Raw genomic sequence first — 88,695 nt, 5'->3', positions numbered from 1 at the left:
CGCCACGGACAAGGACGCCCAGAAGCTGAAGCTGGTCGAGCACGAGGTGTACGCCAACGGCCTGCAGAAGCAGGTCTTCGACGTCGTCCGCTGACGGGGCGCCCGGGCCCGCCTGCGCGCCGCCCGTCCGCCGCCCGCCCGGCCGCGACAGCGACTGGGCGGGCGGGGACGCTCCTCGGGGACGGCCACGCGCCAGTAGTAGGCCAACCTGCGGATCTTCCGTCGTGACCCGTCCGGCCTGCGCTGTTCACCGCGGCACGGTGGATACATTCCGGTTCGGGCGCCGTCGGGCTCCGGCCGTGCCCCCGCCTATTCCAGCCGTGTGCGGGCGGGCGGCGGCGTTGTGACGAGTGAGAGCAGGCGTGGCGTGAAGCTCCAGGAGCGAGGGAAGGCGTCACTGAGCGACGCCGCGGCAGCGCGACGGGTGGAGGCCCTCTTCAAGGCCATGGCTGCGGACTTCCTCCTCCGGGAACAGTTCGTCACCGATCCGGCCCAGATCCTCGCGGAGTACGTACGGGGCGAGCGACTGGAGCGGCGTCAGGCGGAGGACACCAACCGGCTCATCCACGCGGTCATGTCCAACCCGGGACTCGTCCGCTGGATCCGGGACTTCGCGCGACAGCTCCGCCGGAACCGCCTGGAGCCGGGCTCCGGACTCGCCGACTTCGGGCGGGCGGTGATCGACAACGGGGCGGCGGACGTGGTGACCGCCCTGGTCGCCACCTCGGGCGAGGGCACCGGTGTCGTGGGGTTCGACGGGTCCCTGCTTCACGTCCTCGCCGACAGCAGCATCTTCGGCGTCGCCACGGCCACCGAGGTCAGCGGCACCCACATGTCGACCGGTGGCAGCGGGACGGATCCGCTGACGGAGTCGAGTGGTACGCATGTGTCCTTGCCGGCGGAGGCCGATCCGCTCACCGAGGTGAGTGGGACGCACATGTCCACGGGCGGTGGCGGGACGGATCCGCTGACGGAGTCGAGTGGTACACACGTCTCGTTGGCCATGAGCCGCGAGGAGGCGGGCCGGACCCTCGGGAACGGGGCCGGGGCCGTGGCGCTCGAGGCGCTCATGCGGTACTCCGTGGAACTGCGGGATCGCGGGCTGCTCGACCACCCCGACGGCGCATGACCACCCCCGCCGAAGCGGCCGACCGGGCCGATGCCGCACGGCCCGGGGCGCCCGAGGGCGACGAGAGCCGTGTCCGGGAACGGACGGTCGAGCTGATCGGGCTCGGCCGCGGCGACGCATGCCTCGACATGTGGCAGCGGCCCGAGACCGCCACCGAGGAGAATCTGGGGTGGCTCGACCGCATGGCCTGGCAGGCCATGGACGCCCGGGACTACGTCGCCGCGGGGGAGTGGGGCCGGTTGCTGGCCCTCGCCCGCTGGCGCAGCGGCGCCGACGCGGACGGACGCCGGTCGGTGGCGTGCGCGCCACTGCGACCGACACCCGTCTCCCGTCTCACCGTCGCCAAGCTGGCGCACGACATCGAGCAACTGCGGTACCTCCGTGGCCGCGGACTGCTCGGCGAGGGCTACGACACCGTCATCGCGGCGTACCGGGCGACCGCCGAACGGCTCATCGCGCAGGGGGACTTCGGGCAGGTGCCGCTGAGCGACGCGGACCGGGAGGCCATCGGGCACGTCTACAACCGGCTGCTCCATCTCGGTACCGCGCCCCGGCTGGACCGGGCGCTCGGCGACGGCTGGGACCGGCGGCAGGTCCAGGAGGCCTATCTCGGTGACGGCTGCGGCGTGGTCGTGATCGACGACCTGCTCACGCCGGAGGCGCTCACGAGCCTCCGCGCCTTCTGCCTGGAATCGACCGTCTGGTCGGCCAACCGATACGCCCACGGCCGGCTCGGCGCGTTCTTCCGGGACGGCTTCAACTGCCCGCTGCTGTTGCAGATCGCCGAGGAACTGGCGGACGCACTGCCCCAGGTCATCGGCGACCGCTACCCTCTCCGGCAACTGTGGGCCTTCAAGAACGGCGCCGAACTGCCCCGGTCGGGCCACACCCACGCCGACTTCGCGGCCGTCAACGTCAACTTCTGGATCACCCCCACCGAGGCGAACCTCGACCCCGGCAGCGGCGGCCTGATCGTGCACCGCGCCGACGCGCCACCCGACTGGGACTTCGACACGTACAACGGACGGCCCGACATCATCGGCTCCTACCTGGAGACCCGCCAGGTAGGAGCCGTCCGGATCCCCTACCGGGCCAACAGGGCCATCCTCTTCAACTCGGACCTTTTCCACGGCACCGACGGCATCCGGTTCCGGCCCGGCTACGAGAACCGTCGGATCAACATCACGATGCTGTACGGCGAACGCGCCGACGACGTCCACCACCGCAACCCGCAGGGCGACCACGGCTCAGGCGTCCGGGGAGCCGGAGGTGCGGCTGCCGCCTGGCGCTCGGGCGCGTTCGCCCGCGCCCGTTCGGGACGCGGATGAGCTCGCAGTACGGCCAGGACCTGTTCGTGCTCCAAGCGCTGAACGGGATGCGCGGAGGGTTCTTCCTCGACTCCGGAGCCTCCGACGGTGTGGACGCCAGCAACACCCACCTGCTGGAGACCGCCTACGGCTGGTCCGGGATCTGCGTAGAGCCGAATCCCCGGCTCTACGCGGAGCTCGTACGGAACCGCCGCTGCCAGAGTGTGAACTGCTGCCTCTACGACGAGCCGGGTGACGTCGACTTCGTCGAGGCCGGCACGGTCGGCGGCATCCTCGACGAGTACCACCCCGCCCTGCTGGACTGCGCGCGCCGAATGCTCGGCACCGCCCCCGACCTGCCGCCGCCGACCGTGCGCCGACCGGCGCGGACCGTCCGCTCCGTGCTGCGCGAGTACGGCGCGCCCCCGGTCGTCGACTACTGGAGCCTGGACACCGAGGGCGCCGAACTCGTCCTCCTGCAGAGCTTCCCCTTCGACGAGTTCGACGTCCGCGTGCTCACCGTCGAGCACAACTGGCTACCGGTCCGGGCGGACGTACGGCGCTTCCTCGAAGGCCACGGGTACCGGTGGGCGGGCGAGCTGGGATGTGACGACTGCTTCGTCCGGCCGACCGCCGACGTGGTGGTCAACCGCGCCTGGCGCAGCGGCGCGTGGCAGCGCCGCCGCACCTGACCGCGACCCGAGCAGGCCGTGCCGCGGGACGGGACAACATCGGCCGGTTTCGGGGTCGTCCAGACGACGTGGGCCGTTCCTCCCTCGGCCGCCAAGGCCTGCGCGATGCGGCGGTTCGTCTCCTGCCAGTCTTCCGCCGGGGCCTTCGGCAGTACGTCGCCCCACAGCGGCAGACAGATCCCGCGCAGTTGCAGCATGCCGGCCGGACGGGCGAAGAACCACACGTGGCACACACTCATGGCCAAAGCCTCGCACAGTGTGTATGGCCTGGTGGGGGTGGACTGTGGAGCTCTCCCGTCCGTTCGGCCGGGCCTCGGCGGGTCAATGGCCGGCGCCGGCCTTCACCAGGGCGATGGCCACGCCGATCGCCGCGTCGACGGCGCCCGCGATCAGGGCGAGGAGCCGGCCGCCGCCCATGCGCAGGCCGCCGATGAAGCCCCAGAGGAAGAGCGAGGCGATGGCCAGCCCCGCCGCCGTCAGGAGCGCCGTGTGGAGGCTCATGGCTCCGAGCGCGGAGAGGGCGATCATCACGCCCGGGGCCACCGCGCAGGAGAGGAGCGGGCTGCTGACGTAGAGCATGCGGCGCAGTTCGCTGCCCGTCGCGAAGCTGCGGTGCACCGTGCGGTGAGCCTGTTGGTCCGCCGTGAACGCGGCCAGCCACAGCGCGAGCGCCGTCGTCACGACGGTCGCCCCCGCCCCCGCCGGTCCGGCATGACCGGCGGTCAGACCCACGATCACGGCAATCATCGTGATCGTCGCGTAGATGCGCTCCTTGAGCCGGCTGGCAAGGGTGCCGGCCTCCGCCTCGGACGGTTCCCCCGACCGCGCATGCTCGGTCACTCGATCCCCTTCCGCGATCCTGTCCCTCAGCATGCCTGCCGGGATCGTCCGAAGCCGGTAACCACACCTGCCGGGGAGGGGCGGGGGATCCGCCCGACCGGCGGCCGGTCGGGCGGATCCCCGGGGTCGGTCGTACGTCAGGGGCGCGCGTTGAGCTCCGCGACGATCGAGGCAGGTGTGTGACCGCTGTTGTCCGAGAGGCGGTGGAAGTCGACGGAGACGAAGTTCGGGTCGCGGCCCCCGGCAGCGGGCCGGCATCGCTCGGCGATCCGGTTCCGCAGCTTGGCGCCGTTGTCGAGGGCCGCCGTGAGGACCGTGGGTACGTTGCGGTGGTGGCTCATCGTGAACAGCCGCCGGAACCCGGGCTCCTGGCGGTCCAGGGGCACGTCGGACCAGCGGGTGACGCAGGCGAGGTCGTTGCCCATGTCGCCGAGGCTCCAGAAGTTGCTGACCGTCCAGGCCCGGTCGTGCATGACGCCCAGGTGCTCACGGTCCGGACGGTCGGAGAAGATCAGCAGCCGCTTCCCGGCCGTGACGAGGTCGGCGACCTTGGGCCAGCCCTGCTGCCGTACGTTCCACGCGTCGGGCCGGAAGAGCAGCTCGGACAGCCCCCTGACCCTGCTCAGGGAGTTCCGCAGCTGGTCGGCGCTGACGTAGTCCTCGAGGAAGACGGTCACGACCTCCTGGGGGTTGGCGGCGAGGAAGTCCACCACGGTCTGCATGGAGCCGTGGAAGGACTGCCGGGGAAGGGCGTACGTGGCCCCGGCGAAGGTCTTGCAGTCGCCGTGGCACAGGTACACGTCGCTGGGGTAGCAGTCGCTGCCGAAGCTGATGACGCACAGCCAGGTGCTGCGCTCGTACCAGTGCGTGTCCAGGCTCAGGCCGCGGACGCCGTTGTTCAGCTGGGCACGGATCGACTCGGACTGGTTCACCGAACTCCAGCGGGAGTCCTCGTAGTTGGTGAACGCGTTGTGGGTGGTGAGGAAGGAGACCTCGTCGAGGCGGCGGTCGCCCCAACGTGCGGCCGCCGAGGCGGCCCCGACGGGGGTCCCGACGGCCTGGGTTGCGGCGACAGGGGCTCCGGCGGCCCGGGTTCCGGCGGAGGGGGCGCCCGCCGGGGCCGAGGCGGTCGCGAGAGTCGGTGTGCCCAGGAGGGTCAGCAGGAGGAGGAGTACGAAGGAATACCGCCCGGTTCTTCGCAGGGAAGCGGCGTGGGCGGTCCGTGGGCCGGATGCCGGTGCGGTGGTACGGAAGCGCCCACGTGCTCCCAACCGCAGCATGCTCATGCCAATCATGCGCCGGAGGGTAGCGCGCGGGCCGTCCAATCGCCCCCCAGCGGACGGGTACGGCCGATATCCGACGTCTCGCGAAGCGTCCGGGGTGTCACCCGGGCAGGGTCGTCGGCGGGCGGCCGAGCGCGCTCGCCCGCTCCGACCACGCCTGGAGCGCGGCGAAATCGGCGTCCGTGAGACCCCGACGCGGATCGACCCGGTGGAGCAGCGCCCGACCCTGGTGGTGGGCGGCGATCCAGGCGCGATCGCGGTCGGTGATCTCGTCGTCGACCCAGACGAACGGGCGCCCCGCTGCCCAGCCGGCCAGCGCGCGGGTCTTCCAGTGCAGACCGTTCCGCTCGTCCCGCTCGTCCACCGGGGACGGCTCGGGCCAGTTCACGACGGGCAGACGGGGCAGACCCAGACGTGGCGCGACGCAGTCGTTCGCGTCGGACATCCAGGTCGTGGCCCACACCAGCGCGCAGGGCAGCGCCGCGAGCCGAGGCCCGTGCGCGGGATCGATCCTGGCCAGAAGCGGGTTCGCGGCGGTCTCCCGCAGCGCGGGGCCACCCTCGTACGTCGGGTACTCACCCGGCGCCGCTCCGAAGGGAATGAGCGGTCCGTCGACGTCGAGGAAGAGGAGGGGGAGGGGGCGCACGGAGTCGGCCACGTCACCCACGGTATCCCCCTCGGCGGAGTCGACTCCCGTCGTGGCGCCGCCGGTGGGCCATGTGCGCCTCAAGGGCCCGTCGTCGCGCCCGTTCCGCCGTCCGGCCGGTCCGGGCCGCTTCCGGAGGTTTCCGTACCCCGGTCGGGTGTTTCCGCCGCCGTGGCCGCCGCGCTGTCCCGATCCCTCCTTTCCCCGAGCTCGCCCGTGATCCGTTCCAGGTCCGTCACCAGCGAGTCCAGCCACGACACCGCCGCGTAGTACTGCCAGGGTGCGCCCGGCGGTTCGGCCGAGAAGTCGTCGAAGGTCCGGGCCCGGAGCGGCACGGGGGTGTCCGGGGTGTCGCCGGTCGGGTCCATGCGCGCGGAGACCAGGAGCATGCCCGCCGCCACCCGGTCGCCGATCCGGGTGACCGCCTCGCTCGGATCCCGGTCCAGCGGCGGTACGACGACCGGCTCGGGCGGTACGAGCAGCCGATCGGCGCCCCACAGCGTGTGGTGGCCGGCCATGAGCGTGGCCTGCCAGTCGTATCGGCCGGAGGGCACCGCCAACCCCTTCGGCTCACTCTGGTACTGCGCGTACGCCGCCTCCGCCATGATCAGCGCGTGTTGCAGAGACCGGTGCCCCGGAGCGGTCAGCAGCGGTACGCGTGTTCCGCCGGCCGCGACCTGGGCGGTCGTCTCCACCGCGGTCTCCGCGGCGCGGCGCAGCAGGGTCGCCACCGCGCGCCGCAGCTCGTCATGGGCGCCCCGGGGCCAGGCGAGCAGCCCGAACACGGCGCCGATCGCGCTGCCCGCCAGTACGTCCAGGAGCCGGAACTCCGCGAGCTGCCAGGTCGCGGGTGCCAGCTGTGCGAAGACCAGGGCGATGACGACCGTGAACATCGCCTGCGACCAGCCCACGCCCTTCACCGGGCCCAGGGTGAAGGTGACCAGCATCAACGGGGGCAGCGCGGCCGCGTACACCTCTGTGTCCGTCCCGACGAGCGCCAGCAGCGTGGCGGCGACGAGCGCACCGACGAGGGTGCCGGTGAGCGCGACCCGCACCGTGCTCCTCGTTTCCCGGGCCGTCGTCCGGGTCAGGGTGAGAGTGGCGAGGAGCAGCCAGAAGCCGTGCGGGAGCGTGTCGAGGCCGGCGATGGCCCTGGCTGCGGCCAGCGCCAGGCTGATGCGGACGGCGTTCTGGAAGAAGACGGACCGCTGCCCCAGATGACCTGTCAGCCGCCGCCACCACAGCGCGGGCGCCCGCATCCGCGCGTACCAGAACCGCCCTGGCGCCGCTGTCGCCGCGGCCGCCCGCCCCCGTACGGCGATGTCCGCGGCGGTGGACATCGCCAGCGCGGCGTCGGCCACCTCCAGGGCCGCCGCATGGCGGCGCAGCTCGGCGGGCACGGCATCCCCGTCCGGGGGCTCCGCCGCCAAGGCCTGCCGCACCCGCCACAGCTCGGCGTGCGCGGCCGTTCCGGACCGCCCGCCCCGCAAACGGTCCGCGGTCTCCCGTGAGCTGTCCCGTACGGCGCGCAGCACGTCCAGCCCGGTCTCCGTCGGCGGGGGGCTGCCGGGCAACGGCTGGAGCATGGCCAGCCGCGCCAGCAATGTGCGGGCCGCGAGCCCGGTGTGGGCCAGGGCCCGGTCCCGTACGCTCGGCCCCGCGGGCCGCTCGGCCTCCGGAACCTGCGAGGACCGCAGGCCGTTGCTGAGTGGTCGCGCCGTGCGCAGGGTCGCGTCGGAGAGCGCGTACGGCGGAGAGGCCAGCGCGTCGGCGAAGCGCTCCGCGCAGTCGGCGGCCCGGGCGGCGCGCTCCCGGTAGGGAACGGTCGGTGGTGGATCGGGCAGCAGGAACGTCTCGGCGAGGATCAGCAGGGCGAGACCGACTGTGGCGCCCACCAGTCGATCGCCGAGCGAACCGGGGTCGTACGGCGGGAAGGACGGCAGGATGTACATCAACTGCAGCCCCGGCGCGGCGCCGGCCGGGCGGGGGCCGCCCACGGCGACGAAGGCCAGCACGAAGCCGATGACCAGCATGCCGACTGCGGCGCTCCACGTCCGTACGGAGAGATACGTGCCGATCGTGATCAGCACCCAGCAGACGGGCACCGCGGGCAGCAGGACCGCGGCCCGCTGTCGCCCGGTGCCGGGGATGTGCGACAGACCGGCCATCGAGACGGCGGCGAAGAGCGCGTAGGTGGCGGCGACGGAGGAGTCGAAGCCGTACAGGAACAGGTAGAAGCCGGCGCTCGCGGCGAGCGTGACCCGCACCGACCGCCGCGCCGCCGCCGCGTAGGCGGCCGGCAGCCGCAGCTTGGGAACGCCACCCATACCACCAGCATCACCCGCCCCGGCGCGTCCGGCGCGTCCGGCTAGCCCGGCCGGCGTCGGCTCGCCCGGAAGCTGCGGGGTGCCCGTCACTGCTGCCGATCGGCTGCCGACGTGGGTCTGGGAGCGGTCGCCTAACATGCCGGGGCATGGCGATGTTCGTGCATGTGACGTCGGCGGCGAACGCGCCGCGTATCAGGCGGTCCGGGATCCGGGCGGTGAGCCACGGACAGGGCGACGCGCGCGGCGTCTACTGCTTCCCGGTGCTGCCGTCGTACACCCTCACCCACCAGTGGCTGCGTGAACTGGCCCGGTTCGGCAGCAGGGGCGGGCTCGTGGCCGTCCACGTACGGCTGGACGACGGCGAGGACGTACTCGTCGGGCACTACGCGGACCGGGCGCGGCACACCCAATTCACCGTTCCCGCTGCCCAGGCGGTGAAACGGATCGCCGCACTGGACGATCCGCGTGGGTGGGAAGTGTTCGTACCCCGGGCGATCCGGCCGCGCGAGGTGCACCGGATACGCACCGCGCCACAGGTGGCGGGCTGGCGGTACCGACCGGACGCGCACGGCACGCGCCCCTGCACCTGCTTCGGCTGCCGGGTGCGCGGAGGGCACGGGGCACGGCGCCTGCGAGAGCGGCTGCCGCACCCGCTGGACGGCCCGCCGCCACCGGTCCGGGTGCTGCTCGCCAGGGTCGCGGCGGCCGGGGACCCGGGAGACCCGGCGGTGCTGCGGGAGGCACTGCACTGGCTCGGCATGCGCCGCCGGGGCCCGCTCGACCGGCTGACCCCCCTCGCCGCCCACCCCGACCCAGGGGTGCGGGAGGACCTGGTGTGGGCGGTCGCCGGTTGGTCCACCCCGGGGGTCGGTGAGCTGCTGGACGCGCTGGCGGACGACGCGCACGCGGACGTCCGGGAGGCGGTGGAGGCGGTGCGTGAGCCGGAGTGACGCCTGATACCCGAGGCCTGGCACCGCCGACCGCCGACCGCAGCCCGGCCGTGGTCGCCCACGGGCCTCCCTGGAACGGCGTCCGCTCCAGGGAGGCCCAGAGGCCCTGAGGCTTGTCGACGGCCTGTCAGGCGGTGTGCAGGGTCAGGCCGTACCGGCCGAGGATCTCGTTGACCGGCTGGAACCACGTCTCGCCGCCGGACGAGCAGTTGCCCCAACCGCCGGACGTGACGCCCTGCGCCTGGTCCCCGCTGATGAACGCGCCACCCGAGTCGCCGCCCTCGGCGCAGACGCTGGTCTTGGTCATCTGGTGGACGGCGCCCTGGCTGTAGTTGACCGTCTCGTTCGTCGCGAGGACGGTGCCGCAGTGCCACCGCGTCGTGGAGCCCGAGCGGCAGATCGACGCGCCCACCGGCGCCACCGCGGAGCCGCGGACGAGCCGATCAGGGACGGTACCCCAGCCGAGGACGACGGGCACGGTCCACCAGCCGCTGTGGATGCTCACGTAGGCGTAGTCGTCGCCGGGGAACGACGAGCCCTGGAACGTACCCATCGCGGAGCCGTCCCAGCCGCGCACCGCGGCCCCGGCCCGCCCGCAGTGACCGGCCGTCACGAATCCGCCGTGCACGGAGAAGCCGATGGAGCAGCGGACGTTACCGGTGTAGTACGGGTCGCCGCCGACGGTTCCGGCGGCGTACGTGCGTGGCGCCTGGGCCGCCTCGGCGACGGTGACGGGAGCGGTCGCGCGGGCCCGCTCGACGAAGGAGCGTACGGCGGGTGCGGAACGCTCGGACCGTACGACGGTGACGACGACGCTGTTGGCCCGTGGGTCGACGTGCCAGCCGGCGACGCCCGCCGGGGCGGCGAGCGCGTCCAGCCGGGACTTGGCCCGGTCCAGAGCGGCGGCACTGTGCCGGACCAGCCGAGTCTCGGCGCCCGACGCGCGTACCTCGGCCTCTTCGGACCGGTCGGTGAGCGCGACGACGAGCCGCCCGGCCGCCGGGTCGAACCACGAACCGCCGTAGTCGGGGCCCGCGGCCCGGCGAGCGTCCTCCTCGACGCCCGTCGCGGCCTTCTCGGCCCGCAGTCGTTCCTCGGCCTGCTCGGCCGTCAGGCCGAGATCCCGCCGCATGGCGTCCAGGAGCCCGGCGGATGCGGAGGGCGGCACGGGCGGGGGAGCGGCCTGCGCCGGTACGGCATGGGCGGCGCCGAGGCCGACGGTGATCAGCAGGGCCGCGAAGGCGGCGGGCAGGGGTCTGATGGTGCGTTTCACGAAGCCTCCAGGCGTGGGGGAGTCGAACGCATGAGAGCGCTCTCAGAACGCTTCAGGACGCCACGCTAACGGGAACGCCTTGTCAGGTCCATACCAGGAACCGGCCGTCTGGCGACGAGCCGTCGGCGACGCACGGAAAGGCGTCGCGGGGGGAGCCCGAACTCGCTCCTCTGGGCATCGCGCGGGCCGAACGGGCATGACGAGCAGACCAGTTCGGGCGGGCTGAAGCGAGGGCCGCGACGCTCTTGGCCGAACCCGGAGGGGGTGTGCGCGAGGTCTGCGCCGACCTGGGGCGGCGGCGGTCAGGGCGGAGGAGGGCTTGCGTGCGGCCCCGACGACGTCGTGGCCCGGGCATGGCCGGCGGAGGAGGCCGGCTGGGCGGCGGGAAGCCGGTGACGCGCTCGGCAGGGGGCGACGGCCGTGCGGGGCCCGGAGACAGCGGCCTCGTGGAGGGCCGCGAGAACACAACGGGGCTGCTCCTCGACCGACGCACGTCGGCGGAGGCCGACGCGGCATCAACCGGTCGTCAGCCGCCGTGGTCCCGCTTACGCGAAGCGACCGGGCTCGACTGGGCCCCGTTCAGCAGGAGTTCCGCTCGGGACGCGGCCGTCGAGCCGTACCGCCCGGCGATGCCGCACGCTCCTCCCCGCCGTTCTGCGGTCGCTTCACTGCGACCGTCGTACCCGATGTGCGACCGGTCACCAGGTCGAGGGGAGTCCGTCGTTCAGGTCGGGGGGTGTGGACGGGGCGCTCAGGACGGCGATCAGGATCAGCCCCAGGATGGCGATGACGGCCAGGACGACCGCTGCCACGACACGCGCGCGATGTCGCCGCGAGGCGTGGACCTCGCCGGGCGGCGTCGTCGGTTGCTTGGGGAACTGCTGGTTGAGCGCGTCCACCAAGGCCACGAGCGCCGGATCGTCGCGGCTGAGGTCCTGCTCGATCTCGGCAAGTATGCGCTGGTCATCCGCGGGGTGACTCATGACGACCGCCTCGGTTCGCCTCTGGTCCCCCGCACGCTCAAGTATTCCCGCTCGGCCGCACGCTGTCCTGGCCAGGCGGGCGCCGAGGCCACTACAAGGTGGGGGCGTCGCCCGAGGGAGGCCCCTGCGTGCCGTTGCCCGTCGAGCCCGTCGTGCCACGCGTCGGCTTCGTGGAATCCGTGCCGTGCGCCACCGACAGCGGCTCCGCGATGTCCTCCAGGGACCGGCGTTCCGCCTTCACGGCGAGGAACGCGGCCACGAGGCCGGCCGCGCACATCAGGCCCGCGCCGATCTGGAAGGCCAGGACCGTCTCGGACGGGACCCCCGACTCGGTGAGACTGGCGAAGATCAAGGGGCCGCTGATGCCGCCGGCGGCCGTACCGATGGCGTAGAAGAACGCGATGGCCATCGCCCGGGTCTCCATCGGGAAGACCTCCGAGACGGTCAGGTACGCGCTCGACGCGCCGGCCGACGCGAAGAACAGCACCACGCACCAGCAGGCGGTGAGCGTGGAGGCGGTGAGCACACCGCTGCCGAAGAGCCATGCCGTACCGAACAGCAGCACACCCGACAGGATGTACGTGGACGAGATCATGACGCGGCGACCGACCGTGTCGAACAGCTTGCCCAGGAACAGGGGGCCCAGGAAGTTTCCGGCGGCGATGACGGCGAAGTAGTAGCCCGTGTGGCCCGTCGGCACGTCGAAGAACGTGGTGAGGATCGTGCCGAAGCCGAAGGTGATGGCGTTGTAGAGGAACGCCTGGCCGACGAAGAGCGACAGGCCGAGCACGGCACGGCGCGGATAGCGGGTGAAGACCGTCCTCGCGATCAGCCCGAATCCGATGCTGCGGCGCTCGTGGATGGTGATCTCGGACTGCGGTGGAGGCAGCGGTCGGCCGTGCTCGCGCTCGATGTCCCGCTCGACCGAGGACACCAGTTTCTCGGCGGCCTCGCCACGGCCGTGGATGAACTGCCAGCGTGGACTCTCCGGCACGTTCCGCCGGACCAGCAGGATCACCAGCCCGAGGACCACTCCGAGGGCGAAGCTGAGCCGCCAGCCCATGTCGATCGCGAAGATGTCGGTGTCCAGCATCACGATGGAGAGCAGGGCGCCGCCGATGGCTCCGAGCCAGTAGCTGCCGTTGATGATCAGATCGACCCGGCCGCGGTACGTGGACGGGATCAGCTCGTCGATCGCGGAGTTGATGGCCGCGTACTCGCCCCCGATGCCGAAGCCCGTGAAGAAGCGGCAGAGGAAGAACCACCAGGACTCGAACGACAGCGCGGTGAGCGCGGTCGCCGCGAGGTAGACCGCGAGCGTGACCATGAAGAGCTTCTTGCGGCCGTAACGGTCGGTCAGCCAGCCGAAGAACAGGGCTCCGGAACACGCGCCCGCCACGTAGAGGGCGGCGGCGGTTCCGGTGACCTGGGCGGCCGTGATGTCCAGACCGCTGCCCTCCTCGGCGAGGCGGCCGGCGATGTTTCCGACGATCGTGACCTCGAGTCCGTCCAGGATCCAGACGGTGCCGAGACCGATCACGATCATCCAGTGCCAGCGTGACCACGGCAGGCGGTCCAGGCGGGCCGGCACGGCGGTGGTCACGGTGCCGGTGGAGCCGGGCACGGTGGCCGGATTCGATTCCCCGCTCATGACTCCCTCTCCGGTCGGGCGTCTCCTTCGTGTGCCCCGCCCGGGAGAGGAGACACCTCCATGGACCTGTGCGACGTGTTCAGGATGCGGGCGGCGGGGACGTTCCACCACAAGATCGCCACCGTTCGGGCGACGCGGAGTCGGCGGACCACCACCCCGACCCGCCGTCAGCTGTCGCCCCGTCCGTAACCGCCGAGACACTCCCGGAATGGTGGTCAGAGGGCGGTGAAGAGTTCCTCGGGTACGTCATCGAGGACGAAGCCGCTGTCGAGGCGCACACGGACCGTCACGCGGTCCTTCTGCCGTTGGTACGCCTGCCATGCGGGCTCCAACGAGGCGACCTGCTCCTCGAGTCGGCCTCGGCTCCCCACGGGCATCTGGTGGCCGAAGTCGTCGAGGAGCGACGTGAGCCGGATGTACTCGCGGACCTCGTGACTCTGATCGTTCTCGTACGAGTAGACCCGCTCGACGATGCCCTCGATCCCGGCCCCCAGGGACAGGGAACCGGTGACGGCGCCTCCGCTCTCCGAGGAGTCCCCGTCGGCGGAGGCGTCCGCGCGGACGTGGGGATCCTCGGCCACGGCCAACGAGCCGGTCAGCCTCAGTTCGGCCACCAGCCGCACCCGGCGTCCCTCGTTCAGCGTCATCGATCCCTCATCGCTCCTGGTCCGTCGGGCCGCGACCCCGTGAGCCGAGACGGCCGCGCCCGGGTCCTGTCATTAGGCCACAACGGCGCGGCGAGCGGCGCACCGCCCGGGACTCGCGGGTGATTCGTCCGATACTCACCGTCATGACCGTTCAGCCTGCCGCAGCGTCCGCCCGACCCCCGGACTCCACCGGCGAGTCCGAACGGCACGCCTCGTGGTTGGAGTTGTTCTTCGACCTGATCGCCGTCGCCGGCGTCGCCCAGTTGGCGCACCTGCTGCACGGCACCCCCGGCTACGCCGACCTCGCCCTGTACGGCGTGCTCTACCTGGCGTTCTGGACGGCGTGGATGTGCTTCACGACGTACGGGAACGTGGCGGCGGACAAGGTGCACACCCGCACCGTGCTCACCGGGATGTTCGGGCTCGCGGTCATGGCCGCGGCCGTGCCGGAGATCCGCTCGGAGCACGCGGACGCCTTCGCCCTGGCCTATGTCCTCGTCCGCCTGCTCGCCTCGCGGGTGTGGCAGGCGCGGGGCGAGGTACCGGCGGACTGGCCGATGGCGCAGCTCTCGGCCGGCGTCGTGCCATGGATCGTCTCGCTGTGGGCCGAGGCGCCCGACCGGTACTGGCTGTGGGCGGGCGGGCTCCTCATCGATCTGGGCTTCACGTTCGCCCTGTCGAGGAACCGGGTCATGGAGCAGCTCCAGAAGGATCAGGGAGAGCACCACCGGAGCCGCGAGGCGACCGGCGCGCTTCCCCGGGCCGCCCGTTTCGATCCGCGGCACCTGGACGAGCGGCTCGGCCTGTTCACCCTGATCGTGCTCGGTGAAGGCATCGCGCAGAGTGTGGACGCGGCCTCCGAGGCCGAGTGGAACGCGAAGCTGTGCACCCTGGCGGTGGGGTCGTTCGCGCTGCTGCTGGCGCTGTGGTCGCTGGCGGTACGCCGGTCGAGCGGGGTGCCTCTCCTCGGATCCGGAGTGCTGCCACCCCGGTTCTCGCTGCCCCTGCACTGCGTGACGACGGGAGCCCTCGCCTCCCTGGCCGCCGCGCTCGGCGCGGCGGTGGAGCACGCGGAGGGGCGGCTGCCGCATGGGATGCGCTGGCTGATGTGCGGCGCCATCGCCGTGTTCCTGGGTGTCGGGGCGCTGGCCGGCGCGCTGTCGGGGCGGGGCACCCGGTGGATCGTGGCGGTCGGGCTGCCCATGGTCGCGGCGCCGCTGCTCCTCGCCGCCTTCGCCGGACGGTGGGCGCCGGGGTCGCTGGTGTGGGCACTCGTCCTGGTGGCGCGCTGGAACTGGATCTACGACAAGCGCTTCGCGTGAGGCCCAGGTGCGCGAGGGCCCGAGCTCGGAAGGCAGACCGTCGCGCGGGGGCTGGCAGTGCGGGTCTCAGGCGGGGAGATGATCTCAGGAGTGCGATGCCTGCAACGTACGCAGGAGTTCGAACGCCGGTTTGTCCACCGTACGCCGGGTGTTGCTCAGGACGGCCACGGCGACGCCCTTCTCGGGGTCGAAGCCCGCGAAGGAACTGAAGCCGCCAGTACCGCCGTTGTGCCAGATCTGGACGTGGCCGCCCTGGCGGGGGTGGAGCCGGTGCGCCATCCAACCGAGGTGCACCCAGGCGAAGGGGCTCCGGCGGTGCTCGACCTCCCGGGTGAGACGGACCGCCTCCGCGAGTGCGGCGGGCGCCTCGTCCCACTGGGCCCTGAGGTACGTGACCAGGTCGGCCGCCGTCGAGCGCAGCGCCCCCGCCCCGGCCAGGTCGGCCAGGTGCCAGGGCGGACGGGGCCGTCGGCGGTGATCGTGTCCCTGCGCCGCTCTCGCCGTACGGGAGCCGTCCACCGTCACCGTCGTGTCCGTCATGCCGAGCGGGGCGCAGATCAGGTCCGTGATCAGCCGCTCGTAATCCGTACCGGACCTATGGGCGAGAGCCAGGCCGAGGAGGCCCGCTCCGAGGTTCGAGTATCGGAACCGCCGGCCCGGGGTGGCGCCGAGGCGGGTGCGGGCCAGGCCGGACAGCAGGACGTCGGCTGTGCAGTCGGCGTACGGATCCGGTGTGCCGGGACGCAACAGCGCCTTGAGCAGCATGCCCTTGGGCAGACGGGGCAGCCCCGAGGTGTGGGTGGCCAGATGCCGCAGGGTGATCGTCTCGTCGTTCCGCGTCGGCACCGTCGTGCCGTGGGGCAGGAGCTCGGACAGCGGGTCGTCGAGCCGCACGGTTCCTGTCGTCACCATCCGCGCCAGGGCGAGCGCGGTGAAGGTCTTGGTCACCGAGCCGATCTCGAACAGCGTGTCCGGGCCCGGAGTACCGCCGTGGTCCGTGGCCGTGCGGCCCGCACCCCTGATCGTGACGTCGTCGCCGGCGACAGCGGCCACCACCACGCCGACGTGCTGTGCGGTGAGCCGGTCCGCGGTGCACTGCGCGAGTGCGCCGAGTTCGTCTGCCATGAACGCCAGCATGGTGCCGCCCGGCGCTCTCCGACTGATCCCTGATGATGATTTCCGGCCCGGGCCGTCCGACCTGAGCAGGAGCACGGCGCGGTTCCGGACCCCGCGCGGGGCGAGGTGCAGGCAGGGAGGGAGACGCCGGGTGTCGGGGCGTAGAGTCCGGGACATGACCGAGCTGTACGGCGCCTCCGTCGTCCTCCGCACCGCTGTCGCCGAGGACGTCCCGGCCCTCGCGGCCATCCGGGCCACACCGGAGGTACGGGAGCGATGGCGCGGCGAGGAGGACCTGGCGGCGGAGGTCGCCGCCGACCTGGACGACCCCGATGTCCGCTGCCTGACGATCCGTCACGAGGGCAGGATCGTCGGGATGATCCAGTGGTACTCCGAGGACGAGCCCGACTACCGGCACGCCGGCATCGACCTCTTCCTCGACCCTTCGGTGCACGGCATCGGCCTGGGCACCGACGCCGTGCGCGCCCTGGCCGCGCACCTCGTCGACGATCACGGCTACCACCGGCTCGTGATCGATCCCGCCGCAGACAACGCGGCGGCGATCCGCTGCTACGGGAAGGTCGGTTTCCGCGAGGTCGGCGTGATGCGCCGGTACGAGCGGGGTGCGGACGGCACCTGGCACGACGGCCTGCTGATGGACCTCCTGGCGGACGAACTGGTGCGACGCTGACGCCGGACGCCGGGCTCGCCCTGAGGGATCGGGTGCGGCCGGCGGTCTGGATGGGTCGGACGCCGCGCTGTCCGGACCGACCGCCTCGCGCGACATGAACCGGCACGGATGCCCCGTCAGACCTCCGGCAGTACGAGCCAGGTCTCGGAGAGCGAGAGCCCGTGCCCGTCACTCGCCACCCCGCACGGGCAGCCCAGCGTGACCCGACGCCAGTCGCAGGTCACGGTCCACGGGCCGTCCTTGCGTCCGCACCCTGGGCAGGCGACGGTCTCAGCCGTCCACACCCCCGGCGCGGGTCTGCCGTAGCGGCGGAATCCGCCCTCGTACCGGACCTGCCAGGGCTCTGCCGACGGTGTGACCGGGACACCTCCGGGCGCGCCGGTCGCGGCGAGGGTGGTGAACAGCGAGGCCAGGTCAGGCAGCAGAGCTTCGCCCGCCTCGGTCGGTGGCGCCGCGCCCTGCGCCGTCCCTGGCGCGATTCCGTACCTCGGAGCCGCCGCCGCGGGCGATGGGTTCGGAGACGCCTGCCAGGCCGTCAGGGCGCGGGCGACCGCGGCCAGCAGGGCGGCGAGGGGCGGGCTGACCGCGCCTGCGTCGAGATGGTGGACGGCCGTCCGGAAGATGCGTTGCAGTCTCCGGTCCCGGTCCGTCGCCCGAGTCCGCGCCGCTTCGCCTTGCCGGGTCGGGAGCGGGGCGGTGAGGCGGGCGAGGACGCGGTCCGCGGCCTCGGCGTCCGCCGGCGAGAGGCGCCACTCGCCGGCCGCGAGGAGTTGCCGGGCTCGCCCGGCCTCGAGGGTGAGGGCTCGCGTCGGTAGCGGACCCGCTGCCACCCCCGGGCCTCCGTGAACGTCTGCCATTGCTTCCCCTTGCTGGCATCGATGAGCAGTCCACATCCCATCACGGCGCCTGATTTGGTCGCACTGGCGCCGGAACGATATGGCATCTGACCTGCAATGTCATTCCGAAGTCGAAACCAGAAGAGCCACCCGGCGCCAAATATGGCTCGCAATGGCGCCATCAATGCGCCATGATGGCATCATGGAGAGCGCGCCCCGGCCTCGCAGGCCGAGGGGAGTGCGCGTTTCGCGGGGTAGCCATCAAAAGGGGTCGGACCATGGAGACAGTGCAGAGCCGGCGGCACGCGGCACCAGGCGCCTTCGCCGCCTTCGCGCGCTTCGTGGTCTGCGGCGGCGGGGTGGGGCTGGCCTCCAGCTTCGCGGTGACGGCGCTCGCCTCCTGGATCCCCTGGGTCCTGGCCAACGCCCTGATCACCGTGGTCTCCACGCTCCTCGCCACCGAGCTGCACGCCCGCTTCACCTTCGGCGCGGGCGGGCGGGCGACCTGGCGCCAGCATGTCCAGTCGGCCGGATCTGCGGCGGCCGGTTACGCGATGACCTGCGTGGCGATGCTGGTCCTTCAGCTGTTGGTCGCGGCGCCCGGTGCGGTGCTGGAACAGGTCGTCTACCTGTCCGCCTCCGCGCTCGCCGGTGTCGCGCGGTTCGCGATCCTGCGCCTCGTCGTCTTCGCCCGCAACCGCTCGCAGTCCGCGACCCCCGCCCCCGCCCCCGCGACGGTAGCCCGCACCACGGCCGCGCCCGTCCCGTCGGCACTCTGCCGCGCAGCCTGACCGTTCCGCTGCCCGGCGGCATGGGTCGGCGATCCCGAGGACCCGTCGTCGACCATCGAGGGCACCGTGCGAAGGCCCTGTGATCAGGAAGGCGCTGACCCCAGCTGATGGGCTGCGGCGGCCTCGGGCATCATGATCGGATGCCGGACAATGCCGCACGCGCTGCTCTTCTCGATCACCTCCGTCGGACACTCCCGGGTCGCGTCATCGATGAGGTCCAAGGTGTGGATGGGCCCATCGAGGATCGCGTGCCCGGATTCCGGGTGTTCCGGATTCATCCCGCGTATCCAGGCGACTGGTGGCTGTATGTGACGTCGGGCTGTTGGGAGGCGAGTCAGTTCGACGGCCATGGCACGGAGTTCTTTCTCGCGGCGCCGCGCGACGAATGGATCAACCTGGAGAGCGTCACTGTCAACGCGTACTACCACTGCGGACCGGTGCACCAGCGACTCGACGTCGGACACACCGTCCCCATCGGCCGACCGTGGATCGATGACTCCGACTGCGACCACTATCTGGTGAGCCTGCCGTATCCCTTCGGACCCGACTTCGAGGTCTGCGCCTGGGAAGGCGGAGCCCATGCCCGCATCCTGTGGCTGTTGCCGATCACCGAAGCGGAGAAGGATTTCCGTCGGGAGATGGGACTCGAGGCACTTGAAGCCCGTTTCGATGAGCAGGCGATCGACCCCGTCGATCCAAAGCGAGCGTCCGTGGCCTGAGACGGGCGGGCGGCATGGCCTGAGGGCCGCCGGTCCGGGCGCCCTCGGCGTGACGCCCCGGTGCGCAATTGCCTCGCGCATGAGCCGCCCCGCGATCTACCCTCGCGGCCATGACGTCACACGATGCGCCTGAAGGCTCCCGGATCGCTCCCGGTGGTGCCGGGCTGGTGATCCGGCAAGAGACCGCTGACGATCACCGAGATGTGCGCGAGGTTCACACGCGCGCCTTCGGTGACAGCGATCGGGTTCCCGGGCTCGTGGAGGCACTTCGCGTTGCGGAGGCTGCATTGCCGCCGATGTCCTTTGTCGCTGTCGTCGATGACCGGGTCGTCGGGCATGTCCTGCTGAGCGCGACGCGGTTGGACGCTCCGCGCCGGATCGTGGACGTCCTGTCGCTGTCACCGCTGGGCGTGGTCCCGGAGTTCCAGCGTCAGGGCATCGGGTCGCGGCTCATCGCCCACGCCCTCGAGGCGGCCGACAGCCAGGGCGTGCCGTTGGTGTTCCTGGAGGGTTCGCCGCACTACTACGGCACGCGCGGCTTCGAGGGTGCCAGCGCGGTGGGCTTCCGTTCGCCGTCGCTGCGTATCCCTGAAGCCGCTTTTCAGGTCGCCCGGTTGTCCGCCCACGAGCCGTGGATGACGGGCACCTTCGTCTACTCAGACGTCTTTTGGGCCTACGACTGCGTCGGCCTGCGCGACCCCGAGGACTGAGGAGCTGCCCGACTCGACTTGCCTTCATGTGGCCCCTGGCCGAGCTGTTCGACATCGCCCGGTGCACCGGGTTCCGCCTGAGCACCCTGGCCAGCGTCTTCGCGGCACCGAAACCCAGGTCCGCCGACCCGCCGCCCACGGGCCGGAAACGGCAAGCTCAGTACCCGTATCCGATGCCCTCGGAGGAGGCGGGTTCTGGAACGCGAGCCGTTGCCCTCTCTGATGACGCCGAGCGCAGAGACGTTCCTTCAACCTCCGGATCACCCACACCCAGAGGAGGCCGCGACGGTCGGCGGCCGACGGAATCAGTCGGCGGCGGTCAACCCGTGCCACCAGTGGCCGCACCCGTCGGAGCAGAAGCGTTCGCGTCGTCGTTCGTCGGCGATCGCGAGCACCGCGACCAGTAGCCGGAACGCCTTGCGGCGTTCGTCGAGAGGGGTGAGCGAGGCGATCTTCCCCAACTGGTGATCGATCCGGCCGCGTGTGATCAGCACTGCAGGCGTGTGTGTCGGACGAAGCCCGGCCCGGCGGATGGCCTCAGGTCCGTCTTCGGTGACGGCGCGCGCCTGGACACAGTGGTGGCGCAGGAACAGCAAGACCGTGGACTGCTCCTCGGAGCCGAGTGCGTCGAACCATTCGACGCCCTCTGTCATCGGGCGCAGTCCCTGCGCGAGCTCGTTGAGGATGACGTCGCGTTCGGTCATGACTTTATCTCCCCCTCAGGCATGGGGTGCTTCGGCGCGGAACGGCGGTCAGTAGAAACCGGACGACAAGGCGCACATGGGCATCCGGCCTGCACGGCTCGTGCCCGGGCATCTGCTTTTCGCCGGCCTGGCATACCACGTCCGTTCCAGCACGCCAGGCGTCAACCGAAGTACGCACTTCTCAGAGGCTCTCCTTTCGGCAGATGACCGAGGGGGTCCCCGGAGGCGGGAAGTTGTCGAGGTCGCCGTCCTGAGTGGCCACGGCGTGGCCGAGTAGATGCAGGGGGCCCGCCTCGATGCCGGCTGCTTCCATGCCTCGCCAGTGCGCCAGCGCGAGCTTGGCGTCCACCAGACCGTGGACCAGGGGGAGTTCGGGGTCGATCGCGTGGAGCAGGGACTCCAGACGGCATGAGGCGATCGTGCCGGGAAGCCATGTCCGCGCCGCGTACCCCTCCGCTGCCGCCTGGGGGAGCCCCGGAGCCGTCCGGCGTTCCACCGGGCCGACGGACAGCAGGCCGCCGCCGACGATCAGGACGTCGCGCCGCTCCCGCATGCGGGCCAGGGCCGCCGCGGTGTCGAAGCAGTGCGGGAACGAGTCGTCGACGACGATCGCACCGGGCCCGAGCCTCGGCACGTCGAGCACCGCGCCGCCCCCGCTCACGGCAGTGACCAGGAGGTCGGCCTCGTACACCGCGGCCGGTAGCGTCGGACCTGACTCGTGGACCTCGACGTTCCGGGCCAGGCCGCGCGTCTCCAGGTCCTCCGCCAGCTTCCGCAGGCGTGGCGCGCTCCCCGCAACGTCGCACAGGAGCAGCCGGGCGGGCGGCTCGGGGGCGAGGGTCAGGAGCAGTTCGAGGGACGAGCCGCCGATGGAGCCCAGGCCGGCGACGGCCACGACGAGGTCGGCGAGCTCACGGCCCGTACGGGCGAGCGCGGCGTGCACGGTCTTGACCACGGACACCGCGGTCGCCGCATGCCCCGTCGTGAGAGCCGTCGGGGTGTCCGTCCCGCGCAGGACCTCGAAGCCGTACGCGGTGAGAGACGGGATCATGCCCGCGAGCGAGACACAGCGCGCGCCCAGGGTCGACGCGTACTCGACCGCCCGGGCAGTGCGCGCCGCGAGGTCGGACGTCGACGCCAGCTCGTCGGCGAACAGCGGAAGGCAGACGAAACCGGACCGGCCAAGCGGCGTGTCGACCTCCTCCACGAGTCGCGGACGTCCGTCCGGGAAGAGCAGCCGACGTACGTGTTCACGCGCCGCCGCCTCGGCCCCCGATCCGCCGAGCGGGCCGAGCGAGCCGAGCGGGCTGAGCGCTCCTAGCGGCCCGAGCGCGCCGCGTGAGCCCTGCGACGCGAGTGCCGTGAGCTGACTCGGCGGCGGAAGGTATCCGATGAGCGCGGAGTCCAGGACTTTCGTCGCCGGCTGCGGACCGCGGTGGGCCGTCGTCGTCACGCGCGGGCGTGCCGCAGTGTGCGCAGCCTCGGTCAGCTCCTTCCGTAGCGCGCCGGTGAACGATGCGAACGCCGACTCGTCCGGGAACGCGGCGGTGGACGCGCGCAGCGTCACCCTCAACTCCCCCTCTCCGACCGGCCGCACCGCCAGGAACGTGTCCGTCCCCACCGGAGGCGGCGCGAGGACGGCGTCGGAGTCGTCCCACCGCACCCCCAACGTGTCGCCGCTCAGCGGACCGAGGGCCGAGAAGTCCAGGAAGGTGAAGAAGAACTGGGCGGTCGCCGGCAGCCCGCCGCCCCTCGGGGGCACGTGAACTCCCTGCGTACGGGACGACTCGACCTCGGCCACGACCGCACGCAGGTCCTCGCCGAACGTACGGTTCGCCCCCTCCCCCGACAGCGGACCCGGCCGCACCGGTACGGCGGCGGCGTACGGGCCGAACACCAGGTGGGCGTCCGGCTGGCCGTCGTCGCGGCCGGAGACGGCAAGGCCGAGGATCAGATCCTGCTGCCCCGTCGCGGCGGCCAGCGTCCGGTAGTACGCGGTGAGGACCGGGGCGAAGAGTGTCGAACTCGCCGACGTGGCGATCCGGCGCAGGGCCGCGACCTGGTTCGCGTCCAGGGTGAATCCGGCCGAATGGTACGGGTGTGCTCCGCGGCCCCTGTCGGGCGTCCCGCTCCCGCCGTGGACCCCGAGAACCGGGCGTCGATAGGGCGCGTCGATGCGGGCCCTGACCGGGGCGCCGGAGGATGTCACGTGTGCTTGCAGGGCCACGTGGTCCCGGAAGGTGCCCCGCAGCGGCGGAAGTTCGGCGGACTCGCCCCGTACCAGACGGTCGTAGCCGGCGAGCAGTTCTCGGCCGAGCAGCGCCACGCTGTAGCCGTCGCCGATGAGGTGGTGGGCATGGACGACGAGCGCGTGCTCGTCGGGCCCGAGCGTGAGCAGGCGAAGACGCAGCAGCGGCCACGCCCAGGACTCGAAACGGCGCTCCCGTTCCTCGGCGAGCCGTGCGGCGAGGAGGCCGGGTTCGGCGAGGGTCTCGAAGTCGACCGGGAGCCGCAGCGTGGGCGGCAGTTCCTGCTGGATCGGCGGACGTGCACCGGCGGGGAACACGGTCCGCAGCATCGGGTGGCGTACGACGCAGGCGTCCACAGCCCGCTGGAACAGCTCGGGTCGCAGAGGGCCGTCGACCCGCAGACACGCGAGCCATGCCGTGTGGGACCCGGGCGCCATGGCCTCCGCGAGGAGGAACCCGCGCTGGGAGGGGGCGAGCGGGAACGGCGAAGGACCGTGAGCGTGTACGTCGTCCCCGCCGATCGGCCCGACCGTCGGCCCATCCGTAGGCCGGTCAGTCGGCCGGACAGTCGATCGGTCGGCCGGCCGCTCAGTCGGCCCGTCAGCCGATCGGCCGACCGCCGTGCCGCTGGGTCCGGCGTGGATGTCGTCGGCCGCGCTGTCGATCGCGGCGGCGAGCGCGGCCAGTGTGCGATGGGTGTACACGGCCGTGGGCCTGGGCAGCGCCGGGACCTCCTCCCGCAGCCGCGCGAACACCTGGAGGACGAGCAGGGAGTCGCCTCCCAGGGCGAAGAAGTCGTCCTCGCGCCGGACGTCCTCACCGTCGAGGAGCTCGGACCAGACACGGGCCAGCAGGACCTCGGTCGGCGTCGCAGGGAGCGTCCGTTCGGCCATGGCATCGACGGACGGAGACACCGGCACGGGCACCGTCACCGTCGCCGGTGCTTGTGCCGTCAGTCGGCCGCGGTCGATCTTCCCGGTCCCCGTGAGTGGCAGATCGTCGACCAGGTGGATCCGGGCCGGGAGCATGTACTCCGGCAGCGTGAGCGCCAGATGGGCGCGCAGAGCGGTGGAATCGGGCGTCGCGACGCCCGGCCTGCACTGGACGAAGGCGCTCAGCCGTTCGTCCCTGTGCACCACGGCGGCACGCGCCACCGCCGGATGCGTCAGCAGCACCGACTCGATCTCGCCCAACTCCACCCGGTGCCCGCGGATCTTCACCTGGTCGTCGAGCCGCCCGAGGAAGTCGAGGACGCCGTCCTCGTCCCGCCGGACCCGGTCCCCGCTGCGGTACCAGCGGCGACCGTCGCGTTCCGTGAACGCCGCTTCGGTCAGCTCCGGTTGGTGCAGATAGCCGGGTGTGAGACCGACACCCCCGATGAGCAGCTCGCCGGGCTCACCCGGTGCGCACCGCCGACCGTCCGCCGTCACCACGTCGACCTCCGTGCCGGTGAGGGGCGTGCCGATGGGCAGCGCCCGAACGTCGTCGGCGGGGCGCGAGTCGATGATGTGGAACGTGGCGTTGATGGTGGCCTCGGTGGGCCCGTAAAGGTTGGCTATCCGGTGCCCGGGCCCGAACAGGTCGTACCAGCGGCGCACATGGGCGGGCGGAAGCGCCTCGCCGCCGACGTGGATCCAGCGCAGGGCCGACAGGTCCGGCGCCGGCGCGCCGTCCCGTACGCGTGTCTCGGCGGCCTCCAGAAGGCGCGACCACAGGCTCGGCACCGAACTCCACACCGATATCCGGGCCTGCTCGACCCGGTCGAGGAGAGTCTCGGGGTCCCGGAGCAGCTGCCGCGGGAGGGTGACCACCGTGGCCCCGACCATCAGCGGCGCGAGGAGTTGGCGTACCGACGCGTCGAAGCAGAGCGACGCCGTCTGAGCGAGCCGGTCACCCTTGCCGTACCCGAAGGTCGCCAGCGCCCAGTCGAGATAGTTGCTCATCGAACGACGGGTGATCGGGACCGCCTTGGGGCGCCCGGTGGAGCCGGAGGTGAAGATCACGTACGCGACGGAGTCGGGGTCCGGGGCCGGAACGTCCGTATGGTCGGACCGAGGAGACCACGGCTCGGGCTCGGAGGAAGGTCCGTCGGCCGCGACGAGGGTGAGCCCGGAGTCGGAGGCGAGCTCTGCCGCTGTCGAGCGAGTCGCCGCATGGCAGACCAGCACGCGGGTACGGGACCGCTCCAGCTGGTCCGCCAGACGGGCGGGGGGATGGGCGGCGTCCAACGGAATCCAGCCCGCACCGGCCCGCAGGATGCCGACCACGCCCGCCACGGCGTCGGCGCCCGGTTCGGTCAAGAGGCCCACCAGGTCACCCGGGGCGACGCCGTGGGCGCGCAGACGGGCGGCGAGCGCACCGGACGCCCGGTCCAGTTCGGCGTACGTGACGCCGCCGCCGTCGCCTGTGTCGACGGCCACCGCGTCCGGTGTCGCGCCGAACTGCGCGAGAACGCGGGCGACGATGTCCGACGACTCATGTGTGAGGGCCGGGGCATGGGCGGCGCCGGGGGCGGGCATGCGCGAAGCAGGGACGGGTGCCCGCCGGGCAGGGACGGGTGCCCGCCCGGCGGGGACGGACACGGCGGTGGCTGCCTCGGCGGCCACCGCCGTGACGAGTTCGGCCAGGTGCTCCTCGGCCAGCCGGGCGATCGTGGCCCGGCCGAAGAGCCGAGCCGGGAAGTTCCAGGAGAAGGACAGTGCCCCGTCGGACTCCCAGCACAGCAGGCTGAGCCGGGTGGCGGCGGAGGCGGTTCCGGCTGACGTCGGGCGGACCTCGACCGGGCAGTCGGGGTCGAGGGAGACCGGGAACCGCGCGAAGCTGAACGACGCGGGCCCTGCCGTACGCGGTCCGGCCCCGTCCGCGGGCAGCAGCCGGGCGAGGTCCTGACTTGTGAGCCGGCCGTGGCGCTCTGCCTCGGGCCACGCGTCGCGCAGCCGTGCCGCGAGCGTGAGCGCCGAGTCGTCGGGGCCGACGTGGACAGGGATCGGCAGGGTGTCGGCCAGCGGCCCGACCAGCCGCTCGACACCGGGCAGCCTGGTCTCGCGGCGGGCTCGCGCCACGTTGACGGACACGTCCTCCCGTCCGCCGCCCCACCGCGACAGGCAGCGCGCGTAGGCCGCGAGCAGGAGGTGGAACAGAGACACCTCGTGTGCGGCGGCCACCTCCCGAAGCCCGGCCGTCAGGTCGGTCCCTGGGGCCACCTGGTGGGCGAGGAGCGGGGGTTCGGGGAGAGCGAGCGGATCCCCGTCGTACGGGAGCGCGAGCGGTTCGCCCCTGTGGGCGAGCACCTCACGCCAGTACGCCCGGTCCTCGGCGAGGGCGGCCTCCGACCGTTCCGCCGCTTCGCACGCGGTGTACGCGGCGAAGTGCGTGGTGAGCGGCGGGAGTTCCGGGGAGCGACCTCGCGACAGTGCCGTGTAGAGGGTCCAGAGCTCCTCGCCGAGGATGTTCAGGCTGAACCCGTCGGCGGCTGCATGATGTACGACGAGTACGACACGGGCGGCTTCGGCGTCCGCCGTGCGGGCGAGGACGGCGCGGACGGGAGCCTCGGTGGCGAGGTCGAACGGGCGGTTGCGCAAGGCCTCTTCGAGGTCCGCCAGCTCGTCCTCGACGGAGCGGATGCCGGGCAGGTCACGGACCTCGTACCAGTCAGGTGCCCGGTCGTCGCCGACGGGCTCCACGGCCACTTGCGTGGGCGCCGGCTGCCCGGGGTGGATCCGTATGCGCAGCATCGGGTGGCGGTCGGCGAGCCGCGCGAGCGCGACGCCGAGAAGGCCGGCGTCGAGGGGGCCGCGGACGTCCTGCGTCACGTATCCGTAGGCGGCGACATCCGGGTACAGCCCGCCCTGGGTGTGGAAGGCGAGCTGCACCGGCGTCAGGGAGAAGGGGACGCCGACCTCGGCCGCCGCCGCCTTCACCGCCGGTCGTGCTGCGGAGTCCTGGGCGGGGGAGAGGTCCTCGGAGCCGAGATGGCGGGCGAGTTCCCCCAGAGTCCGGTGCTCGAAGAACAAGGTGATGGGCAGGGAGCGAGCGAGCTCCTTCTCCAGCCGCTTCACGAGATCGACGGCCATGAGCGAGTCCAGGCCCAGGCCGAGCAGCGGTACGTCGTCACCCAGGTCGTCCGCAGACACGAGGAGTGCCTCGGACAGCAGCTGCCGCAGGACGTCCGACAGGCTGGAGCCGCGATCCGTTCCGGCCAGCGGGGGGCGAGAGGTGGTGGGTGCGGGCGGCCGGGTGGTGTTCCGGTACGCGGATACGACGCTGTCGGCGCCGGTCGGGACACGGCGTGAGGGGGTCGAGGCCAGGTCGGCGACCATCAGCTGGGCGGCATCGGTGCCGCAGGCCCACCGCAGGGCTTCCAGCGCCGCACCGGTCGCCAGCGGCGCGGGCCCGCGCCCTGCGTACGGGGCGGGCGTGGCCGTCGCGAGGGGGCGCGGCGGGGCCTGGAGCCCGGCGTCGGCCATCGGCTCGGTGGCGGCGGGGAGTTCCGTACCGGCATCGAACCCGGCACCCGAACCACCTCCCGCGCCAGGACCAGGACCGACACCAGCACCAGCACCCGCACCAGCACCGACACCCGCACCAGGACCGACACCAGCACCAGCACCGGCACCGCCCGCACCCGCGGCGGAACCCGCACCGAGTCCCGCTCCGGCAGACAATCCCGTATCGGCGAACGCCGCGAAGTTGACCGACTGCCAGGGCCGGCCGGCCGCGCACTCCGCGGCGGCGAAGGCGTCGAGGTAGGCGTTGGCGGCGGCGTAGTCGCCGATCGCCCCCGCCAGGCCCGGCAGCACCGAGGCGACCGAGGAAAAGGCCACGCACAGGGAGGGGCGCAGGTCGTGCTTGCGGAGGCCGCGCGCGAGCAGCGCCGTGCCGCGCGTCTTGGCGGCCAGGACCTCGGCCACCTCATCCGGCGCCTTCGCCCGCAGAGTGCCGGGCCGGACCACCCCGGCCGCGTGGACCAGGACGTCGAGACGCGGCAGACCGGCCAGCAGCGCGTCGACGTCGGCCTCACGGGAGACATCGGCAGCGCGGTACGCCACGGTGGCGCCGAGCGCCCTGAGTTCGGCCAGCAGCCCGGACGGCGGCTCGACCGAGCGGCCGGTCAGCACCAGGGTCGGTCGACCCCGTGCCGCCAGATCACGGGCCAGTGCGCCACCGACCCCACCGGCGCCTCCGGTGATCAGATACACGCCGTCCGCCGGCAGCGCTGCCTCCGGCGACTGAGCGGCCGCGTCCGTGGCGACCGGCGCGGCGGTCCGGCCGAGGCGTCGCCCGTCCCGCCAGGCGATGGCGGCCTGGACGGTTTCCTCGCCCGACTGCGCCGGACGGGCAGCGAGTTCGAGGTCGAGCGCGTCGAGGCGCGCGTCGATCCCGTCCATGGAGGAAAGGTCGACGCTGTGAGCAGCGACGCCCGGCAACTCCTCGGGCAGCGCCAACGCCATGCCCGTCAGCACCGCTTGCGTCGGGCGAGGACGTTCCGGTCCGGCGCCGGTGACATGGACGTCCTCGGTGACGACGAGCACGCGCGGGCGGTGGTGCGCGAGGTGCGGCAGCAGATCCTGGAGCTCGCTCACCATGGCGCGGTGCGCCGCGTCGAGCGCGGCGGCGGATTCCGGCTCCACCGCGGGACCCGCGAGCAGCACGGCTGCCGTAGGGGCCGGCGCGCCGTCGGAGAGCGCGTCCCCGGGCCGCCGGACCGTGACACCCCGCCCCGTGAGCCGGTCGGCGAACGCGCGGGCGAGCGGCGAGTCCGGTCCGGACAGGAGGACGGTACGCGGCCCGGAGCCGACGGTCAGCGGGGCATCTCCCCAGCCGAACCGGTGCAGCAGCGGCCGGGGTTGGGTAGCGGCGGCCGGCCAGTGGCGACGCCGCTGGAAGGGGTACGTCGGTACGGAGATCCGGGCGCGGCCGGCATCCATGGCCGTACGGTCCAGAGGTACGCCCCGCTGCCAGAGCCGGCCCACGGTCTCGAGCAGTCCCCGCGCGCCGCCCCGGTTCCCGGCGGCGAGCACGAGCGCTCCGGCTCCGCGAGGGTGCGCCGCGGCGACGGAACGTACGGGACCGCTGAGGGAGTCGGCGCCGAGCTCGACGAACGTGTCGTAACCGTCGCCGAGCAGGCGCTCCACGGCCGCGCCGAAGCGGACCGGCTGCCGGGCATGGACTCGCAGATAGGCCGAACCGAGGACGGGCTGCCACGACGCGGTGACCGTACTGATCAGAGGTGTCGTCGATGGCCGGAGCGTGATCGCCCCGGCGGCTTCGGCGAGCGGTGGGAGGGCCGGATCCATCAGGGGCGAGTGGAAGGCCCGGGACACCGCGAGCCGCCGTGCCGCGACGCCACGGGCCGACAGCCCGGCGACCGCGTGCTCGACGGCCGCCTCGGTGCCGGCCAGGACGACCTGGTCGGGACCGTTGACCGCGGCCACGCTCAGCGCGCCCCGCGCGTCGGCCACCAGGGCGGCGGCCGTCTCCTCGTCGCAGCGGACCGCCGCCATGGCGCCAGGTGCGCACAACTCCGCCATCAGCCGACCGCGTTCGGCCGCGAACCGTACGGCGTCGGCGAGCGAGAGCGTCCCGGCGACGCACGCGGCGGCGATCTCGCCGACGCTGTGCCCGGCGACCGCGTCCGGCGTGATACCCCAGGCCCGCACCTGGCGGGCGAGGGCGACCCCGTAGGCGACGAGGAGCGGCTGGGCGATGTCGGTTCGGGCGAGCGAGTCGGGTGACACGTCGGGGTCGAGGCACCAGGCGGCGAGGCCGCGTCCGCCGATCACGCCGACGTGGTCGGACGCCTCGTCGAGCGCTTCCCGGAAGACGGGCGCGTCCGCGTACAGGGCGCGGGCCTGACCGTGAGGGCGTACGCCCTGCCCGGGCAGCAGCAGGACCAGCCGCGCCCGGGAGCGGACGGCCTCGCCGCCCGGATCGTCACCGGAGGAATCGCGACGGGCGTCGAGAGGGGCGGCGAGACGGGTATCGAGAGGAGCGGTGCGACGGCCATCGACACGACCATCGAGGCGGGCATCTAGTCGTGCGGCGAGATCTCCCTCGGCGACGACGGCGAGACGGTCGGGCCCCTCGTCCCGCGCCGCGGCGACCGCGGCGCAGACATCGCCCTCGTCGAGGCCGGGGTGGTCACGAAGATGGTCCGCGAGACCGGCAGCGGCGGCGCGCAGTGCGTCCCGCCCATGTGCCGACAGGGTGAGCAGCCGAGGGCCACCCGACGGCGTCCGATTCTCCTCGGGCCGGGCGGGGGCCTCCTCCAGTACGGCATGGGCGTTGGTGCCGCCGAAACCGAACGCGTTGACTCCCGCGACGAGCGGGCCCGGTTCCTCCCAGTCCCGCACCTCCTCCACCAGGGCGAAACCGGCACCGGCCAGGTCGAGCGCGGGCGCAGGCGCCCCCTGGAGCGGGGACGGGGCCAGGCGCCGATGACCCAGTGCGAGGACCACCTTCACCAGGCTCGGCATGCCGGCGGCATTGAGCAGATGACCGACATTGGTCTTGACGGAGCCGAGCAGCCGGAGACGCCCGTCGGCGCGCGGCGGAAAAGCGTGCGCGAGCGAGCGCACCTCGACGGGATCGCCGATCGGCGTACCCGTGCCGTGCGCCTCCACGTACGACACGCTCTCGGGGTCGACGCCCGCGTCGCGGTACGCCTGCGTGATGACCTCACGCTGCGTCAGGGGATTGGGGGCCATCAGGCTCAGCGAGCGGCCGTCGTTGTTCACGGCGGTGCCGCGGAGGACCGCGAGGACCGGGTCACCGGCCCGCTCCGCCTCGTCGAGCCGGGTCAGGACGAGGGCGGCGCCGCCCTCCCCGGGCACGAAACCGTCGGCCGCCGCACCGAACGCGTGACACCGGCCGGTCGGGGACAGCGCCTGCGCCTTCTCGAGCAGCGCGTACGCCGTCGGCGTCAGATTGAGGTGCACGCCGCCGACGACCGCCACGTCGCACTCACCGGCCTGGAGGCTGCGGCGCGCCAGGTGCAGCGCGACCAGCGCCGAGGAGCACGCGGTGTCGACCGCGAGCGCGGGGCCGGTCAGGTCCAGACAGTGCGCGACGCGGGCGGCGAGCATGTTGGGCAGGTTCCCGGTCAGCGCCGCGGCGGGCAACTCCCCGCCGCCGGTGGCCTGTTCGAGCACCTTCCGGTAGCCGCTGTCCCCGGCCGCGACGAACACGCCCACCCGGCGGCCGTGCCGTCGCGCGCCCGCATGACCCGCTCGCTCCAGGGCCTCGTGCGCAAGCTCCAGAAGGATCCGCGCCTGGGGATCGGTGGCCAGGGCCTCGTCCTCCCCGATGCCGAAGAACCCCGCGTCGAATCCGGCGGGCTCATCGAGGAACGCGCCCGACCGACCGTTGCCGTCCGACGGATCCGGCCACCGACCGTCCGGTACGCCGCTGACGGCGTCGTAGCCGTCGACGAGCCGGTCCCAGAACGCCTCCGGGGTGTCGGCACCGGGGAAGCGGCAGGCGAGGCCGGTCACGGCGACGACGGGCCCGGCGGCGCCGTGGGCCTGTCCCGGCCCGGGTGCGGTGTGAGCGGGCGAGCGGCGTCCGTCCGCCCGTGCGCCCTGCGCCGGGCACCCGTCCGAATCCTGGCTGTCGGGGCGCTCCGAGGTGAGGATCAGCCCGGCGAGGGCGGCCACCGTGGCGTGGTCGCGTATGTCGGAGGGACGCAGCGCCACGCCGAACTCGTCCTCGAGGGCGGCGAGTACCTCCATGGCCTTGAGCGACGAGCCCCCGAGCGCACGGAAGTCGTCATGGAGACCGATCTCCTCCACCGGCCGCCCGAGGGCCAGTGTCCAGACGCGGCGCACGACGGTCTCGACGTCCCGTCGGGAGCGGGGCGCGCGCGACGGCGCGATACCGTCTCGCGCGGTGAGGTCCTCCTGCCTCTCCGCGGGGGGCGTTCCGGTCCTTCCCGCCGGGACCGCGGCCCCGGCGGCTTCGGATCCGCCCCCCACCACCCCGGTGGCACCCCGCTCCGCGATCTCCGGATACTCCCCGCCCTCGAAGCGTTCGCGCAGCGCCCCGCGCCGGACCTTTCCGCTGGTCGTCCGTGGGAACCCCCGTACGGGCATCGCCAACACCCGTACGTCGTCGTGCCCCAGGGCCTCGCGGACCCGAGCCCCGACCTCGCGCAGGACCGTGGGGGACAGGGCGGCGAGAGGCGGCGCGGGGGCGAGGAAGACGACCACGCGCTCACCGCCGCCCGCGGGATCGGTGGAGCCCACGACCGCGACCGGGCACCGCCCGAGACCGGGAGTGCCCACGGCCACCTCTTCGAGATCCGCCGCGTGGAACGTACGCCCGTCGACGAAGACGACGTCCTTGGACCGGCCCGTCACGCAGAGCCGCCCCTCGCGCAGGAAACCCATGTCGCCGGTGCGCAGCCACCCGTCGACGAAGGCGCCCGCCGTCGCCTCCGGAGCGCGGTGGTAGCCACGGGCCACCTGCGGCCCGCCGACCTCGATGTGGCCGACGCGTCGGTTCTCGACCGCCTCGCCTCCGTCGTCCGTGATGCGTACCGTGCACCCGGGCACGGGGCTTCCCACGTCCATCAGCTCGACCGCGTCCGGCCCGGGCGCGGTGTCCACGGCCAGCCCGCGGCTGAGCGCCGCGCGGTCCAGGACGAGCGGTCGCGCCACCTCGCCGGGGGGCGGGAAGGTGACGGCCAGCGTCGCCTCGGCGAGGCCGTACACCGGCTGTGGCGCGTCCGCCGCGAGCCCCGTGGGCCGCATGCGCCGGACGAAGGCGCGCCACACGGCCGGTGAGATCGGTTCCGCGCCGACCAGGATCATCCGTACACGCGTGAGGTCGAGACGGGCGAGGGTGTCCTCCGGTACGCGTCGTTCGACGAGGGCCAGGGCGAAGTTGGCGGCCGAGAGCAGGGTCGCCCCGTGCCGGGCCGCCGCCTCCAGCCACCGCTCGGGCCGCTTGGCGAAGGTCAGGGGTTCGAGCCGGACCTGCTTGATCCCGGCCGACAGCGGGACGAGGTGTGTGCCGATGAGGCCCATGTCGTGGAAGTACGGCATCCAGGTGGCCAGCACGTCCTCGGAGGTGATGCCGGCGGCGGCCCGGATCTGCGCCAGATTGGCCAGTACGGCCGCGTGCGTCAGTTCGACCCCCTTGGGCGCTCCCGTACTGCCCGAGGAGAACTGCAGGAACGCCACGTCGTCCGGCGCCCGCTCCGGCAGCCGGTGCGGAGCGGGATGGTTCCGCAGCTCGTCGAGCGTCAGGGGGCGTACGGAGTCGGGCAGGGCGTCGAGCAGCGGCGCGGTGGACGGGCCGAGGGCCACCGGGGGCTGCCCGAGGAAGTCCCGGACGGGCAGCACCCGCCGTACGTCCGGGGCGAGTGGCACCGGTACGAGCCCTGCGGCGACAGCGCCCCAGAACAGCGGCAGGAACTCCTCGCTCCGCTCCGCCGGCAGCACCACAGGGCTGCCCGGCGCGAGACCCGCGTCGAGGAACCCTCCCGCGACGCACAGCGCGTCGGCGAGCAGCGCGCGATGGGTGACGGTCCGCTCGCCGCCGCCGCCGTGCACATGGACGATCCCCTGGTCGGGCGCGGTGCCGGCCGAGCCGGCCAGCACATCCAGCAGCACCTTGTCGCTGTCGCCCCGCATCAACGCCCCCGTGGATCTGCCCGGCGACGGGCCGCCCCACGCGGCGCGCGGGAACGACCGCCCGCCCCCGGTCCGGTCTGGTCTGCGGCAATGATGACTGATCCACGTCCCGGCCCGGCGGCAGGGTCCGACGGCGTCTTCCGGCTCATGTCAGCGCCAGGAGCTACTGTCGCGAGCATGGTCGAACACGATGCCCTCACTGCCACCCGTGAGGCCTACGACACCGCTGCTCCTACCTATGCGAGCCTGTTCCGCGACTCGCTGCGGGACAGCCCTCTGGACCGTGCGATCCTGGGGGCCTTCGCCGAGGCCGTACGTGCGAGTGGGGACGGCCCGGTCGCGGACCTGGGGTGCGGGCCCGGCCACATCACCGCTCACCTGGACGGGCTGGGGCTGGAGGCGTTCGGTGTCGACGTCGCTCCTGTGATGATCAAGCTGGCTCGAAAGGCCTATCCGAGCCTGCGGTTCGACGTGGGCTCGATGGCCGCCCTGGACATCGCCGACGGCGTGCTGGGCGGCGTACTCTCCCGCTGGTCCATCATCCACACGCCGCCGCAGGAACTCGCCCCCGTCCTGGCCGAGTTCCACCGTGTGCTGGCGCCCGGCGGGCACCTGCTGCTCGGCTTCTGGGCGAGCGACGTCCCGTCCGGCACGACGCAGGTCCTCGATCACGCCGTCACGCCGGCCTATCGGTGGTGCCCGGATCACCTCGCCGCGATGCTGCGCACGTCCGGGCTCGCCGAGGTGGCCCGGATGGTTCGCGAGCCTCAGCCCACGGACCGCCGGCAGTTCCGGGAGGTTCACCTGCTCGCCCGCAAAGCCCAGGCAGAGGCCGTTGCCTGACAGCCGCCGACGGGCGCGGCTCCTCGATCGGCCGAGGACGTAAAGCGGTGGACAGGCGCCCCGCGCCGGGTGAGCATCTCCGCGATGGACAACGAAACTCTCTCCCTCCCCAGACGCGTCCGCTTCGTCGAGCTCAGCGCCACGGCCCTGCGCGCGCTTGCCGACGGTGACCTCGCCGGCGGCAGCGCGGAGGCCGGTGTCGCCCTCCACGAGTACTTCGTCAGCGAACGGTCCCGCTGGATCTTCGGCTATCGTGCGGACCAGCTCACCAAGGACCCCTCTGCCGCGCCCTGGATCGCGCGGGCCGCCGTGTCCGAGCCGGACGGTACGGTCGTCGGCGACGCCGGGTTCCACGGGCCGCCGGACGACGCCGGAGTGGTCGAGGTCGGCTACACCGTCGCGCCCGAGTACCGCCGCCAGGGCTACGCCCGCGCCATGCTGCGGGCGCTGCTCGCCAGGGCCGCCGCCGAACCCGGTGTCAGGACCGTGCGGGCCACCATCCGATCCGACAACACCGCCTCCCTGGCCACCATCGCCGGCTTCGGATTCAGCCGGGTCGGCGAGCGCGGGAACGAGCACGACGGGCTCGACCTCGTCTTCGAGGTCCCGGCCGACGCGATACGGACCGAGTAGCGGTACGGGCGACCCTCCGAGGAAGCCGTGATCGTCCCGGGCGGGCCGTGGCAGGAGAAGGGCCGCACGGGTGGGTGGAGTTGTGGTGCCGCGACCTGGGCTCCTGTCGTCGGAGGGCGAGAACGTTATTCTCTCGACACCCTCCCTGCGCTGCGGCACACTTCCCGCGATGACGCGACGAACCGATACGCCTCCCACCTGGGACGAGCGCACGCAGCTGACCACCTTCCTCGACTACGCCCGTGACACCGCCCGCGCCAAATGCGAGGGCGTGTCCGCGGAAGACGCCCGCAAGGCCCCGCTCCCGAGCTCGCCGCTGATGACGATGTGCGGGCTGATCAACCATCTGCGGTGGGTCGAGTACTACTGGATGCAGGTGGTGTTCCTCGGGGAGGAACACGTCGGGCCCCTCACGGAGGCGACCGACGACGACCCCGACCCCGAGATGCGGATCGCGGTGGACATCCCGTTGCCCCGACTTCTCGCCGAGTACGAGGAGCAGAGCGCCCGGTACCGTCGCCTGGTCTCCGGCCTCGATCTGAACGCGACGGCCGAGCGACCCATCAGCGGCGGCCGCCACGTGGACCTCCGCTGGGTGATCCTCCACCTCATCGAAGAGACGTCCCGCCACAACGGGCACCTCGACATCGTGCGTGAGCTCGTCGACGGACAGACCGGCGTCTAGCCGGCATACCGGCCGCGCCGACCTCCCGCGGGGCCCCACGCAGTACAGGCCGACCGGCCGTCCGGCGCGACCCGATCGGCCGCGACGCGGAGCCCGGTGCATGATGTGCACCAGCAGCGGTCGAGTTCCTGTCTGGAGGCCGAAAGAGTGAACGGTGGCAACGGGAGACGGCGCCTGACCATCCGCGCCTCAGCCGGACAGGGCGCCTCGGTGCACCGTTCGGCCGGTGCCCGCGGGAGGGTCGGCAGCCGGAGCGTGGGCGAGGTCCCCCTCGACCGGATCACCACGCGCGGCAGGCTCGCCTGGCTGAATTCCGCCGGTTCCAGGATCGGTACCACCCTGGACCTGGAGCGCACCGCCCAGGAGCTGGCCGAGTTCACCGTGCCGGGCTTCGCCGACGGGGCCGCCGTCGACATCCTGGAGAGTGTCCTGCGGGGCGAGGAGGGCTCGCGGTGGACGGGCACGGGCGTTCCGCTCATGCGGGCCACCGCGCTGTCCGCCGTCGAGTCGCTGTCCTCCCTGGAACCCACCCCGGTGGGCGAGACCTTCGTCCGGACCGAGCAGGCCCACGAGACGCTGCTGCACCGGTACTGCCTGCGCCAAGGCAGACCGGTGCTGGTGAGCCGTATGAGGGACGACGACTTCGTCAAGGTCGCTCCGACGGCGAGCGCCGCCGCGAAGATGCGCGCCGCGGGAGTGCACAGCTACCTCGCCGTACCGCTGATCGCCCGCGGCCTTCTGCTCGGCAGCGCCGACTTCGTACGCGGCCGCGGAACGCCCCCGTTCTCCTCCACGGACCTCGCACTGGCGGAGCAACTGGCCTCCCAGGCCGCCGTCTACATCGACAACGCCCGGCTGTACGGGCGTGAGCGCGAGCACGTCGTCACCTTGCAGCGCACGCTGCTGCCGCGCGCGACCCCCGTGACACCGGGGCTGCGCGTCCACGCCGAGTACGCTCCCGCGACGGCCCACCACGGGGTCGGCGGGGACTGGTACGACGTCATGGCCCTCCCCGGAGGACGGACGGCCCTCATGGTGGGCGACGTCATGGGCCACGGGCTGCCCGCCGCCGCCACCATGGGGCGCCTGCGGGCGGTCGCCCGCACCCTGATGACCCTCGACATGGCTCCGGAGCGCGTGCTCGCCCGCCTCGACCTCGCCACGCGTGACCTGGAGGACGAGCAGGTCGCCACCTTCCTCTGCGCGGTCTTCGACCCGGCCGACGACACGTACACCCTCGCCAGCGCCGGGCATCTGCCCCCGCTGCTCCTCGACGCACAGGGCTCCGCCGAGTTCGTGGACGTACCCATCGGCGCGCCGCTCGGCGCCGGAGTGATCCCGTACGACCCGATCCTGCTGAAGGTCCCGGCCGGCGGCCACCTGGTCATGTACACGGACGGCTTCGTGAAGTCCCGCCACGCCGACCTGGACCATCAGCTGGAGCGCCTGCGGGCGGCGGCCCGTGGCCTGCCCGCCGAGGCCCTCGAACGGGGTGATCTGATCGGGTGCGCCCCCGCAGACGCCCCCCGGTTCGACGAGGCGGTGCTCCTCGTCGCGACGACGGCCTCCCGCACCCCGGACGACATGCGCGAATGGCAGCTGCCGCGGGAAGGGCGCGCCGCCTCCGTCGCCCGGGGCCTGGTCACGGACCAGCTCGCCGCCTGGGATCTGACGGAGCTCGCCGACGTCTGCGAACTCGTCGTCTCCGAACTCGTGGGCAACGCCCTGCGCTACGGCAACGGGCCCGGCCGGCTCCGGCTCCTGCGCGGCGAACGGCTCGTCGTGGAGGTCTCGGACACGGGCCCGGACCTGCCCCAGATCCAGCACGCGGACCTGAGCGACGAGGGCGGCCGGGGGCTCCAGCTGATCAACATGTTGTGCCGCCGGTGGGGCTCGTGCCGCACCGTGACCGGCAAGGTGGTCTGGGCGGAACAGAACCTGCCCACCTGAGCACGGCAGGGGCCCCTCCCCCCGGCTTGGGGGAGAGGGGCCCGTACAGCGCGGAGCGGTTACAACTCCTTCACCCGGATGTTGCGGTACGAGATGACGTCCGTCGTCCCGTGGACCTGGAGGCCGATGTAGCCGGAGGCGTAGCGCCGGCCGTCCGTGCCCGGGTCGTCGCCACGCGGTGGCTGGAAGACCTGACCACCGGTGTTGTCGAACTCGTTGATCAGCTTGCCGTTGCGGAAGACCGAGTAGTGCTGGCCCTCCACGCGGATCTCGTAGTCGTTCCACGTGCCCTTGGGCGTCACCCCGGCACCGGCGAGGCCCACGCGGTCGAAGCCGTAGACCGAGCCCGTCTTGTACATGTCGCCGTCGGGCCGGTCGAGGACCTGGATCTCATGGCCGTACTTGATGGCGACCCACTCCGGTCGGGTCTCCTCGGGGTTGTCGTGGACGTAGGGGAAGCGCACGAAGACACCGCCGTTGGCGTTGCCGGTGCCGGGGGCGTCGTCGCGCCACTGGAGCTTGAGCGAGAAGTCGCCGTACTGCCGCTGCGGGAACCACAGCATGCCCATGCCCGGCACCGTGGTGCTGCTGGTCATGGCCCCGTCCGCGCTCAGCGCGAACCTGCCACCGCCGACGTGCTGCCACTTCGAGAAGCTCGCGGCGGTGCCGTCGAACAGGTCGCGGTAGCCCTCGGTCTGGCCCGGCTTGCCGATGCCCGACTGCTTGGCGGCGCGGTAGATCTTCCTGTGCTCGCGGGTGTCGATGACGCCGTCGGCGAGCAGCCGGTCGACGACCGTGTCCACGTGCTTGAGGAACAGCGCGTGCGAGGACCAGTCCTTCTCGTCCTCGATGAGCTCGTTGACGGTGCAGCGGCTGTTCGTCATACGGTTCGGGACGCCGGTGTCGACGGTCCCGACGATGACGGTCGACCGCTCGTCGAACTCAGGACAGTCGGGAGCCGGCACCCCGCCGCCCTCGGCGACGGTGAAGGCCGTGCTCCGCGCCGCGGAGGTGTTGCCCGCCTTGTCCGTCGCCCGGTACAGCACCGTGTGGTGGCCGACGCGATCGACGATCACCGGCGTGGTGTACGCGAGGTACGGACCGCCGTCGAGCGAGTACTCGATCCGGTCGACGCCCGAGTCCGCGTCGGTCGCGGAGAGCGTGACCGTGGCGCTGGTGATGTACGCGCCGTCCGAGTTGCGCACGCCGGCGACGGAGGCGGACGCCTCGGGGGCGGTGGTGTCGGGATCGGGCTGCGTCACGACCGTGAAGTCGACGGACTTCTCGGGGGCCGTGTTGCCGGCCTTGTCGCTCGCCTTGTAGCGGACGGTGTGGGTGCCCGCCTGGTGCACCATCACGGGGGCGGTGTACCGCTGCCAGGCGCCGTCACCGATCGCGTACTCCATGGTGTTGACGCCCGAGCCGGTGTCGGACGCGGTCACCGTCACCGTGGCCATGTCGAGATAGCGGCCCTGGTCGTCCTGTTCCCCGGTCACGGTCGCCGAGGTCTCCGGCGCCGTCGTGTCGTCCGTCGGCGGCGCGACGACCGTGAACGCGGCGGTCTTCTCTGCTGCCGTGTTGCCCGCCTTGTCGCTCGCCCGGTAACGGATCGCGTGCGTGCCGACCCGGTCGACGACGACCGGGACGGTGTACGGCTGCCACGGGCCGTCGGCACCGACCGCGTACTCGACCCTGTCGACGCCCGACCCCGCGTCCGTCGCGCCGAGCGTGACCGTCGCCTGGCCGACGTACGCACCGTCGGCGTTGCGGTCGCCCTCCACCTTCGCGGTGGTCTCCGGCGCGGTGGTGTCCTCGCCGCCGCCCTCGGTGACCGTCAGGATGCCCTGCATCTGGCCGTGCCCGGGAATGGTGCACTTGAAGAGGTACCGGCCCGGCGTCAGCGTCACCTCGGCCGTGTGCCGGCCGCCGTTCGCGTCGCTCGGGTTGGCCAGGATGTTGAGCGGGACGTCGTTGTTGTACTCGGGGTCGGAGACGTCGAACGTCAGTGTGTGCGGCATGCCGGTCGTGTTGCCGGTGGCCGCGCTGTTCTCGAAGACGATGGTCGTGGCGCCGGCCACCGCCGTGGTGGGGAACTCCAGATAGCGGTCGATCGGGTCGCCGGCCTTCCAGGTCAGCACCTGGGCCGCGGCGGACCGCCGTCCGTCCTCGCTCCTGCCGTACGCGGACGCCGAGGTCAGCCCGACGATCATCGCCACCGCGGCCAGCAGGGCCGCCCACAGCCTCCCGCCTCTGTGTCTCATGATCACCGCGCCGCCTTCCGTGCCAGTTGGTCCGCGGCCGGGGTGGCCCCGCCGCCCTTGTAGGTCACGCGCCACAGCGCGGAGTCGGGGTGCGAGGTGAAGAAGCCCCGCCCGTAGTCGAGGACGTACAGCGAACCGTCCGGGGCGAACTTCCAGTCCATCAGGTTGCGGATACCGCCCTGCCCGACCGGGATGATCTTCTTCAAGGACTCGGCGTGCACGGGCAGGCCGCCCTTGCCCACGGTCCTCGGGTCGGTCAGCACGGCGTGCCGCGGCTGCTCCCCGTCGTAGAAGTCCCCGACGAACCACTTGCCGTCCCAGTACGACGGCCATTTCACGGCCGAGTCGCTCGCCGCGTCGTAGCGGTAGAGCGGACCGTTCATGGTGGCCTGCCCGCCGCCCTTGAGCCAGGGGAGCAGCAGCTTCTGCTCCTCCTGCTTGTAGCTCGGGACGCCGTTCGCGTCCCTCGGGTAGTCGACGCCGCCGCCCTGGGGCGAGTACCAGATGGTGTTCGACGTGACCGGCGGCAGGTTCACGAGACCGTCGTTGTTCGGCGACTCGTTCTTCGGCGCGTTGCAGTCGTACCAGCCGAGCGGCTTGCTCGGATCGGTCGGGCCGCGGTCCCGGTAGGGCTGCTTGTTGCCCATGCAGTACGGCCAGCCATGGTTCCCCGCCTTGGTGATCGCGGCGAACGTGTCGTACTTGGCCGGTCCCCAGATCGTCGACGGCGCGCCCGCGTCGGGGCCGACCCAGCCCGCGTAGAGGATGTCGGTCTTCCTGTCGACGGAGATGCGTGCCGGGTTGCGTACGCCCATCACGTAGATCTCGCCACGCGTCTTGCCGCCGCCCTCGTCGGTCTCCTCACCGGTGAAGAGATTGCCTTCGGGGAGGGTGTAGGTGCCGTCGTCCTCGGGGTGGATCCGCAGGATCTTGCCGTTGAGGTTGTTGGTGTTGCCGGCGGTGCGGCGCGCGTCCGCGAAGGAGACGCCCCGGAAGTTCGGGGCGGGGTTGTTGCCCGAGTAACCACCACTGGATCCTGAGGAGTTGGTGTCGCCGGTGGCGATGTAGAGGTTGCCCTTGGAGTCCCAGGCCATCCCGCCGCCCGCGTGGCAGCAGCTGTGGATCTGGACCGGCCAGCTCAGCAGCACCTTCTCGCTTGCCAGGTCGAGCTTGTTCGTCGCCGGGTCGAGGGTGAAGCGGGAGACCCGGCGCTCGCCCATGTGCGCGTCGCGGTCGATCCGGGAGTGCGGTGTGTAGTGCAGGTACACCCAGCCGTTGGTCAAGAAGTCGGGGTCGAGCTCGATGCCGAGCAACCCTTCCTCGTTCTTGACCAGTTCGTCGCCGCCACCCTTGTTGCCGAACACGGTGAGTGCGCCCGCCCTGGTGACCTGCTCGGTCTTCGGGTCGTAGACGTGGATCTCGCCGCTACCCTTGCCGATGTCCGGGTTGTTCCAGTCGGTGACCACCGGAACGCTGGAATCGGCGCCGCCGCGGCCGATGTACAGGATGCGCCCGTCGGGAGCGGCGACCAGGCCGTGCGGCTCGCCGATCTGGTCGTTCTGGCCGGGCTGATTGGGCTTGGTGACGCGTTCGGCGGTGTAGTTGGCGTCGATGGTCGCCTTGCAGTCCGCCTGGGAGATCCTGGCGGTCCAGGCGATCGCGCCGCGCAGATGCTCGCGGAAGTCCGTCTCGGCGTAACTGTCGACGGTGCCGCCCATGGCGGTGTAGAAGGACCGCCCGCCGTCGTAGTCACGGCACCAGGACACCGGGTGGTCCCAGCCGTTCGGCTTGGCCACGGGCTGGAACGAGGACTCGCGGACCCGCGCCACGGTGTGCACGGTGCCGGACGGGTTGCGGTCCCAGTTGAACCACTTGTCGGGCCGTTTCCACTCCAGCGGAAGGGACGTGGTGGCCGGATGCTGTCGGTCGCCGACCTCCACCACCGCGCGCTGCGTGGCGCTCGGGGCGCCGGTGGGCCGGGCGCCGACCAGGCCGGTGAACCAGGTGGAGTACGGCTCGGTGCGGGCCGCCTCGTGGACGCCGACGAATCCGCCGCCCGCCTCCATGTAGGCCTCCAGGCCGGCCTCCTGCTCCGGGTCGAGCACATCTCCGCCCCCGGTCAGGAACACCACGGCGTTGAACCGGCCGAGCCGCCTTGCATCCGTGAAGACGGCCGGGTCGTCGGTGGCCTCGGTGCGGAAGCGTCCGGCGGCCGGACCGGTCAGCCCGATGCTCTCGACGGCCGCGATGCCCGCGTCGACCGTCGGCGGCTCGGCGGTCGCCGAGCCGTGGAAGACGAGCACGCGTACGTTCGCACCGCCGGGCGGAGACGGGAGCGACAACGTTGTCGCAGCGGTGGTCGACGGGGGATCCGGATACGGTCTGGCCGAGGCGGGGTCTCCGCCGAGCAGGGATGCGGTGAGGGCCGCTGCCCCAAGTGCCGCCACCGCCAAGCCCGTTCTTGATCTCGATTGGTGATGTGGTGTGCGCTTCATGGGTCACCCATCCCTCTGAGGTCACAACGACAGCCGTTGAAGCTAGACCCCTTTGCGCGGTTCGCCAATACCTATGACCACAACAGGACGAACTTTGTCCTGGGTGTGGAGAAACGAGAGTCGTCCCGCTACCGTGTGGGCCGTCCCCAGGGGGCCTTCACCCCGTCAATCTCCACCGAGAAGCGGAGAGTTCGACATGGACAGACGCAGCTTCAACCGTCGCCTGCTCGCAGGCGGGGCCGTCGCCGCGACGGGCGTGACATCGTTGTCGCTCGCCTCCGCCTCAAGCGCCACATCCGGCACGGCAGCCACACTGAGAACTGCCCCGGCAGGCGGGCAGATACGCCATCTCAAGCTGTTCGCCGAGAAGTTGGCCGACGGGCGGATGGGGTACGGCCTGGAGAAGGGCAAGGCCACCGTGCCCGGCCCGCTGATCGAGCTCAACGAGGGCGACACGCTCCACATCGAGTTCGAGAACCTGATGGACGTCCCGGTGAGCCTGCACCCGCACGGTGTCGACTACGACATCGACAACGACGGTACGAGGATGAGCCGCAGCCACGTCGAACCGGGCGCCGGCCGCACGTACACCTGGCGTACCCATGCCCCCGGCCGCCGCCCCGACGGCTCGTGGCGCCCCGGCAGCGCCGGGTACTGGCACTACCACGACCACGTGGTGGGCACGGACCACGGCACCGGAGGCATCCGCAAAGGCCTCTACGGCGGCCTGGTGGTGCGCCGCAAGGGCGACATCCTCCCGGACAAGCAGTTCACGATCGTCTTCAACGACATGACGATCAACAACCGGCCGGCGGCCGACCCGCCCAACTTCTCCGCCACGGTGGGCGACCGGGTGGAGATCATCATGATCACGCACGGCGAGTACTACCACACGTTCCACGTGCACGGTCATCGCTGGGCCGACAACCGCACGGGGCTGCTCGCCGGCCCGGACGACGTGAGCCGGGTCATCGACAACAAGATCACCGGCCCCGCGGACTCGTTCGGCTTCCAGATCATCGCGGGCGAGCACGTGGGGGCGGGTGCCTGGATGTACCACTGCCACGTCCAGAGCCACTCCGACATGGGCATGGCCGGTCTCTTCCTGGTGGCCAAACCGGACGGCACGATCCCGGGCCACGACGGCCACGGAACCCACCACGCGGGCACACCACAACCCCCGCGGACCCCGGGCGAGGCCCACGCCCACTGAGGGGGCGGCGCCGCGGGGACCCGTGCGGGTCGACCGACGTGACCCCCTTAGCATCGGCGTCCATGGGGACGTACATCGACGGACTGATCGAGGTCCGTACGGCGGGCGGGGCATGGGAGATGGAGGTCGATCTGCTCGACTTCGAACTCGGGAAGGCGCGGACCGCACGCGAGTGCCTCTTCGGGTACGGCGGGGCCCTCGGGGTGGACCGGCCACTGTTCGACGGGCGGGGGTGGCCGGAGGACGCCTGCGACGAGGTGCCCAAGGAGTACGACGAATTGAACCACAGCCACTCGTACGCGACCTGGGCCGAGATCGCGGCGGTCGACTGGGGCGCGCCGCTCTGCGACCGCCCCCACGGGAGCCGTGTGGGCGAGTGGCGACCGGGGCAGGACGGCGAGCTCGCCCTGCACGACGTGCCCTGGGCGCCGCTCGAGGTGCTCGACGCGGCGGAGGAGCTCTTCGGCGAGGACCTCTTCCCTTCCGAATGGCCGCCGGGCGGCGAGATGCGTCTGCACGGCGCGGTGTACCGTCCGGTGGTCCTCACGGCCGGGATGATCGTTCCGCCGGACGGCGATTGGGCGCCGGTGTGGGCCTCGATGCGTGGGCTGGCGGCCGAGTACGGCGACGAGAACGTCCGCCTGGTCGTCTGGTTCGGCTGACCTGACCGACGGGACCTGACCTGGCCGACCTGACCTGACCCAGCCCCGGGCTCCGTCCTCAGGGGCGTTCGCAGGTCAGGGCGCCCAACCGTCAGCCGTCCGTCACGACGACTTGCGGAAGTGGACCACGAACATGCCGTTCTCCAGGTAGGGCTTGGTCACGTACAGCTCGAAGTCCCCGGTGTCCTCGTTGCGGGCCACGCCCGCGAACACCTTCTCCCCGAGGAAGGCCGCGTTCGTCATGATGCTCTTGGCGATGACGCCGACGCATCCCTCCACACCCGTGTCACCCGAGATCTCCGCGGAGAAGTCGACCGCGAGGGTGGGCTCCTTGAGTGCGAGACAGATTCGATCCGCTGGGAGCGGGCCGAGTCGCCGGACCGGCGGTGCACTCGAACGTGACGGCAGAAACGAAAAGCCACGACTGTTCGGGCGGTGGTACTCACGGGTGGTGGTGCGCCGGGGCGCACGCACCGGCGTTCGCGCGGGCGGGAAGGCGCGCCCCGGCGCTGCCGGGCCCGCCCTCCTCGGCGTTCACCGGCCGACGAGCCTGCGGCGATGTCAGTGGTACCGCGTAGCGTGTGGTCGTCGATGAGCACCACGGGGAGACGGACACATGGGCACGCGTGTCGAAAAGAACGGCTATACAGCAGAACTGACGGACGATCTGGACGTCGTCTACCGCAATCCACGGGGGCGGAAGCTGAAGGAGTTTCCCGGTCCCATCGCCGGCGCTCCGGGGATCGTCGCGCTGATGGAGGCGCGGAAGCATCTGCGGGAGCAGCGTGAGGAGTGCCGTCGGCAGGCGCGCGCCTGGGCGACGACGGGGGCGGGCGTGCCGCGTGCACTGGCCGATGCCGATCCGCTGTGGCGGGAGGCGCTGGAGGTCGAGCAGGTCGACCTCACCGAAGGGCTGGGCGACGGCGGCCTGTGGGCCCGCACGTACACGGGCTTCGACGGCCTCACACTGACCCAGCTGCTCCCCGAGCAACTCATCCCGTATCGCGACCGCATGATGCGCCAGGAGCACTGGGAGCCGGACGGCTTCTTCTCCACCGGCATACCGGATCCGTCCGACGGCGCTCTGCCGTTTCCCGAGCGGGTCATCGCCGCCCATCCGGGCTCTGAGGAACTGGCGACCGCAACGATCCTCGCTCTGAAGTCATGCACGCTCGAGTGGCGCTATGTCTTCAAGACGGACATCGACCAGGTCCTCCATGGCATGGACGAGTCGGCTCCCGCCCTGCTGATGACTCTGCTCGACGAGATGGCCGACTACGCCCTGCGGCGCAGTGACCCGGTGGCGGCCGGCGCCTGGTTCGGGAGGGCCCGCAAGGCCGAGCGCGTACAGGCGCGCAAGGTCGACAAGGAGTGGCTGCTCGGCCGCTACCTCGCATACGCGGACGGCGAAGCCCTCTCGGTCACGGTCCTGCGTGCCTGGGCCGGCGAACTGGCGGTCAAAGGGGTGGCGACCGAGGCAGACCTCGACCGCTTCCGCAGGGTGGCGATCCGACGCGTCCAGGCGTCGTCCGAGGTGTACCCGCAGCTGGCCGTCGACGTCCGCAAGATCGCCAAGGCGGCCGGCCTCGAGCCCGACAGGGAACTGGCCACACTGCTCGGCGAGATGTTCGCCGTCGGCGGTGTCTCCCTGTCCGACGACAAGTTCTGGACCGACTGCCTCAAGGGCCGGGCCATGGACCTCCTGGGCGAACACGCCTCCACGGCGGTCCACCAGGTGCTGAAGCTGCGTCCGAGGCACTTCGGCGGCAGCGCCACACTGTGGCGGGCGTTGCTGGAGCGCACCGGTGCGCTGGCACGGCTCACCGGTGAGGCCGAGGGGCTGCCCGCGGGTGAGGCCGCCGTCTGGTTCTCCGACTGCGTCCGGACGAACAGCCACCGGAACGGCCTCTGGCCCGTCATGTACGAGCTCGCCGAGGAGATCGCGCCGCGGCTGGCGGCCGACGGTGTCCCGGTGGAGTTCCACTACCGGACATTCGGCGATCGAGGCGACGCGCGGACCCCTCTCGACCTGATCGACCTCCTGCTGGAGCACGGCGCGCCCGTCGCCGATCCGCCGGAGCTCCTCGGCCCGTCACAGCTGTACGACCTCATGCTCGGCCGCCGGCCGAAGTTGGAGCATCTCCAGGCGGACGAGCGCTTCGCCCGCGAGCTGCGCGCACGGGTGCGCACAGATCTGGAGATGACCACCAAGGCCCTGGCGAGCAACAGTTGGTACCAGCCGCACGAGACCAAGGGCTGGGAGAAGATCCCTGAGCTGTTCGACAACCCGATCGGGCACGAGGAGATCCGTGCCTGGTGCGACCGCGAGCGGGCGAAGCTCCGTGCCGGGGTCGACTTCGAGGAGCTGGTGCTCCTGCTCGGCCGTTTCGTCCACGTGGGCGTTGCGGTGGACCTGCTCCTCAAGGACGCGGACGCCGCTGCGGAGTTCGCGGCGGTGGACGTCGTACCGCTGCTGATGGCCGAGCTGCCCGACACCGTCTCGCGTGCGCAGGTGGAGGAGGTGCTGGGCAGGCTCCAGCCCTACGGCGTCGACCGGGAGGGAGTCCGGGGCCCCAATCGCGGACCGATCCTGGAAGCGCTGCCGCAGCTGGGCGAACCGATCAGCAGTCTCGCCGCCCGTTCCGTGGTCATGGCCGTCAACTGCCGGGCCGGGCTTGAGCGGCTCGTCCGCCGCTTCACCCCCGACGCGGACGACGCGACGCGGGCCTCCGATGCCGAGCGGGAAGAGCCCTTCACCGGGATCGGCCGCCGGATGGTGCGTCTTGCGACGCGAGGGACTGCCGTCTGGGGAGGTGATCTCCGGCAGGCCACCACCGCGTTCGACGGCGCTTTCCGCTACGACCTGTTCCGGTCGGCGCACGCCTTCGCCGTGCCACTCGCCCTGTGTGCCGTCTCCTCCAGGCCGGGCAGCTCGGCCGCACGGTCGCTGCTGACGTACGCCGACCACCCCGTTGTGTCCGGTGAACCGGGCCGCTGGCGATTCCTCCGCTGCGAGGCGCCCGAGGACCGTACAGACATCCAGGCCCTCGCCGAGGGGAAGGTCTACCGGACGGCGACGTCCGTCACCTTCGTACTGGCCGGGGGAGGGACCAAGCCCCTGCGGATCCTGTGGGAGTACGCCCCCGAGGGCTCCTTCGCCGAGGACGGCCCGCTGGCTTCCGCCGGTGTGACGCTCACGCATGCGGAAGTGCTTGAGCCGGCGCGGCCGGCCGACTGGTTCGCGCGATTCGTCGTGCTGTACCGCGAGCACGGCCCTGCACCGGTCCGTCCGGAGCTCGCCGAAGCCTTCGCCGAGCGGTTGGGCCTCTCCCGGGCCGAGGCCACCGTGCTGCTGATGGCACACGTCTCCTGCGCGCCGCACCAGTTGACGACGGACAACTACCTGTCCCGTCACCCCTCCGCCGACGTGGAGGCCTGGAAGATCCGGTGGAGTGAGGCGGATCAGGCGGTGGACGCACTGACATCCGTGCTCGACCCCCAGTTCATCGCCACGTTCTACGACAAGCTCCTCCCCGACGACCCCGAGCAGCTGTGGACCACCGGGCCCGACGTGGACCGCGCCGCCGCGTGGTGGCACGACGAGCTGGGCAGCCCCCTGCCCGTGCCCACCGCACTTCTGCCCCTCGCGACCAAGGAGACGCTCCCGCCCAAGGGTGAGGCGGCCCTGTCCCGGGAGCTGCTCCAGGGGAACCCCACGTGGTGGCCCCATCTGCGGCTGCCCGCCCTGCTGGGCCGCGTCGCCATGGGTGCGCACTGCCTGGACCACCATGGTGCGGGCCTGGTGGGAGAACCCCAGCTGCTGGCCCTTCCCAGGATCGCTGCCTGGATCGCCTACCGCACCCCGGCCGGCGATCCGATCCGCTGCGCGGTCGGCGCGGCGATCGCCAGGCTGTGCGAGGAGCGGGCCACGGTCACCGAGCCCCTCAGGCTCTTCTCCTTGCAGAGCAACTACCTGATGGGGCCGCCTCCTTCCACCGAGGCGCTCACCGCTCATCCGGCGGTGACCGAGGTGGCCGACGCGACGCACGACATGCGGCACCTGTGCGTGGATCCCGCCGCGCTGAAGGGGCCCGACGATCCGCTGCTGGAGAGCCTGGAGGCGTATCTCGACTCCGTACTGCCCTCCCAGTGGCTGCCCAGCCCCTCCGGGCTGCCCGCACTCGCGGACCTTCGGCTGCTGCTGAGCGACGACTTCGCCGCGCTCGGCGAGCACCTCGCCGCCGACGGCGAGCGCCTTCAGGGCTGGGAGCAGGACCCCACGCGCTCCGTGCCGCATCTCGTCGAGGAGTGCGCCAAGGAGTTCGGACTGAGCGAGGACGCCGCGGCGCTCCATCTGATGCTGCTCGCCCTGCCGGACCCGACGGACCGCAACGTCAAGGCGTGGACCGGGTGGAAGCCCGCCCGCTTCAAGGCGGCCGAGGCCGAACTGGGTGCGTCGGGCCGAGTGCTGCGCGCCGGCAGGCCGCGGGCGGGCCGTTCCCTCTTCGTGCCGGGCGCCTGGCAGGAGCGGAAGCCGCCGCGCCTCCCGGTCGAGGTGGCCAAGCTCGGACTGTTGCCGCTGGCCAGGGAGCACCGGTCGACGAGCCACATGGCCGCGGTGCCCTCCGCCCCGTTGCCCACGCTGTTCACGCGGGCGTGGGAGGGCCGTACGAACTGACCTGACCACACACCGTGTTCGGGGGTCGGGGCATGCGCGCCCCGCCCCGGCCGAGCTGGATGCCCCCGTAGGGCGCCCCCGTCGGATGCCCCCGTCGGACGGACTCGACCGGCGGCGCGGGCGGCATGCACCCTTCCGCTGACTTGTCATGTGCACATACCGTGGCCCCGGTCCGAGTCAGGAAGCCGACGGACGGGGGAAAGAGCGATGCCACCCACACGCTTATCGACGCGTGCACGATCACTGCTCATCGGAGCGCTCATGCTCGCACTGCCGGCGGTCGCGTCGACGCCGTCGGCCGCCACAGCCGAAGAGCCACGCGGAAATCAGGCAAGGCCGACCCAGGAACAGACGGATCTGCCGTACCCGGACGTCGACGTACGCGGTGACAAGCGCGTCGAACCCACGGCCGGTCAGCTGCGCGCCGCACAGGAACTCGACGGCACGGCGATCCGCTGGAGCCGGTTCGGCACGCCGAGGCTCGTCACTCCGCAGGGCCGCAACGCGCTCACCGCCACCAGCACCACCGACCCGCGCACCCTCGCGCTTGACCACATACGCGGCCACGCGGACCTCTACGGTCTCTCCGCCGCCGACCTGGACGCCCTCTCCGTCGTCCGGTCGTACCGCACCGGGCACAACGGCGTACGGCATGTCTTCGTCGGCCAGAGCGACCGGGGCGTCCCGGTCCACGGGGCTCGCCTCTCGGTGGCCGTCGACTCGGCCGGCCGTATCCTCACCGTCACCGGCAGCCTCGTCCCGGGCGCCCGCGCCACCGGGCCGGTGGCCCTCGACAAGAGCGCCGCGCTGGACCGGGCCGCGGCCTCCGTCGGCAGCGACACGCCGTCCACCACCGCCGCCGGCAACACCGACACCGACGGCGCCGCGACCGCGACCGCCACCCGGGTCACCTTCCCGCTCGCCGACGGCACCGCCCGCCCGGCCTGGCGGACCACGCTCACCGCCGACAACCACCACCTGTACGACACCGTCGTCGACGCCGGGAACGGTGCCGTCCTCCTGCGCACCGACCTCACCAGCAACGAGGGCCCCGAGGGCCGGGTCTTCACCGACCAGAACCCCACCCTCGGCAGCGCGACGACCGTCCCCTTCAGCGGCCTCGGCCGCTCCTGGGTCACCGGCAGGGTCACCACGGGCAACAACGCCGAAGTCTCCCAGGACGTCGACGGCCAGGGGACGCTCGGCTACCAGCCCCAGACACCGGCCGCCGGAGACCCGGCCTACCAGCACTTCGACCACACCTTCACGGACGCGTTCCGCACCAGCGGCGGCACCGATCTCACCACCGACCGGGACGCGGTCGTCACCCAGGCCTTCTACTACGCCAACCGTATGCACGACCATCTCTTCGCGCTCGGCTTCGACGAGGCGTCGGGCAACTTCCAGGAGGACAACCTCGGCAACGGCGGCGCGGGCAGCGACCGCGTCCAGGTCTACGTCGACTTCGACGCCAGTGGCGACTCCGCCTGCAACGCGAACTTCGGCACCCCCGACGACGGCCAGAACCCGACGATGCGGCTCTTCGTCGGACGGGCCTCCTGCAACAACCACAACATGCACCGGGCCATGAACGGCGACACCATCGCCCATGAGTACAGCCACGGCCTGTCCCACCGGCTCGTCGGCGGCGGCGACCTGGGCAACGGTGCGCAGACCGGCGCGCTCGGCGAGGGCTGGGGCGACGCGGTGGCCACCTCGATGTGGAACGACCCGGTGTACGGCGAGTACAACAACGGCCGGGCCACCGGCGTACGCCGGGTCGCGTACGACAACAGTGACCTGACCTATGCCGACCTCTGCGACGACGGCAGCTGCCAGGTGCACGCCGACGGCGAGATCTGGGCCACCACCATGTGGGACATGCGCACGGCGCTCGTCGGCGCGTACGGCTACGCCACCGGAAAGCAGCGCCACGAGCAGCTGATGGTCGACGGCATGAAGCAGACGCCTTCCACACCGGACTTCCTGGACGCCCGTGACGGCATCCTCGCCGCCGACCGGGCCAACCACGGCGGCGCCAACCAGTGCCTGCTGTGGGGCGTGTTCGCGCGTCGCGGCATGGGCGCGAGCGCCACCTCGCCGAGCCAGACGCAGGCCGTTCCGGCGATCGACCACCCCGCGAGCTGCCGGCCCGCCGCCGACGCGGGCGGGCCGTACACGACCAAGGAAGGCGCCGACGTACGGCTCGACGCTAGCGGCTCCGCCGTCCCCGGAGGCGGCGGCAGCTACAGCTGGGACTTCGACGGCGACGGCGCGTACGACGACGCGACCGGTGTCAGCCCGCTCTTCGACCGCGTCGGCCAGGACGGTACGTACACCGTCGGCCTGCGCGTCGGCAACGCCGCGGGGGCGGACACCGACACGGCGACCGTGACCGTCGGCAACGTGGCGCCGGCGGTGACCTTCACCGTCCAAGGCCCGCGTGAGGAGGGCGGCAAGCTCACCGTCGCCGGGACGGTCACCGACCCGGGCTGGCTCGACCCGCTCACCGCCACCATCGATCCCGGCGACGGCACGCCCGTCCCCTTGCCCGGACAGCTGGAGAACAACCGTCCCGACGCCACCCTCACCTTCACCCGCGAACTCGTCTTCGGAGACGACGGCACCTTCACCGTGAAGGTCTGCGGCAGCGACGACGACACCACGACCTGCCGCGAGGCCGCGATCACCGTCGCCAACACCGACCCGACCGTCGCCGTCGACAAGGCCCGTGCCGTGCCGCTCGCGGGTGGCCGGACACTCGTCGTCCACGCGGGCGAGGAGACGCGCTACACCGCCCGGGTCACGGACCCCGGCAGCGACGACGAGACCATGAGCTGGGCGTGGGGCGACGGCACACCGGTCACCACGACCACCTCGCTGGTCAACCCGCCCGACCCCGACCCCGCCCGGAGCCCCAGCGTCCAGCCGCGCGACCTGACGGACGCCCGGCCCCACACGTACACGAAGCCCTGCCTGTACGACCTGTCCTTCACGGCACGTGACGACGACGGTGGTACGGGGACCGACCGGATGCCGGTCATCGTCCAGGGCAACGCGCCGCTGTCCCTGCTCGCCGACCTCTGGTACGTCAAATACCTGACGGGCGACCTCACGGGGCTCGGCAAGGCGACGCTGGACTGCTATCTGAAGATCGTCCAGCACGCGAGCGCGGTGTTCTCCGAGAAGGTCGACGTCTCCACCCAGGGCAAGGCCGCGGACGTGCTCTTCCTGAACCTGTCGCTGGACCCGAAGCGCTCCCTCGACCGCCAACTGCTCGCCGCATGGCTGAACTTCGCCAACGGCGCCTTCGAAGCGAACGAACTCGTCGACACCGACAGCGACTTGAAGCCGGACACCCCCTTCCTGGAGGCCGTGCAGAAGGCCGAGAAGGTACGCCTCGACCCTCATGCCACCCGGCAGCAGCTCTCGGCCCAGGCGGCTGTTCTGACCTGCATCAACATCCCGCTGGTATGACAAGGGCGACGCTCCTGCCGCGCGCCGCCGCCGCCCTGCTCCTGGGGGTGGCGGCGGCCGCCTGCACCGACGACGCCTCCCCGCCGGACCGTCCGCCCGCGCCGACCCGTACGGCGACGTCCGCGTCCACCCCCACCCCCGCTCCCGAGAAGACGACCGGCACACCGGTGCCGGCTGCCCCGGGCGTGCTCACCCAGGAGGACGCAGGCCGCACCTTCGCCCTCCGCCGCGGCGGCACCACCCAACTGCACCTCTCCGGCCGTTGGCGGGAGGCCGCCCCCGCCGTCGACGGCACAGCGATCGTCCTCGTACCGGTCGAGTACGAGACCGACCCGGGCTTCCGGGCCTGGGACGTCCGCGCCGCCGGCCAGGGCGAGGCGGTGCTGCGCACGACGAACCGGCCGGGCCTGCGACCTCTGACCATCACCTTTCGGGTGGGGTGAGGAGGCGGGCAGGGGCCTTGGTGAGCGAGCAGACGCCGTCCACGCACTGGCGCTCCAGCCGGCCACGGGAGACGGTCTGCGCCAGGCCGACCATCCAGCAGGTGGGGCAGCCCCGGAAGGCGATCAGTGCCAACGGTGCCGCCAGCAGATTGGCCGGGCCGACGACGGGTACCAGGGCGACCGAGCAGATGATCAGACCGAAGCCGATGGCGCCGCGCGCCAGGTGGCGTGGGACGGACTTGCTGGCGAAGTCCCTCTCGGGCGCCGCGGAGTGCGACGGCTTCACGGTGGTGGTCTCGGTGCTCTCGATGGTCTCGGTCACGGTGGTGAGTCCCCTCCGGCTGATGGGTCGATGGCGTGGTCGGTTGCTGCCAGTGACTGACGCAGTGCCGCACGCGCCCTGTGCAGCCGCGATTTCATCGCGGCGTCGCTCAGACCGAGCGAACGCGCGACGGTCTTGCCGGGCAGCCCCTGGACATCCCGCATGATCAGGACCTGCCGTTGGTCACGCGGAAGGGCGCTGACCGCGGCCGCGAGCCGCTCCACCTCCAGCCGGTGCAGCACCGCCTCCTCGGCGGACGGCTCCGCGGACAGGTCCCCCTCGGTTGACGCCCCGTCGCCCCGCGAGACGAACAGCCGTACCTGCCGGAGGCATTCGTTGCGCACGATCCGGAACATCCACGAGGCGAGAGCGCCGGTGGCCCGCAGGGTGCCGATCTTCCGGTAGAGGATGATCAGCGCCTCCTGCGCCGCGTCCTCCGCGTCCTGCGGCGAGGCACACAGCGCCCTGGCGAACTTGCGCACATGAGGCTGCGATTCCATGACGACGGTGGTGAGCGAGGTGACGTCGCCGTCCTGAGCGGCCTTGATCAGCCGCTCGTCCGGCCAGGTGAAGCGTGGGGGCATGGTGCTCATCTCCGGAAGGGCCCGTGGGCAGGTGCTGGTCAGGTGCGGCTCTTGTAGCGCCGCATCAGGTGCCAGCTGCACGCGCCCACGAGCAGGACTCCGATCACTACGAGGCCCGTCACCATCATCGTGTTTCCTCCTGGTTCTGCCGGCCCGTTCGGCCGGTACAGAGATAGGAGGCGGGAAGGTCCGGAGAGGATTCACCTCCGGCCGAAGTTTTTCCGGATGCCGCGCACGACCGCCCCGCTCGCACGGCCGCGGCGGTACACCGACCACGCCCGGACCGGCCACGACCACCAGTTCGGCGGCAACGTCACACGCGCCGAACGCAGCACCGCGGACGTAGACTTCAGAACCGATCTCGTGCGACTCGCCGCCGGCGGGAAGGGGTGAGTGCGTGGACGCCGCGCCGGCCGCCCCGGTTCTCGCCCGCCGACAACAGGAGCTGACCCATGACCACACCGCGCGACATACTGTTCACCGCTCTGGACGCGGCATCCGGTCGCACGGTGGACCGAGGTGAGCTGTCCCTCGCGCTCGCGGGAGCCGAGTTGATCGATCTGATCACCGCCCGGGCCGTCGCCCTGGACGGCGATCACATCGTGCCGGCCGACGAGCGCGTACCCGAGGACGCGCTGTTGCAGGCCGCCGCGTCGGCGCTGGTACGGGAGGAGCCGTACGAAACGGTGGACGACTGGCTCTGGCGGCGCGGCCGTGACCTGGCCGCGGCCTATCTGACGGCGCTGGAGGCGGAGGGGCTCCTCACGCGGCAGCGCAGCCGCTGGACGCCGTTCAAGGCAGAGGGCGAGCCGGAACTCGTCGATTCGGCCGCGCGCCACCGCGCGGCCGACCGCCTGACAGCGCGGGAGCCCGTACTCACCGCTCTCGCGGCGGCCATCGGAGACCACGACGAGTCCGCAGCGGACACCGCCGACTCCGCCGACCTCCCGGAGGGCGTGGAGGCGGTGCTGGCCGCCGTCGGCGACGCGGAGCTGGAGCTGGCGGCCGTACGGCAGCGCCGGGACGTCGAACAGGCGGCCTTCGACAACATCTGGCGAGCTGTCTGACGCGCGGCGAACCCCTGCCCGCGGTAGCCGCACCGTACGCGTGCCGACGGTGGGCCGCCCCGGGTCCGCGGGGCGAACCCCGGCTACTCGGGATCCTGTCGCAGGCCCGCCTGTGCCGGTGGCACGGAGGACATGGCCCAGCGGACGGTGGTGGTGATCGCGCGACCTCCGGGCCGTGCCAGCGGCAGCAGGACGCGCGTGGCGGGGGGCGGATCCAGCCAGTCCCTCGCCCAGGTGGGCAGCAGGTCGACCGCCGCGGCCGCCAGGAACCCGTACGGAAGGCGGGCAAGGGCCGGCAGCGGAGGGTCGGACAGCAGATAGCGCGCCGCCTCGCGCGATTCCCGGGTGGCGCGCAGCTCGGGGCGGTACGCGGTGAGCCGAGCGGTGAGTTCGGCCCGCGTCTCGGGCGGGCGTTCGGCGCCCAGGCTCCGCGCGACCCGCGCCATGTCGGTCACGTACCCGTCCTCCCCGGACGGGGCCAGCGGATGCCTCCCGTACCGCTGGTAGGCCCGCAGGAAGCATTCCGTCTCGGCGACGTGCACCCAGGTGAGCAGATGCGGATCCGAGGCGCTGTACGGCGTCCCGGCATCCGTCGTGCCGTGGATCCGCCCATGCACCTCCCGGACCCGGATCACTGCCCGCTCCGCGTCCGCACTCGTGCCGAACGTCGTCACGGCCAGGAACGTGCTCGTCCGCTGGAGACGGCCCCACGGGTCCCCCTGGAATCCGGAGTGCGCCGCGACGGCCGCCATGGCGGTCGGGTGCAGCGACTGGAGCAGGAGGGCCGCCAGGCCGCCGATGTACATCGAGGCGTCCGCGTGTACGAGCCGTACGGGACGGTCGGGGCCGAACCAGCGGGGCCCGGGCGTGCCGTGGATGCGCGCACGCTTCTGATGCGCCTCGGGGCCCGCGACCCGGTAGAGCAGAGACTCACCGGCCCGCTCGCGCAATCTGCCGAGGTTCGGCGTTGGCCAGGGCACACATCCAGTATGTCTCCCCGCCCCACAGGGCCGTCGACGCAGCGCGACTCCACTCCGCGATGCGCGCCCCCGGCATGGACAGGAGGCTCGCGGGCACGCGTAGACGCATGAGTGGAGTCGTCAGCAATCACCAGCCGTCCCCCGCAGGGGACGGCGCGTCACCGTCCGCGGCAGCACTCCCGGCCTCGCCTGGGCCGGCGGGGCCCCTGCCCAGGCCCGTTCCGAGCGAGGTGGTCACCACGGGCACGCCTCCCAACGATCCCGTACCACCGAGTCCCACCCCCGCACCGGGCCCCGGTCCCGGCCCCCAGCCGGGGCCGCTCCCCGGTCCCGTTCCCTCGCCGGGCGGGCCCGATCCCGTGCCGCCGGCGCCGCCGCAGCCGGAACCCGACCCCCGGCCGCAGCCCGGGCCGCGGCCCGAGCCACATCCGCATCCCGGCCCGCTGCCCGGTCCGATACCGCCCCCCGAACCCGTCACCTGACGCCGGCGCGCGCCGCGGCCGTGCATGGCGGGATCCGACCGGGGCAGTCGCGCGGTGACTCCGGGAGGTGGATCGGTGAAGGCCGTGACATGGCAAGGCAAGCGCAACGTGTCCGTGGAGTCGGTGCCCGATCCCGTGATCGAGAAGCCGACCGACGTGATCGTGAAGATCACGACCACCGGGCTGTGCGGCTCCGACCTCCATCTGTACGAGGTGCTCGGGCCGTTCCTCGACGCGGGGGACATCCTCGGTCACGAACCCATGGGCCTGGTCGAGGAGGTGGGCCCCGAGGTGCGGAACCTGCGGAGCGGCAGCCGCGTCGTCGTACCCTTCAACATCTCCTGCGGTACGTGCGCGATGTGCACGCGGGGCCTGCACTCTCAGTGCGAGACGACGCAGGTGCACGAGTACGGCTCGGGTGCCGCGCTGTTCGGCTACACCAAGCTGTACGGGCAGGTGCCGGGCGGTCAGGCGGAGTACCTACGGGTCCCGTTCGGCGACCAGTTGCCGATACCCGTGCCGACGGGACCGCCCGACGACCGCTTCGTCTACTTGTCGGACGTGCTGCCGACGGCGTGGCAGGCCGTGGCGTACGCGGACATCCCGCCCGGAGGATCCGTCGCCGTACTCGGGCTCGGGCCGATCGGCGACATGGCCGCCCGGATCGCATTGCACCAGGGCGCGGAGACCGTCATCGGGGTCGACCTGGTCCCTGAGCGCCTCGCGCGCGCCGCGGCCCGTGGAGTCCACACTCTCGACCTGTCCGCCGACAGCGACGGACTCGTCGACCGTGTGCTCGACCTCACCGACGGCCGGGGCCCGGACGCGGTCGTGGACGCCGTGGGCATGGAGGCTCATGGCGCGCCCCTCGCCAAGGGGCTGCACGCGATGGTCGGGTTCCTGCCCGACGCACTCGCGTCGCGGCTCATGCGCAGGTTCGGCGTCGACCGGCTGTCCGCCCTGTACCTCGCGGTGGAGCTCGTACGCCGGGGCGGCACCATCTCCGTCGTCGGCGTGTACGGAGGGATGGCGGACCCGATGCCGCTGCTGGCGATGTTCGACAAGCAGATCCAGCTGCGGATGGGACAGGCCAACGTCCGCCGCTGGGTCGACGACCTTCTGCCGCTGCTCGGCGACGACGATCCGCTCGGCGTCGACTCGTTCGCCACGCACCGGCTCCCGCTGGCCGAGGCACCGTCCGCCTACGAGATGTTCCAGAAGAAGAGCGACGGGGCGGTGAAGGTGCTCTTCCGGCCCTGAGCGAGCGGGCAGTGAGCGGGGCGCTGATCGAGCGCATCATGACACCCCGAACGGGCACCCGCAGCGGCACAGAGACAGGAGACCGGTATGCCTGCACACACGGGACAGGAACGGCCGAGCGCGGCTCTGTTCGACCTCGACGGCACGCTCGTGGACACCACGTACCTGCACACGCTCGCCTGGTGGCAGGCCTTGCGGCAACACGGCCACGAGGTCCCCATGGCACGGATCCACCGGGCGATCGGGATGGGCGCCGACCGGATCCTCGACGAGCTCCTCGGTTCCAACCGGTCGCGCTCGGAGGACGCGTCGCTCGCCGACGCGCACGGGACGCTCTACGCGGTCTGGTACGACGTCCTCCGCCCGTTCGAAGGAGCGGCCGACCTGCTGAGGGCCACGGCCGCCCGGGGCTGGACAGTGGTCCTGGCCAGCTCGGCGTCCGAGGACGAGGTGGCCGCGATCCGGCGTGCGCTCGACGCCGACGAGGTGATCGCGGCGGCCACCGCCGGCAGCGATGTGGACTCCACGAAACCCGCCCCCGACCTGGTGGAACGGGCTCTGGAGAAGGTGGGGGCGGATGCGGAGAACGCCGTCTTCGTCGGCGACACGGTGTGGGACATCGAGGCCGCCGGCCGGGCCGGACTGCCTTGCGTCGCCCTCCTCACCGGCGGTACGTCCCGCGGCGAACTGGAGAAGGCGGGAGCCGCGGCCGTGTACGAGGACGCGGCGGAACTGCTCCGAGGCGTCGACACCAGCCCCCTGGGCCGACCGGGCACGTGAGGAGCTCCGGGCCGGCCCCGGACCGGAGGCCCCGGGCGCCGCCGCCGCCCGGGGCCGCGTCGCGCCGCGAGGAGGGTCTCAGGGCCCGAGAACGGCGCGTCGGCAGCCGGGAAGGCGTCCCGGGACAATTCGTACGCGGAACTGCCGATTCTGCTGCTGGGTCGCGGGTAGGGGCTGGATGAGACCGCCGAGGAAAGGACCGGCATGAGCGCCAAGGAGAAGGCCAAGGCCAAGGCCGAGCAGATGCTCGGCAAGGCGATGAGGAAGACCAGTCGCGTGCATGGCGACAAGGCCACAACCGCGAAGGGCACCGCTCTGGAGTCACGCGGCAAGGCCCGGGAGGCCAAAGAGAAGGGCAAGGACGCCTTCAAGCGCTGAGAGCGCTGATCCCCCGCGGCCTCGCACCGTCGTCATCCCGCTGCCCGGGACGCGCTCGGCGCGCCAGGGCAGCGGGCCGCCCAGACATTGATCCGAACCCTGATGTACGTGCAGAAATGCGAGTGAATCAGGCGTATGGAAAGGTGCTGGGGGTAGCCGAACAGAGGCGCCCGCCGGACGACGGGTGCTCCACGAATGGTCAGGGAAAGGTGACGGTCATGGCCGGAGGCAAGAAGGCCAAGAACATGGCGAAGTCCACCAAGGGCAAGGTTAAGGAGACCACGGGCAAGGCGACCGGGAACGAAAGCCTGGAGATGAAGGGGCGGGCGGAGCAGGCCGCTGCCGACGCGAAGCAGACCGCTCAGAAAGCCAAGGACACGCTGAAGCACTGACCGGCCCGCCGAACCGGACCACGCATCCGGTGGTAGCCCGATCCCCACGGCAGAGGAGCGGCCCTTGAACGGCCGCTCCTCTGCCGTGGGGATCGGCAGTGCGACGGGGAAAACGGGAGAAGGAATCAGCGCCGACGCCGGCGGCGACCGACTGTCTCTTCTTCTTCGTCCTCGTCCTCGTCCTCGTCCTCGTCGGCGTCTTCGTCCTCGTCTTCGTCCGCGTAACCCTCTTCGTCCTCGTCTTCGTCCTCCTCCTCGTACTCCTCCTCGGGCTCGGCGTCCTCGTCCTCCTCCTCGCCGTCGTAGCCCTCCTCGTCCTCGTCCTCGTAGCCCTCCTCAGGCTCCTGCCCTTCTTCGTACTCGTCTTCCTCCTCGCCGGGTTCGCCCTCTTCCTTTTCCGCTTCCTCCGCCTCGAGAGCCTCCTCGTGCGTGCGGACCACTTCGCCGTCGCGGATCTCTCCGCGCCACCCTTCCGGCTCGTCGTCGGTGAGCGTGACGTGACGGCGGAAGTGCTTCATGTCCAGCCGCAGCCGGCGGCCCTGGGCGCGCCAGAGGTTTCCTGTCTTCTCGAAGAAGCCCGAGGGGTAGTACTCGACGGTGAGGAGGACCCGGGTGAGGGACGGTCCGAGCTCGTGGAAGCTGACGCAGCCTCTCGTCGAGCCCTTGGCTCCCTCGGAGGTCCAGACGATGCAGTCGTCGGGGACCTGCTCCTGGACGGTCGCCTTCCAACTACGGGTCGACGGCCCCACCTTGACCTTCCAGTCGCTGGTGGTCTCGTCGCCCTGCGAGACGTCGCGCACGCCCTTGGTGAATCCGCTGAAGTCCTCGTACTGGGTCCAGTGGTCGTAGACCCTGCGGAGCGGAGCGCCCACGTCCATCGTCTCGACGATGCTGGTGATCTTCTGACTCCCGCTCTTCCGCTTGCCCTTGCCCTTGCCGAACAGGTTCGACGCGGCATCGGTGACCTTGTCCTTCATGGCACCGAACTGCTGTCCCACGATCGCTTTGACCGGCGAGTCCCCCTTGAGCATGCGACCGCCGATGTCCGTGAGTTTGCCGCTGCCCTCGGCCACGTCGTTGAGCTGGTCGGTGACGTCCCCGAGCTTGTCGGTGGCCTTTTCGGCCAGTTGGCCGGTCTGGGCCGTGAGGAAGTCGCCCAGTTCGCTGAACAGCCGCTCCATCCCGGAGCCGGACTCCTTCTTCTGGCTGCGGTCTTCCGATGCCATGACCTACCTCCGCGTCGACGGCTTGCGCGCTGCCGTCTTCTTCGCTGCCGACTTGCGTGCCGTCGTCTTCCTGGCCGCGGTCTTCTTCGCGGGCGCCTTCTTGGCGGGCGCCTTCTTGGCGGGCGCCTTCTTCGCTGCCGTCTTGCGCGCCGTCGTCTTCTTCGCGGGCGCGGACTTGGCGGTCTTCTTCGCGGGAGCGGTCTTCTTCGCGGACGCACTGCTCTTCTTGGCTGCCGTCTTCCTCGGTGCCGCCGTCTTCTTCGCAGCCGGCTTCTTCGCGGCGGTCTTCTTCGCAGCTGACTTCTTCGACGGAGCGGCTGACTTCTTGGCCGGAGGGGCTGACTTCTTGGCGGGGGTGGCCGACTTGGTGGTGCGGCGGCCCTGTGATGCCTTACGTGTACGGGACTCCGAGGACGTCCTGCTTCGGGGCCGGCGTGACGGTTGCTTCTCCGGCTCTTCTTCCTCCGGCTCCTCTTCCTCGGGTTCTTCTTCCTCCGGCTCTTCTTCCTCGGGCTCTTCCTCCTCGGGCTCCTCTTCCTTTTCCTCCGGTTCCTCCGGCTCCTCTTCCTCCGGCTCCTCTTCCTCGGGCTCCTCTTCCTCGGGCTCCTCTTCCTCGGGCTCCTCTTCCTCCTCTTCGGGCTCCTCCTCATCCTCCAACTCGTCGTCCTCGTACTCCTCTTCGCCCTCTTCCTCGTCCTCGGGACGCCCTTCGTCCTCGTCGCTGCTGCCGATCGCCAACGTGCGCTCGTGGAGCGAGTCGGCGAGGTCGGTGAGCTTGCGGTTGGCCGCCGCACTGAGCGCCTGACGGCCGGCATCCAGGGCCTCGCCCCGCAGCTGATCGCCTATCTCCGCGACCTGCGGAATGTCCTTGAGCATGCTCAGACCCTGCGTCACGAGCTGCTTCGGCTCGAGGCCGAAGCGCCGGCCCGCCAGGTAGGTCGCCACGGTGAAGGCGAGGCGACCCTTCTTCGTCCGTCCCAGTACGTAGCCCCCGGCCACCGCGGCCGCGAGGGCGATCTTGGTCGTGTCCTGCATGACCTGTCCCTTCACCGGGCGTCTGCGGCCCACCGTCCCCTCGAACGGGGCTCCAGGTCCGGGCCGCGCAACCGCACCGTCACCCGCAATAGGCCGCCGCTCGGGCGGTAGGGAGCTGGAGCTCCCGGGCATGACATTTACCCCTATAAGATGAAATTCTAGCCTCTAATGGCGGTACGTCCTCTGGAAGTGACATATGGCCGCAGCAGACCCGGCTCGCCCTCGACGGGCTGCCTCTCGTGCCGCCGACGACGGACGGCAGGAGCGCCCACCCGCTCGCCGGCGCTCTGCGCCGAGCCGGGCGAAAAAGAAGGTCGACGCGGCCTCGGCGATGAGTTCGGCCGCAGGCCAACTCGCGAAGCTGCTCGGCAGACCGCCCGAATCCGTCTCCTCGCTCAAACCCACCGAGTCGGGGTGGGAGGCACAGGTGGAGGTGGTGGAACTGGAGCGCATCCCCGACACGACGAGTGTGCTGGCCAGTTACAAGGTGGCGCTGGACGAAGAAGGCGCGTTGATCTCCTTCGAACGGACTCGTCGCTACAACCGCGGAATGATCGATCGGCCGGCCTGAGACCGGTTGGCCGTGAAGGGAGGCGCCATGACCATGGTGCCGCAGAGCGGCGGCCCAGTCAGCAGGGGCGGTGGGAGCTCCAGCAGTCTCTACGACGTCCTGGAGCTCATACTGGACCGCGGTCTGGTGATCGACATCTTCGTGCGCGTCTCACTGGTGGGCATCGAGATCATCAAGATCGACGCCCGCATCGTCGTGGCCAGCGTGGACACGTACCTGCGCTTCGCCGAAGCATGCAACAGGCTCGACCTCGAGGCGGGCCGCAAGGCACCGGCCCAGCTCCCCGAGGTCGTCGGAGGCATGATGGAGGGCGGGGCCCACGGTAAGTCCAAGGGCGCGCTCAGCGGGGCGGTCGACGCGGTGAAGGAGTCCCTGACCGGGTCCGGCAGCGACGAGGAAGAGGAGCCCGACGAGGAACCGGAAGAGGAGCAGCCGGAGGAGGAGCCCGCTCCCAGGCGGAAGCGGCCGGCCCGACGGTCGACGCGCCGGGACAAGGAGTGACCGATGGCCCTCTACGTCTACGCGATCACCGCGCAGAACCACCCGCTCGACCTGAAGGAACTGCCCGGCGTCGGATCCGATCCCTCTCCGGTGCGCACCGTCGCCTCCGAGTCGCTGTGCGCGGTGGTCAGCGACATCTCCGAGGTGATCCGGCCCAAGCGACGTGACCTGCTGACGCACCAGGAAGTGCAGGAACGCCTGATGCGGGACGGCCCCGTCCTGCCCCTGCAGTTCGGCTACACCGCCGACGACGACTCGTCGGTGCTGGAGGTGCTCCGCAGGGACGCGGACGTCTACCTTGCCACGCTCGAACGGCTCGACGGATGCGCCGAGTACCACCTGAGAGCCTCCCAGGACGAGGAGGTGCTCCTGCGGCAGATCCTGTGGGAATCGCCCGAAGCCCGGGAGCTCAACGAGCGGATACGGGCGGGGGACCAGGATCCACAGCTGCCGTTGGCCCTCGGACGACTGGTGGCGACACAGGTTCAGGAAAGGCAGGATGCTCTGGCGTCCGGGCTGGTCGAGGCACTTCTCCCGTTCGCCCGTGAGCACAACGTGCGGCCGGCGTCCGGCAATGACTTCCTCAACCTCTCCCTGCTGATCCCCGACGACCGCAAGGACGACTTCCTGACGGCTCAGTCGAACATCGCCCGTGAGATCGACGGCGGCGTGGAGTGCCGGCTCAGCGGCCCTCTGCCACCGTACAGCTTCGTACAGTGACGACGTCCGCCACCTCGCGGCCGGTAGCGATGCGGAAAGGAGAACGACCGGGATGGGACTGCTGACACAGTTGCTCACCCTCCCTCTCGCCCCGGTGCGCGGCGTCGTCTGGGTCGCCGAGCGCGTGACGGAGAAGGCCGAGGAGGAGTACTACGACCCCGCTCCCATCTGGCGGGAGCTGGCGGAGCTGGAGGGCCGGCTCGTGCGCGGGGAGATCGATCAGGACACGTTCGATCAGCGCGAGGACGAGCTGATCGACCGGCTGGATGAGATCACGGCCTATCGGCAGGGGATGTCATGACCGGGAATCGAGGACGGTGTCGTGTCTGAGCCCCTGCCCGACCGGTTCGGGTCCGTTCCCTCCCGCGCGGCACCGGTGCCGTACGGACCGGGTTCGTCCGCCAATCTCGCGGACATCCTGGAGCGCGTCCTCGACAAGGGCATCGTCATCGCCGGGGACATCCGCATCAACCTGCTCGACATCGAACTGCTGACGATCAAGCTGCGGATCGTGGTCGCTTCCGTGGACAAAGCGAAGGAGATGGGCATCGACTGGTGGGAGCACGATCCGTCGCTCTCCTCGAAGCACACCGGTGGCCCCCTCGCGGAGGAGAACCGGCGACTCCGGGCGGAGTTGGAGGAGTTGAGGCGTGACTCGCTGGACACCGGTCGGGAGCCGTCCGACGCGGAGGAGGACACGGACACCGGGACGGCCACGGAGGAGGGGCAGGAAGACGGACCACGGCCCCGCCGCCGAGCGCCGCGAGGGCGTGAGACATGAACGGTCAGGACGGACTCACCTACGTCTACGCCGTCGCTGCGGACACGCGGGCGTTGCGCGAATCCCTCACCGGCGTCCGCGGCATCTCAGGAGCGCCCGTGTTCCTCCTCGGTGAGCGCGAACCGGACGCGGACACCGACACCGACACCGGTACCGGCACCGACACAGTTCCGGGCAGTCCTGATGCCGTCGCGTTCGTCACCAGCCGCGTCTCGCCGGAGGAATTCGACGAACCGACCCTGAAGGAACGTTTCGAGGATCTGGAGTGGCTGGAAGGCGTCGCCCGCGCCCATCACGAAGTCGTCCAGTCGGTCGCCCGCCACGACACCGTCCTCCCGCTGCGGATGGCCACCGTGTACCAGAGCGACGGCCGCGCCCGGAAGGCTCTCGCCGCCCAGCGGCATGCCTTCGTCGAGCGGCTCTCCCTGCTGCACGGCCGGAGCGAGTTGGGCGTCAAGCTGTACGTCACTCCCACGGGACCTCCCGAGGGTGGCGGGAGTCCCGCCGACTCCCCGGACGCCGCTCCTCTCAGCCCCGGCAAGGCGTATCTCCGAAGCCGCAGGGCACAGCACCGCGCACAGGAGAGCCGGTACGAGCTGGCCGAGCGCGCCGCCGAACGCGTCGAGGCTCTGGCCTCCCGGTTCAGCACCCACCGCGTACGCCACCCGGCTCAACGAGGCGAACTGGCGGGCCCGGAGGAGAACGTCCTCAACGACGCCTACCTCGTCCCGGCCGACCAGGCCGACGAGTTCCGGAGCGCGCTCGCCGGGGTGGTGGAGGACGTCGACGGCGTACGCATCGAGGTGACCGGGCCATGGGCCCCGTACTCCTTCGCCATGCCGCCGCCGCCCGCCTCCGAGCCGTCAGCCTCCCAGCCGTCCGCCGCGCAGCAGCCTTCCGCCGACAGGGAGGGGCGAGCGCCATGACCGTCTCACGGCCCACCGAGTCCCTGCCCGGCCGCCAGGTGGCCTTGGTCGATCTGCTCGACAGGCTGCTCAGCGGGGGAGTGGTCCTCTCCGGCGACATCGTGCTGTCGATCGCCGACATCGACCTAGTCCGCATCTCGCTCAGGGCCCTGATCGTGTCCGTGGACGCGGAGTCGGACCCGTTCACGACAGTGGACCGGAGGCAGGCGTGACAGAGGAGGGCGGGGCGCGGAGGGAGCGCGAAGCCTCCCCGGACACGGACGCGCTCCCCGACGCCCGGCGGCACACCTCCCCGCCCTTGCGCGAGGTCGGTGCCACGCTGGGCGACGCGTTCCGCCTCGTTCAGGCACCGCCCGCCGCCCGAGCCGGCGAACCGGCGCGTCCGGCACGCCGCATCCGTGCCGATCGTGAGTCGGTGGAGGAGGACCTCCTCAAACTGGTCCTCACGCTGGTGGAGCTGGTGCGTCAGCTCATCGAGAGGCAGGCCCTGCGCCGCGTCGACGCGGGCGACCTCACCGACGACCAGGAGGAGGAGCTGGGCGCCACGCTGATGGCCCTGCACGACGCCCTGGCCGACCTCTGCGCCGAGCACGGCTACACGCTCGCCGACCTCAACCTCGACCTGGGCCCACTCGGCCCCCTTCTGCCACCCCAGGACTGAAGACCCCGACCTTCCTCGTGCGACGCGAGCGCGTACGGAAGTCGCGCCGGGCGAAGCCGCGTTGAGCAGTGGTTACGCGACGGATCGTCAACTTGATCCCTCGGAAACGCTTCACCCGGTACGTCGACACCCGACCCGCGATCCGGATGCCTGAGGGCCGGGTCGTGAGGCCTCTTGGCATCCCGCCAGGGGCGGTTGCGTGGTCGCGTCGTCCGCTCGTACCCACCGCCTCTCGGCTACGTTCTGCGATCGAATCGCTCGATCATCACCCTGCGTGAGGAACCTCATGTCCGTACCGAGCGTCGCCTCCCCTCCCACCACCATCCGGCTCCTCGACGGGTTCGCAGTGCTGTGCGCCGGCCGTGCCGTCGCCGTGCCGCCGAGCGGGCAGCGACTCGTCGCCTATCTCGCGCTGCGGATCGGCGCCAACCGATCGGTGGCCGCCGCCGCGCTGTGGCCCGAGGCGCCCGAGGAAAAGTCGCTGGCCAGCCTGCGGACCGCCGTGTGGCGGGTGAACCGGGCGACACCCAACCTGGTGGTCGCCCACGGGATGAACGTCGCCCTGGCACCGGACACGGTCGTCGACCACCGGGAGTTCACCAACCGCGTCAGGCTGATACTGCGACCGTCCGCCGGCGCCCAGCCGCCGCCGGCGGACGACGACGGTTACGCCTGGCTGCTCAGGGCCGGGGAGCTGCTGCCGGGGTGGTACGACGAGTGGGTTCTGCTCGAGCAGGAGCACACCCGCCAACTCCGGCTGCACGCACTGGAGGCGGCAGCCCAACGCATGGCCGTGCAGGGCTGCCACGCCGGCGCTCTGGAGCTGGCCTTCGAGGCCGTCCGCCTGGAGCCGCTGCGGGAGAGCGCCAGCAGGGCGGTCATCGCCGTGCACCTCTCCGAGGGGAACGCCGTCGACGCGGTCCGGCACTACGAGTGGTTCCGCAGACTGCTCGACGCGGAGCTGGGGCTGCGGCCCTCCGCACGGCTGACGGCGATGGCAAGGGGACAGATCGTCGCTCCGCGAGATTCGGCCGGTGATCGAGCGGTGACGCCGTGGTGACACGTACGGGATAAGCCATGCACAACAGACGACCTGGCGGAGGGAAAAGCAGATGCCGGTGCAATTGTCCTACCCCGGCGTGTACGTGGAAGAGCTGTCCAGCGGCGTGCGCACGATCACCGGTGTCCCCACCTCGATCACCGCGTTCGTCGGCCGTGCCCTGCGCGGCCCGCTCCACAAGCCCGTCACGCTGACGTCCTACGCCGACTTCGAGCGCACCTTCGGCGGCCTCTGGTCGGAGAGCCATCTGGGCTACTCCGTAAGGGACTTCTTCCAACAGGGCGGTGGCACCGCCCTCGTCGTACGGGTCCACGCCGCTGCCTCCGACGACACCGCCACCATCAGCATCGGCAGCGGGAACAAGAGGCTGAAGCTCAACGCGGCCTCGCCCGGAGCCTGGGGGGCGAAGCTGAAGGTGACCGTGGACAACGACGTCCGGACGAACGCCGACGGGTCGAAGGACCCAACGATGTTCAACCTGACCGTCGTCGACTCGGCAACCGGGATCAAGGAGGTCTTCCGCAACGTCTCCTACGCGCTCGGCGCGGCCCGCCGCGTGGACCTCGTGCTCGCGGCCGAGTCCACGCTCGTCCGGACCGACCCGACCGTGTCGCTCCCCACCTCGCCGCAGAACAACTCCCCGGTGGAGGCCAACGCCTCGGGAGGCGGCGACGGCGGTGCCATCGCCGCCGCGGACATCGTCGGAGCCAACTTCGAGACGGAGAAGAAGGGGCTCTTCGCCCTCGAGCACGCCGATCTCTTCAATCTGCTCGTCATCCCGCCCTACTCGGGCAGCGGTGATCCGGGCGATCGTGACGTCGATCCCGCGATCGTGACGGCAGCCGTCGCCTACGCCGAGAAGCGCCGCGCCGTCGTCGTGCTCGACCCGCCCCAGGGCTGGACCTCCGCGGCGCCGGCCGTGTCCGGCGCGGCGACGTTCACCAGCAGCAAGAACGCCGCCGTCTACTTCCCCGCGATCAGGCAGCCGGATCCCCTCCGCGACAACCAGGTCATGCGTTTCGCCCCCTCCGGGGCCGTCGCCGGTGTGATCGCACGGACCGACGCCACCCGGGGAGTGTGGAAAGCTCCGGCCGGGCTCGACGCGACCCTGTCCGGGGTGACCGAGCTGTCGGTGCCGCTGACCGAAGGCGAGATCGGGCTGCTCAACCCGGTCGCGGTGAACTGCCTTCGGCTGGCACCCGGCGCGGGGCACGTGGTCTGGGGGGCCCGCACCCGCAACGGCGCGGACCGGATCGCCTCGGAATGGAAGTACCTACCGGTGCGCCGCACCGCCCTGTTCATCGAGGAGAGCCTCTTCCGCGGCATCCAGTGGGCGGTCTTCGAACCGAACGACGAGCCCCTGTGGGCCCAGCTCCGTCTGAACATCGGCGCCTTCCTCAACACCCTCTTCCGGCAGGGCACCTTCCAGGGCAAGACCGCCCGCGAGGCGTACTTCGTCAAGTGCGACGCGACGACCACCACCCAGACCGACATCAACCTCGGCGTCGTCAACATCCTCGTCGGCTTCGCTCCGCTCAAGCCCGCCGAGTTCGTCGTCCTCCGCCTGCAGCAGATCGCCGGCCAGATCCCCGCCTAGGAGCCGACCCCATGGCACAGTTCAGCGTCAACGCACAGCGCTTCGATCCGTACAAGAACTTCAAGTTCCGCGTGAAATGGGACGGCCGCTTCGTCGCCGGCGTCAGCAAGGTGAGCGCCCTCAAGCGCACAACCGAGGTCGTCGAGCACCGCGACGGCGCCGACCCCTCCACCGCGCGCAAGTCACCGGGCCGCACGAAGTACGAGGCGATCACTCTCACCCGCGGGGTGACCCACGACGTCGAGTTCGAGCAGTGGGCCAACAAGGTCTGGAACTTCGGCTCCGGGCTCGGCGCCGAGGTCTCCCTCAAGGACTTCCGCAAGGACCTGATCATCGAGCTGTACAACGAGGCGGGCCAGCTCGTCCTCGCGTACAAGGTCTTCCGCGCCTGGGTCTCCGAGTTCCAGTCCCTTCCTGAACTCGACTCCAACGCCAACGCCGTGGCCATCCAGACCCTCAAGCTCGAACACGAGGGCTGGGAGCGGGACGTGGACGTCGTCGAGCCGCAAGAGCCCTCGTTCGTCGAGCCGTAGGAGTGGATGTGCGCGCACTGTCCGCCGGCGACGTGCTGCGGCTGTGGGACGAGTCCCGGGACACCTCACCGGAGACGCGTGCCCTCGCCCTGGCCACCGCGGCCGACGACGGGACCTGCACCGGCACGGTCCGCGTCCCGCTGGCAGAACGGCCCGTCGGTCGCGTCACCGCGCTGCTGCTGCGGCTGCGGAACGCGCTGGCCGGCCCCCGGATGGCGGCCACGGTCGGCTGCCCGGGCTGCCACGCGACGGTGGAATTCCAGGCCACGACCGACGCACTGCTCGCTCTGGAGGACAAGATCGTCGACTCCCCACCGCCCCTGCTGCACGGCGGATACGCGGTGGACTGGCGATGCCCCTCGTACCGCGATCTCCAGGCGGTGGCCGAGGGGCCCGAGGCGGACGACCCGGACCGCGGCGCGGTGCTGCTGCTGGAGCGATGCCTGCTGAGCCTGCGGCACGAGGATCGCCCGGTGGTCCGCGCCGCCGACGGTCTCCCCGCCGCGGTGCGCGAGGCGTTGACCGAGGCCATGGCGTCCGCGGACCCGCTCGCCGACCTGCTGGTCGACCTCAGGTGTCCCGACTGCGAGCACGCGTTCACCGCCGACTTCGACGTGGCCGCGTTCGTATGGGCCGAGGTCGAGTCCCGTGGACGGCAGTTGCTGATGGAGGTCGACGCGCTCGCCCGCGCCTACGGCTGGTCCGAGACCGACGTGCTCGCGCTGAGCGAGCCGCGTCGGGAGCACTACGTCCGCATCGTCACCGGGGAGCTGCCATGACCGATCTGCTGCTGCGGCTCGCCACCCGGGCCTCCGGGCGGCGCCACCGTCCGGCCACCGTCCCGCTCCTGCCGCCCCCTCCCGCAGCCGAACGGCCTTCCCGGGAACGCGCCGGGACCGGTGAGGACGCCACTTCCGAGGGAGTACGCGTTCCGGGCGCGCCTCCGCGGGACGGTGAGGAGGCCGGCCGGGGAACCGGGAGGGACCGGGGCCCTGCCGACGACGCCTCCCTCGCCCTGCCCACGGTCGCGCCGCACGGCTCGCCACCGGTCGTCCGGCCCGCCCCCGTGACTCCGACTCCACCGGCCCTCGTCGCCGACACCCCGTCGCACGAGCCCACCGGCGTCGCGCGGAGCGCCGAGGACCGGTCCGCCGTGCCGTCACGGCCGCCGCTGGCCACCCCGGTTCCCTCGCCGTCCGCGATCGCCGAGGCCCTACCGGCAGGCGCACCGGCCCTACGGCCTTCCGCCGTGACCGAGGGCAGCACCCCCCGGGTCCTGGCCGGTGACCAGGAGCCGGACGAGCTCCGACCACGCCGACGCGCCGCGGCACCCGACCAAGGCGGCGTGCGACCGACGCGCGGCGGGGACGCAGTCGCGGTGCCCGTCGCCCGACCCGTACCGACTCCACCACCCGTACCGCCGACCGTGGTTCCCCGTCACGCCGCGCTTCCGCCCGTCGTCGCCGTCGCGGAACCGGCGTCGGCCGTCACCATCAGCATCGGCAGGGTCGAGATCCGTGCCGTCCCCCCGGCCGCGCACGCGCCCGTCCCACCGGAGCCGGACGGCGCCTTCCCGGGCGGGCCGGGAGCGAGCGCCGGCACGCTGTCCCTCGGCGACTTCCTCCGCGGCACCGGGGACACGCGATGAGCGCCGGGGCGCCGAGGGTGCGGATCGTCGTCGACGAGATCGTGCTGCGCGGCCTGACGCCGGCCCAGGCCGGATCGGTGGTGTCCGGTCTGGAGCGGGAGCTCGGCGCGCTCGCGGCCGGCGCCGACCCCGCCGGCCTCACCGGAGGCACCGTCCCCGTGGTGCGCCCCCGGCCCGCCCGTATCCCCGCACCGAGCGCCGCCGCGCTCGGGGCGCAGGCCGCGACGGCGATCTGGACGGCCCTGGGAGGTGCACGGTGATCTCGCCCCGTGTCGTCAAGGGCGGCCTCGTCGAGGTGGACGTGACCTCCGGTCGCGCCCTGCGGACGATCGCGCTCCAGTACAACCCGGACGCCCTCACCCGTACCGTCGCCGTCCAGGCCGCGGGCGGAGACACCGGGCAGGCGCTGCGACTGAAGGGCGTCGCGGTCGAGACGCTGCGCCTGGAGGCGGAGATCGACGCGACGGACCGGCTCGAGTTCCCGACCGACAACCGCAGCACGGTCGAGTTCGGCATCCATCCGCAGCTCGCCGCCCTGGAGCTGCTGGTCAACCCACGGGCCACCGCCCTCGCGGCCAACGACGCCCTGGCAGCCAGGGGAGTGCTCGAAGTCCTTCCCATGGAGACACCGTTGACGCTGTTCGTATGGAGCCGGCAGCGCGTCCTGCCGGTCCGCGTGACCGAGCTGTCGATCGCCGAGGAGGCCTTCGACACCTCGCTCAACCCGATCCGCGCCAAGGTCACCCTCGGCATGCGCGTCCTGTCCGTCGATGACCTCGGGTTCGGCCACCGCGGCGGAGCGCTCTTCATGAGCCATCTGCGCAACAAGGAAGCGCTGGCCGCCCGCGGCGGCTCTGCCGCCCTGTCCGCCCTCGGACTGGAGGTGATCTGAGATGCCCGACCCGCTCCAGGCACTCCTCGCGGCCGGTGCCGTGCCCACCGTCTCGCTCCCGTCGACCAGCCGCTACGCCACGGTCGGCGTCACCGCCCACCTGCGACCCACCGGCCCCGGCGAAGAACCCGCCCCGCCCGTCCCGTACTTCCGCCGCCGGCTGTGCCCCGCTCCGGAACGCTTCGCGCTGCTCCACGAGTACGCGACCGTGGCCGGCGACCGCCGCGACCTGCTCGCCGCCGGCCTGCTCGGCGATCCGGAGCTGTGGTGGCGGCTCGCCGACGCCAACGGGGTGATCGACCCGGCCCGGATGACACTGCCGCCGGGTCGCCGGCTGCGCATCACCCTCGCCGAGGGCGTGCCCGGAGCGGCCGATGCGTGACCTGCCCCCGGGACCCGTACGGCTGCAGCTGTTCCTCGGCCCCGCCGTCCCCGTGCCCGCGCCGCGCTTCGTCATCGACGCGCTGACCGGCCTCAAGGTCGAGAGCGGCTCCGGCGAGGCGCAGAGCGGCTTCGAGCTGACCTTCTCGATCCCCAAGGACTCCCCGGTCCAGGCGTTCTTCCCGGTCTCCGTACCGGTGTTCCGCTGCGTCGTCGCGGTCACGGTGCGGGGCGTCACCGAGGTCCTCGTCGACGGTGTCGTGACGCACCAGGACATGACGGCGGCCGGCCCCACGTCGGTGCTCCACGTGAAGGGCAAGGACCTCACCTGCGTCATGGACCTCGTGCCGTTCGACGGCCTGCCCTACCCGGCGATGTCGCCGGCGGTGCGCGCCCTGACCGTCCTCTCGAAGTACGCGGCACTGGGCTGCGCGCCGCTCGTGATCCCCAGCCTCCTGGAGGACGTGCCGATCCCGGTCGACCGCATCCCCGTCCACCAGGGCACCGACTACGCCTACGTCACGGCCCTCGCCAAGGAGGTCGGCCACGTCTTCTACATCGAACCCGGACCGGTGCCCGGCGTGAGCAAGGCGTACTGGGGACCGGAGATCCGGCTCGGAGCGCCGCAGCCCGCGCTCAACGTCGGTCTCGACGCCGCCCACGACAACGTCGCCACCCTGAACTTCACCTTCGACAAGGAGAAGAGGGAGCTTCCCATCGTCGCGATCCAGGAACGCACGAGCAAGGCCCCGCTGAACCTGCCCATCCCCGACGTGGCCCCCATCCGGCCACCGCTGGGCCTCGTCCCGCCGATCCCGCCGAAGCTGCACCGTATGACGGACACCGCGAACCTCAGTCCGCTCGCGGCCGTGATGAAGGGCGTCGCCCACGCCGCCCAGCACTCCGACGCCGTGTTCGGCACCGGCACCCTCGACGTCGCGAAGTACGGCCATGTGCTGCGCTCACGCAGACTGGTCGGCGTACGCGGCGCCGGTACCGCCTTCGACGGGCTCTACTACGTCACCCGCGTGACGCACGACATCCGGCGCGGCGCGTACACCCAGACGTTCTCGCTCGCCCGCAACGGCGTCGTCTCCACCGTCCCGGCGGTGCCGGTATGACCCAGGCCAGGACCGCCCCCGTGACCGGCTACGTCGGCAAGTACCGCGGCACCGTCGCCAACAACGTCGACCCCCTGAGGATGGGCCGGATCCAGGCCCTCGTCCCCGACGTCTCGCCGAGCGTGTCCTCGTGGGCGATGCCCTGCCTGCCGCTCGCCGGGATCAACACCGGTGTCTTCACCGTGCCGCCCATCGGCTCCGGGGTCTGGATCGAGTACGAGCACGGCGACGCCGACCACCCCGTCTGGGTCGGCGGCTACTGGGGCAGCCCGGCCGAGGTCCCCCTGCTGTCCCACGCGGTGCCGCCCGGCATCGCCGGCATCACCCTGCAGACCACGCTGAAGAACGGCCTGGTGATCAGCGACGCACCCGGCCCGACGGGGGGAATCCTGATCACCACGGCGACCGGAGCCATGATCTCGGTCAGCGACGTCGGCATCGTCATCAGCAACGGCAAGGGCGCCACCATCTCCCTGACCGGGCCGACCACCGACATCAACCTCGGCGCGCTGACGGTGGTGTGACCGATGCCCGGACCGATCCTCCACCTCGGCGCCACCGTCCTGTGCACCCACGCCGGACAGGCCACGCCGACCACGCCCTTCCCCCGGGTGACGGTCTCGGGGCAGCCCGTCGTGACCCTGGCCACCCCGTACGTCGTGGCCGCATGCGGGCTGACCGGCACCCCCACCCCGCCCTGCGTCACAGCCCAGTGGCTCGCCGGCGCGGTACGGGTGCTGGCGGGCGGCCAACCGGTCGCCCTGCAGTCCGGCAGCTCGGTGTGCACCCCCACCGGCACCCCACTCACCCCGCTGGCCGCCCAGACCCGGGCCATCGCCTCATGAGGGAGGCGTCATGACCATCGATCACCCCTACGACATCGGCGGCAGCGGCCGCACGGCGACGACCGATCCGGACGAGCACGTGCGGGACATGATCGAGCAGCTGCTGCTCACCTCGCCCGGAGAGCGGGTGATGCGGCCCGGTTTCGGGGCGGGTCTCCTGCAGCTCGTCTTCGAACCGGGCGGCCCCGAGGCGGCGGCGACCACGCAGTACCTCGTGCAGAGCGCCCTCGAACAGCACCTCGGCCACGTCCTGACCGCCGACGGCGTCGAGGTGGAGGCCGTCGACTCCGCTCTGCTGGTCACCGTCTCGTACGTGGTCCTGCGCACCCGCACCCGCGCGGTCGCCACCGTCCGTACCTCCGGCGGCCGCCCATGACCCGCTTCCCGTGCCAGAAGCCGCGCCGCCTGCTCGCACTCCAGCAGGCGGGCGCCCTGAGCGACCTCAACGGCATCGAGTACGTCGAGGTCCTCGACACCGCCGCGCCCACCCCCGAGCTGCGCCAACGCGTCCTGTACGTCCGGCTGGTGCGGTCCGTGCCCACCGGACTCGACCGGGACAACATCGTCGTCGAGGGCGGTGAACGCATCCCGGCCGTGACCGTCGAGTGGGCCGCCATGGGCGACAGCGGCGACGTACCGCCCGAACTGCTCGTCGGCATCGACGAACCCGACCAGGTGATCGTCGTCCGCACGGAACAGCGCGGGGACTTCTCCACCTACCGGCTCCGGCTCGTCTCCGGCCCCGAATCGGACCTGCCGCCCGCCGGATTCGACCCGCTACTGGCCGAGGCCGAGTTCGCGTTCAAGGTCGAGTGCCCGAGCGACTTCGACTGCGCCCCGGCCGACACCTGCCCGCCCGAGCCGTCCGTCACCCCCGCCATCGACTACCTCGCCAAGGACTACCAGGGGTTCCGGCGGCTGATGCTGGACCGGATCTCGCTGCTCGCACCCGAGTGGACCGAGCGCAACCCGGCCGACGTCGGAACGGTCCTGGTGGAAGTCCTCGCCTACGTCGCGGACGAGCTGTCCTACCGTCAGGACGCGGTGGCGACCGAGGCATACCTCGGGACCGCCCGCAGCCGGATCTCGCTCCGCCGGCACGCCCGGCTCGTCGACTACCGCGTGCACGAGGGAAGCAACGCCCGCGTCTGGGTGCGGATCGGCGTCGAGGAGGGAGCGGCGGTGGAGCTCCCCGCAGGCACTCCGCTGCTGACCACGGTCCCGGACCTACCGGCGGTGATGAAGACGGGGTCCCAGGAGCACCGGTCGGCGCTCGCGGCGCAGCCGGTCGTCTTCGAGACCGTCGACCCGGCCGTACTCCACGCCGATCTGGCCGAGATGCGCTTCCACACCTGGGGCGACCAGGGCTGCTGCCTGCCCATGGGGGCGACGTCCGCGACCCTGCGCGGAGCCCACCCGCAGCTGAGGGCCGGGGACGTGCTGGTGCTCGCCGAAACCGTGTCGCCGACCACCGGAAAGCCCGCCGACGCCGACCCGACCCGCCGTTGGGCCGTCCGCCTCGTCGACGTCCGAGGCTCCGAGGACCCGGTGGGCGGCCTGTTCGAGGATCCCCAGACGGCCGATCCGCTGCCCGTGACCGAGATCGTCTGGCACGAGGAGGACGCCCTGCCGTTCCCGCTCTGCCTCGGTGTCGTCGAGGGCGCCCTGGAGACCGCGCGCGCCTGGGGGAACATCGTCCTCGCCGACCACGGGCGGACCGTCCCCGGAACGGACGCCCCCGGCGAACCCCTCGGACCCGTGCCGGGACCCCGCCTGAGCCGGGTGGACCGACCCGGCCAGGGCGGGACCACCCCGCCCGGACCGGTACCGGCCCGCTACCGCCCCACGCTCGCCCGCGGCCCCCTCACCCACGCCGTCGCGCACCCCGCAGCGATCCTGTTCCAGCACGTCGCCACACCCGCCCTGCTGGCCGAGCTGACCGCGCTCACCTACGACGACGCGCTCCGGACGCTGCTGCGCTCCCACGAGCGCCAGCCGACGGGCGAGACGGTCACCGTCCGGGGCGCCGACCCGGTCTGGTCGATCAGCGACGGCACGACCGTCCTGCGGGTCGTCCTCATGTGGGACCAGCTGCTGGTGTCGGAACAGCGCGCCCCCGCGTCGGCCGTCCGCGCCGCCGCGCCCCGCGAGGCGCGTCCGGCCATCGACCTCTACGGTGAGCTCGGCGGCGACTTCCGGTACTGGCAGGTGCGGCCCGATCTGCTGGACAGCGCGGCGGCGGCCACGGAATTCACCGTCGAGGCCGAACACGACGGGACCGTACGGCTGCGCTTCGGGGACGACGAACACGGGATGCGCCCCAAGGAGGGCACACGGTTCTACGCCCGGTACCGGGTGGGCAACGGCCGCGCGGGCAACGTGGGTGCCGAGTCGATCGCCCACGCCGTGACGGACACCGGCGGCGTCGTCTGGGTGCGCAACCCGCTGCCCGCCGTGGGCGGCACCGACCCCGAATCCCCGGAGGAGATCCGCCGCGACGCGCCCCGGGCCTTCGCCGTGCAGGAACGCGCGGTGACCGAGGCGGACTGGGCCGAGGTGACGGAACGGGTCGGCGCCGTCCAGCGCGCGGCCGCGACCCTCCGGTGGACGGGCTCCTGGCACAGCGTGTTCGTCACCGCGGACCGGCGGGGCGGAAAGCCCGTCGACGCCCCCTTCGAGCGGGAGCTGCGCGCCCGGCTCGAACGGTACCGACTGGCCGGTTACGACCTGGAGGTGGACGGCCCCGTGTTCGTACCGCTGGAGATCGGGCTGCGGGTGTGCGTGGAGCGCACCCATCTGCGGTCCGACGTCGGGGTCGCGGTGCTCGCCCGGCTCGGCGACTCCACCCTGCCGGGCGGCGGCCGCGGCCTGTTCCACCCCGACCGCCTCACCTTCGGCCAGCCGGTGCACCTGTCCACCGTCCTCGCCGAGGTGCACGCCGTGCCCGGAGTCGAGTCGGTGGACGTCCACACCTTCCAACGACAGCGCCTCCCGGAGACCAGCGGCCTCGACAGCGGTGTCCTGGCGATGGGGCGCCTGGAGATCGCCCGCCTGGACAACGACCCGAACTTCCCCGAGCGCGGCATGCTCGACCTCACCCTGGGAGGCGGCCGGTGACCGACACCACCCTCGTCGGCGACGACGGAACCTGCGGCTGCTGCTCGGGCACCTCCGCGCGCACCCCCGGCACACTCGGCAACCGGCCCGGACTCCCCGAGATCGCGTACCGCAGCGGCGTCCACGGTGACTTCCGGTCGAGCATGGTCACCGCCCTCTCCGACCCGAGCCGCCCCCGGCTGAACCGGCTCCTCACCCGCGACGCCGGCGACCCGACGATCGCCCTGATCGACGCCTGGGCGGTCGCCTGCGACGTCCTGACCTTCTACAACGAGCGTCTCGCCAACGAGTCGTACCTCCGCACGGCCACCGAACGCGTCTCGCTCCAGGAACTCGGCCGGCTCGTCGCCTACCGGCCGGCGCCCGGTGTCGCCGCCGAGACGCACCTCGCCTTCTCCCTGGAGAAGCCCCCACAGGCCGCGCAGCCGACCGGACTTCCCCCCGACCCCGGTCTCATCCCGCCGTCACCCCCCGCGGCCGTCGACCTGCCCATCGGGCTCAGGGTCCAGAGCGTGCCGGGCCCCGGCGAACTGCCGCAGCTCTTCGAGACGGTGGAGGAGCTTTTCGCGCACGCCGCGTGGAACGCCCTGCCGATCGTCCCCACCACGCCTCGTCCACCGGTCAAGGACAGCGTCGACGCCTGGTTCGCCGGCGACACGCTTCCCGTCCGGACCGGCGACGCGATCCTCTTCGCGAGCGACGACCTGGCGCACGACAGGTGGGACGTACGGCTGGTGACCGGCGTCGAGCCGGACCCGCCGCACCGGCGTACGCACGTCCGCTGGGACCGGGGACTCGGATCGGACGCCCCGTACAACCCGCCCGCGGATCAGCCGGACGTCTTCGTGCTGCGCAAGCGGCTGCGGGTGTTCGGCCACAACGCGCCGGTGTGGGCCGCGATGAACGCCGAATTCCGCACCGGATACGCGTCGGTCCACGGGGGTGCGGCGAGCGACCTGGAGTGGCCGAAGTTCGAGGCGGTCACCGAAATCTCCGAATTCGGGGAACCCCTCACCGTCGTCGACCTCGACGGATCACAACCCGACGTCGTGGTCGGGTCCTGGGTGGTCCTGTCCCAGGAACACGTGGTCGTGTCCCAGGAACAGGAACAGGCGAACGAGGACATCCCTTTCTACCGGGAGCTCTACAAGGTGGTGGACCGCACCGAGTTCTCCCGCTCGGAGTTCGCCGTGTCGGGCACCGTCACCCGTCTGAAGCTGCAGGGCGAACAGCGCCCTTCGCGCAGGACCCGTGCCGACGGACCCCCGTTCGAGTCACCTCGCGACGTGACCGTCTTCGCCGTCTCCGAACCCCTCACCGTCGTCGAGGCACCCGACCCCGACCCCGTCACCACCGACTCCTTCCTCGTCGAGGGCGACGCGACCGCCATGCTCCCCGGGCGCCGGCTCGTCCTGTCGGGCCGCCTCGACGGCGGGACCGAGGAACAGGCGACCGAGGTCGTCGTCCTTCTCGACTCCGTACGGGACGAGGGCGACCGTACCCGCATCACGCTGACCGCACCGCCCCGCCACCACTACGAACGCGCGAGCACCGTGCTCTTCGGGAACGTCGTGAAGGCCACCCACGGCGAGACCGTGCACCAGGTCCTCGGCGACGGTGACGCCCGCCGCCCCTTCCAGACCATGCCGCTCCTGCACGGCCCGCTCACCCACGTCCGCGCCGACACCCCGCAGGGCTTCGCCTCGACGCTCACCGTCCGGGCCGACGAGGTCGCCTGGCGAGAACGGCCCACCCTGCACGGGGCCGAGGCGGGCGACCGGGTCTTCACCACCCGGGACGAACCCGACGGGTCCGTGGTGGTGGCGTTCGGAGACGGCGTACGCGGCGCGCGCCTCCCCTCGGGATCGCACAACGTCCGTGCCACGTACCGCAAGGGCCTCGGCCTGGCCGGCAATCTGCCGGCCGACCGGCTCTCCCTGCTCATGGACCGCCCCCTCGGCGTCAAGGCCGTCACCAATCCGGTCGCCGCCGACGGCGGGGTCGACCCCGAGGACGAGGCGCACGCCCGGGCCTCCGTGCCGCTCGCCACCCGTACCCTCGGCCGGGCCGTCTCACTGCGCGACTACGCCGACTTCGCGCTCGCCTTCGCCGGGATCTCGCTCGCCCGGGCCGACGTGCTGCGGCTGCGGACCGGGCGGACCATCGTCGTCAGCCTTTGCGGCCCCGACGGCGCGGCCGCCCCCGACACCACCGTCGCCGACCTCACCGCCGCCCTGCGCCGGTACGGCGACCCGCTGGCCCGCGTCGAGGTCCTGTCGGCCCGTCAGCCGCGGTTCCGGCTGGCCCTCACCGTGCGGGTGGCCCCCGCACGGGAGACGAAGGCCGTGCTCGCCGCCGTCGAGGCCGCGTTGCGTGCGGCGTACGCGCCGCTCGTTCGCGGACTGGCCGCGCCCGTCCACCGCTCGCAGGTGGTGGCCGTCGCGGCGAGCGTGCCGGGCGTCGTCGCCGTGGACCTGGACCTGCTGTACCGCGAGGAACCTGGCCTGCAGAACCGCCTCCCCGCCGCGGGGGCGTCCGTGGACGCCCACGGCCGGGCGGTCGCAGCGGAGCTGCTCGCCCTCGCCGAAGCCCCGTTCGACCGGCTGGAGGAGATGCCGTGACCACAGCCCAGCCCGAACCCACCGCCGCCGACCGGCTCTACGCCCTGCTGCCGGCGGTCTACCGCCTGCGCGACGCGGAGCGGGACGCGGCACTGCGGGAGTTCGTCGACGTCCTCGCCACCCAGCTGGAGGTCCTGGAAGAGGACCTGGAGCAGCTCTACGACGACCAGTTCATCGAGACCTGCGCGCCCTGGGTGGCGCCCTACATCGGCGACCTCATCGGCTACCGCCTGCTGCACGGAGTGGCGCAGAAGGTCCGCTCGCCACGTGCCGAGGTGGCCCACACCATCGCCTACCGGCGCCGCAAGGGCACCGCCGCCGCGCTGGAACAGCTGGCCCGGGACGTCACGGGCTGGCCGGCCCGCGCCGTCGAGTTCTTCGAACGCCTCGTGACGACCCAGTACATGAACCACACCCGACCGCACGCGCAGGCCACCCCCAGCATGCGCGATCCGGAGGCGCTGTCGTGGGGCACGCGGATGAACGGCGCCTTCGACGACCTCGCCCACACCGCCGACGTCCGTGCCGTCAGCGCTGCCCCGCCCCGCCGCGCCGGGCGGTACGCCATCCCCAACGTCGGCATCTTCCTCTGGCGCACCGAAGCCGTGCGGCTGAACCGCACCCCGCTCACCCCACACGCCCCGGGTGACCGGCGCCGCTACCGCTTCGACACGCTGGGCAGCGACGCGACGCTCTTCGCTGCTCCACGCACCGAGGAGGAGATCACCCACCTCGCCGAACCGGAGAACGTCCCCCTCCCGCTGACCCGTCGCCGGATGGCCCTCCGCCTCGACGCCCTCTACGGAGACGGACGCAGCCTGTCGCTGTCCCAGGGGGTGCGCACCGCCGTCGGCGCCTGGGACTTCACCCCCGTACCCTCATCCGATGTCACCGTCTGCGACCTGTCGGACCTGCCCGGCGGCGGTGGCGCGTGGGCGCACGAACCGACCGCGGGCAAGGTCGCGGTCGACCCCGAACTGGGCCGCGTGTACTTCGGTACGGCCCTCCCCGCGACCACCAAGCCGGTCGCCACCCACCACTACGGCCTCGCCGTGCCGCTGGGCGCCCGAGGTTCGGCGCGGGGCGAGGCGGCGCCCCCGCGTCCCTACCGGGAGGTCGCCGACGGCGAGGCACAGCAGTCCCTCCTCGACGGACTCGCCGACGGCGGCACGCTGCGCATCACCGACTCGGACCGGTACGCGGACCTGCACACCGTCCGCACCACCACTGCCGGTGCGGGCAACCCCGACACGTCCGTCTGGGTACGCGCCGACGACGCCACCCGCCCCACGGTCGTCGTCCCGGACGGCCTGCGCCTCGCGATGGGCCCGCGCACCGAAGTCGTCCTCGACGGGCTCCTGATCACCGGCGGACCCGTCGTCCTGGAGGACCAGGGCGACGGAGGCAACCGCACCGTGGAGCTGCGCGACTGCACCCTGGTGCCCGGCCAGAGCCGGACCGAGGAAGGCGAGCCGGCCCACCCCGAACGGGCCTCCCTGCTCATCCTCGACCCCTTCGCCAGCGTGCGGCTCACCCGGTGCGTCCTCGGCCCGATCGTCGCCGTCGAAGGAGCCGACATCACCCTCACCGACTGCGTCGTCGACGCCTCCGCTCCGACGGCGATCGCCTTCTGCGGGCGTTCCGAGCCGGCTGACGGCGGCCCACTCACCGTCCCCGACACGGCCGCGCAGGCCACGGGAGCGGGCACCGAGCCCGGCGGCCGCCTCCACCTGCGCGAATGCACCGTCATCGGTGGCATCCACGCCGTCGAGCTCGACGCCTCCAACTCCTTGCTCGTCGCCGAACTCGCCCCGGGCGACACCCGGGAGGCCGCCGTGTGGGCCCGCCGCCGCCAGCAGGGGTGCCTGCGTTTCAGCTATGTGCCCGAGGGCTCGCGCACGGGCCGCCGCTACCGCTGCCGCCCCGACCCCGCCGACCCACCCGGTATCCGCCGCGCCACCCGCCCCCACTTCACCTCGCTCCGGTACGGCGACCCCGCGTACGCCCAGCTCGGCACCGCCACGCCGGACACCATCCGGCGTGGTGCCGACGACGAGAGCGAGATGGGCGCGACCCATCTGCTGTTCACCCCGCGACGGGAGAGCGATCTCCTGCTGCGGCTCGACGAGTACCTCCGCTTCGGACTCGAAGCGGCCTTCTTCTACGCGACCTGAGCAAGGAGGCCTCCCCATGGGAGCCGATCTGAGCCGCGTCCGGTTCGACGCGCTGCGCGACCACTCCGGCGTCGTCATGCAGCAGGGCCGACTGCTGCTCGACTCCGACTGGAACGAGTTCGTGGCGATCTTCGACCGCCGCCTGCGCGCCACCGCCGCCGACCTCGGGAGCCCCGGACCCTCGGAGGCGTCCTCGGATGTCGCCGTGGTCCCCCGTACGACCCCCGACGCCTTCCTGATCACCCCTTCGGAGGACGGCATCACCATCGGCCGCGGCCGGATGTACGTGGACGGCCTGCTCGCCGAGAACCACGGCGTGGGGGACACCTACTTCGACCCCGTGCTGGCCGAGCCCGCGCTGACGGAGGACACCCCGTACACGGACCAGCCCTACTGGCCCGCCCCGAAGGACCTGCCCACCTCCGGCACCCATCTCGTCTACCTGGACGTGTGGCAGCGCGAGGTCACCCCGCTCCAGGCGCCGGACCTCGTCGAGGAGGCGGTGGGGGTCGACACCACTGCCCGCACCCAGACCGTGTGGCGGGTGCGCGTGCACGAGCCCGACACCCCCGACATCGACTGCAGCACCGAGGACGAGTCCATCCCCGGCTGGTCCGAGGTCCTCACCCCCTCGGCGGGGCGGCTCACCACCGACACGGTCACGGTGGCGGCCGCCGACGACCCCTGCTCGCTGCCGCCCAGCGGCGACTACCGCGGGCTCGAGAACCAGGCCTACCGGGTCGAGATCCACGACGGCGGAGCCGCCGGCACCGCCACCTTCGCGTGGTCCCGCGACAACGGCTCCGTCGCCATGCGGGTCGTCGAGGTCGTGGCCCCCGACCGACTGCGACCCGAGCACCTGGGCCGCGACGCGGTGCTCGGCCTGCGGGAGAACGACTGGGTGGAGATCCTCGACGACCACCGGGAACTCGACGAGCAGCCGGGGGAGATGCGCCGGATCACCACGGTGCACGGCGACGGGACGGTCTCCTTCAGCCCTGCGCTGCCGGGCGACCTGCCCACCACGACCGACGAGGCGCTCCGGCGGAATCTGCGGATCCGACGGTGGGACCAGTCGGGCACGATCAAGAACGGAGACGGCGACACCATCCAGGATCTCGACGACGCGAGCTCCCCGGGGGTCATCACGGTGCCGCCGGGCGGCGTGCCCGTCGTCCTGGAACACGGCATCACCGTGACGCTCGACGCCCCCGGCGGGGTCTTCCGTACGGGTGACCACTGGATCTTCACCGCGCGCACGGCCACCGCCACCGTCGAGAAGCTCGACGAAGCACCCCCGTTGGGCGTTCACCACCACTACGCCCGCCTCGCCGTCGTCACCTTCCCCTCCGAGGCGCACGACTGCCGCACCCTGTGGCCGACCGGTGGCCACTGTGGCGACTGCACCGTCTGTGTCACCCCCGAATCGCACGCCAGCGGTGCCATGACCGTGCAGGACGCGGTCGACCTGGTCTCCGAGGACGGAGGCACCGTCTGTCTCGCAGCGGGCGTCTACCACCTCGGCGAGGATCCGGTACGGATGCGGGACGCCCGGTCGGTACGTGTCCGCGGTCAGGGCGTCGGCACTCTGCTCATCGCGGAGCGCGGCGGCTTCGACATCGGCCGTTCGACCTTCGTCACGCTGGAGGACTTCGCGCTGATCTCGACCAGCTACCGCCCCGGCATCGGGCTCGGCGTCACGGCCGAGGTCACCGTTCGGCGGCTCACCGTGCTGATCGTGGGTGGCGGGGAAGGGAGCGGCCAGGGCCCCGCCATCGAGTTGTCCGGCGCATGCCTGCGCACGCGCGTCCAGGACTGCGACCTTGTCAGCCGCATCGGAATCGCGGCCCGGGAGCACCTGGACGACGAAGGCGGCGGCATCCAGGCGCATCTGTTGACGGCCGATCTGGAGATCAGCGGGAATCTCCTGATGTGCTGGTGGACGGGTGTGGACTTCGGCAGCAGCGTCGCCCACGTCCAGCGCAACACCATCCGGGGCAACACGGTGCTGTACGCGCAGGGCGCGAGTCTGCGGTTGCTCGGGGCCCTCTCCCCGTGGGCCTCCTTCGACATCGTCGACAACCATGTACAGGCCATGGGGGACGGCGTCGAGATCGGCGCGAGCGGATACACCGTCCGGGACAACACGATCACCGGCAACCCGGACCCGGAGACCGGCTCGGGCAACGGGGTCGAGGTGCGCGACGGCGTGTCCGGTGTGCTGCGCGGCACCACTCGCGTGTTGGGCAACCGCATCACGCGGATCGACGGCGTGGGCGTCCTCGTCCGGGTGCCGACCGGCGACCTCGACGTCTCGCGCAACACGATCGAAGGGGCCGCCGACGGGGGCATCGTGGTCAAGGGGCGCGGCAGGCTCGCCGACGCCGTGATCGTCGGCAACACCGTCCGGGACATCACCACGCACCAGTGGAACCTGGCCGACGGCACCGACGGCATCCGCGTCGTCGGGGCGACCCATGCGCTGGTCGCATCCAACACGGTCTCCGGTCTCACCACCGATCTCGGCGGCGGTCAGGAGGACCAGCAGGAGCGCGTGAATCGCCAAAAGGGCAGGAAAGGCAAGGACGGAAAGGACGGCACGGAGGAGCGGGAGGGGCAGGAGGGCGGCTACCCGGACCGCAGGACCGCGGTGGCTGTGCTGGCCTGCCGGGAGTCCCGCATCCACGGCAACAGCGTCGAGAAGATCGGCTCGTCCGATCCGATGGAGGTCGACCGGCTCCTCGGCATCCACGTCTCCGTCTTCGACCGCACCACGATCGAGAGCAATGTCTGCCGGCGGATCCCCGAGGACGTCGATCACGACACCCACAATGCGTGGAGCGGCCTGCTGGTGGGCGACGATCCCCAGGACGACGCGCGTCGGAGCGGCCGCACGGCGCACATCGGCCGGTACATCTCCGTCGTCGGGAAAAGGTTCGCGTACCTCATCGGCCCCGACGCCGCGTTCGGCCACGCGTCGGACGACGTCAGCGCTGTCGTCACCGCCAACACCTTCACCGGTGCCGCCCAATACCCCGCAGCGCTGATCGACGTGGCGAAGGACGCCGTCGTCTCCGCCAACCAGTTCCGCCAGCACGGCGACTCGGACCCGACCGCGCTCACCGTGCGGGCCACGACCGCGACCGTGACCGGCAACCGTGCCAGGGGCGGCATGCCGTCGATCCACTTCGACGTCGAGCCGGACTACGTCGCCGTGCTCGGCAACATCACGAGCGGCGGCATCAGCCCGTACGACCCCATGGACCCGGATCACTCCATCGACTTCAAGTGGCTGACCCTCAACGTCGAGGGCGTGCACTGACAGCGGCTCCGGTGCCCCCACCACCCCGGGGGAGCGTCCGCTCCCCCGGGTGTCCGAACGCCCCGACCCCATCGCCGGAAGGACCCCACACCGATGCCGATCGTCGTCGTCGAGCAGGAGAAGACCGTCGCCGCCCTGGTCTCCCGACTCGTGAAGGCCAGAACGCCCAAGGCCGCCAAGGAGCAGGCCGCGCAGGCGATCCGAGAGGCAAATCCAGGCCTCGACCTCGACCGGCTGCGGCCGGGGATGATCGTGGTCGTGCCACGGCTCGACGAGGCGCGCGACCACGACCCCGACCTGGTGGACGCAGCCCTGTACGGCCTCATCGAGCAGGTCCGGCGAGAACTCGACGCGCTCGTCCTGGCCGCGCAGAGCGCCGAAACGGACGCCAAGGCCGAACTCACCGCGATGCGCGTGGTGATCGGCGACGAAGCGGTGCAGACCGCGGCCCAGCAGGACGACACACTGCAGGGCTACGTGGACGGTCTTCCCACCGCCCTCGACCAGGAAGAACAGACCGTCGCCGAGATCACCGCGAGCCTGATCAACGGCATCGAGCAGTGGTACACCGACCTCGACGACCTCAGCCCGCAGTGGTGAGCGCCCGATGAGCAACCCCCTGGCGGTCGCCGCCGTCACCGCCGCCCTCACCACCCTCGTACAGAAGGCCGTGAACGGGCTCGGGATCACCCCCGGGCCGATCGTCGCCCCCGGCCCGCTCGACAGCACCGGGGACCAGGCCCGCGTCGGCGTCCATATGTACCGGGTCACGCGCAACGCGACCCTGTCCCTCGCCGACCTGCCCACCCGCTCCTCCGCAGGCCACCTCCGGCAGAAGCCGAGGGCAGCGCTCGACCTGCACTATCTGTTCACCTTCCGCGGCGCCGACGAATGGCAGACGCAGCAGCTCCTGGCCAGGACCGCTGCCGCCCTGCACACCGTCCCGTACCTCACGGACAGCCTCCTCGCCGAGGCCGAGGCGGATCACCCCGAGATCGACGGCAGCGATCTGGCCCAGGCCGACGAGCCGGTCCGCGTCACACCCGAGGCACTCTCGACCGACGAACTCACCCGCCTGTGGGCCCTGTTCCCACCCGCGTCCTTCACCGTGACGCTCGCCGTCACCGCGGGCCCCGTACTCGTGGACGGCGACGGAGACCCCGGCGCGGTGCTCCCGGTCCGTACCCTCATCGCCGGTGCCGCCCCCTTCACCCCGCCACGCCTCGACGGCGCCGCGGGGCCCGAAGGCAGGGGCGCTCCCGTCCGGGCCGCCGCGCCCATGCCCGATCTCCATCTCCACGGACACGCCCTCTCCGCCCGCGAGGGGGAGACGAGCGAGGTGCTGGTCGACGGCGTCGTCGTCACCGGTGCCACAGCCGTGGACGACACCCATCTCATCCTCCCGTCCCCGGCCCTCGCACCCGGTCGCCGTCGGGTCGCCGTCCGCCGGAGCGGACCGCCGGCACACCCCACCCTGTCCACGACCCCTCCGGCCCAGGTGAGCCCGCCCGTCGTCATTCTGGTGGTGCCCACCCTCGGCACGGTCACCGCCACCACCGGCACGGGCCACCAGCCCGGACTGCGTACGGGAACCGTCACCGCGGCCGTCGTCCCGCCGCTCGGGCACGGCCACCGGGTCAGGCTCCTGCTCGACGCCACGACGCCCGGCTCGGCGGTGTCGCTCGCCCTCGTGGCCGAGCTTCCCCCCGGCCAACCCCCGACCGAACAGGTGGACTTCGCGGTGACCGACGCACCCGCGGGCCCGTACCGCGTGACGCTCGAGGTCGACGGCGCGCGCAGCATCCCAGGCCTGGACTCCCACGGCCTGTACGTCCTCCCGGTGGTGACCCTGTGACCCTCTCCGACACCGAACCCCGGGTCGACGCGGACGCTCGCGACCGAGCCTGGGCCCACGACAACCAGCAACACCTCGCCCTGGTGGCCGCCGCCGCGGCGGCCCGTCTCGACGCCCGCCCGGACGACGCGGACGAACCGGCCCGTGCCGCCGAGCTCCTCGCCGCCGAGGTCCGGAAGACGACAGGCCTGCCCACGGCCCTCGACCGGCTCAGCGGCCTGTTCACCCTCACCGCCTTCGAGCGGGACGTGCTGGTCGCGGCCGCCGCCCCCGAACTGGGCATGCCGACGGCGACCGGGCCGGTCACCTTCGCCCGGGCCCTGGCCGAGCTGCCGGACGCGCACTGGAGCGCCCTGCTGCCCGACGCACCGCTGCGGGGCTGGCGCCTGCTCGACCTACCGGCGCAGCTGCCGCCCACCGAGTTCGGTGGCCTCTCGCGGCTGCCCCTCGCCGTCGACGAGCGCGTCCTGCACGCCCTGTTGGGTGCCGACACGACGGACGACCGGCTGGCGGGGCGCGCCCGCCTCGTCGCTCCGGTGTGCCGACTGGCTCCCGGGCAGGGGGCCGTCGTGGCGTCCCTGGCCGCGCTGGTCCGCCCCGCGCCCGGCACGGAGGGCTGCCTGCTCACCGGCGAGGACCGGCTCACCCGCCGCCAGGCGGCGGTCGACGCCGCCGAGCGGATCGGGCTCACGGTCCTCGCCGTCGACGGCCTCGACCTGCCCGACACCGCACCCGCCATGGACACACTGACGCGATTGCTCGCCCGCGAGGCCGGGCTCGGGCCACGGCTGCTGCTCGTCGAGGGGACCGTCGAGTCCCTGCCGCGCTGCATGCGGCTCCTGACCGCGGGAGCGCCCCTCGGCGTCCCCGCCGTCCTGTCGGCCGACGAGGCACCGCTCGGCATCGACCTTCCGGTGCTGCGGCTGCCGCCCGCCTCGGCGGGCGAACGCCGGGACCTCTTCGCCGCCGCACTGCGCGACGCGCGCCTGACCGACGACCCGGCCGAACTCGCCGAGCGGCATCCGCTCACTCCGGCGGGCATCGCGCTGGCCGTGGAGCGCTCAGGACGGCTCGCCGCCGCCCACGGAGACGGCAACCCGGGAGCGGCGGGCACCTCGGCCGCCGACGTCGCGACCGCCTGCCGGGCCGTCGCCGAACGGCCGTTGCACGGCCTCGCGACCGTACGCCGCCCGGTGGCCGGGCTCGACGGGCTGGTCCTGCCCGATCAGGCGAACCGTTCGCTGCGCGCGCTCCTCGCACACGTCCGGCGGCGCCGGCGGGTGCACGGCGAATGGGGGTACGCCGAGCGCGGCCGCGGCCTCGCGGTCACCGCGCTGTTCGCCGGCCCGAGCGGCACCGGCAAGACCACGGCCGCCGAGGCGGTCGCCCACGAACTGGGCTTCGACGTCATCGCGGCGGATCTCAGCCAGGTCGTGAGCAAATACATCGGTGAGACGGAGAAGCACCTCGCCCGGCTCTTCGACGCGGCCGAGACGGGGTCCGTGCTGCTCTTCGACGAGGGCGACGCCCTCTTCGCCAAGCGCACCCAGGTACGGGACAGCCGGGACCGTTACGCCAACCTGGAGGTGTCGTACCTGCTGCAACGCCTCGAGACCTTCCGTGGCATCGCGATCCTCACCACCAACGCCCGCGAGGCGATCGACCCCGCCTTCGTCCGCCGGATGCGGTTCGTCGTGACGTTCCCCTTCCCGGACGCCGAGCAGCGTGCCCGGCTGTGGGCCGGGGCGTTCCCGCCGGGCGTCCCCACCGACGGTCTCGACCCTGCCCGGCTGGCCCAACTCGCGGTCAGCGGCGGCACCATCGCCCAGCTGGCCCTGCACGCCGCGTTCCTCGCCGCCGACGAGGGCGCACCCGTCGGCATGTGCCATGTCCTCGACGCCGCCAGGATCGAGTGCGACAAGCTCGAACGCCCCTTGGCCGCCACCGAGATCCGCGGCTGGGTCCCGTCATGACCGACATCGCGCACAGCACCGCGGCCTCGGGCCTCCAGGGACCGGGCGCG

Annotated in this window: 72 protein-coding genes and 1 pseudogene (1 of these 73 cut by a window edge); 53 read left to right on the top strand and 20 right to left on the bottom strand. The window is 72.0% G+C overall.

All coding sequences use genetic code 11. The annotated features are described in order from the left end of the window. The 4 genes and pseudogenes from ACZ3OF_RS32995 to ACZ3OF_RS32980 all read left to right on the top strand — a co-directional run. Nucleotides 1–94 (top strand): annotated as a pseudogene (locus ACZ3OF_RS32995) (dihydrofolate reductase family protein); the annotation flags it as partial. 273 nt (nucleotides 95–367) lie between these two features. Next, on the top strand, nucleotides 368–1,129 hold the full coding sequence (locus tag ACZ3OF_RS32990) for a hypothetical protein (RefSeq protein ID WP_361679109.1): 762 nt from the start codon (nucleotides 368–370) through the stop codon (nucleotides 1,127–1,129). Then, nucleotides 1,126–2,457 (top strand): phytanoyl-CoA dioxygenase family protein, encoded by a 1,332-nt coding sequence (locus ACZ3OF_RS32985; RefSeq protein ID WP_361679112.1) that lies wholly within the window; start codon nucleotides 1,126–1,128, stop codon nucleotides 2,455–2,457. The genes ACZ3OF_RS32990 and ACZ3OF_RS32985 overlap by 4 nt, the downstream gene beginning before the upstream one ends. Further along, nucleotides 2,454–3,128, top strand: a complete 675-nt coding sequence (locus ACZ3OF_RS32980) for an FkbM family methyltransferase (RefSeq protein ID WP_467308485.1) — start codon at nucleotides 2,454–2,456, stop codon at nucleotides 3,126–3,128. Before ACZ3OF_RS32985 ends, ACZ3OF_RS32980 begins: the two co-directional genes overlap by 4 nt. A gap of 321 nt (nucleotides 3,129–3,449) precedes the next feature. Here the strand turns inward: ACZ3OF_RS32980 and ACZ3OF_RS32975 are convergent, their stop codons facing one another. The 4 genes from ACZ3OF_RS32975 to ACZ3OF_RS32960 all read right to left on the bottom strand — a co-directional run bounded on the left by ACZ3OF_RS32975 (nucleotide 3,450) and on the right by ACZ3OF_RS32960 (nucleotide 8,224). Continuing rightward, complete coding sequence (locus ACZ3OF_RS32975) at nucleotides 3,450–3,968, bottom strand: hypothetical protein (protein WP_361679117.1); 519 nt, start codon at nucleotides 3,966–3,968, stop codon at nucleotides 3,450–3,452. 137 nt (nucleotides 3,969–4,105) lie between these two features. Continuing rightward, the gene (locus tag ACZ3OF_RS32970; protein ID WP_361679120.1) at nucleotides 4,106–5,263 is read right to left on the bottom strand and encodes a PI-PLC domain-containing protein; all 1,158 of its coding nucleotides are present in this window, start codon (nucleotides 5,261–5,263) and stop codon (nucleotides 4,106–4,108) included. 88 nt (nucleotides 5,264–5,351) lie between these two features. Beyond that, on the bottom strand, nucleotides 5,352–5,909 hold the full coding sequence (locus ACZ3OF_RS32965; RefSeq protein ID WP_361679123.1) for an HAD domain-containing protein: 558 nt from the start codon (nucleotides 5,907–5,909) through the stop codon (nucleotides 5,352–5,354). 68 nt (nucleotides 5,910–5,977) lie between these two features. After that, entirely contained in the window at nucleotides 5,978–8,224 is a 2,247-nt protein-coding gene (locus ACZ3OF_RS32960; RefSeq protein WP_467308482.1) for an FUSC family protein, read from the bottom strand. A gap of 146 nt (nucleotides 8,225–8,370) precedes the next feature. Here ACZ3OF_RS32960 and ACZ3OF_RS32955 point away from each other — a divergent pair, with 146 nt between their 5' ends. Further along, a complete protein-coding gene (locus ACZ3OF_RS32955) occupies nucleotides 8,371–9,174 on the top strand; it encodes a HEAT repeat domain-containing protein (protein ID WP_467308481.1) in 804 nt (267 codons plus the stop codon). 127 nt (nucleotides 9,175–9,301) lie between these two features. Here the strand turns inward: ACZ3OF_RS32955 and ACZ3OF_RS32950 are convergent, their stop codons facing one another. The 4 genes from ACZ3OF_RS32950 to ACZ3OF_RS32935 all read right to left on the bottom strand — a co-directional run bounded on the left by ACZ3OF_RS32950 (nucleotide 9,302) and on the right by ACZ3OF_RS32935 (nucleotide 13,728). Next, on the bottom strand, nucleotides 9,302–10,447 hold the full coding sequence (locus ACZ3OF_RS32950; protein WP_361679131.1) for a S1 family peptidase: 1,146 nt from the start codon (nucleotides 10,445–10,447) through the stop codon (nucleotides 9,302–9,304). Nucleotides 10,448–11,145: 698 nt separating this feature from the next. Next, nucleotides 11,146–11,430, bottom strand: coding sequence for a DUF3040 domain-containing protein (locus tag ACZ3OF_RS32945; RefSeq protein WP_361679134.1), 285 nt, complete (start codon nucleotides 11,428–11,430; stop codon nucleotides 11,146–11,148). A 91-nt stretch (nucleotides 11,431–11,521) separates the two neighbouring features. After that, a complete protein-coding gene (locus ACZ3OF_RS32940) occupies nucleotides 11,522–13,081 on the bottom strand; it encodes an MFS transporter (protein WP_361679136.1) in 1,560 nt (519 codons plus the stop codon). A 215-nt stretch (nucleotides 13,082–13,296) separates the two neighbouring features. Then, nucleotides 13,297–13,728 carry a hypothetical protein gene (locus tag ACZ3OF_RS32935; protein WP_361679139.1) on the bottom strand — a complete coding sequence of 144 codons (432 nt, stop codon included), beginning with the start codon at nucleotides 13,726–13,728 and terminating at the stop codon, nucleotides 13,297–13,299. A gap of 143 nt (nucleotides 13,729–13,871) precedes the next feature. On the opposite strand from ACZ3OF_RS32935, the gene ACZ3OF_RS32930 reads away from it, so the two are divergent. Next, nucleotides 13,872–15,050: a low temperature requirement protein A gene (locus ACZ3OF_RS32930; protein ID WP_361679142.1), complete on the top strand. Its 1,179-nt coding sequence runs from the start codon at nucleotides 13,872–13,874 to the stop codon at nucleotides 15,048–15,050. Between the two features lie 84 nt (nucleotides 15,051–15,134). Here the strand turns inward: ACZ3OF_RS32930 and ACZ3OF_RS32925 are convergent, their stop codons facing one another. Further along, a complete protein-coding gene (locus ACZ3OF_RS32925) occupies nucleotides 15,135–16,175 on the bottom strand; it encodes a serine hydrolase domain-containing protein (protein ID WP_467308477.1) in 1,041 nt (346 codons plus the stop codon). 166 nt (nucleotides 16,176–16,341) lie between these two features. Between ACZ3OF_RS32925 and ACZ3OF_RS32920 the strand changes: the two genes are divergently transcribed. After that, a complete protein-coding gene (locus ACZ3OF_RS32920) occupies nucleotides 16,342–16,857 on the top strand; it encodes a GNAT family N-acetyltransferase (RefSeq protein WP_361679148.1) in 516 nt (171 codons plus the stop codon). A gap of 116 nt (nucleotides 16,858–16,973) precedes the next feature. Here the strand turns inward: ACZ3OF_RS32920 and ACZ3OF_RS32915 are convergent, their stop codons facing one another. Then, nucleotides 16,974–17,714: a hypothetical protein gene (locus ACZ3OF_RS32915; RefSeq protein ID WP_361679151.1), complete on the bottom strand. Its 741-nt coding sequence runs from the start codon at nucleotides 17,712–17,714 to the stop codon at nucleotides 16,974–16,976. Nucleotides 17,715–17,971: 257 nt separating this feature from the next. Here ACZ3OF_RS32915 and ACZ3OF_RS32910 point away from each other — a divergent pair, with 257 nt between their 5' ends. The 3 genes from ACZ3OF_RS32910 (at nucleotide 17,972) to ACZ3OF_RS32900 (ending at nucleotide 19,913) form a co-directional block, all read left to right on the top strand. After that, on the top strand, nucleotides 17,972–18,484 hold the full coding sequence (locus tag ACZ3OF_RS32910; RefSeq protein ID WP_361679154.1) for a GtrA domain-containing protein: 513 nt from the start codon (nucleotides 17,972–17,974) through the stop codon (nucleotides 18,482–18,484). Nucleotides 18,485–18,624: 140 nt separating this feature from the next. Continuing rightward, complete coding sequence (locus tag ACZ3OF_RS32905; RefSeq protein ID WP_361679157.1) at nucleotides 18,625–19,203, top strand: suppressor of fused domain protein; 579 nt, start codon at nucleotides 18,625–18,627, stop codon at nucleotides 19,201–19,203. Between the two features lie 110 nt (nucleotides 19,204–19,313). Then, a complete protein-coding gene (locus ACZ3OF_RS32900) occupies nucleotides 19,314–19,913 on the top strand; it encodes a GNAT family N-acetyltransferase (protein ID WP_467308473.1) in 600 nt (199 codons plus the stop codon). 305 nt (nucleotides 19,914–20,218) lie between these two features. Here the strand turns inward: ACZ3OF_RS32900 and ACZ3OF_RS32895 are convergent, their stop codons facing one another. Further along, complete coding sequence (locus ACZ3OF_RS32895; protein ID WP_361679160.1) at nucleotides 20,219–20,617, bottom strand: DUF5958 family protein; 399 nt, start codon at nucleotides 20,615–20,617, stop codon at nucleotides 20,219–20,221. A 181-nt stretch (nucleotides 20,618–20,798) separates the two neighbouring features. Then, nucleotides 20,799–33,500, bottom strand: a complete 12,702-nt coding sequence (locus ACZ3OF_RS32890) for an amino acid adenylation domain-containing protein (RefSeq protein WP_467308471.1) — start codon at nucleotides 33,498–33,500, stop codon at nucleotides 20,799–20,801. A gap of 177 nt (nucleotides 33,501–33,677) precedes the next feature. Between ACZ3OF_RS32890 and ACZ3OF_RS32885 the strand changes: the two genes are divergently transcribed. From ACZ3OF_RS32885 to ACZ3OF_RS32870, 4 genes are all read left to right on the top strand, one after another. After that, nucleotides 33,678–34,343, top strand: coding sequence for a class I SAM-dependent methyltransferase (locus ACZ3OF_RS32885; protein ID WP_361679166.1), 666 nt, complete (start codon nucleotides 33,678–33,680; stop codon nucleotides 34,341–34,343). 84 nt (nucleotides 34,344–34,427) lie between these two features. Further along, nucleotides 34,428–34,976: a GNAT family N-acetyltransferase gene (locus ACZ3OF_RS32880; protein WP_467308470.1), complete on the top strand. Its 549-nt coding sequence runs from the start codon at nucleotides 34,428–34,430 to the stop codon at nucleotides 34,974–34,976. 169 nt (nucleotides 34,977–35,145) lie between these two features. After that, nucleotides 35,146–35,661 (top strand): DinB family protein, encoded by a 516-nt coding sequence (locus tag ACZ3OF_RS32875; RefSeq protein ID WP_361679172.1) that lies wholly within the window; start codon nucleotides 35,146–35,148, stop codon nucleotides 35,659–35,661. Nucleotides 35,662–35,808: 147 nt separating this feature from the next. Next, the gene (locus ACZ3OF_RS32870) at nucleotides 35,809–37,611 is read left to right on the top strand and encodes an ATP-binding SpoIIE family protein phosphatase (protein ID WP_361679174.1); all 1,803 of its coding nucleotides are present in this window, start codon (nucleotides 35,809–35,811) and stop codon (nucleotides 37,609–37,611) included. 59 nt (nucleotides 37,612–37,670) lie between these two features. On the opposite strand, the gene ACZ3OF_RS32865 is transcribed toward ACZ3OF_RS32870, so the two are convergent. Together ACZ3OF_RS32865 and ACZ3OF_RS32860 are read right to left on the bottom strand one after the other, a co-directional pair. Beyond that, complete coding sequence (locus ACZ3OF_RS32865; RefSeq protein ID WP_467308468.1) at nucleotides 37,671–39,872, bottom strand: OmpL47-type beta-barrel domain-containing protein; 2,202 nt, start codon at nucleotides 39,870–39,872, stop codon at nucleotides 37,671–37,673. Between the two features lie 2 nt (nucleotides 39,873–39,874). Next, complete coding sequence (locus tag ACZ3OF_RS32860) at nucleotides 39,875–42,367, bottom strand: ThuA domain-containing protein (protein ID WP_361679180.1); 2,493 nt, start codon at nucleotides 42,365–42,367, stop codon at nucleotides 39,875–39,877. Between the two features lie 196 nt (nucleotides 42,368–42,563). Here ACZ3OF_RS32860 and ACZ3OF_RS32855 point away from each other — a divergent pair, with 196 nt between their 5' ends. Both ACZ3OF_RS32855 and ACZ3OF_RS32850 read left to right on the top strand, forming a co-directional pair. After that, nucleotides 42,564–43,580, top strand: coding sequence for a multicopper oxidase domain-containing protein (locus ACZ3OF_RS32855; RefSeq protein ID WP_361679183.1), 1,017 nt, complete (start codon nucleotides 42,564–42,566; stop codon nucleotides 43,578–43,580). Nucleotides 43,581–43,642: 62 nt separating this feature from the next. Beyond that, complete coding sequence (locus ACZ3OF_RS32850; protein WP_467308465.1) at nucleotides 43,643–44,242, top strand: hypothetical protein; 600 nt, start codon at nucleotides 43,643–43,645, stop codon at nucleotides 44,240–44,242. Nucleotides 44,243–44,344: 102 nt separating this feature from the next. On the opposite strand, the gene ACZ3OF_RS32845 is transcribed toward ACZ3OF_RS32850, so the two are convergent. Further along, nucleotides 44,345–44,521 (bottom strand): hypothetical protein, encoded by a 177-nt coding sequence (locus tag ACZ3OF_RS32845; protein ID WP_361679189.1) that lies wholly within the window; start codon nucleotides 44,519–44,521, stop codon nucleotides 44,345–44,347. 337 nt (nucleotides 44,522–44,858) lie between these two features. On the opposite strand from ACZ3OF_RS32845, the gene ACZ3OF_RS32840 reads away from it, so the two are divergent. The 3 genes from ACZ3OF_RS32840 (at nucleotide 44,859) to ACZ3OF_RS32830 (ending at nucleotide 52,840) form a co-directional block, all read left to right on the top strand. Beyond that, complete coding sequence (locus tag ACZ3OF_RS32840; protein ID WP_467308462.1) at nucleotides 44,859–48,920, top strand: hypothetical protein; 4,062 nt, start codon at nucleotides 44,859–44,861, stop codon at nucleotides 48,918–48,920. A gap of 261 nt (nucleotides 48,921–49,181) precedes the next feature. Then, nucleotides 49,182–52,397 carry a M36 family metallopeptidase gene (locus ACZ3OF_RS32835; RefSeq protein WP_467308460.1) on the top strand — a complete coding sequence of 1,072 codons (3,216 nt, stop codon included), beginning with the start codon at nucleotides 49,182–49,184 and terminating at the stop codon, nucleotides 52,395–52,397. Beyond that, on the top strand, nucleotides 52,394–52,840 hold the full coding sequence (locus ACZ3OF_RS32830) for a hypothetical protein (protein WP_467308459.1): 447 nt from the start codon (nucleotides 52,394–52,396) through the stop codon (nucleotides 52,838–52,840). The genes ACZ3OF_RS32835 and ACZ3OF_RS32830 overlap by 4 nt, the downstream gene beginning before the upstream one ends. On the opposite strand, the gene ACZ3OF_RS32825 is transcribed toward ACZ3OF_RS32830, so the two are convergent. Together ACZ3OF_RS32825 and ACZ3OF_RS32820 are read right to left on the bottom strand one after the other, a co-directional pair. Next, the gene (locus ACZ3OF_RS32825; RefSeq protein ID WP_467308458.1) at nucleotides 52,821–53,162 is read right to left on the bottom strand and encodes a hypothetical protein; all 342 of its coding nucleotides are present in this window, start codon (nucleotides 53,160–53,162) and stop codon (nucleotides 52,821–52,823) included. The two genes, ACZ3OF_RS32830 and ACZ3OF_RS32825, sit on opposite strands and share 20 nt — an antisense overlap. Continuing rightward, nucleotides 53,159–53,746: an RNA polymerase sigma factor gene (locus ACZ3OF_RS32820; RefSeq protein ID WP_361679376.1), complete on the bottom strand. Its 588-nt coding sequence runs from the start codon at nucleotides 53,744–53,746 to the stop codon at nucleotides 53,159–53,161. The genes ACZ3OF_RS32825 and ACZ3OF_RS32820 overlap by 4 nt, the downstream gene beginning before the upstream one ends. Before the next feature lie 225 nt (nucleotides 53,747–53,971). Here ACZ3OF_RS32820 and ACZ3OF_RS32815 point away from each other — a divergent pair, with 225 nt between their 5' ends. Together ACZ3OF_RS32815 and ACZ3OF_RS32810 are read left to right on the top strand one after the other, a co-directional pair. Beyond that, a complete protein-coding gene (locus ACZ3OF_RS32815) occupies nucleotides 53,972–54,139 on the top strand; it encodes a hypothetical protein (protein ID WP_361679201.1) in 168 nt (55 codons plus the stop codon). A 59-nt stretch (nucleotides 54,140–54,198) separates the two neighbouring features. Then, nucleotides 54,199–54,813: a GOLPH3/VPS74 family protein gene (locus ACZ3OF_RS32810; protein WP_361679204.1), complete on the top strand. Its 615-nt coding sequence runs from the start codon at nucleotides 54,199–54,201 to the stop codon at nucleotides 54,811–54,813. Between the two features lie 83 nt (nucleotides 54,814–54,896). On the opposite strand, the gene ACZ3OF_RS32805 is transcribed toward ACZ3OF_RS32810, so the two are convergent. Further along, nucleotides 54,897–55,793 carry an oxygenase MpaB family protein gene (locus ACZ3OF_RS32805; RefSeq protein ID WP_361679207.1) on the bottom strand — a complete coding sequence of 299 codons (897 nt, stop codon included), beginning with the start codon at nucleotides 55,791–55,793 and terminating at the stop codon, nucleotides 54,897–54,899. 557 nt (nucleotides 55,794–56,350) lie between these two features. Here ACZ3OF_RS32805 and ACZ3OF_RS32800 point away from each other — a divergent pair. The 4 genes from ACZ3OF_RS32800 (at nucleotide 56,351) to ACZ3OF_RS32785 (ending at nucleotide 59,085) form a co-directional block, all read left to right on the top strand. Further along, nucleotides 56,351–57,535 (top strand): alcohol dehydrogenase catalytic domain-containing protein, encoded by a 1,185-nt coding sequence (locus tag ACZ3OF_RS32800; protein WP_361679209.1) that lies wholly within the window; start codon nucleotides 56,351–56,353, stop codon nucleotides 57,533–57,535. Nucleotides 57,536–57,622: 87 nt separating this feature from the next. Continuing rightward, the gene (locus ACZ3OF_RS32795; RefSeq protein WP_361679212.1) at nucleotides 57,623–58,315 is read left to right on the top strand and encodes an HAD family hydrolase; all 693 of its coding nucleotides are present in this window, start codon (nucleotides 57,623–57,625) and stop codon (nucleotides 58,313–58,315) included. Between the two features lie 204 nt (nucleotides 58,316–58,519). Further along, nucleotides 58,520–58,693: a hypothetical protein gene (locus ACZ3OF_RS32790; RefSeq protein WP_361679215.1), complete on the top strand. Its 174-nt coding sequence runs from the start codon at nucleotides 58,520–58,522 to the stop codon at nucleotides 58,691–58,693. Between the two features lie 218 nt (nucleotides 58,694–58,911). Then, nucleotides 58,912–59,085, top strand: coding sequence for a CsbD family protein (locus ACZ3OF_RS32785; RefSeq protein WP_361679218.1), 174 nt, complete (start codon nucleotides 58,912–58,914; stop codon nucleotides 59,083–59,085). 125 nt (nucleotides 59,086–59,210) lie between these two features. On the opposite strand, the gene ACZ3OF_RS32780 is transcribed toward ACZ3OF_RS32785, so the two are convergent. Together ACZ3OF_RS32780 and ACZ3OF_RS32775 are read right to left on the bottom strand one after the other, a co-directional pair. Further along, complete coding sequence (locus ACZ3OF_RS32780) at nucleotides 59,211–60,311, bottom strand: SRPBCC family protein (protein ID WP_467308455.1); 1,101 nt, start codon at nucleotides 60,309–60,311, stop codon at nucleotides 59,211–59,213. A gap of 3 nt (nucleotides 60,312–60,314) precedes the next feature. Further along, nucleotides 60,315–61,346: a histone H1-like repetitive region-containing protein gene (locus ACZ3OF_RS32775; RefSeq protein ID WP_467308454.1), complete on the bottom strand. Its 1,032-nt coding sequence runs from the start codon at nucleotides 61,344–61,346 to the stop codon at nucleotides 60,315–60,317. A 196-nt stretch (nucleotides 61,347–61,542) separates the two neighbouring features. On the opposite strand from ACZ3OF_RS32775, the gene ACZ3OF_RS32770 reads away from it, so the two are divergent. From ACZ3OF_RS32770 to ACZ3OF_RS32635, 28 genes are all read left to right on the top strand, one after another. Beyond that, a complete protein-coding gene (locus ACZ3OF_RS32770; protein ID WP_361679227.1) occupies nucleotides 61,543–61,917 on the top strand; it encodes a gas vesicle protein GvpO in 375 nt (124 codons plus the stop codon). 27 nt (nucleotides 61,918–61,944) lie between these two features. After that, nucleotides 61,945–62,418, top strand: coding sequence for a gas vesicle protein GvpJ (gene gvpJ / locus ACZ3OF_RS32765; RefSeq protein ID WP_361679230.1), 474 nt, complete (start codon nucleotides 61,945–61,947; stop codon nucleotides 62,416–62,418). Nucleotides 62,419–62,421: 3 nt separating this feature from the next. Further along, entirely contained in the window at nucleotides 62,422–63,138 is a 717-nt protein-coding gene (locus ACZ3OF_RS32760) for a GvpL/GvpF family gas vesicle protein (protein ID WP_467308451.1), read from the top strand. Between the two features lie 52 nt (nucleotides 63,139–63,190). After that, nucleotides 63,191–63,439: a gas vesicle protein GvpG gene (locus tag ACZ3OF_RS32755; RefSeq protein ID WP_467308449.1), complete on the top strand. Its 249-nt coding sequence runs from the start codon at nucleotides 63,191–63,193 to the stop codon at nucleotides 63,437–63,439. 21 nt (nucleotides 63,440–63,460) lie between these two features. Beyond that, nucleotides 63,461–63,919, top strand: coding sequence for a gas vesicle protein (locus tag ACZ3OF_RS32750; RefSeq protein ID WP_361679239.1), 459 nt, complete (start codon nucleotides 63,461–63,463; stop codon nucleotides 63,917–63,919). Beyond that, nucleotides 63,916–64,845, top strand: a complete 930-nt coding sequence (locus ACZ3OF_RS32745; protein ID WP_467308447.1) for a GvpL/GvpF family gas vesicle protein — start codon at nucleotides 63,916–63,918, stop codon at nucleotides 64,843–64,845. The genes ACZ3OF_RS32750 and ACZ3OF_RS32745 overlap by 4 nt, the downstream gene beginning before the upstream one ends. Next, nucleotides 64,842–65,057: a gas vesicle protein gene (locus tag ACZ3OF_RS32740; RefSeq protein ID WP_361432109.1), complete on the top strand. Its 216-nt coding sequence runs from the start codon at nucleotides 64,842–64,844 to the stop codon at nucleotides 65,055–65,057. Before ACZ3OF_RS32745 ends, ACZ3OF_RS32740 begins: the two co-directional genes overlap by 4 nt. After that, on the top strand, nucleotides 65,054–65,506 hold the full coding sequence (locus ACZ3OF_RS32735; protein ID WP_467308445.1) for a gas vesicle protein K: 453 nt from the start codon (nucleotides 65,054–65,056) through the stop codon (nucleotides 65,504–65,506). The genes ACZ3OF_RS32740 and ACZ3OF_RS32735 overlap by 4 nt, the downstream gene beginning before the upstream one ends. Before the next feature lie 286 nt (nucleotides 65,507–65,792). Further along, nucleotides 65,793–66,566: an AfsR/SARP family transcriptional regulator gene (locus tag ACZ3OF_RS32730; protein WP_467308442.1), complete on the top strand. Its 774-nt coding sequence runs from the start codon at nucleotides 65,793–65,795 to the stop codon at nucleotides 66,564–66,566. A 52-nt stretch (nucleotides 66,567–66,618) separates the two neighbouring features. Beyond that, the gene (locus ACZ3OF_RS32725) at nucleotides 66,619–68,163 is read left to right on the top strand and encodes a phage tail sheath family protein (protein WP_467308440.1); all 1,545 of its coding nucleotides are present in this window, start codon (nucleotides 66,619–66,621) and stop codon (nucleotides 68,161–68,163) included. Between the two features lie 11 nt (nucleotides 68,164–68,174). Further along, the gene (locus ACZ3OF_RS32720) at nucleotides 68,175–68,696 is read left to right on the top strand and encodes a phage tail protein (RefSeq protein WP_467308438.1); all 522 of its coding nucleotides are present in this window, start codon (nucleotides 68,175–68,177) and stop codon (nucleotides 68,694–68,696) included. 8 nt (nucleotides 68,697–68,704) lie between these two features. Next, nucleotides 68,705–69,475 carry a hypothetical protein gene (locus tag ACZ3OF_RS32715; protein WP_467308436.1) on the top strand — a complete coding sequence of 257 codons (771 nt, stop codon included), beginning with the start codon at nucleotides 68,705–68,707 and terminating at the stop codon, nucleotides 69,473–69,475. Beyond that, complete coding sequence (locus tag ACZ3OF_RS32710) at nucleotides 69,472–70,344, top strand: hypothetical protein (RefSeq protein ID WP_467308434.1); 873 nt, start codon at nucleotides 69,472–69,474, stop codon at nucleotides 70,342–70,344. Before ACZ3OF_RS32715 ends, ACZ3OF_RS32710 begins: the two co-directional genes overlap by 4 nt. Next, entirely contained in the window at nucleotides 70,341–70,604 is a 264-nt protein-coding gene (locus tag ACZ3OF_RS32705) for a hypothetical protein (protein ID WP_467308432.1), read from the top strand. Before ACZ3OF_RS32710 ends, ACZ3OF_RS32705 begins: the two co-directional genes overlap by 4 nt. After that, nucleotides 70,601–71,236: a hypothetical protein gene (locus ACZ3OF_RS32700; protein WP_467308430.1), complete on the top strand. Its 636-nt coding sequence runs from the start codon at nucleotides 70,601–70,603 to the stop codon at nucleotides 71,234–71,236. Before ACZ3OF_RS32705 ends, ACZ3OF_RS32700 begins: the two co-directional genes overlap by 4 nt. 1 nt (nucleotide 71,237) lies before the next feature. Next, nucleotides 71,238–71,618, top strand: coding sequence for a hypothetical protein (locus tag ACZ3OF_RS32695; RefSeq protein ID WP_467308428.1), 381 nt, complete (start codon nucleotides 71,238–71,240; stop codon nucleotides 71,616–71,618). Further along, a complete protein-coding gene (locus tag ACZ3OF_RS32690; protein ID WP_467308426.1) occupies nucleotides 71,611–72,738 on the top strand; it encodes a hypothetical protein in 1,128 nt (375 codons plus the stop codon). Before ACZ3OF_RS32695 ends, ACZ3OF_RS32690 begins: the two co-directional genes overlap by 8 nt. Then, nucleotides 72,735–73,262 carry a phage baseplate assembly protein V gene (locus ACZ3OF_RS32685; protein ID WP_467308424.1) on the top strand — a complete coding sequence of 176 codons (528 nt, stop codon included), beginning with the start codon at nucleotides 72,735–72,737 and terminating at the stop codon, nucleotides 73,260–73,262. The genes ACZ3OF_RS32690 and ACZ3OF_RS32685 overlap by 4 nt, the downstream gene beginning before the upstream one ends. A gap of 3 nt (nucleotides 73,263–73,265) precedes the next feature. Then, nucleotides 73,266–73,583, top strand: coding sequence for a hypothetical protein (locus tag ACZ3OF_RS32680; protein WP_467308422.1), 318 nt, complete (start codon nucleotides 73,266–73,268; stop codon nucleotides 73,581–73,583). Between the two features lie 10 nt (nucleotides 73,584–73,593). After that, nucleotides 73,594–73,959: a GPW/gp25 family protein gene (locus ACZ3OF_RS32675; RefSeq protein WP_467308420.1), complete on the top strand. Its 366-nt coding sequence runs from the start codon at nucleotides 73,594–73,596 to the stop codon at nucleotides 73,957–73,959. Further along, nucleotides 73,956–76,700: a putative baseplate assembly protein gene (locus tag ACZ3OF_RS32670; protein ID WP_467308418.1), complete on the top strand. Its 2,745-nt coding sequence runs from the start codon at nucleotides 73,956–73,958 to the stop codon at nucleotides 76,698–76,700. The genes ACZ3OF_RS32675 and ACZ3OF_RS32670 overlap by 4 nt, the downstream gene beginning before the upstream one ends. Then, complete coding sequence (locus ACZ3OF_RS32665) at nucleotides 76,697–79,321, top strand: baseplate J/gp47 family protein (protein WP_467308416.1); 2,625 nt, start codon at nucleotides 76,697–76,699, stop codon at nucleotides 79,319–79,321. Before ACZ3OF_RS32670 ends, ACZ3OF_RS32665 begins: the two co-directional genes overlap by 4 nt. Further along, a complete protein-coding gene (locus ACZ3OF_RS32660; protein ID WP_467308414.1) occupies nucleotides 79,318–81,495 on the top strand; it encodes a hypothetical protein in 2,178 nt (725 codons plus the stop codon). The genes ACZ3OF_RS32665 and ACZ3OF_RS32660 overlap by 4 nt, the downstream gene beginning before the upstream one ends. 16 nt (nucleotides 81,496–81,511) lie before the next feature. Continuing rightward, a complete protein-coding gene (locus tag ACZ3OF_RS32655; RefSeq protein WP_467308412.1) occupies nucleotides 81,512–84,817 on the top strand; it encodes a DUF6519 domain-containing protein in 3,306 nt (1,101 codons plus the stop codon). Nucleotides 84,818–84,910: 93 nt separating this feature from the next. After that, nucleotides 84,911–85,417 carry a hypothetical protein gene (locus ACZ3OF_RS32650; protein ID WP_467308410.1) on the top strand — a complete coding sequence of 169 codons (507 nt, stop codon included), beginning with the start codon at nucleotides 84,911–84,913 and terminating at the stop codon, nucleotides 85,415–85,417. Between the two features lie 7 nt (nucleotides 85,418–85,424). Beyond that, a complete protein-coding gene (locus tag ACZ3OF_RS32645; protein WP_467308409.1) occupies nucleotides 85,425–86,672 on the top strand; it encodes a Pvc16 family protein in 1,248 nt (415 codons plus the stop codon). Beyond that, on the top strand, nucleotides 86,669–88,645 hold the full coding sequence (locus tag ACZ3OF_RS32640) for an ATP-binding protein (protein ID WP_467308407.1): 1,977 nt from the start codon (nucleotides 86,669–86,671) through the stop codon (nucleotides 88,643–88,645). Before ACZ3OF_RS32645 ends, ACZ3OF_RS32640 begins: the two co-directional genes overlap by 4 nt. Beyond that, nucleotides 88,642–88,695: the beginning of an eCIS core domain-containing protein gene (locus tag ACZ3OF_RS32635; protein ID WP_467308405.1), read on the top strand. It continues 3,138 nt past the right edge of the window; only the first 54 of its 3,192 coding nucleotides appear in the window; its start codon is at nucleotides 88,642–88,644; the stop codon falls past the right edge of the window. The genes ACZ3OF_RS32640 and ACZ3OF_RS32635 overlap by 4 nt, the downstream gene beginning before the upstream one ends.

The sequence above is a fragment of the Streptomyces sp. NPDC022552 genome (assembly GCF_055561875.1).
This window is presented reverse-complemented; position numbering and strand designations above follow the sequence as displayed.

Coding starts and splice junctions, on each gene's coding strand:
- ACZ3OF_RS32855 (WP_361679183.1), top strand. CDS start 42,564: ATGGACAGACGCAGCTTCAACCGTCGCCTGCTCGCAGGCGGGGCCGTC.
- ACZ3OF_RS32900 (WP_467308473.1), top strand. CDS start 19,314: ATGACGTCACACGATGCGCCTGAAGGCTCCCGGATCGCTCCCGGTGGT.
- ACZ3OF_RS32655 (WP_467308412.1), top strand. CDS start 81,512: ATGGGAGCCGATCTGAGCCGCGTCCGGTTCGACGCGCTGCGCGACCAC.
- ACZ3OF_RS32815 (WP_361679201.1), top strand. CDS start 53,972: ATGCCGCGCACGACCGCCCCGCTCGCACGGCCGCGGCGGTACACCGAC.
- ACZ3OF_RS32755 (WP_467308449.1), top strand. CDS start 63,191: ATGGGACTGCTGACACAGTTGCTCACCCTCCCTCTCGCCCCGGTGCGC.
- ACZ3OF_RS32935 (WP_361679139.1), bottom strand. CDS start 13,728: ATGACGCTGAACGAGGGACGCCGGGTGCGGCTGGTGGCCGAACTGAGG.
- ACZ3OF_RS32645 (WP_467308409.1), top strand. CDS start 85,425: ATGAGCAACCCCCTGGCGGTCGCCGCCGTCACCGCCGCCCTCACCACC.
- ACZ3OF_RS32720 (WP_467308438.1), top strand. CDS start 68,175: ATGGCACAGTTCAGCGTCAACGCACAGCGCTTCGATCCGTACAAGAAC.
- ACZ3OF_RS32910 (WP_361679154.1), top strand. CDS start 17,972: ATGGAGACAGTGCAGAGCCGGCGGCACGCGGCACCAGGCGCCTTCGCC.
- ACZ3OF_RS32745 (WP_467308447.1), top strand. CDS start 63,916: ATGAACGGTCAGGACGGACTCACCTACGTCTACGCCGTCGCTGCGGAC.
- ACZ3OF_RS32920 (WP_361679148.1), top strand. CDS start 16,342: ATGACCGAGCTGTACGGCGCCTCCGTCGTCCTCCGCACCGCTGTCGCC.
- ACZ3OF_RS32780 (WP_467308455.1), bottom strand. CDS start 60,311: ATGGCATCGGAAGACCGCAGCCAGAAGAAGGAGTCCGGCTCCGGGATG.
- ACZ3OF_RS32940 (WP_361679136.1), bottom strand. CDS start 13,081: ATGAGCGGGGAATCGAATCCGGCCACCGTGCCCGGCTCCACCGGCACC.
- ACZ3OF_RS32785 (WP_361679218.1), top strand. CDS start 58,912: ATGGCCGGAGGCAAGAAGGCCAAGAACATGGCGAAGTCCACCAAGGGC.
- ACZ3OF_RS32895 (WP_361679160.1), bottom strand. CDS start 20,617: ATGACCGAACGCGACGTCATCCTCAACGAGCTCGCGCAGGGACTGCGC.
- ACZ3OF_RS32985 (WP_361679112.1), top strand. CDS start 1,126: ATGACCACCCCCGCCGAAGCGGCCGACCGGGCCGATGCCGCACGGCCC.
- ACZ3OF_RS32915 (WP_361679151.1), bottom strand. CDS start 17,714: ATGGCAGACGTTCACGGAGGCCCGGGGGTGGCAGCGGGTCCGCTACCG.
- ACZ3OF_RS32680 (WP_467308422.1), top strand. CDS start 73,266: ATGCCCGGACCGATCCTCCACCTCGGCGCCACCGTCCTGTGCACCCAC.
- ACZ3OF_RS32955 (WP_467308481.1), top strand. CDS start 8,371: ATGGCGATGTTCGTGCATGTGACGTCGGCGGCGAACGCGCCGCGTATC.
- ACZ3OF_RS32690 (WP_467308426.1), top strand. CDS start 71,611: ATGCGTGACCTGCCCCCGGGACCCGTACGGCTGCAGCTGTTCCTCGGC.
- ACZ3OF_RS32675 (WP_467308420.1), top strand. CDS start 73,594: ATGACCATCGATCACCCCTACGACATCGGCGGCAGCGGCCGCACGGCG.
- ACZ3OF_RS32930 (WP_361679142.1), top strand. CDS start 13,872: ATGACCGTTCAGCCTGCCGCAGCGTCCGCCCGACCCCCGGACTCCACC.
- ACZ3OF_RS32875 (WP_361679172.1), top strand. CDS start 35,146: ATGACGCGACGAACCGATACGCCTCCCACCTGGGACGAGCGCACGCAG.
- ACZ3OF_RS32795 (WP_361679212.1), top strand. CDS start 57,623: ATGCCTGCACACACGGGACAGGAACGGCCGAGCGCGGCTCTGTTCGAC.
- ACZ3OF_RS32885 (WP_361679166.1), top strand. CDS start 33,678: ATGGTCGAACACGATGCCCTCACTGCCACCCGTGAGGCCTACGACACC.
- ACZ3OF_RS32890 (WP_467308471.1), bottom strand. CDS start 33,500: ATGCGGGGCGACAGCGACAAGGTGCTGCTGGATGTGCTGGCCGGCTCG.
- ACZ3OF_RS32730 (WP_467308442.1), top strand. CDS start 65,793: ATGTCCGTACCGAGCGTCGCCTCCCCTCCCACCACCATCCGGCTCCTC.
- ACZ3OF_RS32840 (WP_467308462.1), top strand. CDS start 44,859: ATGGGCACGCGTGTCGAAAAGAACGGCTATACAGCAGAACTGACGGAC.
- ACZ3OF_RS32945 (WP_361679134.1), bottom strand. CDS start 11,430: ATGAGTCACCCCGCGGATGACCAGCGCATACTTGCCGAGATCGAGCAG.
- ACZ3OF_RS32860 (WP_361679180.1), bottom strand. CDS start 42,367: ATGAAGCGCACACCACATCACCAATCGAGATCAAGAACGGGCTTGGCG.
- ACZ3OF_RS32710 (WP_467308434.1), top strand. CDS start 69,472: ATGACCGATCTGCTGCTGCGGCTCGCCACCCGGGCCTCCGGGCGGCGC.
- ACZ3OF_RS32775 (WP_467308454.1), bottom strand. CDS start 61,346: ATGCAGGACACGACCAAGATCGCCCTCGCGGCCGCGGTGGCCGGGGGC.
- ACZ3OF_RS32740 (WP_361432109.1), top strand. CDS start 64,842: ATGACCGTCTCACGGCCCACCGAGTCCCTGCCCGGCCGCCAGGTGGCC.
- ACZ3OF_RS32725 (WP_467308440.1), top strand. CDS start 66,619: ATGCCGGTGCAATTGTCCTACCCCGGCGTGTACGTGGAAGAGCTGTCC.
- ACZ3OF_RS32925 (WP_467308477.1), bottom strand. CDS start 16,175: ATGGCAGACGAACTCGGCGCACTCGCGCAGTGCACCGCGGACCGGCTC.
- ACZ3OF_RS32695 (WP_467308428.1), top strand. CDS start 71,238: ATGCCCGACCCGCTCCAGGCACTCCTCGCGGCCGGTGCCGTGCCCACC.
- ACZ3OF_RS32835 (WP_467308460.1), top strand. CDS start 49,182: ATGCTCGCACTGCCGGCGGTCGCGTCGACGCCGTCGGCCGCCACAGCC.
- ACZ3OF_RS32960 (WP_467308482.1), bottom strand. CDS start 8,224: ATGGGTGGCGTTCCCAAGCTGCGGCTGCCGGCCGCCTACGCGGCGGCG.
- gvpJ (WP_361679230.1), top strand. CDS start 61,945: ATGACCATGGTGCCGCAGAGCGGCGGCCCAGTCAGCAGGGGCGGTGGG.
- ACZ3OF_RS32810 (WP_361679204.1), top strand. CDS start 54,199: ATGACCACACCGCGCGACATACTGTTCACCGCTCTGGACGCGGCATCC.
- ACZ3OF_RS32685 (WP_467308424.1), top strand. CDS start 72,735: ATGACCCAGGCCAGGACCGCCCCCGTGACCGGCTACGTCGGCAAGTAC.
- ACZ3OF_RS32670 (WP_467308418.1), top strand. CDS start 73,956: ATGACCCGCTTCCCGTGCCAGAAGCCGCGCCGCCTGCTCGCACTCCAG.
- ACZ3OF_RS32970 (WP_361679120.1), bottom strand. CDS start 5,263: ATGATTGGCATGAGCATGCTGCGGTTGGGAGCACGTGGGCGCTTCCGT.
- ACZ3OF_RS32865 (WP_467308468.1), bottom strand. CDS start 39,872: ATGAGACACAGAGGCGGGAGGCTGTGGGCGGCCCTGCTGGCCGCGGTG.
- ACZ3OF_RS32650 (WP_467308410.1), top strand. CDS start 84,911: ATGCCGATCGTCGTCGTCGAGCAGGAGAAGACCGTCGCCGCCCTGGTC.
- ACZ3OF_RS32770 (WP_361679227.1), top strand. CDS start 61,543: ATGGCCGCAGCAGACCCGGCTCGCCCTCGACGGGCTGCCTCTCGTGCC.
- ACZ3OF_RS32705 (WP_467308432.1), top strand. CDS start 70,341: ATGAGCGCCGGGGCGCCGAGGGTGCGGATCGTCGTCGACGAGATCGTG.
- ACZ3OF_RS32830 (WP_467308459.1), top strand. CDS start 52,394: ATGACAAGGGCGACGCTCCTGCCGCGCGCCGCCGCCGCCCTGCTCCTG.
- ACZ3OF_RS32790 (WP_361679215.1), top strand. CDS start 58,520: ATGAGCGCCAAGGAGAAGGCCAAGGCCAAGGCCGAGCAGATGCTCGGC.
- ACZ3OF_RS32980 (WP_467308485.1), top strand. CDS start 2,454: ATGAGCTCGCAGTACGGCCAGGACCTGTTCGTGCTCCAAGCGCTGAAC.
- ACZ3OF_RS32880 (WP_467308470.1), top strand. CDS start 34,428: ATGGACAACGAAACTCTCTCCCTCCCCAGACGCGTCCGCTTCGTCGAG.
- ACZ3OF_RS32760 (WP_467308451.1), top strand. CDS start 62,422: ATGGCCCTCTACGTCTACGCGATCACCGCGCAGAACCACCCGCTCGAC.
- ACZ3OF_RS32905 (WP_361679157.1), top strand. CDS start 18,625: ATGCCGGACAATGCCGCACGCGCTGCTCTTCTCGATCACCTCCGTCGG.
- ACZ3OF_RS32820 (WP_361679376.1), bottom strand. CDS start 53,746: ATGCCCCCACGCTTCACCTGGCCGGACGAGCGGCTGATCAAGGCCGCT.
- ACZ3OF_RS32850 (WP_467308465.1), top strand. CDS start 43,643: ATGGGGACGTACATCGACGGACTGATCGAGGTCCGTACGGCGGGCGGG.